This window comes from Acinetobacter gandensis (assembly GCF_001678755.1).
Taxonomy (GTDB): Bacteria; Pseudomonadota; Gammaproteobacteria; order Pseudomonadales; family Moraxellaceae; genus Acinetobacter; species Acinetobacter gandensis.
This window is the reverse complement of the sequence record NZ_LZDS01000002.1, coordinates 1-99,811: the sequence shown is the minus strand read 5'-3', so window position 1 is coordinate 99,811 and position 99,811 is coordinate 1. Positions and strand designations below refer to the sequence as shown.

Here is a 99,811-nt window from a genome sequence, read left to right as displayed (position 1 = left end):
CTATTCTAGAGTGACAGCCGTTATAAGTTAGGGCATGATCGCCAATAAACTGGCGTTTGCAGTCCTTACATTGATAGTTCTGCTTGCCATAGCTTTTTTTGCCGTTTTTCTTTAAACTGGGACTGTGACAGTCGGGGCAATTGATCTGTATTTGTGTCTTCATAACCTCAAATATATCATCTTGCTTCGGCTGTCACTCTCCTTTATTAACTCAGCATACTTTCTGATACACCACCAAATACTAAACTCTTTGGATTCGCCTTTCCCTAAGCAATTAATTGTTAAATTACTTACCATATCATTCGGAAAAATTAACGAATTTCTAGAAGGCATTTCATTGAGATTCTTGTCAAAGTAAACATTCATTTTTGTAAACGGTCTATAAAGTATTGAACGCATACTTTCCTCATTGAAATGTTTAGCTCTACCTTTGCTTAGGTCATTTCTAAATGCTCGAGACCAACTAATTTTAGAAGAATCATAATTTATATCTTTGTCTGACCATTGCGACAATGCTTGTAACCGTAAACGTTCGGTATTATAAAAATCGATTGTCACATTTATATTGTTTTTTAATTTCTCTTTAGAAAAGTTCAAACACCAAGCATCTCGACTTGTTAATATTCCTTGTGAATAGATGGGAAATATAGCTGAGTTGGCAGTATCCTTAACCCCTAATGGCAAATATTTTTCAAAACTATCATCACGTTGATTCAGCCAATCACCATGCTCATCAGGGTTGATTTTTACCCAATCGTTAGCCGCCGTAATTCCTTGCAAGCTTTTAAACTCACTAATCTTCTCGAGCTTTTCTTCACGACTCAAGTAGTCACCAATATCATGAAAATAGATTTGCCCTTGTTGATCGGCATTAGGATTCTTCACTAAGATTGAAATCGCAATAGGCGCACGACTACCACTCCCAAAGATTTTCCCACCTTCTTGACGTGATTTTTCACCGGAAGTACGTTGATTACCACGTAAATGGAAGATATACAGACTGCTAAATTCTTCTGCTAAACATTTACGCAAGCCATCTGCTGTATTTGCATCTACAAAGCCTGCATTAGTTACAAAACCAATCACACCTTGAGTTGCAATACGATCACTTGCCCATCTAATTGCTAAAATATAGGAGTCATACATACCTTTAGATAAGGTTGCATTCGATTTTGCAACATAAGTACTAGCAATTCTCGAGTTTAAAAAAGCATATTCAATATTTGCATTTGCATCATTTTCTGATTTTTGACCGATAGAATAAGGTGGATTGCCAATGATGACCTGAATATCGAGCGCCTTTTGACGTTTACGACGTGCACTATTATCAACAAGAACTTGATCTACCAAGTCTTCTTTTTCATACATCTGGAAGGTATCGGTTAAACAAATACCTTCAAACGGCGTGTAATCATCAATAATGTAACTATGATAAACAGCTTCAATGTTAATCGCAGCAATGTAGTAAGCGAGTAATACCAGCTCATTGGCATGAAGCTCATTTTTATATTTATAAACGAGCTGATCTTGTGGAATTAAACCGCTCTGAATCAAACGGGTAATAAATGTGCCGGTCCCCGTGAACGGGTCTATTACATGCACGCCTTTGTCGGTAATGCTCTTACCAAACTCTTGTTTCAGTACATCATTGACACTGTGCAAAATGAAATCGACTACTTCTACAGGCGTGTAAACAATACCTAAACGCTCAGTCATACGAGGGAAGGCATTACGGAAAAACTTGTCATATAACTCAACAATAATCTTCTGTTTACCTTCAGCACTATCAATGCCTGCTGCACGCATTTTTACACTTTCATAGAAACGTTCTAATGCCTGAGTTTCACTATCAATTTGATGTTGATCGAGTACATCTAACACCTTTTGCATTGCCACAGCCATCGGGTTGTGCTTAGCAAAGCTGTATTCATCAAATAAGGCATCAAATACTGGTTTGGTAATTAAATGCTGTGCCAACATTTCAATAATTTCAGCATCAGATACAGCATTATTTAAGTCATCTCGAATCTCAATTGCGAACTCTTCAAATACTGCACGTTCTTTGTCGCATTCAGGACGTTGCAAAATTTCGGTAATGAGCTTGATATGGGTTTGAGCAATTTTGGAAATATCATTGGCCCAATCTTCCCAGTGATGACGATTACCCACTTTTTGAACTACTTTAGCGACAATAGCACGCTCAATTTCACCCGATTCAAAACTAAACGAGTGTTGAGCATTATCTTCTTCAGTTTTCTTACCTTTCTTAGTAGCAGTACCAATACTTGTACCGCCTTTTCCGGCTGCTTTCTTTTGTGCTTTGGCTGCAACCTTATTGGTGATGGCAATCACTTCCATCTTGGAGTTATCAATGCCAGTTAAGTCCATTTTATTAATCATGGCATCAAAGCGGTCATCATGAGAGCGTAGGGCATTTAATACCTGCCAAACGACCTTATAAGTCTTGTTGTCATCTAATGCTTTATTTGGATCAACGCCTGGTGGAATCACTACAGGTAAAATTACGTAGCCACGTTTTTTATTCGGTGCCAGACGCATTACCCGTCCTACAGACTGAACTACATCAACTTGTGAATTACGTGGAGTCAAGAATAAAACTGAATCCAAAGCAGGTACATCAACACCTTCAGATAAGCAACGTACATTACTTAAGATACGGCAAATAGGGCGAGCTTGATCATTTTCATCAAAAACTGGTTCAGGCGTTGCTTTCAGCCAATTTAACTTCTCTTCCTTTTGTGAAGCCCCCATACCGCCATCTACGTGCTGTGCTTCACAAACCAAATGATGTGAAATTTCATTCCCTTCATTCTGTTCAGCGGTTTGATAAGCTTCAACAACAGTCTGGAAAATATTGGCAATATTTTTAGAACTTACTTGATGAGTACGTGCTTTTTCTGATTGTTCAATCACCTGACAGAATGCTAATGCACGCTGCATAGGAGCAGTATCTTCCTCTACATCAGCATGAATACCTTGCTTCGATAATGCCTTCCAACACCCAACAATACGTGCTGCATCATCAACAACAATATCGGCATTCTCAGTTATCGTTGCACCAATTTTGTCAATAATGGTATCTGAGTCTACTGTTAAAACAATGACCTTATAGTCAACCAGCAGGCCAAGTTTTACTGCTTCAGAAAAGTTAATGGTATAGAGGGTTTCACCAAAAAGTTTCTCATCATCCATCGAGAATAATGTGAATTCACTGGCGTTAGATTTCACATCATCTGAAAAGATACGAGGTGTCGCCGTCATATATAGGCGTTTCTTACCTAAGATAAAACCAGAATCATGAATTTTAACAAAGTTAGAATCATCTTCGCTGTCATGGGTGGAGCCCGTAGTACGGTGTGCCTCATCACAGATAATTAAATCAAACTCAGCCATCCCTTCGTTATTTTGAGCATCACTCACCGTATTAATTGAGTGATAGGTCGAAAACACCACAGTCATATGTTCTGAATCGTGATGTTTCTCTACATTTCCAGCAAGCTTTTCTGCATCTGTGGTCGCAGGGTACTGTAATTCATGAGCAAGGGTAGTTACGGCATCTATAGCGCTCTTATTTGCCTTCTTACCCACTTCAGTATCTGAGCATACCGCATAGCTATGAAGTGGCGTAGTGGACTCCTGGGTCCATTCTGTGAGGGTTTGAGAGAGTAGGGATAAACTTGGAACAAGAAATAGGACTCGCTTACCTTTTCCAGCACACTCTTCTGCAATTTTAAGACTGGTGAAAGTCTTACCAGTACCACAAGCCATGATGAGCTTGCCACGATCTAGTTTTTGGTCATATAGACCAATTTTGACATTCGTCAGTGCTGCACTTTGATGAGGACGTAATTGCTTCTTAGGTTTAAAAACGACTTCTTTTTTTTCTAAAAACTTAGCCCAATCAATTACACTGTTGGCTAAAGTTGCAAGATCAATTTTAGTAACCGGTGGGTCCTGGTTTTCTAAAGTGTCTAAAGCATTTTGTGACCATTCATTCGTAGTACTGACAATAATGCGACTTTTAAAATAGGTCTTAGAAGCTGCGGATAAGAAACTGTCTATCTCAGACTTTGAGACTTTACGATCGGCATCATAGAGTTTGCATTGAATCGCACAAAAGCCGCCGTCTTTGTCTGTAGCGACTAAATCAATACCGGTATCTTTACCTGTTAAACCTTGTTCCTTTGCCCATTCAGTATAGGGTTGAACTTTGGTAAACAAATCAGCATATGCCGGCTCATTCTCAAAATACTTAATACAAAGTAGCTCGAAGTAAGTTCCTTTTTCTCGTTCTGATTTTGCTGTAGTTCTATATGTATTAATTAAGTCAAAAAAAGCAGACATAAGTCCCCAAACCCATAAATAATGTCTTATTGAATACAATGGATTCTACTGAATGCCGTATATAAAAACTATAATTTATAAAGGTTCTTTAATTTGTTTTAAATTTCAATCAATTATTGAAAAAATAGAACTATATTGAGTTTTAGGTAATAGAAAGCCCCCTGTGTAGGAGGCTATATAAGACTTTTCATTACTCACCTATAAAGATTAATCCATCTTGCTCAGACAAAAACTCTAGGGTAATCAGCTTATCTATATCTCTATAAAAAGTTCTCTCAACTTTTCCGTTATATAAAGCCTGAATTTGGGGCATACGATATATATCAGCCTTAGAAAAATGCTTGTCATTTTCTCCAATCGCTCTCATCAAATTATGAATCAAATTGAATTGACGATCTGAAATGTGTTTACTGAACTTAGCTTGATTCAATGCTGTTTGATAAAGCAAGAAGCTAATCAATCTATTACTTTCATCATGCAGATATTCAATTGTTTCAAACATCCCATTAAGTACAAACTCGACAAAAAGCTGGTTAGGGTTGTCTACTTTCTTTTCGGCTTGTTTTCTACATTGATTGAAGAGAGCAAAATATTCATGAATATTGGTCTGGTAATATTTCCAAATAGCAGATGAGCTAAATCTATAACCGGATTGTTCAAGAATAAACATTTCAATTAGACGCCCAGTACGTCCATTGCCATCCCAAAACGGATGAATCAATTCAAAGTAATAGTGAGCCAAGCATGCCCTAACAATTGAAGGCTGATTAATGATGGCAGGGTTATTCAACCACTCTGCCCAAGCTTGAATAAGGTATTCAATATCTTCGATACATTTTGGTGGTCTATATGTCCCACCATGTACATCATTACCTACAATAGTCTTTTGAGTAGGCTGATTATTTCTCAGTTGCCCTGCAGGATTGTGCTGTTCTGCAAGATTCTGAGATACAAGTGTATGTAATTGAAACATAGTAGAGAGTTCAAAAATTTTACCGTTCACCGGCAGTAATTTTTTTGAACTAAATTTTTTTATCCATTCAATTGATTCTTTTAAATTAGTAAGTCGTCTTTCTTCTGATTTTTGAATAGTTTTAGGGTCTTGTTTTAGGATATTCGCTGTTTCTTGTTCTGTGAACTGTCCACCTTCAATCGTGTTCGTACTATAAATACTACTAGCCAATACTTTATCTTGAACTTGATCAATAATTAAAGGAAGGCTAGGGGTCTTATTAAAACGTTTTTGTGAATCGTTAACACGATCAAGCATTGCCTGAATCTGCTTAAGATCTAGACCTAATTGAAAAGTAAAAGAGCCTGACTTATATGTCATTACTCTTAAAGTCGTATCATCTATCCACGTTTTACTATGTTCAGGCATATTTTGTCAGGAAAAATGTCAAAGGTAATGTCAATATATTAATATTGTATATCATAGATTTAGTCAATTTTTTCTAATAAAAATGTCAAAGAAAATGTCAAAGAAAATGTCAAAGAAAATGTCAAAAATGAAAACTATTTTAAAACCTTTAATATCAATTAGTTAATATTTATCCTAATCTCTATCACAGCCTTTTCATTGCTCTTAGTATCTTTGTATTTTCTGGTACGCAATCCATCCATTTGTTAAGTAAATATTTTTTAATGCCAGACCTATTACATTCATAGTTATGGTTTTCATTTAATTTTTTCAATTCCCTTTGAAATAGCTGCGATTCTGCGATTTTATCCTGTATCCCTTGCTATAGAAGGGCCTTATAATCACAAACGGCTTGCGATAACGCTGCGATTAGTTGCGATTCATGCATTTGTATTGGTTTAAGTCTATTAAACCCTCTCAGATTATCTATTTTTTAGAGGCAACAAGGGCAACACAGGCAACATACTTGATATAACTGAGTTCCAGACTGTTGCCTCCTTTTTGGGGCCTGGGCAACAAAGGCAACATTTAAAATAAATTATAATTTATTCACTCTGATTGCCTCAATTCCATAATGAGTAAATGAGTAAATGAGTAAATGAGTAAATGAGTAAATGAGTAAAAAAACTAAGTTATAAGACTATGTTTATATTTTTATAGGCGACTTTTCAAGGATGCTTTCGGTAAAATCCGGTATGCCGATTTTTGCGTTTAATGACGCTTTTTTTACACTCTAAAAACCTCATATCCTATTGTAATAAATTATTTTTTTAATTTTTCACCTCAATAAGCGGCATTTCATATTTTTGTAAAAAATAGCATAAATTTGGCACTATGAACGGAATGAGTAATCACTAAAAATGAATCTCTATAATTAGGCCAGGCCAGTATCTATTTTCTACAGCCAACAAGTACGGAATATTTCATTATTTATGTTTGGCATTGACTTACCTCTCTCAGAATATCCATTCCCAATAGGTCATGCTTCAAGTTGACAACCTATAAAATTATAGTTATCTTTTTTAATAAATGGCTCTACCAAGTCGGGCTTTCCCCCGATCTTGAGCCGTCTTTTTTACTTGACCATTTATGGCTAAGTAAAAATATAAAAGGCACTTCATAATCGGGCTTCACCCCGATGAGAGGTGCTTTTTTACGCCTCTCAAAACATGTGTTTTGCACATTACATTTTTATAAATAGTAAATCTGATTTATTTCAAATTATCTCATTAAAATGCAGTATGAAAACTCAGCTATACGACTATATTTATATTTTTATAGGCGACTTTTTCAACCAGACCTTTCGGGAAAACCGGTATGCCGCTTTCCGGGTTTAATTACGCCTTTTTTACACTCTAAAAATCCAAATATATTCTTGAAATTAATAATAATTTTATCTTAACTTCTTCAATAAGCGGCATTTCATATTTTTGTAAAAAAACATAAATTTGGCACTATGAACGGAATGAATAATTACTAAAAATGAATCTCCATAATTAGGCCAGGCCAGTATCTTTTTTACATCCATCCCCTCCCAAAATATGGGAATAATTATGTTTAGAATTCGCCTTTTTTGTAATTTAATTTTAGGTATTTACCTAGAAACCTTGCGACTTTGCGTTTTTCTCTTATAGCCCTTATGTATCAAGGTTTTTAGTATCGCAACGCCATACCCCATAGTTTGCAATTTTGCGATTCCTTGTATCAATCACAAAGGAATCGCAACCAATCGCAGCACTATCGCAAGCCTTTGTGATTCTTAAACCCTTCTATAGCAAGGGATATACGCTAAAATCGCAAAAACGCAGTTATTCTAGCAATAAAGGGTTGAGTTCAATGTATGCGGCTTTACTGATAGTTACTAATCGAGCATGATTAAATTCAATTAATTCATTTAAGCATGGGTTAAATGCTTTTGCCTTTCTTAGATGTGATGGCGCACCTTTCATAGCAAGCGTTTTAGAAATACGGCTTGTCTTTAACTCCACACATTTCCGAATAAGCCATTTACTCAACTTTTCTGCATCACTTTCAGTTTTAACCTCAATATCTGCATACATGGCCCATTCATTCAGTGAGTGCTTGATGACCTCACAAGCTCCTGTTAATGTCTTGGCATCAATCCACTGTAAACCCTCAAAATAAGCGAATACAGTAGCCAAACGCCGTGCTAATTGACTAGCGCGACTGGCAAACGCCTGTAGGTATTCATAGCGTTTACCTTTGCCTTGTAGTTCCTCAAACATGTTGTAGAACGAAGCATCTATTTCCCTTGCTTCATCATTCATAGGAATGACGTAGCGCCCATTGTGAAGTTCTTGCTCTCCTTGTGGTCTTGGGCAGTCATCAAGCAAATATTCGCACCGTGTCCAGTAGGCAATCAATCTATGGTCATGATCGGCATTCTTAGATCGGTAAATAGCATCTTGCAGACGTGTTCCAGCCAAGTTTTCAGGAATGGTTAAAATGAATCTCGGTAAAAAGCCTTGTCCTCTTAGTACTGGGTCCTTGAGCGCATCAGCTAAAACTTCATGCTGCCCCTGAAGATTAAAGGTTAATCGCACATCATAAGCTCGACCACTACCATTTAAATTAGACTTAGACCGAGTACGCTCCACAAAACCATCATCAAATAACTTGGCATATCCACCAATGGCCTGGGTACGTGTGTCACCTTTCATGGTGTAACCACCAAAAAATTGACCAGCTTCATCACTAGAGATGGAGGCATTATTGAGTACACCATCCACATACAGCCCGGTAATAGATTCAAGGGTAATATCACTGTAAAGCGTACTTGGGTCATGGGGTGGGGGATTTTCAGCGCAATATGCTTCACGCTCCTTTTTATTTAATGACGCCTGGCCACTTTTCCATTGTTCAAGGTCACGGCGGTATTGCTCATACTGTTTACGTTCATACTGAATAATGGCTTTATCTGCCATATTTCGGCTTGTACTTTTACGACTTCCGCTTTGCCCTTCGGTCAACAAATACAGGCTGCATGGTTCACCTTGAGTATTAAATGGATGTGGTGCATTTACATGGACTTGGGCAATATGGGACATTGCACCAATGACACATTGAGCAGACATTGCAATAGGGGCTTGTACATGCTCAGCAATAGCAATAACTGCCTCTCTTGCCAGTGGTGGTAGGGCATGAATTGGATAAGGTGTATTTGGTAATGTTTCCATTGGTGCTAATGGCAACAATTCCGCCCATTGGTTAAGAGTTGGTAAACGCTTAATAGATTCATCCAAGAAAATGGCAACTTCTTCCGAGGCATCTTCTTTATACAGCTCGATCAGACACTCACTTTTACCCCCTTGCTCATCAATCACGATATGCTGATTCAGCAATCGAACTGCCGTATTTTTCTCAAGGCTTTGGAAGGCTTCAAGCTGGATATGTTCAGGTCTGACAGGTAAGTAAAGTTGCTTATAACCCACCTGTGATAGCTGATTAATCACAAACTGGATTTGCTCGAAATCAAACGGCTTAAGTTCTGTTTGATGTTTACTGCATAGGTTAGGCAATAGCACCAAAGCCACGGCGTAACCTGCCTGAGCCACTTTAAAGAATGCTTCCAGGCCATAAGTAATAATGACAGGCTTAGCTGGGTCAAAATCCCCATACTTTGCAAAGCCATTAGCTAAACCATCAGGGGTGACAGATACACGCTGTTTATCTTGTAATACAGCACATTGAACAAGCTCTAATTGGCCGTTATAAATAGGCAGAATCAAAGGACTATCGTACTCAATGCCGTCAATGTCTACATTGCATTGGTCAACATAGATCGGCTGTAATGGACTGCCAAAACGCTGAATAATAGGATGCTTCGAATATTCTCCATCACTAGGATTTAAAGATAAACAATGCTCTAATATCTCTGTAGGATTATTTGGTTCCTTTAAGGCAGTTTCACTCACAATGATTCTGCCTTTTTATTTGCGTCTGTTTCTGCTCCATATTCCATAGCTTTATCCGAATAATGGCCTAAACGGCTTAATGCTATGTACTCATACATATCTAAATGGGTCATTAACTCTGACAATTGATGGCCTGGAACTACGCATTCATCCAATAGTTTTTTAAGTTCTTTTTTTACATGCTCTATCGCTGTATTCATCCATTGCATATCGCACTCAGCCAACGATGCCAAATCATGCATATCTTTAACACTATAAACTTTGACTAAAATATCTTGCATAGAATTGCTTTGATTAGACATTATTTTCCCCAGAACAATTAAGTTTTGAAAAACAAGTGTTAATAGGACACACCGTAGGTACAGCTATTTTCTGAACGCTGTAAAAACGAAATGTAGTAGGGATGGCCATATTCATAAATACAACTTCCCCATAAGCTGAACGCCCACAGCAAACAGCAATAAAAAAGGTTATACCCACGACTAAACATGTCTTAAATGTGTTTATAGAAATGCCCTTCATACAAGCACCTCATCTAGCTCATATCTGGAAAAAGCCCCACCGCCATTCGTATTAGGTTGCCGATGTGATTTAATTTGATATCCAGCACCACGAAGCCGATGAATAACAGCACTCAAGCGATAACAGCGAAATAGCTCTATCGCTTCAAATTGAGTAATTGAATTACCCTGTTTTAAATAATTTAGAATTAAGGTATCTGTACTCATGGTTAGATACCTTCTTTCTTGTTGTTATCTCTATGACAAGCAATACGCTCAGATACCCACTCATCCACCTCGGACTCAACCCAGGCCACCCGGCGCTCAGAAAGATTAATGCATTTAGGGAAAAGCCCTTCTTTCATCAAAGCATAAATTGAGGACACGCCTAAACCGGTCTTTTCCTGGACCTCTTTACGGCGAATTAAACGCTGAACTATATTTTTATTAGATGATGTCATCTAAACATTCTCCAAATATGGAAATGCCTAAACACAAACTAGGAAGGAAAGAATGGAGCAAGAATAAAAAGGGAGGATTAAAACAGTATAAATATTAAAGTATTAAAACTAATGAAAATAGCAAAGATATGCGCTCCCTTCCCAATTACATAAATAAAAGAGAAATTTAAAGGACCACAATTTGCTGAATAGCTACAAAACCTATAATATTATAGCCGTGACTATAATTTTATAGTCACTCCCTATAATCTTTGCTTTTACATTCTAGGTTCTCCTAGTTTTGTGCCCACAACGGCAAGATTAAAAAAATGATGGCTTTTTTGGGTAATTGGCGTTACCTAAACCACCTGCTACACAAAAAAGATCAAGTATTGGCGTACTTGGTCTTTTTCGCTTTTAAAAATTGAAAAGTTGCTGTATTCCTTTGAACACATTGTTCTTCTTTTCAATTTTTCGAACCTTAACACAGCTAAAAAATTTACTGTTCCCCAATATCCCCCTAAATTGGCTATTTCATAGGCAAAGAAACACAAATAATTAGTAATTTTCAACTATTCAGCCAATCTTTCTATTTTGGTTAAAAAATATTACGTTCGGCTCATAAATCACATCAAAAATAAAATTACTCCACTTTTGCATCATCTCTATACGTTCCTTCTCATATTTTGCTTTGTTATATACGCCTCTAACACCTTTCGCCGTATGGTTTAAACAAGCCTCGATTGCATCACTATTAAAACCTTGCTCATTTAAATGGGTGCTTGCTGTACGGCGCAAATCGTGAACGGTGAAGTCGGGTATATCTGTTAAAGCCAATGCTGCCTTTTGCGCCGTATTAAAAGCGTTGTGGCTAATATGTGTACCTGACTTCCTACCTACAAAAACATAAGGCTCATCACCAGCAATCGTTTTTAATTCCTTAAATAGCTCTATAACTTGGTCTGACATATAGACGACCATTTCACGGCTATGGCCTGTCATGCTATCTGCCTTTGTTTCTGGAATAAGCCACATACGACTATCAAAGTCCACATGTTCCCACTTGGCTCTTAATAACTCTGACTTCCTAACCAACGTCAGTAATGACAGCAAAAGGCCCAGCTTTCTAGGCCGGTAGATTCTTGAATTTAAGAGGGTGGTGTAATAAGTACGGATTTCATTTGTATTTAAATATCTATCTCTAGGCTTAGCTTTGTGTACGTGCCGTGATGGGATAGCCAAAACAGGGTTATAGGGTACAAGGCCCAAAGTCATTGCATAATCAAACATGCGCTTTAACAAGCCTCTGACTTGGTTAGCTGCTGCATCATATCCCTGTTCTTTTTTACGCCATATTGTACGGCGTACATCTTCAATGCTGATTTGATCTAAAGGGATGTGGCCCATTATTGGGTAAATGTCATTGTTCAGACATAAAATCATGTTGTAAGGGTCTTTACGGTCTTTTTTGATGACCTCATTTAGATAGCGTTCACCGTAGTCACTAAATAAGGTACTGCTGACTTTATTTTTCTTCTGCTTTGGTGAAATACCTTTGGCCACCAATGATGCAGACTCATCTCGAACCTGCCTAGCATCTTTCAATGACAAATCTGGATAACGACCTATAACCAGTCTTTCCTGTTTTCCATTTAAAGAGTAACGATACCACCACGACTTAACACCAGTCGTTGTTATATCCAGGAACAAGCCATTCGCTAATGCATCCTTAGCTGTATATCTCTTTTCACCGGCTTTGAGACTTTTAATTTCTCTGTCAGTAGAAAAAAGTATCTTTTTTGCTTGTGCCATAACCTAGTCACCATATAAAAAAATATAGTCACATTAAAGTCTGTGACTCCTTAGTGACTAAAAAATCATAGCACCAGTTGAGCATATTGAACATATTGGAAGAATAATAAGGCAATAAAAAAGCACTAAGTTATTAAAACTTAATGCTATTTAATTCATATAGTAATTTATTGGAACTTATTGGAATATTGACTTAAATTGAAATTACTTTCCAATACAGAATGATCCAAAAATCTTACCCAACAAATCATCTGCGCTAAAATCACCGGTAATTTCGCCAAGCGCATTCTGTGCTAAACGCAAAGACTCCGCGACCAATTCACCTGCGTTATATACCACCAATTGTTCACGTGCTTCAGCAAGATATAGCTGAGTGCGCTTCATTGCGTCTAAATGGCGTGTACGCGCAATAAAGGTATCTTCTTCTGGTTGGAAGCCAGCATGCGCTGTAATCGCATCTATGAGCGCCTGAACACCGGTTTCTTGTTTCGCTGAGACAGTGATATGACGAAAACCTTGGAAATCGGTGATTTCAGCTTGTGAACCTGTTAAATCACATTTGTTTCCAATAAGCATTAAGCGTTTTGGTTCGATGTGATCAGCAAAATATGCCTGCGCCAATTGCAGAGGATCTTCACCTTGGCTTAAGTCATAGACCAAAAGTAACAGGTCAGCTTGTTCAATTTCTTGAATGGCGCGACGTATCCCTTCTTTTTCCACCACATCGCCTGTTTCACGTAAGCCTGCGGTATCTGTCAGAGTAATAGGTAAACCATTTAAGCTAATTTTCTCATGCAGTACATCGCGTGTAGTACCCGCAATATCCGTTACAATGGCACGATCAATACCCGCCAAAGCATTTAACAGTGATGATTTACCGGCGTTGGGCTTTCCTGCAATCACCACCTGTAAACCTTCACGTAATAACTGACCTTGACGCGCAGATTGTTGTACTTGAGTGACAGCGTTTGCGACACCATCAAGTAGGTTCAAAATCTTACCATCTGCCAAAAAGTCGATTTCTTCTTCAGGAAAATCAATCGCAGCTTCTACATGTAGACGTAAATGAATCAGTTGCTCAAGTACTGCATTCACCTTGGTAGAAAATGCCCCCTGTAGTGAACGCACCGCAGAACGTGCAGCGGCTTGAGATGTTGCATCAATTAAGTCTGCAATTGCTTCAGCTTGCACCAAATCCATCTTGCCATTTTCGAAAGCGCGCATGGAAAACTCACCCGCTTTGGCAGCAATTGCACCTAATTCAAGCAAGCGTGCTAACAGCGCATTCTGAATCACAGGGCCGCCATGGCCTTGCAATTCCACCACATCCTCACCCGTAAATGAATGTGGATTCGGGAAGCAAAGCACCAAACCTTCATCCATAATTTCGCCTGATGCGTCATTAAACTTTCGAAAGCCTGCATAACGTGCTTTAGGTAATGGTTGCTGCGTCAGTGCCTCAGCAATCGCATAAGACTTCGGACCAGATAGGCGAATCACTCCGACACCACCACGACCTGGAGGGGTGGCAATTGCTGCGATCGTGGTTCGGTTTTGCATATAATTCACCTAAAAATTCTCAAACATCAGACAAAGAAAAATCCGCCTAAGATTACCATCTTAAGCGGATTTATTCAGCTAATCAGCAAGACTTAGTTTACTGGAGTCGCTTCATCACGTTTTGCACGTTCTTTTTCAACAGATTTGTTAATCATACCTTGTTGAAGGATAGTGATACTGTTGTTGACAATCCAGTACAGCACAAGGCCAGCAGGGAAGAACAACATAAATACTGTGAAAATGATCGGCATAATGCGGAACACTTTTGCCTGCATTGGATCGGCAGGTTGTGGGTTCAACATTTGTTGAATGAACATCGTCGCGCCCATTAACAACGGCAGAATAAACCAAGGGTCCATTGCCGACAAATCTTGAATCCAAAGCAACCAAGGTGCATGACGAAGTTCAACAGACTCCATCAATACCCAATACAATGCAAGGAAGATTGGCATTTGTAGTAACAATGGTAAACAGCCCGCAAGTGGGTTGACTTGTTCACGTTTGTACAGTGCCATCATTTCTTGAGAGAAGCGCATACGGTCTTCACCGAACTCTTCTTTCATACGTTGCATTTCTGGTGCAATCACACGCATTTTCGCCATTGAGCGGTAGCTCTTAGACGACAACGGCCAAAGAATCAATTTTACTAAGATGGTCAATAAAATAATTGCCCAACCCCAGTTACCAACTAAACCATGGAAGAACTGCAAGCCTAAGAACAGTAGCTTCGCAATTGGCCATAACCAACCATAATCCACAGTTTGGTTTAAACCAACCGCCAAATCTTTGAGTTCAGATTGGATTTTTGGACCTGAATAGAAGGTTGCATCCACTTCTGCCACAGTACCTGCTGGTACATTAATCGCAGGTGACGTGAAACCAATAATGTTCATGTCATCTGTAGATTTACGTGACTCAAGTTTTGCTGCGTATGGCTGACCATTTTGTGTCAGTTTAATTTCACCTGGAACCCATGCACTCACGAAGTAATGCTGAACCATTGCAACCCAACCACCAGTTGCTTCAACATTCAATTTTTCTTCATTGAAGTTCGCAAATTTCAGTTTGTTGTAATGTTCATCAGGCGAACCCCATGCACCACCTAGGAATGTACCCAATGTGAAAATACCTTGGTCAGACTTACCTGGATCTTCAGAGTTGTCGCGTTTCAGCTGACCAAACATCTGACCCTGCCAGTTCTGCGCACTGCGGTTCACAATTTTATGATTTACAACAACAGGGTATTTACCTTCAGTAAAGCTGAAAGTTTTGATTACTTCTACGCCATCTGCTGTTTTATAAACCATTGGTACTGAAAGAACTTTAGCTGTTTGACCATCTTTAGCTTTAACCGCTTTCGCATCGTTCATTGTATAAGATGATTTTTCAATCTCATAACTTGGACGACCTTTCGGATTACTGTCTGGGCCATTGAGACCGATCAAGCCAGACTGTGCAACGTAAGTTCGTTTAGCATCGCTTTCGAGCATAACAAACGGTTCATCGCTGTCTTTGTTCTTGTCGTGATTAAGTAATTCAACACGAACAATATCACCACCTTTTGGACTAATCCAAAAATGGTAAAGGTCAGTTTGTACTGAAATTAGCTGTTGACTAACAGGTGCAGTGGCATCTGTGGTTTGTTGCGTAGCAGCATTATTTGCTTGCGGCACATCTGAAGCAGCTGTTGCTGTCTGGCCATTTGGTAAATCGGCAGATACTTCATGCGATACCACCGCAGCATTTTGCTGAGGTTTTTGTTCCGCATTTCCATAATCTTTCTGCCAAGCCAAAATGAGCAAATATGCGACAACAAACATGGCCCCTAGAATTGCAATCCTGGCCCATTGTTGCATATGTATTACCCCAAGTGGTTAGAGTGATTTTGGTTCATTAAACGATCACGAAAGGGTACAGCAACGTGATGCGTTTGAGAATCTATTTGCTGAAATGAAATAAAACGAATTGCTTTTAAAGGAACAGGATCGTAACCCGAACCGCCCCAAGGATGACAGCGGCAAATACGCTTAACAGCCAGACACACACCACGTACAGCTCCATGTTGATGGACTGCTTCCAAGGAATATTGAGAACATGTTGGAATATAACGACAGCGGGGGCCCAGTAAAGGACTAATCGCAATCTGATAGAAACGGATTAACCAATGCAGTATACGAACCATTGGCCATCTCTACGCTTGTGGGGAGGTAGCTATTTTTTTATGCTTATTTGCAAGGCGTTGTAATTTTTGCCAAGCAAATTGTAATTGCTGATGCAACTCTGCATTCGGTACCGCCTCTATACCCATTTTCGGCATAATGACAATATCTAATACATTTGACTGCTGTTGATGCAGGCGAAAACTTTCGCGTGCAAGTCGTTTTACTCTATTTCTTTCATGTGCACGACGCACTTTTTTCTTAGCAACAACAATACCCAAACGGCTTTTAGGCTGTTCGGAAATTTTGGCAAGAAATAAGAAGTGGGGCTGATGCACTTTAAAAAGCGCACCATCGAAGACACTTTTATAATCGGCAGCACAGTGTATTCGCACATCTGTGCTATAGCCGTAAAGTGTAGTCATAACACCCAAGTCTTTACAGTCTTAACTGAAATTAAACAGTTAAGCTGTGACGACCTTTTGCACGACGACGCGCTAGAACTTGACGGCCAGCTTTAGTCGCCATACGAGCACGGAAACCGTGAACGCGTTTACGTTTCAACTCAGAAGGTTGGAAAGTACGTTTCATAGTGAAACTCCAAAATGATCTTTCAGTAAAGGTTCGCGATTTTAGTGCTCATTGCTTGAGCTGTCAATGAAAAACAATCTTTCTTTCAAAATCGAGGCTGTGTTATATCAAGATAAATAAAGATTCAAAAAAGGTTTTTCAGAAAAATAATAAATACCCACAAACTAAAGCATTGTATATATTTAATATTTAAGTTATCAGCAAGTTTACTCACAAATTTATCCACAAGCTGCTAGGTATTACCTTGTTGTAAAGAATTTAAATTTGAATTTAAAACAAGATTGGAGTTATCCCCAAAAATGATCGAGCTAATATATAAATTCAAATTTTAAAATTTAAATTTATTACTATTAGTGTTGATATTTTCTGTGGAAAAGCTATTTTTTAATTATTAAAACAATATCTTATGTTGTGAATAACCATGTTTTTATAATTTTGACAGTTTGTGGATAACTTTGTAATATATTTTATCCACAGCTTGCGGATAAACTTATCCACACATGGGTTATATTTTAAATTTAAAGCTGAATTGCGCTTTTTTGAGCAATTTAGACTGAATTAACCATGACAGATGTGGATAAGATGGTTAGAATGGCTGCCCGCTTAGCGGTGGCTGAACAATTTTTTCGTACAATGGACTGAAATAGGGGTTTCACATGCTTTGGACAGACTGCTTAACTCGCTTGCGACAAGAGCTTTCAGGAAATGTCTATACAATGTGGATACGCCCACTGGTCGCAGAAGATGCAGGCGATACCTTACGTCTGTATGCACCCAATCCATATTGGACACGTTATATTCAAGAGCACCATTTAGAACTGATTTCAATATTAGCGGAACAGTTATCTGAAGGTCGGGTGCGTAAAGTTGAAATTCTTGTCGACTCTCGGCCTGGTGCAATTCTTTCTGCATCTGAGCAACCGGCAACCACGACTGCAGCCCTGGAACAATCGCCAGCACCTGTTGCTCCATCACGTCCTAAAAAAGAAAAAGACGAGAGCTCTTCAAAAAATAGCCGTAAGCGTCAACTCAATCCGTTATTTACTTTTTCACTGTTCGTGGAAGGTCGCTCTAACCAAATGGCCGCGGAAACCTGTCGTAAAGTACTTACACAACCCGGTGCTTCACAACATAATCCCTTATTTTTGTATGGGCCGACAGGTTTAGGTAAAACCCACTTAATGCAAGCAGTGGGTAATGCATTATTACAGGCCAAACCGAATGCACGGGTCATGTATATGACGGCTGAAAGTTTTGTGCAAGATTTTGTCAGCTCACTGCAGCAAGGCAAAGTGGAAGAATTCAAGAAAAACTGTCGTTCATTAGACTTGCTCTTGGTTGATGACATCCACTTATTGGCTGGGAAAGAAGCCAGTTTGGTTGAGTTCTTTTATACGTTTAACGCCTTGTTAGATGAATCTAAACAAATTATTTTGACTTCGGATCGTTATCCGAAAGAACTAACGGAACTCGATCCACGTTTGGTTTCACGTTTTTCTTGGGGCTTGTCGGTAGGTGTGGAACCTCCTGATATTGAAACCCGTATTGAAATTCTGTTGAAAAAAGCCGAAAGCAATGACGTAGAATTACCACGTAACTGTGCGTTATTTATTGCTCAGCAAGTGGTAGCAAATGTTCGTGAGTTGGAAGGTGCATTAAATAAAGTCGTTGCAATTTCACGTTTTAAAGGAACACCGATCGATCTAGATGTGGTACGCGAATCTTTAAAAGATGTGTTGGCAATTCGTGCGCGTACCATCAGCACTGAAAATATTCAGCGTGTCGTAAGTGAATATTTCCGTATTCCGCTCAAGGAAATAGTTGGTCCAAAACGTACCCGTATCTATGCGCGGCCACGTCAATTGGCCATGGGGCTTGCACGTGAGTTAACAGGGGATAGCTTCCCTGAAATTGGTATGGCATTTGGTAATCGTGACCACAGTACCGTGATGCATGCTTGTGAAAAAGTGCAGAGTCTTCGTGAGGAAGATCCGATCTTCAATGAGGACTATAAGAACTTACAGCGCCTGCTGCAAAGTTAAGCTTTTTCGTTCAAATTCTGTTCTTGCAATGCGGTATATTCTGCCGCATAGTACACTGCTAAAAAATTAATTTATCTTTTCTGTCTTCAGTTTTAGAGGAATGTATTGTGCGTTTAAAAATCGCGAAAGAAAGCTTACTGAATGTTCTGTCACATGTCGTAGGAGCGGTTGAGCGTCGCCATACCTTAAATATTTTATCCAATGTCAAAGTGCAGGTCACTGAGCAGGCATTGACCATTACAGGTTCTGACCTAGAAGTAGAATTGGTTGCGAGCACACCGCTGGCAGACGGTGCATGTTTACAAGCTGGGGTTACGACAGTTCCTGCGCGTAAACTTATGGATATCTGTAAATCATTGCCTTCAGCGGCATTGATTGATTTACAAATCACTGAAGATCAGCGCTGTATTTTAAAATCAGGTAACAGCCGTTTTGTATTGGGTACTTTGCCTGCTGAAGATTATCCATTGCTGACCACTGAAAACACGCAAGGTACACAAGTTGCTGTAACACAGCGTGAGCTCAAACGCTTATTTGAAAAAACTTCATTTGCGATGGCAGTACAAGATGTACGTTTTTATCTAACTGGTACTTTACTTGAAATTGACGAAAATCAATTGCGTGCAGTCACTACAGATGGCCACCGTTTAGCGATGTGTGAAACAGCAGCAAGCTCGAATGCAACTCAAGCTATGCAAGCGATTGTTCCACGTAAAGCAGTGGGTGAATTACAGCGTTTATTAAGTGTTGAAGATGAGCAATTATCGTTGTTGATCGGTCGTGAATTGTTAAATGTAACGATTACCATTGCGAGTCGTGACAAAGAACAAGGCGACATTACCGTGCGTTTCACGACTAAGTTAATTGATGGTAAATTCCCTGATTATCGCCGTGTGATTCCGCGTGGTGGTGATAAAAATGTGCGTATTGCGCATGATGTTTTCAAGCAATCGCTACAACGTGTTGCAATTTTGAGTAATGAAAAATTACGTGGTGTATTCCTGAAATTTGATGCGGATACCTTGCAATTGCGTGCAAATAACCCTGAACAAGATGAAGCAGTTGAAGATTTGGCTATTCAATATGCAGATATGCCAATGGAAATGTCATTCAATGCACAGTACTTGCTTGAAGTATTGAATGTACTCGATGGTGATGATGTTTCGATGACGATGACAGAAGCAAATCAATCCGTATTGGTACAAGATCCACAACAACAAGATCAAACTTATGTTGTGATGCCAATGCGTGTGTAATTTAGGCTAAAGTCTCTTTTTAATATGCATATCACGCGTTTACATGTAGAACGTGTTCGAAATTTAAAGACGGTTGCACTCTCTGGGTTGCAGCCGTTTAATGTCTTTTATGGGCAAAATGGCTCAGGAAAAACATCGGTTTTAGAAGCCATTCATTTGCTAGCGACGGGGCGTTCTTTCCGGACGCATATCCCTAAAAATTATATTCAAAATAACAGTCCTGACGCAGTGGTGTTTGCACAATCCGCCTCTGAACGTATTGGTATGCAAAAAATGCAGTCCGGCGAACAGTTGATTAAAGTCAATGGTGATTTAATTGGTACGCAAGGGCAACTTGCTAAATTGCTACCCTTACAACTGATTGACCCACAAAGTACCGATATCATAGATCATGGTGCAAAGCCCAGACGGCAACTTTTAGACTGGTTAATGTTCCACGTGGAACCGGAGTTTTACCATGCATGGCAATATTATGCGCGTGCGTTAAAGCAACGAAATAGTTTGTTGAAGTCGCGTCGAAATTTGAGTTTGTCAGACCTAGAGCCGTGGAACATTATGCTCAGTGATTACGGCGAAATATTGCATGCACAGCGCAGTCATGTTGTTGAGCAATGGGTCAAACATTTTGAGCAAGACTTGAAAGTTTTATTGCCGGATCTATCAGTGACGCTAGAGTACACAGCTGGCTTTCATGCAGAAACAGGCTTGCTGAATGATCTGACTAATCAGCATTATAAAGATTGTGAGAGGGGGTATACAGAATATGGTCCACACCGTGCAGATTTACGCTTAAAAACCCCGATGGGAGACGCTGATGTTGTGTTATCTCGCGGGCAAAAAAAGTTACTGATCATGGCTTTAAAACTGTCACAGATTTCAATGCTACATGCCTGTAATAAGGAAACTGTGGTATTATTGGATGATCTGACAGCAGAATTAGATTTAACCGCACAACAGCGATTAATTGAGCGTTTAAGCCATCTTGGTAGTCAAGTTTTTATTACCACTTTAGACCATGATTCAGTGCAAAAACACTTACATGATTTATCTATTTCTTATCAATTATTCAAAGTTGAAAATGGTACGGTTCAGGCTGTTGTGCAATGAAATACCACCTTTGGATAGACCTATTTTTCACTAGGGAGAAACCATGAGTTCAGAAGATCAAGCTGCTTCTCAAACAGAACAAACCATAGAAAAAGCTTATGATTCCTCTAGCATCAAAGTATTACGTGGCTTAGACGCAGTTCGTAAGCGTCCGGGTATGTATATTGGTGATACTGACGATGGTACAGGCCTACACCACATGGTGTTTGAAGTTGTCGATAACTCAATTGATGAAGCATTGGCAGGTCATTGTGATGAAATTAATGTCACTATTCATGAAGATGAGTCCGTAAGCGTATCGGATAACGGTCGTGGTATCCCAACAGATATACACCCTGAAGAAGGGGTTTCAGCAGCAGAGGTAATTTTAACTATTCTGCATGCTGGCGGTAAATTTGACGATAACAGTTATAAGGTTTCAGGTGGTCTTCACGGTGTTGGCGTTTCAGTTGTAAACGCTTTATCAGAAAAGCTCCTATTAAATATTCGTCGTGCGGGTAAGACCTATGAGCAGGAATATCGCCATGGCGATCCTGTCTATAAATTACGTGAAACTGGTGTGACTGAAACTTCAGGTACAACAGTCCGTTTCTACCCTAGTGCAGAAACCTTTAGCCAGACTATTTTTAATGTCGATATTTTGGCACGTCGTTTACGTGAATTATCATTCCTAAACGCGGGTGTACGTATTGTTCTACGTGATGAACGTGTAAACCTTGAACATGTGTATGACTATGAAGGCGGCTTATCTGAATTCGTAAAATACATTAACCAAGGTAAAACACATCTCAACGATATCTTCCATTTCACCACTCAAGCGGACAATGGGATTGGAGTTGAAGTTGCCCTACAGTGGAATGATACCTACCAAGAGAATGTCCGTTGTTTTACCAACAACATTCCGCAAAAAGATGGTGGAACGCATTTAGCTGGCTTCCGTGCTGCCTTAACGCGTGGCTTAAACAGCTACATGGAAAGCGAAAATTTACTCAAAAAAGAGAAAGTGGCAGTTTCAGGTGATGATGCACGTGAAGGCTTAACTGCGATTGTTTCTGTGAAAGTGCCTGATCCGAAATTCTCTTCGCAAACCAAAGAAAAATTGGTTTCGAGTGAAGTGAAAACTGCGGTTGAGCAAGCAATGAATAAGTCGTTCTCGGAATATCTTTTAGAGAATCCTCAAGCGGCTAAATCAATTGCAGGTAAAATTATTGATGCGGCGCGTGCACGTGATGCAGCACGTAAAGCGCGTGAAATGACACGTCGTAAGAGTGCGCTTGATATTGCTGGTTTACCAGGTAAATTGGCAGATTGTCAGGAAAAAGACCCAGCACTTTCTGAACTTTATTTAGTCGAAGGTGACTCTGCGGGCGGTTCTGCAAAACAAGGCCGTAACCGTAAGATGCAAGCGATTCTGCCATTAAAAGGTAAGATTTTAAACGTGGAACGTGCTCGTTTCGATAAGATGATTTCATCTCAAGAAGTCGGCACGCTGATCACAGCATTGGGCTGTGGTATTGGTCGTGAAGAATATAATCCAGATAAACTGCGTTATCACAAAATTATCATCATGACCGATGCCGACGTCGATGGTTCGCACATTCGTACCCTGTTGCTAACTTTCTTCTTCCGTCAAATGCCAGAGCTGGTTGAACGTGGTTATATTTATATTGCACAGCCACCATTGTATAAGCTGAAAAAAGGCAAACAAGAGCAATACATTAAAGACAACGATGCACTTGAAACTTACCTCATCTCGAATGCAATTGATGAGCTTGAGTTACACGTGAGTGCGGATGCGCCAGCTATTCGTGGTGAAGCTTTAGCAGGCGTGATTGCAGATTATCAAACCTCGCAAAAAAGTTTACATCGTTTAACCGTGCGTTACCCTGCAAGCGTGTTAGATGGATTGTTGACGGTTGAAGGATTTAAGTTAGATCAAGCCAATAATCAAGACTATGTACAAACTTGGGGCGAGCTATTGCGTGCCAATATTGAGAAAACTCAACCAAGTTTGCGTCCAGAACTGTCAATTGAAACTTTTGAGCATGAAAATGCTGAAGGTCAAAAGTCTGCGACATATTTCCCACGCATTACCATTTACGTGCACAACTTGCCGCACCATTATTTACTTGATTCAGGCCTTTTAGGCTCAGGTGAATATGCACGTCTGTTGAAGAATGCAAAGAGCTGGTTTACTTTGCTTGAAGATGGCGCTTACTTGCAAAAAGGCGAGCGTAAAATAGCGGTTAGCAGTTTCCATCAAGTTTGGCAAAACATTTTACAAGACTCACGCCGTGGCATGATGATTCAGCGCTATAAAGGTTTGGGTGAAATGAACGCTGAACAGCTTTGGGAAACTACAATGGATCCTGAAAACCGTAACATGTTACAGGTGACGGTACAGGATGCAATTGAAGCAGATCGTATGTTCTCTTGCTTGATGGGTGACGATGTTGAACCACGTCGAGCATTCATTGAAGAGAATGCATTGAATGCCGATATCGACGCATAATTCGATTACAGAATAATCAGAAAAAGCACTCCTTGGAGTGCTTTTTTTTATGCTATTGTGATTTATGGTGGTTAAATTATCATCGAATTGTGTTTTATAAAATTGACTTATTCTGCTGCTAAGCTGTCTAAATTAAGCGAATATCCAACAATATAAGAGGTCTGTCAGCTATGGACAATCAACTTGAACACATTCGAGACATTTGGGTGAATGCATTTTTTACCGGCAATTATGCAGTGTTGGCTGAGTATGAAGATGAGCATTTTAAAGTGGTATACGAGCAAGAAGGTCGGGTGGAAACGAATTATGTACGTTATGAGCGTATTGCACATGCGGTCAATAATGGCGTGTGGAAACCGAAAAAACCCGATGTTGAGTTTGAGGAATACGAGTTTAATCGCGATCAAACAGAGTGCAAAATTTTGATTGGTTTGACTGAAAATCAACAGCAGATTCAAGAAATTTGGCATTTTCATCAAGGCTGGAAAATACAAGAATTACGTTTTTTAAAAGCCAGTAAAGCAGCACATTCGGCTGGTTAAAGTGAAAAAAATAAATAAAAAACCTAGAAATTTAAGAAGATAAAGTTAAAAAAACTTTTACCAATGTGGATAAGTCGTGTGAATATTCACATATAATAGCGATAAAAATGGTGTTTGATTATAATTGTGGATAATAAATATCAAATTTATTTATCCACAATGCCTGTATTTTATTTTTTGAATTTAAAATGGTTTTATGAATTTAAAATTAGGAATTTGAATTTAAAAGTTCTGCTGTGGATATCTTGTGCCGTATGTGAGCTGTAAATCATGCTGTTTTGAATTTATTTATGTCGCTTTGACACTTTTTATTTGGGTTTCTAGGTTTTACAAAGATTTCATTTATCTGAAAGATACAGAGTAATTAATGTGAAACATTGCTTGTTTAGTAGAATTTAAAAATCACCGTGGAACATTGAATTCTCACGGTGATTTATTTTTGAGCGATGGATAAGAATTACTTAATAATGCCGCTCAGGGTTGAAAGAACAGCTTTTAAGCTTCAAAACTGCTTTCCATTTCCTCTAATTCCATCATTAATTCAAGCATTTGCTCTTCAATGGTTTCTAGTTTTGCTTTCAACTCAGTTTGCTCATTCATGAGTTTAAGCAGATCATCTTTGCGATTGGCTTCATATAAAGCGGTATCGCCAAGCAAACTCTCAATTTCCATTAAGCGTGGTTGAATTTTGCCAATTTGCATTTCATTTTTTTCAATATTTTTACGGATAGGGCGGGTCAGCTCACGTTTACGTGCAGCTTCTTTACGCTGCGCTTCCTTATCCACTTTTGAAATGCTTGGCTTTACTTCAACTTGAGATTGAATCGGTGCTGCAATTTGTTGGCCATTTTTCATCATGTCGATGCGTGCTTGACGTAGCCAGTCTGCATAAGCCACCAAGTCACCATCAAATTCACGACATTTTCCATTATGTACCAACAGCAGTTCATCACAAACACTGGCAATTAATTGACGTTCATGTGATACCAGTACAACTGCACCTTCAAAGTCTTGTAGTGCCATGGTCAGGGCGTGACGCATATCTAAATCTAAGTGGTTGGTTGGTTCATCCAGAATCAGCACGTTTGGACGTTGCCATACAATCAGTGCCAAGGCTAAACGAGCACGTTCACCACCAGAGAAACCTTCACTTGGGGTGTCCATACGTTCGCCACTAAAACCAAAACTACCCAAGAAGGAACGTAGCGATGCTTCACTGATTTTTTTATCGGCGATACGTGACAATTGCAGCATCGGGCTGGCATTACCATCCAATGCATCCATTTGATGTTGGGCAAAATAACCGATATTTAGTAATTCTGATGCTTTGCGAGTACCTTGTAATAATTTTAAATCCGCCACCAATGATTTGATCAGCGTCGATTTACCAGCACCGTTCATGCCTAATAAACCAATTCGGCTGCTTGGCGTAATTTGTAGATTAACGTTGGTCACAATGAGTTTGTCACCATAGCCAATGTCCGCATGTTCCATTTGCAAGAGCGGTGAGCTCATCTTTGTAGGTTCACGGAAACTAAAGGTAAACGGAGTATCGACATGTGCTGCAGATAATTCCTGCATACGCTCTAACTGTTTGATTCGGCTTTGCGCCTGTTTAGCTTTGGTGGCTTTGGCTTTAAAGCGGTCAATAAACTTTTGTAAATGAGCACGTGTTTCGAGCTGCTTCTCATAAGCTTGTTGTTGTTGTGCTAAGCGTTCTGAGCGTGTACGTTCAAAAGTTGAATAATTACCTGTATATAAGGTTAATTCTTGATTTTCAATATGAAGAATATGATCAGTAATGGCATCAAGGAAATCACGGTCATGTGAAATTAAAACCAGTGTCCCTTCATAGGCTTTCAACCAGTCTTCCAACCATAAAATTGCATCTAAGTCTAAGTGGTTAGTAGGTTCATCGAGTAAGAGTAAATCTGAACGACTCATCAGCGTACGTGCAAGATTTAAACGCATACGCCAACCACCAGAAAAACTTGAGACATTCAGTTGAGATTGGTGTTCGAAAAAGCCCAGGCCAGCCATTAATTGAGAGGCTTTTGATGGCGCGGTATAGCCATGAATTTCATCAAAGCGGCCATATAAATGTGCCAACTCTTCATCTTTTAAATTTTCTGGGTGTTCAAGTTTGTGTTGAATGTCCCAGTATTCTTCATCGCCTGAAAGGACAAAATCGATGGCTTTCATATCGAGCGCTTTAATTTCTTGCGCCATATGTGCCACAGTCCATACTGCTGGACGGGTGAGTGAACCACCATCAGATTCCATTCCACCTAACAGCGCAGAAAAAAGAGTGGATTTACCTGCACCATTGACACCGGTTAGGCCAATTTTCCAGCCTGGATGCAACTGCATGGATGCCTTTTCAAATAAAACACGTCCACCGCGACGTATGGAAAGCTGGTCTAACTGAATCATTGAACTATCTAAACAAGAAGAATATGCGGCTATTCTAATAGATGGCTATGCAAAAGAAAAAACAAAGCATCGCAACCATCTGAAAAAATGTGACACGTTATACTCATTTATGTATATTCAAAATGCACTAAAAATTTAAAATTGTTTCAAATATTTGTTTTTAATGAATAAATAAGAATATATGGGAATGGGATAATGAGAAAAGGATTTTTGATTTTATCTGCTGTATCTGTATTGCTGAGCACACAAAGTTATGCAAATCAAAAAGTATGTGTGTTTGATTTATTAGGCAAAGCGGGTGAATCCTACAAATTAATGGAAGAATGGTCACTCGCCAGTCGAGCTTGGGGTGCTCAAGTTCAGCTTTTGGCTTATCAAGACGAGTCAAAAGTGGATAAAGATTTTAAAGACGGCTTATGTGATGCTTTTTATATGACATCTATGCGCGCAAGGGCCTACAATAAATTTGCAGGATCAATCGATGCTATTGGCGGGGTGCCCAATAATGAAATTGCCCAGAAAGCGATTAGTTATGTATTGGATAAGCGTAATGCCAAACGACTGGTGACTAATGCTGGTAAAGACAGTTATGAGGTGGCTGGTATCGGTCAAATTGGTTCAGCATATATTTTTGTCCGAGACAAAAATATTAATACATTGGAAAAAGCTGAAGGCAAAAAATTCGCTGTTTTACATTATGACTATGCACAAAAAGTAATGGTCAATCGTGTTGGGGCAGTTCCAGTGATGTCTGAAATTTCAAATTTCATCCGCAAATTTAATCAAGGTGAAGTTGAAATTGTTGCTGCACCAGCCTATGCCTTCAAACCTTTAGAACTACATAAAGGTTTAGGAACAAAAGGCGCCATGGTAAATTTCCCTGTGGTGAATGTGACTGCTGATTTAGTGATTCGGAGCAGCAAATTTCCAGATCAATTTTCTGAGCAGTCGCGTCTTTGGTTTGTCAAACAACTGCCAAAAAGCTTTGCCATGGTGAAACGCATGGAAGCCGAGATTCCTGCGAAATATAAGATGAATTTAAGTAAAGAAGATCGGGTCAAATATCAAAAAATATTACGTGATGGCCGAATGGATTTGACCCGTCAAGGGATTTACGACTCCACCATGATGACGGTACTTAAAAAAGCGCGTTGCACCATTGAAAGAACCAATTTTGAGTGTTCTGTTTCGGGTGAATAAGCAATTTTCTTGTATTTCTTTGTAAAATTTCATGAAAAAATTGCAAGTGAAAAAACAAGCATGCATTTTTATAACGCAATGATAATGAATAAAATTTAGTATTGCCATAAAAGTGATAAGCATCACAAAAATGCAGAATATGCCAAAATGACCGAAATAAATGGAGTAAATGCTCTATTTTTTTTAAATTAACTTGCTTAATATCGCTTTTATGTAGGGACACCCTGAAGCATAAAAAGATTTGAAAGGACAATACAATGAAAAAAACACTCCTATCCTTGGCTACATTTGCTGCAATTGGTTTTGCTGGTTCAGCACAAGCCGCAGCAGTAGATATCTGTGTATTTGACTTATTAGGTAAGTCAGGTGAGTCATATCAAATGGCTCAAGAGTGGGCACTGGCAGCAAAAGGCTGGGGTGCAGAAATTAATCTAATTCCGCGTCAGGATGAAGCGGTTGCAGACAATGACTTTAAAGCGGGTAAATGTGATGGCGTATTTATGACCGCTATGCGTGCTCGTCAATACAATAAATTTGCAGGTTCAATTGACGCACTTGGTGGTGCACCAAGTAATGCGATCGCACAACGCGCAATTACCTTTGCTCTAGATAAGCGTAATGCAGCAAAAATGGTGAGCAACCTAGGCGGTAAAAAATATGAAGTTGCTGGTATTGCACCTTTAGGTTCAGCATTTATTTTTGTTCGTGATAAAAAAATTGACTCAATTGAAAAAGCTGCAGGTAAAAAGTTTGCAGTATTGGGTTATGACGATGCGCAAAAAATTATGGTGCAGCGTGTGGGCGCACAAGCGGTAATTTCTGATGTATCAAACTTTGTGGCTAAATTTAATAATGGTCAGGTAGATATGGTGGGTGCACCAGCATATGCATACAAACCTTTAGAAATTTATAAAGGTCTAGGTACAAATGGTGCGATGTTTAACTTCCCAGTTCTACAAGTCACTGCGGACTTTATTATTCGTCCAGATCAATTCCCAGCAGGTTTTGGTCAGAAATCACGTGATTGGTTTGTGAAACACTTACCAAAGAGTATTGCGATGATTAACCGTCTAGAAGGTGGTATTCCTGCAAAATACAAAATGAATTTAAGTGCTGAAAATAAGACCAAATATCAAAAATTATTACGTGAAGGTCGTATGGATATGACTAAGCGTGGAATTTATGATGCGTCTATGATGTCTGTGCTGAAAAAAGCACGTTGTTCTGTCGATAAAGCGAATTTTGAATGTTCTCTTGGCGGCGAATAAGCTGATTTATAATGAAAAAAGCCTGGAATGATCCAGGCTTTTTTTGCATATTTGCTGGTCATTCTAGCCATTGAGTGTATCAAAAATTCAGGTAATCTTGAATGAAATTGGTCTCTAGCTAAAACTAAAAGATGAAGCTAAGCCATTGAGTACGAATTAAAAAAAGCATTTCACTCAAAATAAAAATAGTGAATACACAAGGAAAGTCAGTATGAAACAATGGACAAAAGCATTGGCCGCGAGTGCTGTGCTCATGGCGATATCTGGTCTCACACAGGCAAAACAAGTGGTTTGTGTTTTTGACCTTGTTGGTAAAAATGGTGATGTATTTGCCTTAATGAAAGATTACCAATTAGCGGCAAAAAACTGGGGCGCGGATATTGAATTGCGCGTTGGTCAAAATGAAGCGGTGATTGCTGAAGATTTTAAAGCCGGAAAGTGCGACGGGATCAGTGTCACGGGCATGCGTGGTCGCCAATTTAACGCTTTTACCGGATCTTTAGATGCAATTGGTGCAATACCAGACTTAAAACTTGCAGTTAAAGTCATGCAAGGTCTCGCGAATCCAACTTTTGCTAAAAGTATGGTGCAAGGGCGTTATGAAGTTGCAGGTGTGATCCCTGTAGGTGACGCCTATTTATTGGTAAATGACCGCAGTATTAATACTGTGGCGAAGGCCGCAGGTAAAAAAATTGCCGTACTAGATTATGACGATGCGCAAAAAATTATGGTGCAGCAAGTAGGCGCTCAAGCGGTGAGTGCAGATGTCACCAACTTTGGTGCGAAGTTTAATAATGGTCAAGTCGATATTATTGGTGCACCTGCTGCAGTATTCAAACCCCTAGAATTACATAAAGGTTTGGGTTCGAAGGGCGCAATTGTGAATTATCCAATTCTACAAGTGACTGGAAATATTATTATCCGCCCAGATAAGTTCCCAGCAGGATATGGCCAAAAATCACGTGATTGGGTGAAAACACAATTGCCACGAGCATTTACCATTTTGGGTAAAATGAAGTCTGAAATTCCGACCAAATATTGGATGGATGTACCAGCAGCGGATCGAGCTGGCTATCAGAAAATGATGCGTGATGCGCGTATTGATTTAACCAAGCGCGGTATTTATGACAAACGCATGATGAAACTTTTGTGGCAATTCCGTTGTAAACAAGATCCGAAAAACTTCGAATGTGCATTACATGATGAGAACTTTAAATAAGCTAAAAGTAAATCTTGATAAAAATACTCTGATTTAACTTTAAACTGCCAAGACTGACCATATATTGAGTATGTTATACTTGAAATATGGTCTTTTCTTTTTTAAAGACATCCAAATGACTCAGAGGAATCCATCATGAATGCTCAAGCACTTGTGCTGACTGACAACGCTGCCAATAAAGTACGCCAATTGCGTGACAGTGAAGGTAACCAAGACCTAATGTTACGTGTATATGTAACAGGTGGTGGTTGCTCAGGTTTCTCTTATGGTTTTAATTTCGCAGAAAGCCAAAATGAAGATGATGCTGAATTTGTGAATGATGATGTGAAAATGTTAGTCGATTCACTTAGCTATCAGTATCTCGTTGGTTCAGTTGTTGATTATCTTGAGGGTTTAGAAGGTTCTCGTTTTGTAGTACAAAACCCGAATGCAACAACGACCTGTGGTTGCGGATCATCATTCTCAATCTAACGGATTGATCTGATGAGCCATAAAAAAGCCCTCTTGTGAGGGCTTTTTTAATGTCTAAGCAAAGGCTTAAGCTTCAAACTTTAACGCTTCAAGTACATCTAAAATAACAGTAGTCACATCTTGACTTAATTCATGATTATTAAAAATTTCATAAGCTGAAATCGTAATATCCGTATCACTTGGTAGCAGGCGTTGTTCTTCTTCAATCAGGTCATTAATAGGTAATAAAGTTTGCTTTACTTTGAGATGTAACACATCTTTAAACTCAAGATTATCATCCTCAAGTTCAATCAGTTGCTCGTTAAAATAGGGTAAAAGCACTGAATGGAGATAAGGTTGAATTTCAGTGATATCAAATAGTTCAATATCGCGAGTTTGTTCAATCGTGCTGATGTGGTCATTCACTTCAATTAAGATATGGTAGTAACTCACATTGCTCTCCACGGATGGGTTATAAATAAGAAATTATTGCACAATCACAATAACATGAAATGACGGTTTTTTGTTTAAGAAAGCCTATATAGGCTTATAAAATGTATGGGATTTTTATTACGTTTGAAAGATTAACGATAATAAAGCAGTGTTTGGTCAGCAGGCATTAATTTAAAACCTTCCAATTGTTGAGCACCCAAAATAGGATACATTAGGGCCGCGGGGTCTTGATGATGGCCTAAGCCTAATGCATGGCCTAATTCATGCGCGAGTGTAAGACGTAAATCTGCTTCGGCATCAAATTGATAGATCTGGATTTGATCTCCCATAAAGACGCCTTTGTGAAACTCTCGGGCAGGGAAACGCTGACTGGCTTGGATCACACCAGCATTGTATTGATCAATCTTTTGATTAAAGCTGGAGACTTGTAGATTGAATTCGTTATTTTGTTGATTGAACGCATCAATTTCATGGTCTAGTTGTGCAGCTTGATCTCGAACACTGATGAGCTGTTGCTGAATGCGTTGTAAATTCTCACCATGGCGTTGCTCTATGCGACTCCAACTTGCATATTCCTGTTTAAGTCGAGCAGCTTCAGCATGTAGCATGACTTGTCGGGAGCGTAGTTGAGCCTCTTGCTGTGCTAATGATTGTCGTGAGTTTGATAAATTTTCTGCATGTAAATCATTTTGTTGTTTTTCTTTATTTAGCTTTTGCTGTGCTTTTTTATAAGCGTTGTAATGGTCTTGTCGATTATCATAAATTAAGCGAATGGTTAGTTTTGCCTTGGGGTCATACACAAAAAAATCTTTATTGGTGCCTTGATGCCAAATTTCCATTGCTTCTTTACTCAGCTGAATGACCTCTGTCTGACTTAAACCAAAACGTGGGTCGACATCGCTGACACGAAAACGTAATCGTGTGTCGAAAGGGTGAGTGATCCGATCCCAAGCCGAATTGAAGCGAAGTTGCGGATGGTTTTGAGTTTGAACAACCCAAAACAGGCTCATCAGTACAAATACTAGAATATATATAAAACGCATGGCGTAGTATGAAGTCTTTATTTTTTTAATAATGTAGCTGAAGTCTAATCAATTGGGAACTCAGCTTTTATTTGAATTAGCTTTTTAATCTTATCCGTTGTCTTCATTAAACTTGTTGAATGAATAGCATAAAAAAAACCGCGCTTGCGCGCGGTTTTTTGATTTAAAGCGACAAATTATTTTTTGTCATCTTTAACTTCAGTGAACTCAGCATCAACTACGCCATCGTCCGCTTTTTGAGATTGACCGGCATCGCCACCTTGGAATGCATTCGGATCAAAACCTTCAGCGCCACCTTGACCTTGAGCTGCTTCATATGCACGTTGAGTGATCGGCATAATAATGTTTTGAAGTGCTTCAGTTTTCGCTTTGATGTCTTCTACGTCATTTTCTTTGGTAGAAGCTTCAAGTTCAGCTGTTGCAGTTTCAATTGCAGTTTTTTCGTCTGCAGTCACTTGTTCGCCCAAATCTTTAACTGCTTTTTGAGCAGAAGATACAAGTGCATCAGCTTCGTTACGTGCTTTCGCTAACTCTTCAAATTTACGATCTTCTTCAGCATTCGCTTCAGCATCTTTGATCATTGCTTCGATTTCAGCATCAGACAAACCTGAGTTTGCTTTAATCTGGATTGATTGCTCTTTACCAGTGCTCTTATCTTTCGCAGATACTTTCAAGATACCGTCAGCGTTGATGTCGAAGGATACTTCAATTTGTGGCACACCACGTGGAGCAGGTGGGATGTCGCCTAATTGGAAGTTACCTAACAATTTGTTTTGCTGCGCCATTTTACGTTCACCTTGGAACACAGAAATGTCTACAGCAGGTTGGTTGTCAGCAGCAGTTGAGAACACTTGAGATTTCTTCGCAGGAATCGTGGTGTTTTTCTCGATGATCGCTGTTAACACGCCACCCATAGTTTCGATACCAAGTGTCAACGGCGTAACGTCAAGAAGAAGTACGTCAGTTTTGTCACCTGAAAGTACAGCACCTTGAATCGCAGCACCCATTGCTACAGCTTCATCTGGGTTCACGTCTTTACGTGGTTCACGTCCGAAGAACTCTTGTACTTTTTGTTGTACAAGTGGCATACGAGACTGACCACCGACCAAGATTACGTCAGAGATGTCAGAGGTTGAAAGACCTGCATCTTTGAGTGCAATCTTACATGGTTCAATTGTACGAGCAACCAAGTCAGCAACCAAACCTTCAAGTTTAGAGCGAGTCACATTGATCACTAAGTGTTTAGGACCAGTCGCATCTGCTGTGATGTATGGAAGGTTGATTTCTGTTGCATTCGAAGAAGAAAGCTCGATTTTTGCTTTTTCAGCAGCTTCTTTTAAACGTTGAAGTGCAAGCGGATCTTGTTTCAAGTTTACGCTTTGCTCTTTCTTAAATTCTTCAACTAAGAATTCAATTAACGCGTTATCAAAGTCTTCACCACCAAGGAATGTATCACCGTTTGTAGACAATACTTCGATTTGTTGGTCGCCATCAAGGTCAGCGATTTCAATGATTGATACGTCGAAAGTACCACCACCCAAGTCGTATACAGCAACTTTACGGTCGCCTTCTTTTTTGTCCATACCGAACGCAAGTGCAGCTGCAGTTGGTTCGTTGATGATACGTTTAACTTCTAAACCTGCAATTTTACCTGCATCTTTAGTTGCTTGACGCTGCGCATCGTTGAAGTAAGCAGGAACAGTAATAACTGCTTCAGTTACTGTTTCGCCTAGGTAATCTTCAGCTGTTTTTTTCATCTTTTTCAAGATTTCAGCAGAGATTTGCTGTGGCGCAAGTTTCTTATCGTTTACATCAACCCAAGCATCGCCATTGTCTGCTTGGATAATTTTGTAAGGTACAAGACCGATGTCTTTTTGAACCGCTTGGTCTTGGTACTTACGACCGATCAAACGTTTGATCGCGAACAATGTGTTTTTAGGGTTGGTTACTGCTTGACGTTTCGCAGATTGACCTACAAGGATTTCGCCATCTTTATACGCAATAATAGATGGAGTTGTACGTGCGCCTTCAGCGTTGTCAATTACTTTAACTTTGTCGCCTTCAAGTACTGCTACGCAAGAGTTAGTTGTACCTAAGTCAATACCAATGATTTTCGCCATTTGGATGTTTCCTCTAAAATTCTTTTATTCCCAAATTCTTCCCTTTCTCAAAGGGAAATAAAAAGGGATTTACTTGTTATCCGATATGAGAGCCAATCAAAAATTTTCAAGTAATTTTCTGGAAAATTTTTCAAAAACTCTCGAATTTCTTGGTCTTATGCGCCAACCATAACCATTGCTGGACGTAATAAACGACCATTTAGGCTATAGCCCTTTTGTAATACTGTGCCAATTTCGTTGGCTTTTGCATTTGGGTCGATACCGACAGCTTGATGTAAGTCAGCGTTGAAACCGTTTGCTGTATCAACAGCAACCACACCAAATTTTTCAAGTGTTGTTAATAACGATTTAAGCGTCAGTTCAACACCTTCAGACAATGCTGATTTTTCGTCGCCGACAGCTGCAATTGCACGTTCAAGGTTATCGACAGAATCCAAGAGTTGTTTCGCAAACTTTTCTAAAACGGTGTCTTTATGTTTTTCAGACTCACGTTGGATGCGTTCAACACTTTTTTGTGCTTCGTACACTGCATTTGCTGTGCGTGCTTTTTCTAGCTTTAAGTCACCTTCAAGCTGAGCAATCTGTTCTTGCAAAGATTCAACGGTAACTTCAGCTTGCTCAGTTTCAGCTTGAGCGGCTTGTTGTTCTGTTGCTTGCTCGGGTTGAAGATCTTGAGCTTCTTGGTTTTGCTCAGTCGCCATTGATTTACTCCGTTTAAATGGGTTCTTAAACATGTCAGTCCTTATAGCTATGCGTTCAAACAACATCAAAGCAAACTGCCATGCGTTTTGAATTCATGATTAATACAAGAAATCGGGGCAAGGGTAAAAAATTCAAGCGAAGTACACGATTAATTGCGATTTTTTATCTAATAAATGATAAGAAGCGGAAAAATGAAAAAAATCTACGATAAATTATGAATTTATAAATTATTGATTTGAATGGTAATCTTAAGAATAATCGGAATCGTGAATATATACGATGAATTTTAACGTTTTCTCATTCAGCTGAAGAACGAAGATAATGCCTACATTGGAAGTGACCATATCTACTGGAGAGAGGGATATGGTGACTACCACCAATTTAAAAAAATATTTTTTTTATGCCGATCCCCCAAGAATCGGCATTTTTTTTTGCCCAAATACTATACTGGTTAATATTTATACATAAAAACTCTTAATATCAGTTTTATAAAGTATTTCTCAAAATATTAATGAAACCCTATTATTGTTTTCAGATTCTATCGCTGTAGTTTCTTCTATATTTTAGAATGTGTTTTTCATGGCCTGCTTCTCTCATAAGCAGGCTTTTTTTTGTTCAAAATATTTCAAATCAATACATTAGGTAACTGAGCTGCAATTTTTGTGGCTTTTCTATTTATTTATAAATTCTGTCAGCTTACTTCAAAAGGCCGTAATTTAGTTTAAAAACGCATGAATAACAATGTGCTGAGATACAGGTCTGCGCTTTATCTTTTATATACTTCGCCTTTTAAACAATTAATAAAAAATTGCATAACTTGTACTCCCGCTCGTAAAAACTACAACTCACAAGGTGAGAACTTCACAAAATAATTTCCCATGATGTCGGGGGTAAAGTTGAGTTATGCGCTTTATGTATTTTACTGACTTAATTCATTAAGGAAAAAATGATGATGAAAAAAACCGGTCTTTTACTACTTGCTGTGATGGGTGTTGCTGGTCTTGCAGTGGGTTGTAGTTCGCAAGAAGCTGTGGAGTCTCCTGAAACTGCACAACAAGTCACAGGTGCAGAAGCACAAATATCGACAGAACAAACGGGTGCAGTTGTTCAAGCTGATCCTTCAGCTCAAGGGGTAGAAGTACAATCTGTACCAGCGGCACCTGCTGCACAACAGCCAACAGGTCAGGAGTAATTCAAATTTGCTGAATGAATGATATATGTCCAGTTCAGCACAAGAATAGACAGGAGATAGGATGCCTCTTCTGTCTATTTTTTATTCTATGTTCGTTGTTATTGATAAATTGATTTGAATGGTCGTACTTGATTCACGTGCACAAGAAAAAAAGCCCATGACGTCGTATGAGCTTTTCTATATAGATGTTGATTTTATCTGTTAACGGCGATTTTCCCAATTGTGACGTCGTTGTTCAGCAATTTTACGTTGTTGGTCAGAAACCTTTTTGATGTCTTTGTCTCGCTCTTTACGGTATTGTTCTGCACGTTTCTTACGCTCATCTGCTGCTTTATTGCGTTGCTGCTCAATACGCTGCCGTTCTTGCTGGGCTTTATGGCGGTTTTGCTCATTACGTTGGCGACGTTCATCTTCAACACGTTTACGTTGTTGTTCTGCGCGTTGACGTTCGATTTCGTTTTTACGACGTTCCCAATCTTGCTGATTTTTACGATTTTGTTCCCACTTACGCTGCTCAAGTTGCTGTTTTTTACGTTCTAACTCAAGACGATTACGTTGTTGTTGCTGTCGTTCCCAAGCACGACGGTCTTGTTCATAACGTGAATCATAACGGCGATCAGTCCGATAATCATAACCACGGTCGTAGCGTTGATCATAACGCTGATCGTAGCGGCCATCGTAATAGCCATCTTCAGGAAATGCCACACAGCCTACAGCCAAAAAAGCTGTCGCCAAGGACAGAACAATTATTTTCTTAGCCATGGTCGGTATCCTTTATCTAAAGTGGGTTTGCAAAATCAACCCGTGAAAATTTGGTAAATTGTCAATGACAACCTGATAAAAGAAGATTAGCTTAACTACGGCTACGCTATGTATATCGATGTTTGGACTTGTATGTGAATATGGTCACATTTGACCAAAACATGTAGAAAGTATGAAGAATGATAACGAAAGGATTTGGCATGTTTGCTTTGAATGAATCATTAAAAAACTTGAAAGATAAAGGGCAGGGGACTGCTGCACGTTTGTTGGATCGTTTACCGAATTTTGCCAAAGAGAGTCTTGCGAAAAAACTCGACTATCCTTATATCTTTCCGCAGCTTGATCCGCTGGTAAAATGCATGATGGCGGCGCAACTCAAACAAGGTAAGTCTGGCTTCATAACGATGGACTATGAGAAGTCACGTAAGCAGTTTGAATTGCAAATGGAGTCGATTAAAACAAAGCCTACAGCAGTGAAATTGGTTCAAGACTTACGTCTTCCCTTACAAAGCGGTACGGTATTCGCCCGACATTATCATCCAGCACCAAATAAAAAATTACCGATGATCGTGTTTTATCATGGTGGTGGTTTTGTGGTGGGCAGTTTGGACACACATGATGAAGTTTGCCGTTTATTAGCTGTACATGCCAAAGCACAAGTGCTAAGTATTGATTATCCGTTAACACCTGAAGCGAGCCCTGCACATCTTATTCAAATTTGTGAAGATGCATTAGCATGGGCATATCAAAATCGCACCCAATTTAAAATTCTTAAAAATCGAATTGCAGTTGCCGGTGACAGTGCAGGCGGAAATATTGCCACAGTGGTTGCGCAGCGTAGTGTGAAAAAAGCTTTTGCGCCACAAGCCCAGTTATTAATTTATCCAGTTGTGGATTTTAAGAGCCGCCATCCTTCGTTCTTTGCATATAAAGATGGTTTGGTATTAACGGAACAAGATATTGATACGGTTACAGCATTATATCAACAACAGCAAGATGTAGCTTTGGATGATCCTTTAATTTCCCCTACCTATGGCAAAGTTGCAGGTATTGCACCAGCCTATATTTTGACGGCTGGGCATGACGTATTGCATGACGAGGGTGAGATTTATTCACATAAATTACGTCAGCAAGGCATTAAAGTTTTTTATGAAGAATATACGGATCAAACGCATGGTTTTGTTAATTTAACCCCTGTGTCACATCGTGCTAAAAAATATGTCATTGAGTTTAGTTCTAAATTCCGCAAATTTTGGGATAAGCGTAGCTAAGAACTTCACAAATTAAATGATCAATATAAAAGAAGGTATGGTTTCACGTGAAACCATACCTTTTATACATTTAAATAAGCTATCCATTGAAAGGTTAAATTATTTGGTTTGAATGCTCGCTTCAGGAAAGACCAAATGAAATTGAGGAACATAAAAGCTTTGTAAATAGCGCGCTTGAGAAAAGTCTGGAAACAGAGCATGGGTATTCTCCCATTCAGCATTTATTAGTTTGGATAAATGTCCACGGAACTGTGGTGAAAATTGGTAACGCCGACCTTGCCACGCTTGTCGTATTTCTAGAAGAGAAGCAGGTAGATGATGACTATTAATATAGAAAGAACGTAGACGTCTAGTTTTAGTTAAGCGAATACGCATTTCATGTTGTTGGACTTTAATGCTACATACGATTTCTTGCGCATGTTGCTGCCATTCAAATTTTGCCAACTCTTTAGGAATACCCCATAAGGCTTGTCCATGATCAACAGAAATTTGAGTAGATACATAAATTTTAGGAATCGAGCTGAGTCGGCGCTTACTCATTAAAGGATGATCCAGAATGAGCAGTTCATCATAAGGACCAACCGGGGAGTGTTTGTAGCGGACTAATAAAACTTGTACCACTCGCCCGATGGGTGAGGGCGCCAAACGAAAATCTTGTGCTGCACGTATAAAGGAAGGAGAAACCCAATAATTCAAAATAAAAGCGTCCCCATCTAAATGCCAAGGCGGTAGATGCTCAAGTGATGTATTTGTCGAAATGATCTGCGTCATCGTTTTTTCTCGTTTTAATAATAGTATGAACTACTTTTTAATCATCAAAGACTAATATACAGTCAATCACAAGTTCGACTTAATTCAGAAGAGTTAACAAATGTTAAAGAACGCTTTTATGGCAATGATAGTAGCTACGATAAGTATGAGTAGCATGGCTGCAAATACATTGGTTGAAATGAAGACCAGTCAAGGCAATATTGAGATTGAGTTATTTAATGATAAAGCGCCAATTTCTGCCAAGAACTTTGAAGCCTATGTCAAAGATAACTTCTATAACGGCACTATTTTCCATCGCGTTATTCCTGGCTTTATGATTCAAGGTGGAGGTATGGATGCCAAGATGGTTGAAAAACCCAATAAGCCAAGCATTAAAAATGAATCGTATAACGGATTGGCAAATAGCCGAGGAACATTGGCAATGGCCCGCATGAATCACCCGGATTCAGCAAGTAGCCAATTTTTTATTAATGTAGCAAACAATGACTTCCTTAATAAAAGTGCAATGAATGCTGGCTATGCTGTTTTCGGTAAAGTGACAAAAGGCATGGATGTGGTCGATAAAATCGTAAAAGTACCGACTGCAAACTACGGAATGCATCAAAATGTACCGACTACACCTGTGGTTATCCAATCGGTGACCATTAAAACAGCAGAAGTAAAGAAATAAGCTCATAAGTTTAAAAAATAATTTCACATGATATTTTTTATAAATATCATGTGTTTATTTGCGTTTTGCATTTATTCTGAACCATATTGGTGCATAAAAATAAAACAGTCGTGATTCTTGTGAGTGAAAAGCACTTGCGTGTGTAAGAAATTGCCCTATAATGACCCCCATACCGACGAGATAGACGGAAACGAACGAAACGCGAAGCGTTGAGTTGTTAAGTTTATTGAAGTCCAGCATCTAATACTGACGAGGTATTAGAAAGATCATTAAGAGATTATGAAGAACAACTTGTGTGGATTTTTACTAGTTGATCAGTCGAAATTATTTTCATTGATTGATGGTAGAAATTACTCGAAGTTTATTTGAGAAATTAATGTCAGAAAATTGATGAGCCAAGATTGGTAGCCTTTAAGCTACTATTGATTTTAAACTGAAGAGTTTGATCATGGCTCAGATTGAACGCTGGCGGCAGGCTTAACACATGCAAGTCGAGCGGATGAAGGGAGCTTGCTCCTGGATTCAGCGGCGGACGGGTGAGTAATGCTTAGGAATCTGCCTATTAGTGGGGGACAACAGTTGGAAACGACTGCTAATACCGCATACGCCCTACGGGGGAAAGGAGGGGATCTTCGGACCTTTCGCTAATAGATGAGCCTAAGTCAGATTAGCTAGTTGGTGGGGTAAAGGCCTACCAAGGCGACGATCTGTAGCGGGTCTGAGAGGATGATCCGCCACACTGGGACTGAGACACGGCCCAGACTCCTACGGGAGGCAGCAGTGGGGAATATTGGACAATGGGGGCAACCCTGATCCAGCCATGCCGCGTGTGTGAAGAAGGCCTTTTGGTTGTAAAGCACTTTAAGCGAGGAGGAGGCTCTTCTAGTTAATACCTAGGATGAGTGGACGTTACTCGCAGAATAAGCACCGGCTAACTCTGTGCCAGCAGCCGCGGTAATACAGAGGGTGCGAGCGTTAATCGGATTTACTGGGCGTAAAGCGTACGTAGGCGGCTTTTTAAGTCGGATGTGAAATCCCTGAGCTTAACTTAGGAATTGCATTCGATACTGGGAAGCTAGAGTATGGGAGAGGATGGTAGAATTCCAGGTGTAGCGGTGAAATGCGTAGAGATCTGGAGGAATACCGATGGCGAAGGCAGCCATCTGGCCTAATACTGACGCTGAGGTACGAAAGCATGGGGAGCAAACAGGATTAGATACCCTGGTAGTCCATGCCGTAAACGATGTCTACTAGCCGTTGGGGCCTTTGAGGCTTTAGTGGCGCAGCTAACGCGATAAGTAGACCGCCTGGGGAGTACGGTCGCAAGACTAAAACTCAAATGAATTGACGGGGGCCCGCACAAGCGGTGGAGCATGTGGTTTAATTCGATGCAACGCGAAGAACCTTACCTGGTCTTGACATAGTAAGAACTTTCCAGAGATGGATTGGTGCCTTCGGGAACTTACATACAGGTGCTGCATGGCTGTCGTCAGCTCGTGTCGTGAGATGTTGGGTTAAGTCCCGCAACGAGCGCAACCCTTTTCCTTATTTGCCAGCGGGTTAAGCCGGGAACTTTAAGGATACTGCCAGTGACAAACTGGAGGAAGGCGGGGACGACGTCAAGTCATCATGGCCCTTACGACCAGGGCTACACACGTGCTACAATGGTCGGTACAAAGGGTTGCTACTCCGCGAGGAGATGCTAATCTCAAAAAGCCGATCGTAGTCCGGATCGCAGTCTGCAACTCGACTGCGTGAAGTCGGAATCGCTAGTAATCGCGGATCAGAATGCCGCGGTGAATACGTTCCCGGGCCTTGTACACACCGCCCGTCACACCATGGGAGTTTGTTGCACCAGAAGTAGGTAGTCTAACCGTAAGGAGGACGCTTACCACGGTGTGGCCGACGACTGGGGTGAAGTCGTAACAAGGTAGCCGTAGGGGAACCTGCGGCTGGATCACCTCCTTAACGAAAGACTTGACGACTGGTAAGAATCCACAACAAGTTGTTCTTCATGACGATGTATCTGAGGGTCTGTAGCTCAGTTGGTTAGAGCACACGCTTGATAAGCGTGGGGTCACAAGTTCAAGTCTTGTCAGACCCACCACTACTGACGAAGTACGGAAAATCAGAAACATTGACTTATTGATAAGCTGGGGACTTAGCTTAGTTGGTAGAGCGCCTGCTTTGCACGCAGGAGGTCAGGAGTTCGACTCTCCTAGTCTCCACCAAATTTCAAGACAAGAAAACTTAAAGCACTGCTTTAAGGATTTTCCTTGAAATTTAAGCAAGAAGCTACGCTTCGCGCAGTATATGATCATACGGTTGCGATGTTGTTTAGTTCCTAAGCGATCAAGTGCTTAGATCCTAGAGATTAACAAGTAGAAGCGTTAAGATACGCACCACTTGATAATCTCTGTGATTTATCACAGTAATGCAGTCCGACGAAGGCTAGAAAAATCATTAACAGAATATATTTGAGTTGAAATAAATTGTTCATACTCATTCAATCGAAAGAAAGAATGAGTTACTAGCGATTAACTGAATCAAGCGTTTTGGTATATGAATCTAATTGAAGCTGTACAGTGCTTAAGTGCACAGACGCCAACTGTATGATTGACTAACTTGTTAGTTGATCTGTTGCTAATCCTACTTGTAGGGATTAACGACTGTTTGGGGTTGTATAGTCAAGTAATTAAGTGCATGTGGTGGATGCCTTGGCAGTCAGAGGCGATGAAAGACGTAATAGCCTGCGATAAGCTCCGGGGAGGCGGCAAATATCCTGTGATCCGGAGATTTCTGAATGGGGAAACCCACCCGCTATAAGGCGGGTATCATAAACTGAATACATAGGTTTATGAGGCAAACGAGGGGAAGTGAAACATCTCAGTACCCTTAGGAAAAGAAATCAATTGAGATTCCCTCAGTAGCGGCGAGCGAACGGGGAAAAGCCCATTAAGTCATATAAGCTTTAGTGGAATGCTCTGGGAAGTGCAACCATAGTAGGTGATAGTCCTGTACACGAAAGGGCTTATATGATGATGTCGAGTAGGGCGAGGCACGTGAAACCTTGTCTGAATATGGGGGGACCATCCTCCAAGGCTAAATACTCCTGACTGACCGATAGTGAACCAGTACCGTGAGGGAAAGGCGAAAAGAACCCCTGTGAGGGGAGTGAAATAGATCCTGAAACCGCATGCATACAAGCAGTGGGAGCCGACTTGTTCGGTGACTGCGTACCTTTTGTATAATGGGTCAGCGACTTACATTCAGTAGCAAGGTTAACCGCATAGGGGAGCCGTAGAGAAATCGAGTCTTAATAGGGCGTTTAGTTGCTGGGTGTAGACCCGAAACCGGGTGATCTATCCATGAGCAGGTTGAAGGTTGGGTAACACTAACTGGAGGACCGAACCCACTGTCGTTGAAAAGCCAGGGGATGACTTGTGGATAGGGGTGAAAGGCTAATCAAACTCGGTGATAGCTGGTTCTCCCCGAAAGCTATTTAGGTAGCGCCTCGGACGAATACCATTGGGGGTAGAGCACTGTTTCGGCTAGGGGGTCATCCCGACTTACCAAACCGATGCAAACTCCGAATACCAATGAGTACTATCCGGGAGACAGACTGCGGGTGCTAACGTCCGTAGTCAAGAGGAAAACAATCCAGACCGCCAGCTAAGGCCCCAAAATTATAGTTAAGTGGGAAACGATGTGGGAAGGCATAGACAGCTAGGAGGTTGGCTTAGAAGCAGCCACCCTTTAAAGAAAGCGTAATAGCTCACTAGTCGAGTCGGCCTGCGCGGAAGATGTAACGGGGCTAAAACTATATGCCGAAGCTGCGGATGTACACTTATGTGTACGTGGTAGGGGAGCGTTCTGTAAGCCGATGAAGGTGGATTGAGAAGTCTGCTGGAGGTATCAGAAGTGCGAATGCTGACGTGAGTAACGACAAAACGAGTGAAAAACTCGTTCGCTGAAAGACCAAGGGTTCCAGTCCAACGTTAATCGGGGCTGGGTGAGTCGACCCCTAAGGCGAGGCCGAGAGGCGTAGTCGATGGGAAATTGGTTAATATTCCAATACTTCTGTGTAATGCGATGAGAGGACGGAGTAAGTTAAGTCAGCCTGGCGTTGGTTGTCCAGGTGAAAGGATGTAGGCATGTATCTTAGGCAAATCCGGGGTACTCTATGCTGAGATCTGATAGCAAGCTGTACTTGTACAGTGAAGTGGCTGATACTATGCTTCCAGGAAAAGTCTCTAAGCTTCAGTTACACAGGAATCGTACCCGAAACCGACACAGGTGGTCAGGTCGAGTAGACCAAAGCGCTTGAGAGAACTCTGCTGAAGGAACTAGGCAAAATGGTACCGTAACTTCGGGAGAAGGTACGCTGTTGACGGTGATGGAACTTGCTTCCTGAGCGGTTGACAGCCACAGAAACCAGGCCCCTGCAACTGTTTATTAAAAACATAGCACTCTGCAAACACGAAAGTGGACGTATAGGGTGTGATGCCTGCCCGGTGCTGGAAGGTTAATTGATGGGGTTAGCGTAAGCGAAGCTCTTGATCGAAGCCCCAGTAAACGGCGGCCGTAACTATAACGGTCCTAAGGTAGCGAAATTCCTTGTCGGGTAAGTTCCGACCTGCACGAATGGCATAATGATGGGGGCGCTGTCTCCAGCAGAGACTCAGTGAAATCGAATTCGCCGTGAAGATGCGGTGTACCCGCGGCTAGACGGAAAGACCCCGTGAACCTTTACTGCAGCTTGACATTGAACTTTGATCTTACTTGTGTAGGATAGGTGGGAGGCTTTGAAACCGAGACGCTAGTTTCGGTGGAGCCAATCTTGAAATACCACCCTGGTAATATTGAGGTTCTAACTCTGCTCCATAATCTGGAGCGAGGACCATGTCTGGTGGGTAGTTTGACTGGGGCGGTCTCCTCCTAAAGAGTAACGGAGGAGTACGAAGGTGCGCTCAGCGTGGTCGGAAATCACGCGTAGAGTATAAAGGCAAAAGCGCGCTTAACTGCGAGACCCACAAGTCGAGCAGGTACGAAAGTAGGTCTTAGTGATCCGGTGGTTCTGTATGGAAGGGCCATCGCTCAACGGATAAAAGGTACTCTGGGGATAACAGGCTGATACCGCCCAAGAGTTCATATCGACGGCGGTGTTTGGCACCTCGATGTCGGCTCATCTCATCCTGGGGCTGAAGCAGGTCCCAAGGGTATGGCTGTTCGCCATTTAAAGAGGTACGCGAGCTGGGTTTAGAACGTCGTGAGACAGTTCGGTCCCTATCTACCGTGGGCGCTGGAAATTTGAGAGGATCTGCTCCTAGTACGAGAGGACCAGAGTGGACGAACCTCTGGTGTACCGGTTGTGACGCCAGTCGCATCGCCGGGTAGCTATGTTCGGAAGGGATAACCGCTGAAAGCATCTAAGCGGGAAGCCTACCTCAAGATAAGATTTCCCTAGGAATTTATTCCTCTAAAGAGCCGTTGAAGACTACGACGTTGATAGGTTGGATGTGGAAGTGCGGTGACGCATGAAGCTGACCAATACTAATTGCTCGTGAGGCTTGACTATACAACACCCAAACAGTTGTTGTACGAACTGCGTAAGCAGTGAGCTGAAATTGATTCATTAAAGACCAAACGGTCTTGAAATACTTGATTCAGAATACGCTAGAACATAAAATGCAACTCAAATAATCTGTTAATGTACTCTATTTGGTTGAAAGCTAAGGCACGAAGAGCACTGCTCTGAGAGAAGACCTCAGTAAGTATCCATAACAGTTGTGCTGGCGACAATAGCAAGAGTGAACCACCTGATCCCTTCCCGAACTCAGAAGTGAAACCTCTTAGCGCTGATGGTAGTGTGGGGTTACCCATGTGAGAGTAAGTCATCGCCAGCTCATTATTCAAAATCCCCCTAACTCTTATGAGATAGGGGGATTTTTTTATGCCTTAAAAATGATAAAAAAATCAAAAAATGAAAACCAAAGCCTTATTTCACCTAGGAATCAGGAACTCAGCTGCCTTCTTGCATGTTTCAAAGCCGTTCTTAAACCTTCTTCGAGTGTAGGGTGATAAAAAGGTTTTTCTAAAATTTGGTGGATTGTTATATCTTCATCAAGGAGTTAAACTGATGATAAATTTAAGTATTTATAAATGAAGGTGAAATTTTAAATTTATAATTATGTATATAAATAAAAAGAATAGAAAAAATACAAAAAAATGAGTTTTGAATAGTTATTTATGTTATAAAAAATAAAACGGCATAAAAATTGCTTATAAAGTGCGGTTCATAAGAGGGATGTAATTAATGAAACTTGCTATGGGGTTAAGAGTTGCCAATTCCCTGTCATTAACACCACAGTTGCAACAAGCTATTCGTTTATTACAATTATCAAGTCTGGAGCTGGAGCAAGAAATTCAGATCCAATTAGATAGCAACCCTTTATTGGAAAAAATTGAAGAGCAAAATTCAGTTGAAAGCTTAAATAATTTACAAGAACAAGAAAGAGAGAGTAAAGATTTAACAAATGAACTCAATGCTGACCATTTGCCAGATGAATTACCTGTAGATACAGAATGGGATGATGTTTATACACATCAGCCAACAAGTTTAGGTGCTGCAGAATTTGAAGAGCGGGAAGATAATCGTCAAGGGCATCAAAGTTTACAAGCACATTTAATTGAACAGGTAAATTTACTTCACTTTTCACTTGTCGATAAATTAATCGCACATTGCATTATTGATTCATTAGATGCAAAAGGCTTTCTAGATTGCGAAATTCAAGAGATTACACAATCCGTTCAACATCTTTTAGAATCTATGGACTATGAAGAAGAAGTCGAAGACGATGAAGTGTTGGTTGTACTTAAACATATTCAGCGCTTAGATCCCGTGGGTGTAGGGGCAAGAAACTTAGCGGAATGTTTGATGGTACAAGTACAAACATTGCCTGAAAATATACCGTGTCGAAAGGATGCTTTGGTACTCTTACAGAATTATGAGCTTTTGATTAGTAATGAATTGCCGAAATTAATTAAACAAACAGGTTTAAATACAGAACAATTAAAATTAGCAATTTCTTTATTAAAAACATTGAAAGCGCATCCTGGTCAAGAATTTGAAGATAAAGAGTCTGATTATCAAATTCCAGATGTTGTTGTGTTAAAGAAAAATGAACACTGGTTAGTGCAACTCAACCCAGATGTAATGCCAAAACTTCGTGTAAATTCTTTCTACGCAAATATGATTAAGCGCGCAGATCAGAGTGATGATAATCAGTATTTACGTAATCAAATGCTAGAAGCTAAGAATTTCATTAAAAGCATTGATGAACGACACAAAACCTTACTGAAAGTTGCAACGTGTATTGTTGAGCATCAACGTGCTTTTTTTGAACAAGGCCCTGAGGCTATGCGTCCGTTAGTCTTACGTGATATTGCAGAGGAAGTTGAATTGCACGAATCTACAGTGTCTCGCGTCACTACAAATAAGTATATGCTGACACCACGTGGTTTATTTGAATTGAAATATTTCTTTTCTAGCCATGTTGGTACATCTACAGGCGGTGAAGCGTCATCGACTGCTATTCGTGCAAAAATTAAAAAAATGATTGCAGAAGAAAATACTCGTAAACCTTTGTCAGATAATGCAATTGCTGTGATGTTAAATGCAGAAGGGATTGATGTGGCACGACGTACTGTGGCCAAGTATCGTGAATCGTTACATATTCCATCGTCATCTGAGCGAAAAGTATTGATCTAATTTTTAAAATCAGACTATTCTAGAGGTTCATTATGACGAAATAATGAACATCTTTTATTTTAGGAATGGTTGAAATGTTCTGATGCTTTAAAATTTGGATGTTGCAATAGCGCAGGATGTTTTGCCCTGAACTTTCAAACCTTAACGAGACGAGGAATAGTGCTATGCAAATAACAATTCGTGGTCATCATTTAACAATTACGCCAGCAATAGAAGAAAACATAAGAATAAAGTTTGCTGAAATGACAAAGCATTTGGATCAAGTAAATAGTATGCAGGTGAAATTATCCAAAGATCATCAAATCGATAAACGTTCAAAAAAAGGTAGTGATAATCACATTGCAGAAGCTATTATACGTTTACCTGGGACAGAGTTTTTTGCCCAGGCCTGTGCGGATGATATGTATACCTCTATTAAGAAGCTCTCTGAAAAATTGAAAAAGCAGCTCGATAAGCATCGAAAAATGCAGTTGATCTATGTGCCTCTAACGGCATAATACATAAAAATGTAAAAAGAGGTTTTTTATAACCTCTTTTTTTATATATATAATGTATGTGACTAATGAATTATTTTTTAGATTTATAGTAAAATGACGGGTTTTACACCGTTAGTCCTATATGGGGTCTTGTGATGAATAGTGAACAGCTCACTGATATTTTAAAAGCTGCGTTTCCAGAAGCTGAAGTTGCAGTAAGTGGGCAGGGCGGCAAATTTGATCTACGTATTGTCGATGATCAATTTGAAGGTAAGCGTCCAGTTGCTCGTCAACAATCTGTTTATGCACCTTTGAACTCCTACATTGCCAGCGGTGAAGTACACGCAGTAACTATACGCGCAATGACCAAAGAAGAATGGCGCAAAGCAAGCTTATTCGGAGCTTAATAATTAATGGATAAATTTCTGATTCAAGGCGGCACAAAGCTCGAAGGTGAAGTGCGCATATCTGGTGCGAAAAATGCTGCGTTGCCACTACTTGCTGCAACAATTCTCGCGGATACGCCTATTACCTTGACGAATGTTCCAAATCTAAAAGATGTCAATACATTGGTCAAACTGATCGCTGGTCTTGGTGTTCAAATTAGTTATGAAGGTGATACTGTTAAAGCAGATATTTCTACGCTTGATAACCAATTTGCACCTTACGAATTAGTTAAAACCATGCGCGCATCTATTTTGGTGCTAGGCCCATTGTTGGCGCGCTATGGTAGTGCAAAAGTTTCACTTCCAGGTGGTTGTGCGATTGGCTCTCGTCCTGTTGATCAACATCTTAAAGCACTAGAAGCTCTAGGTGCTGAGATTGAAGTTGAAGCAGGTTATGTGCATGCAAAAGTGGACGGTCGTTTAAAAGGCGGCGAAGTTGTATTTGATATGGTCACTGTCGGTGGTACAGAGAATATTCTAACTGCCGCTGTGCTTGCTGATGGTGTTACTACGATTCGTAACGCAGCACGTGAACCTGAAATAACTGATCTTGCCAATATGCTGATCAAAATGGGTGCGAAAATTGAAGGTCTAGATACAGATACTTTAATTGTCACTGGTGTTGAAAGTCTTCATGGTTGTGAATATGCTGTTGTTGCAGATCGTATTGAAACAGGTTCATATCTTGCAGCTGCCGCAATCACGGGTGGTAAAATCAAAACAACACATACTGATCCAAACCTACTCGAATCTGTTTTAGATAAATTTGAAGAAATGGGCGCAGAAGTCACTCGCGGTGAGGATTGGATTGAACTCGACATGATGGGTAAACGTCCTAAAGCTGTCAGTTTCCAGACATTGCCGCACCCAGAATTTCCAACAGATATGCAAGCACAATTAATGGCAGTAAATGCGATTGGTCGTGGCTTTGCGACAATTTCAGAAACGATTTTTGAAAATCGTTTTATGCATGTACCTGAATTAGCACGTATGGGTGCCAATATTCAGGTTGAAGGTAATGATGCTGTTGTAACAGGCGTGGAAAAACTTTCTGCTGCACCTGTAATGGCGACGGATTTACGTGCTTCTTTCTCATTGGTCCTTGCAGCACTTGCAGCCGATGGTGAAACATTGATTGACCGTATTTATCATATTGATCGCGGTTATGAAGATGTAGAAGCGAAGTTACAAAATTTAGGCGCCCAAATTAAGCGAGTAAGTTAATGAGCGATATGAGAAACGATGATCCAAACTTTGACGTTATGGGCAATTTTGATCATGGTTTAACTTTAGCATTAAGTAAGGGACGTATCTTAAAAGAAACACTGCCTTTGCTGGAAACAGCAGGCATCAACTTACTTGAAGATCCGGATAAATCTCGTAAGTTAATTTTCCCGACAACTCATAAACAAGTGCGTATTTTAATTTTACGTGCTTCTGATGTACCGACTTATGTTGAAAATGGTGCAGCAGATATTGGTGTTGCGGGTAAAGATGTTCTGATGGAGCATGGCGCTCAAAACGTTTATGAACCATTAGATTTGAAAATTGCCAATTGTAAGTTAATGACAGCAGGCAAAGTGGGTATGGTTCGTCCAAATGGTCGCTTAAAAATTGCCACCAAGTACGTAAATTTAACTCGTCAATACTATGCAAGCTTAGGTGAGCAAGTTGATGTTATTAAGCTTTACGGTTCAATGGAGCTTGCCCCTTTGGTTGGTTTGGGTGATTACATTGTCGACGTAGTCGATACAGGTAACACCTTACGTGCCAATGGTCTTGAGCCGTTGGAAGAAATTTGCAAAGTGTCTTCACGTTTAATCGTGAACAAAGCAAGTTTCAAGCGTAAACAGCAATTGCTGAATCCAATTCTTGCACAGCTTGAAAAGGCTGTAGAAGAACGCGAAGCTGCGAAAAAAGCATAATTTGCTTTATCTTTAGAAGACCGTCCATAAGGGCGGTTTTTTTATTTTTAAGAATTTGAATGTGTTAATTAATTTATCAATTTAACCAAATGCTATTTCCAATAAAATTCATGTTGATACTCGGCACTAGCTACCGACAAAAGTGGATAAAACAGGTAAACTAAAGCTTCCCTTTATTTTCATTGTGGATAAATTGATGCGACGTTTATCGACTCAAGATCAAAATTTCAAACAAATCTTTGCTGATTTGTTGGCTTTTGAGACAGTGAGTGACCCAGAACTTTTAAAAACCGTAGATCAAATCATTGCAGACGTACGTCAGCATGGTGATGCTCATGTTCTAAAACTCACACAACAGTTCGATCGACATCCAGCGCATCAATTCTCTGAACTTGAACTGACACAAGAACAACTCAAAGCCGCTTTTGAAGGTTTAAGCACAGAAGTGCGTGAAGCATTAGAACTTGCAGCAAATCGTGTACGTGAGTTCCATCAAGCACAAAAGCAAGATGGTTGGACGTATGTGGATGCTTTGGGTAATACCTTAGGTCAAAAAGTTACACCGCTTGACCGCGTGGGTATTTATGTACCTGGCGGCTTAGCATCGTATCCTTCATCAGTATTGATGAATGCTGTTCCTGCGCATGTTGCGGGTGTTGCTGAAATTATTATGGTTGTACCTGCACCAAATGGCGACTTAAACCCATTGGTGTTAGCGGCTGCTTATTTAGCAGGTGTACATCGCGTATTTACTATTGGTGGTGCACAAGCGGTTGCAGCACTTGCTTATGGTACTGAAACGATTCCGCGTGTTGATAAGATTACTGGACCAGGTAACCGTTTTGTTGCTGCGGCAAAACGTGCGGTATTTGGTCAGGTTGGTATTGATATGATTGCCGGTCCTTCGGAAATTTTGGTTTATGCTGAAGGCGAAAACAATGCTGAATGGTTAGCAATGGACTTATTGTCACAAGCTGAGCATGATACTGTTGCACAAGCTGTTTTCATTACACCAGATGAAGACTTGTTAAATGCGGTGGGTGAATGGATTGAAAAACACTTAGAAGCATTACCTAAAGCTGAGATTGCTCGTACTTCAATTGAAAACCGTGGTGCATTGGTTTTGGTGAAAGACCGTGCTGAGGGTGCAGAGTTGATTAACCAAGTTGCACCTGAACACTTAATGTTGTGTTTAGATGAAGCAGAAGCAATGGCGGAAGATATTCGTCATGCGGGTGCAATTTTCATGGGACGTTACACGCCTGAAGCCATCGGTGATTACTGTGCAGGTCCAAACCATGTGTTGCCAACATCCGGTACAGCACGTTTTTCATCTCCATTGGGTGTATATGATTTCCAAAAGCGTTCAAGCTTAATTATGTGCTCGGAAAATGGTGTGAAAACACTAGCAAAAACGGCTGATATTTTGGCACAACAAGAAAACTTAGATGCGCATGCACGTTCTGCACGTTACCGTTATCAGTAAGTTTCTTTAAAAGATTACAAGGGGGCTGATTGATCAGCCCTTTTTTGAGACCAAATTCGAGATTGAAAAAAATGTCTATTACAAATGAACAAATGCGTTTTTGGAGCCCTGAAGTACGTGAGTTGGAACCGTACACACCGGGTGAGCAACCAAAAATCCAAAATATTTTAAAACTCAATACCAATGAAAATCCGTATCCACCGTCACCAAAAGTGGTGGAAGCGGTACAAAAGGTGTTAGCAAACTCAGCGGATGTACTACGTCTTTATCCAGATCCTGATGCGACTGAACTGAAACAAGCGATTGCTAAACAGCAAAATGTGCCTGTTGAACACGTATTTGTGGGTAATGGTTCTGATGAAGTTTTAGCACACATCTTCAAAGCATTTTTTGTACAAGAACTGCCAGTGCTTTACCCAGATATTACCTATAGTTTCTATCCTGTTTATAGTCAGTTCTTTGGTATTGCGGCCAACACTAAAATTTTACCGCTCAACGACAACTTTGAAATTGTGGTGGATGATTATAAGCAGCCAAATGGCGGCATTATTATTACCAACCCAAATGCACCAACCAGTATTGCACTTGGTTTGTCTGCTATTGAAGAAGTACTACAAGCCAATCCGAACTCAGTTGTGGTCATTGATGAAGCCTATGTTGACTTTGGTGCTGAATCTGCGGTGGCATTGGTCGAAAAATATGAAAACTTGGTGGTATGTCAAACCACTTCTAAATCACGTTCATTAGCAGGGTTGCGTGTTGGTTTTGCTATTGCTCAGACACATTTAATTGCTGCGCTTGAAGCAGTGAAAAACAGCTTTAACTCATATCCAATGGATCGTTTTGCAATTGCAGCAGCAGTAGCGTCATTTGAAGATCAAGCATACTTTGAAGCACAAAATGCTAAAGTCATTGCAAGTCGTGACAAATTGGTTGCCCAGCTTTCTGAGCTTGGTTTTAAGGTTTTACCTTCTGCTGCAAACTTCATTTTCGCAACGCTACCAACGAAAGATGCAGGTGAACTTGCGGCTGAATTACGTGAGCGTGGCATTATTGTACGTTACTTTAACAAGCCACGTATTAATCAGTATCTTCGTATTACCATTGGTACAGATGAGCAAAACCAGCGTTTAGTGGATACGTTGAAAAACGATATTTTGGCATAATTAATCCCTCCTAACCTCCCTTTATAAAAGGGAGGAATTCCCATCTTTATGAAAGAGGGGCTTCCCATAGGTTAAAAATCGGAAGTTCCCTCCTTTGGAAAAGGTGAGAAGCACTGCTTCGCAAGGGGGAGATTGATAAAAAAGCGACTCAATCGAGTCGCTTTTTTATTTACTCAGGCGTATACCAAGTGTTGAGTAAATCTAACATCGCTTCGACTTTATCAAAGCACTCTTGATATTCAGCATCACAGTCCGAAGCAATCGTAATCCCACCACCAGCCCACAACGAAACATCTTCTTGATATTTTTGAATAGAACGGATCAAAATATTCCAACAACCTGTACCGTCATGATTAAAGTAACCTAATGATCCACAATATGCTCCGCGTGGAGCAGCTTCAAGTTCTTCAATAATTTGCATGGCACGAATTTTAGGTGCACCAGTAATTGATCCGCCAGGTAAAGCCGACATTAAAACATTTAATGGGTTAACATCCGGTTTTAATATCGCTGTAATTTCACTCACCATATGGTGGACTTGATTGAAACTTTCTATATCAAATAATTTTGGTGTTTTCACTGAGCCGGTTTCAGCATATACGCTTAAATCATTTCGCAACAAATCTACGATCATGACATTTTCAGCCATGTCTTTTTCTGAGCGTTTAAGTCTCTGTTTTGAGGCTTCATCTTTCTGAGCATTAGCATGACGTGGCATTGTGCCTTTAATAGGCTTAGTAATGATTTTGCGCTCAGCCTGAAAATCAATAAATAATTCTGGTGAACAACTCAATAACTCAAAATCACCCACGCGTAAGTAGCCAGAATATGGGGCTTGGGTTAAGTTCCAGAAATCATCAGCTGTATCTACTAAAGAGCCATAGGCTTTAGCCGTAAATTCCTGTGTTAAGTTAATTTGATAGCAATCGCCAGCTTTAATATATTCTTGCACGGAGTTGAATGCATAATCGTACTCTGATTTTGTCCATCGAGCTTGGCAGGGAGCGGTTAAAGCAAAAACTGATGTGCTTTGATTTGACTCAATTAAATTTAAAATATAGTTGAAAATATCATCAGCTATATCTTCATGACTATAAAAATACCAGCCAGTTGATTCTAGTTTTAAATAGCTTTTAAATTCACCTAAAAATAAACTCGGTTGTGCCTTTATACTTATCTTTGTATGTTGATTGGCAGCATAGTCATAGCTGACAAAACCGATAAGACCCCCTGTAAAACTAGGCGTGTTTTTATTTTTAGCGCTATTAAACTCAAAATTTAAAATTTTGTGCTCAACAGAAGCGATATATTCAGATATGCCAACACGTTTAAAAGATTGAATTTCACTGTTAATTATTTGTACATAAGATGTAGGCATGAGTCCGATAATCGGGCATTGCTGATTCTGCAGATATACTACATGAGGGAGAGTTGCAAAAAATTTTAATATTTTATTAACACTAATATCATGTTTAAAAATAAATTTTTTGTAAGTTGAGGATAGAGACATCTACAGCTATACATCAATAAAAGACCAAAGAATAGTTTATAACATTCCTCATTTGTTTTACTTGAAAATACCGTTTGTCGGTAAGAAATAGATTGCGACCAACAACAGTTGATCAATTGCTTCATTGGATATAATTTAATCGTGCGAGCAAGCTACTCAAGGAAATGGTGTAAACGTTGCCACAAAATAAATATGCAGCGTAAAACATCGAGTGGTTGACAATCAAAAAAATAAATACTCTTGGGAGAGTAAAGTATGAAAAAGTTCACTAAATTAGCTTTAGTTTCTTCAATCGCATTTAGCGCTAATGCTATGGCTATGCAAGCAATGGATGATGCAGCGCTTAGCTCAACCACTGGTCAAGACGGTTTAAGTATTGGTCTTGGAATTTCTAAAGTTACTGTTGATAAATTATTTGTACATGATAATGATGGTTTGAGTAATACAGCATTAGGTGGTACTTCGACAGCTGGTGCGATTGTTATTCAAGGTACTACTGATGCGGCGAATGCAAAAGAAATCACATTAACTGATGGTTCAAAAATTTCTTCTGCTGACTTTGGTGTTTTCGTCGGTGCGAACTATAAAGATGGTGGAGCATATTTACTTGATACACATAATTTAGCTGACTTGGTAATTGATACAGATGCTGGTACTGCTGCTAAAGGTGGTGCATTTATTAACGTTGCTGCTCAAGTATCAGGCCTTGAAATTCATATTGGTGAAATTGGTGTAACTGCATCAGGTACTCAAGGTACAGCTACAGCGAATTCAGCGATTCGTCGTGGCGGTGATAGTTCAAATTACAATGCAATTTTATCAGGACTTGGTATTAAAACAGGCATCATGTCTGCTAACGTTCAACTCGGTGCAGCACCACAAGGCGCGATGATTAAACTAAACTCTGTAATGCAGGGTGGATTGGAAATCACCGATCTTGGCATCTTGGATAGTTCAACTAAAGGTGTGACTGGTGTGGCGGGTGAAATTCTAATCGATAGTATCAAGGTAGCGAATACGGATTCTAAAGATTTGGATCTAAAATCAGCTATTTCTGTATATGGCGCTTCAGCTACCACAGGTAATGGTTTCCTACGAATTGTAAATGATGATGCTAAGGGTATTGATACTTATGTTAAAGGTGTTCATTTAGGTAGTGCTGCAGCAGCATCAATTGGCGATATCGAAGTTCAGGGTTTACGTACCTATTACAGTCCTGCTCAAGGTCAATTTGTACCTGGTTCTGTAATTACAGTATCTGGACACTAATCCTTCAAAAAAAAACGCGTGTATAACACGCGTTTTTTTTTTAACAAAAAAATATAAAAATGTGAAAAAAATACTGTTTTTTTATAAAAAAAAAGGTATCTTGCATATTACATGGAAGTAGAGCTTATGCTCTAAAAATAATGAAAAAAGGCACATCATTGCCGATAACTAAAAGTTTGAAGATATGTTAGAGATAGCAGTAGGCTCGGCATTGATGTATTACTTTGCCAAAGAGTCATTAGATCTAAAAGAAAAGCCAGTGGGGACAGTTCATTATACTGAAACCCTAGACTCACGTAATGATTCCTTTACACGGATGCACCGTGAGCAAATCAAAATTAAACCAGCAATTGAAGACCAATTCCGAGGAATTGTTCGACAAGCCTATGACTACAGTTGTGGATCAGCTGCACTCACTACTTTATTAAATGGCTATGTCAATGTAGGTACAACATTGACAGAACAGCAAGTCATGAATGGCTTACTGAAATTTGGTGAAACAGAAAAAATTGTAGAACGTCGTAGTTTTTCACTATTAGACATGAAACGTTTCGTTGCGGCAGTGGGATTAGAAAGTGGCGGGTATAAAGGCGAGTTTTCTGATTTAGTTAAACAAGGTCAACCTGCAATTGTGCCAATTTCCTATGCTGGATTTAAACACTTTGTTGTTTTTAAGGGGTATAAAAATGGACGCGTGTATGTCGCAGATCCAGCATTAGGAAACATCAGTTTTGACGAGACGAGATTTAAAGAAGTTTGGGAAAACAACACATTATTTTTAATTAATGTTGTTCCAGAACAACGTAAAAACTTATTAGCGATTCAGGACGCAGATTTAAGGCATGTTGATGACGCGACTGTGAATCGATTTGCTTTTGTTAATGCCCAGTATCCACAACAATATATGGAAAAAATTGCAGATAAAGCTTCAACAATTCGTTTAGATAAGAATAGAAACGAAAATTCTGAAAATTATGGGCAATCGAATTATAACTTCTTACGACTTTACTATAAAAATAAATAGCTATTTTGTATGAAGTTTAAATGAGTTATGGAATTAAAAAAATAAAAAATGGTGGGATGGAATATGAACCGTACATGGATGAACAAAACTTTATTGGCAGTAAGTATTCAAGTTGTGATGGGCGTAGCATATGCTGCTGATGAGCCCAGTCTCGGTGAATACGATACGGTTGAGCAAGAGGAAGCAGTAGCAGATTCGTCACAGGCGAATATGCCACAAATAGCGAATGCTCAGCAAACAGAACCCGAAACTGCAATTGGTGAGTATGAAGAAGTTGAGGAACCAGCTATTGCTGCTGAGCCAGAAGCGAAATCAACCACGGAACAAGCATCAACTGCACTTCAACAACAAGCTGGTGATGCCAGTCAAGAAACTAATTTACAAGAAGTTTTTACATCGAATGAGCGTCAATATTCATTAATCAAGAAAGGTGAGATATCGAGTTATTACGATATTGATTATACATACTATCGTGATACACAACTTGATATGGAAATGGCTGAAGGTCAGCTATACCAATTGCGTGTACAGGAAAATGCAACGCACTCCATGACGAACACCTTTACTGTTCAGTATGGCGTGATGGATAACTTAACGTTTACAGCATCCCTACCTTTAGTTGCGAAAACTGATTTACTTAAAGACACCTCAACCGCGGGTCTTGGAGATATTTCTCTAGGCGCTCGTTGGGAACCATTTCCACTGAAACAAGGTCGTTTACCTCTAATTTTGTTTGGTAATTTATCGACAAAAACAGGGGATAGTCCATATGAGATTAATGCAACAAGCGATTTGGCAACAGGTAAAGGATATTATTCGGCAGGGGTTGGTGCGAGTACACGTAAGTATATTGATCCGGTAGTGCTCTTTGCTTCTGTATCAGCAAATTATGGTTTTAAAGAAACAGGCTTAAACCAGCGTCGTGGTTCAAGATTTATAGAAGAATTTGAGCCTGGAATTAGTGGTGGATTTGCATTCGGTTTTGCATATTCATTTAACTATGATGTTTCTATGACGATGTCTTATCAACAAAGTTTCAATACTGGTTCTGAATTTACATATAGTTCAGGGGAGTCATATTCTCCAGCTGACCAAACTAGCTCAACTTTAGCCATTTCATTAGGTGTACGTGTTTCACCTGAAACCATTGTAAATGGCACGGTTGGTTTAGGTTTAACTGAGGACGCACCAGATGTAAGTCTCGGTCTTTCGTTCCCATTAGATATTTTAGGCTTCGGTAAGAAGCTTCGTTAATAGGGTGGTCGTATGAATAAGATTCGACTCAGCCCACTCGTTAGCGCGATTATATTAACGGGCTGTTCAAGTGCTGCATTTGCACAATTGGGGACAAACTTATCTGTAGATGCACGTTCGCTTTCTTTGGGGAATGCAGTAACAGCAGATCCACCAGGCATTAGTGCTGTGCACTTTAACCCTGCGGCGCTGACTAAAATTCAGGGTTTGCAAACGGATGTGCAGGGTATTGTTGCAAATTTCGATATTCAACGTGAGTTCACTGTTCCTGAAGGTTACAATGTTTTTGGTTATTCGGATGACCCATTGGTTTGTAAAGATGGGCCTGAAATAGCAGCGGACATTTGTACAGATTTTAAAGATAAGGTCACGAGTGAAGCTGAATACGTCAGCCTTTACGTACCGTTTTTGAAGAAAATGGTGGACTTAGGTGCAAATCAACCCGTAGCTGCACCGACAGCTGGTATTGCTTATAACCCACCTGGTTCAAAATTTACATTTGCATCTGCTGTATATGCACCATTAATTGCGGGTTTTGGTGCTGAAAATGGTAATGCTGGTAATTATATGGGGCAGCAAGTTGCCCTTGAGCGTGTTACTTATCTATCGCCGACCATCGCTTATCAAGTAAGTGATGAGCTATCTATTGGTGGTGGGGTTGGAATGTCGTACCAAGCCATTGGTTTGAAGACGGATCTACGTTTTCCCAATGAGTTAATTGGTATGTTACGAATGATTGATGAGGTTGTTTGTACGCCATTTAAAGAAAATTCCGACATTATTACGGACATTCTGTTATTAGGGATGTGTAATACCGAAGAAGGCATGAACCCATTTGGCCGTTTTGGACAAATGCAAATTGCTTTGGAACAGTCGTTGAGTCCAAGTTATAACTTAGGTGTACTTTGGGAACCACGTGAAGATTTTAGTTTTGGTTTAGTTTACCAAAGTGCTGCAAAAATGCGCTTAAAAGGTAACTATCGTGTTGATAATGCCAAAGCTCCACGCGAGCTTATTAATGGGTTAATGTCTTCACCAACGGGACAGATTCTTGCTGCGATTTTAGGTTTTCCAAGTTCAGTACCTGCGAGTGAATCTGGTTTAGTTTCGATGGATTTTGAATATCCACAGCATGTTCAAGCAGGTATCAAATATAAAATCATGCCTGATTTACAGGTGAATTTTGATGTGGGTTGGACGGACTATGCTGCTTGGGACAAATTCCGTTTTGAATTTGACCGTACCATTTCTGCTTTAAAAATTGCGAAACTCTTATCTTCGGATGTCACAGATAGTTCTCTAGCTTTACCAATGGGGTTTACATCGCCGTGGAGTTGGGGAATTGGTATTGAGTATTCAGCAACGGATCGTTTAAAACTCCGTGCCGGTTATGAGCCACGTACAAGTTCGATTCCGGATGGTAAGCGCAATACGATGGTACCCATTAACAATGCACAGTTGTTTGGTTTAGGCGTGGGCTATCAATTTGATTCAGATACAGATCTTGATTTGTCGATTGGCTTCTTGAGAAGTAGAGATAACATTCCTGCCAATACAAGTAGTTTAGCCAACCAAACGGGTGTAAATAATCTATTATTAAATCCTTACGCAGGGTTAAATGTGCAAACAGCTACTAAAATTACAATTTTAGGTTTGAATTACCGCACCCGTTGGTAGGAAAGAATAACGAATGAAAAGGAATTTATTTGTTAGATCGATACTTGTGCTCAGCGTAGCACAGGTATCTTATGTAAATGCTGGGACCTTTCATACAATTATTGGGCCGGATGGTCGGCCTATGGTTGTGCAAAGACCTGATCCGATTGTGCAAAATAAACCGAAAGAAGAAAAGCTGAATAAATCAGAACAAATTTCTGTTCCAGCTCAAATTGATGCTCAGAAAAACAATCTCGAGCAGGTTGAAGATAAGATTGTTTTACCAAAATCAATTAATAATGCTTCTGCTTCTGCTTCTGCTTCTGCTTCTGCTTCTGCTTCTGTTAATAAATCGGATACTGATCATTTAGATACAAGAAAAACTATTGAAACAAGTGTTAGTCATCAACAACAGAATATTGTTTCTAATCCGAAGTCAGGAATTCCTAAGAAACAAGATAAACCTATTGATTTAAATGTTGATACGCTAAATAGAGATGTTACGTTATCCAACCCTAAAATAAGTAAGCAATCAGAAAATGTATCGACATCAGTTGGTCAAAATTCAGAAACTAGTGCCGTTGGAAAGATTCAGCAACAGGCTCAATCAGGCATTACCATTATTGATGGCCAAGAGTACGTTAATAATGAATATCTTGAAGGTAAAGAATTTAATTTAGAAGGTAAAAAACGCTTCTATACAATGCCAGAAGGGGTCATTGATAGAAAAATGGGTGCTACTCGAATGCAAACGATTGAGCGTGAAAAAGGTGTCAGTAAGTCTGTGCTTAGCTCAATGTTTAAAAAGAAAGATCAAGCAGATACCGGCCCAATTGTATTGTCTCAATCTTATTATCGTGTGTCACAAGCAGATACAATTTCAGGTTTAGGCCAACAATGTTTTAGCGGAAATAAAATCAAAAAAGCCAAGAGCTTAGAAAGTTTTTCTGAAGTTAACGTTTGGCCACGAGCACCATTGACTGATCAGTTTGATTTTGAAGTCGTGAAAGTCGCAAATTCAATACAAAATATTCAAATTAACTCTTTTGCTTCAAGGCAAAATGAACCTACCTTTTATTGGCCATTTGTGGTTTTTTTAGATGCTAGAGGCTGTGTTCTGGAAGGTACAGGTGGTTATAAAAATAACAATCTTCAAGCAGATGTATTACGACACGAAAAAATTGAAGGTGTTATACATGTGCCAAAAGGAAGTGAATACCTATTATTAACACCACTTGCATCGGCAATTGATGTTGAAGATAAAGCATTAATAAATCATGGACAGCTTAAACTCATTGCGATCCGTTAAGGTCAAAATAAAAAGAGAATCAGGATGAAAAATAAACTTATTTTACCTTTTGCACTTACTGCATTATTTGCCGCACTTTCAGGTTGTGGTGGAGAAAGTGCAAATGTTATTCCAGAAAAATATGATGAAAGTACAGAAAATGGAAGCTGTAAAAGTAACTCAGAAAATTGTGTTGAGTTCGTTCTAGATTATCCAGTAGATGGGATTAATTTTCTGTGTTCAAGTGATTCTAAAAATCGATTTGTGACCCTTTTTGACGATAAAGAAGGGGTGTCTACAGGTGCATGTAAACTCGGTGACACAGTGACATTCTCCATACGTGGTGAGAATGATAAGGAAATCAAATTAGGTTCAGTCAAGTTAAGTACTTTATCTAATGTCGCGAGTAGTACCTCACCACCACGCTTAACTTTATTAGACATCGCAGCAGGTATTACTGGAACACCTGCTTCGAGCTTAAATCCAAATGATGAGACTGTTAAAGTTGCAATGCGTTTTGTTAAAGTGATTCAAGCAATTGGTTTGAAAAACAATAGAATTACCAGTCCAACCGATATTCAATCCGTGTTAATCACTGATAATGATCGTAAGGGACTCGATAGCATTAGTACATCGCTTGAAACAAATGACTTTAAAACAGCTGCACATAGTGATGATGAGTTTAATGCTTTATTTACACCTTGGCTTAAATTAGCAGATATCAGTAATGCGGATGCTTTTACAGTCGTCCAAAAGCTAATGAATATTTCAACAGCAGCGGTATTCCAGCCTGAATTTGCATTATTTTCAACCGCTGAACAAGCCATTTCTGCAATTAGTGGTTCAAACGGTTTAGTCGGCTGTGATAAAGATGTTTGTGAACTGACCGACAAGGAAAAAATTAACTTATTTGGTCATTTCATGTTAATGACGGATCGCCAAGGTATGACTTTTGGTAGTGGGCTACAATGGCGTGGGAAAGTAGATAAAAATTTATCTACGATTGGCACGACCAATATGCAGTTGTTGACTCAAGTTCGCCCCGTTCGTATGACCGCGACGGCACAGGATAACTGGATAGATCCATTAACTAAATCTATTGATAAAAATCGTAATCTTGGTTTTAAATTTGATGTAGATCAAACAGGCTCAGATCCGCTGATTGTACGTAAGGGAACGCTGCTTGCAGACAAAATGGTGATCGGCACTGCAGGAAATCTTTACAAAACATTAATGGGGTTATCTGAAACCTATACGCCGACTGAAATAGACAAAGAAAGATTGGGGACATGGGATCAGACCATTAGTGGTACCAAATATAAAGGGACTCTAGATCTTTATAAACTTTATCCAGTGTCTTATTTGGATAAATCTGTCTTTAAATCGATTAATAATGTCGCAACTGGTGAAAACTATATTTTCCCACTTTATGCGGATTTATCATTTAAGTTCACTGATACCAGTATTAAATCGGTGAAATTAGGCGTTGTTATAGACCGAAATGGCGATATTCGTACCAATATTCCTGCGGGTGTTGCAGCAAATGCGTTGACGAAACCGCTTACTGATGTGGATTTATCGACAAGTGCTGATGGCTGTAATAGCACTAATGCGGATGGCGATGTGCTAGATAAATTTCTAATGAAAGATCAAAAGCAAGTTCAGCAGTATCGAATAGGAACTGTTTCAAGAACTTTTACCAAAATTGGTGGGGTTAATCCAAACACGATTTCTATTCGAATGATCTTAGCGGATCAGTTCTTTGGTATTTTGGACGGTGCTTTGATTGGTATGAACTCAAGTGTGAAAACTTCGGACAATACATCAATGACTGTGGGCGGTGCTTTGGTTCAATTGGAAAAATTAGTTGCCGCTGATGCTGGCACCAAGCCTGCAATTAGTTTGACGGATTCTGATAATCAGAAAGTGAAATGGGCTAATAGTTTGGCCAGCTTTACGAATGTTTATAGCAAGCAAAATGACTCCGATGCTGAAGCGAAGGAAATTGCTAAGTTGAGCGGTGGGGAGATTTCAATTTCACTTGCACAATGTTATAGCGTGAAGAAAAAATAACAATAAAAAAGCCCATCAATGATGGGCTTTTTTAACGACTATAAAATCTAAAAGCATTAGCCTGTATGGTCAAGGCGCGTACCTAAGGTTTCTAAATGCATCTCAAACTGATCGGTTTTTCGGTCTTCAAAGTAATGTCTAAGGGTTCTTTCTACACTTGGGAAGGCTAAATCATCCCAAGGTATTTCTTCTTCGGTAAATAGGCGAGATTCGATCGTTTCATCACCTGCACCAAACTCACCATTCACTAAATTTGATTTGAAAAGTGCGTAAATTTGTCCAATCCGCGGAATATTGTACATACAGTAAAGTTGTTGAATATCTACTTCGGCTTCAGCCTCTTCACGGGTTTCACGTGCTGCACCTTGCTCCATGGTCTCATACAATTCCATATAACCAGCGGGAAGTGTCCATAGTCCATAGCGTGGCTCAATAGCGCGACGGCAAAGTAAAACTTTATTTTCCCAAATGGCGAGCGCACCACAAATCACTTTAGGATTGACATAATGAATAAAACCGCATGCGGTACAAATACGACGTAATTGATGATCACCAAGTGGAATTGCTTCTTTGGTTTTCTGTCCGCAGTTTGTGCAAAAGTTCATATTCATCGTCAATGATAAAGTTAAACGTCAGAATAACTGAAAATTAGAACTTTGGCATCATTTCTAACCAGCCTAAACAAAATTCAGCTATGATGAGGAAATGATAAAAACAAGGTGGTGAAGTGGATGGAAGCCAGATTATTGACACAGCAATTGCAGCAAAGTTTACGGTTTTCAAAACGTATTCAACCTGCGCATGCGGCTGTGTTAATTGCGATCACCCACGAAGAAAATCCACGAATTTTACTTACTCGCCGATCTTTATATTTAAATAATCATGCTGGAGAAGTGTCATTCCCTGGTGGAAAGCGTGATGCACAAGATATCAGTAATATTGTAGTTGCGCTGCGTGAAGCTCAAGAGGAAACGGGCTTAAATCCATTTGATGTACAGTTATTGGGCGATTTACCCATGCAAAAAGCTAGAAATGGGATGTTGGTCAAACCGATCGTTGGTCTGATTCCACCTGATGTTGAATTGATTCCACAGCCGACAGAAATTGACCGCATTTTTTTTGCGTCAATGAAACAGTTATTAGAAACACCGGCATCGCCTTATGAAGTTAGGTTTGCGCAGCAATCTTTATATTTTCCAAGTCTCAGAGTAGAAAATGAAATTGTTTGGGGACTCACAGCTCGCATGCTGATTTCACTATTTCGCTATGGATTAAATTATCAAAAAGAATGGCCATTTTTATTAAATTCACCTGCTTTTAAAATTAATCTAGAGCTTTAAATTTAAACTAGCTGAATAATTAATGAAAAATTATCAAATTAGGATGTTTGATTATGTTGTATAAGTTTCAAGGATATAGCCCAAAAGCCACACATCAACCTTGGGATGGTTGGGTTGCTGAAAATGCGACGGTCATTGGTCAGGTTGAACTGGGTCGTGAAGTCAGTGTTTGGTTTGGTGCAGTCATTCGTGGGGACAATAGCCGAATTTGCTTAGGCGACTATACAAACGTGCAGGAAAATGCAGTGCTACATACCGATGCGGGCATTGAAATGCATATTGGTCAATATGTCACCATTGGGCATCAAGCCATGTTACATGGTTGTACCGTGGGGGATAACAGTCTAATTGGCATTAATGCGGTGGTTTTAAATAATGCAGTCATTGGTAAAAACTGCATTATTGGTGCTAATGCGTTAATTCCAGAAGGAAAAGTGATACCAGATAACTCGGTGGTGATGGGTTCACCAGGCAAAGTAGTAAAAACATTAGATGAACAAGCCGAGGTTCGTTTAAAAATGAGTGCCATGCACTATGCCACGCATTTTAAAAATTTTATCCAGCTAGAAGTGGCTGAATTATAAAATATGACATCCTTACTCAATACAAAAGCCTCGATTATTTCGGGGCTTTCGTATATGCGAGGTGATTGTTGAATGGAAAATCTCGCGAACTGGGAAGGAGTGGAGTATCATATTCCACGTTTTTTAAGATTAAATTTAGTTAAGGTTGCGCATGAAAGTACTGGCATTGGAAACTGCCAATGAGCAGTGTTCCGTCTCGATTGTAGATGAAACTCAGGAACTTTATTTTCAACTCGATACACGGGCAAAGGCGCAGACACAAACGATTCTCCCAATGATTGAGCAAGGGCTTGATCAAACTGCGACTGAACTTGGTGATTTAACTGTGATTGCATTTAGTCGTGGGCCTGGTTCATTTAGTGGTGTGCGTATCAATGCAGCAGTAACACAGGCTTTGGCATGGGCCAATGATTTACCTGTAGTTCCTGTTTCAACGTTGCAAGCATTGGCACAAGCAGCCTATCGCGTACATGGTTTAACTGAAGTGTCAGCTGTACTTGATGCACGTATGCAGGAAGTCTACGTGGCGAGCTATCAGTTAGATGCTGCTGGTATTATGCAGGCAGTTGATTCTGAACAGATGTTGAATTATACAGAGGCAGCGCAGCAAATTAAGTTTACTGTTGTGGGCTCTGGTTCAGATTTAATTAAGCAAGAACAAACACAATACAAAGACTTAAGTGCAACGGCACAGGATATTGCTACTATTGCCCGCGAAGCTGCACAACGAGAAGCATGGGTAAGTGCTGATTTAGCACTTCCTGTATATTTACGTGATAATGCTTGGAAAAAAATTTCAGAACAAGGCAAGCCATAACTAGGGTTTTATATGGATCTTTTACTGCTGCTCAAAGCGGCAATCATGGGTATTGTTGAAGGGATAACCGAATTCTTACCTATTTCTAGTACAGGGCATTTGATTCTAGCCTCAGAATTAATGAACTTCTGGACCAAAGAAAAAAGTGATGTTTTTGTGATTGCCATTCAAATGGGTGCAATTGCTGCAGTTATTTATGAATACTGGGCTCGCCTATGGGGCGCAGCGACAGGGATGGTGACGGGTGAAGAAAAAGGCCGTCGTTTAGGCTTTGGCTTAATTTTAGCATCCATTCCTATTGTTCTGATTGGTCTTAGCTTTGGGCAAACGGTAAAAGCACTACTTTTCAATAATATTGCGATTGCGATAGGGTTGATTATTGGTGGTTTGATTATTATTTGGATTGAGAAAAACCCGCCACAAGTCCGCGCAAAAGAAGTAGAAGATTTAACAATTAAGGATGCCATTTGGATTGGTTTAATTCAGGTGCTTTCTTTGATTCCGGGTACATCTCGTTCAGGTGCAACTATTATTGGGGCAATGTTCTTAGGTGTATCACGTAAAGCAGCTACTGAGTTCTCATTCTTCTTGGGTATTCCGGTCATTGTTGGTGCAGGCTTACTGGATTTGTATCAAAGTTATGATGTATTCCAAGGTACGCAAGATTGGATCGTCATCGCTGTTGGTTTGATTGTTTCTTTTGTATCCGCATTATTGTTAATTCGTGCTTTAGTTGCTTATGTCGCAAAGCGTGATTTTATGATTTTTGCGTGGTATCGAATCTTTTCAGGTTTATTGATTTTATTGTTCGCATTTACAGGCTGGAAATTATGGTAAGCGACATCCGCTTATATACTGAACAAGAATTTCACCAGAAAGCACAGCAGTATTCTGCTGTGCTTTCTTCACGTGGTGTGTCTGTAAATATTGAATCGATTGAAAAATTAAATTCGCGATTTTTACGTTTAAATCCGGAATTGGCACTTTGTGTGGATGCAGATGGATTGTGGCTGTGTGCCAATGGCATGAAGATGCAACCCGACTGGAACGCAGAAATGGGACGTTTAAAGCGCGCATCAATAAAGTCTGAAATGATTGCACGTGCGTGTAATTTAGCTGAGAAGCCGAGTTTAATTGATGCGACTGCTGGTCTGGGCCATGACAGTTTATTAATGGCACATCTTGGGGCACAAGTTACTTTAGTTGAACGTCATCCGATCTTATTTACATTGTTGGAAGATTCACATCAGCGTGCACAACAAGATGCATTTTTAAGTGCTGTTGTGGCACGTATTGAGTTGGTCTTTTCTGATTCTGCAGATTATTTAATTGAGCAGGCTCAACAGCAACAAGTTTTTGATGTGGTTTACTTAGACCCAATGTTCCCGCAGCGCGATCAAAATCAGCAGGCAGTAAAGAAGCAAGCGCAAGTCAAAAAGCAAATGCAGCTGTTACATATGTTGTTACCTGAAGACGGTGAAATGGATTTAGGTGATAATTTATTGGCTTTGGCACAAAAAGTTGCACGTCGCGTGGTTGTTAAGCGTCCTCGTTTAGCGGTTTTTTTGGCAAATACTGAACCTCAACATCAATGGCAAGGGGATGCGTGTCGTTTTGATGCTTACTTTCAGCATGAACTTGTAGCTTAAAATGATATTTGCTTCAAAATTGTTCAAAGATTTGTTATATAGTTAAAAAATAGCATTGCTAAAAATAACATCAGGCATAAAATTATTTGTGCAATTAAGCGAGCCTAGGCCCACATCAGAACTCTATGATTGATTTCAAACCCTCCATCAATTTTTGGCATGATTTTAAAAGCAACCAAACTGCGGGGATGTGGTTATTTTTAGGTTCGCGTCGATCTTTACAAATTGTCCGCCCATCCATGTTGCAATTGGTGTTTTGGGGGATATTAGGTGGATGTGCAAACAGCTTATTCAGTTGGCTCAGTACTGGTCGAATTGGTGAATTTAACCCGCAAGGTTTAATTAGTTATGCACTTTGGCCTTTCATTGCTTTAATTGTTGGTATTTTCCTGTCACAGCGGGTGAATAATCCGCGTCTGATGCTAGTGCCTGCACTGCTTTGGTTGGTGCTTGATACACACATCATGTTGTTTCAATGCTTGATTCAATATTTGGGTGATCTTGATTATCTTCCTTATATTTTATATGACTATATTCCAACGCTGTTCATTGTCCTGTTTGTTTGGCAAAGTCTTGCAGTGGTATGGGTATTCTCACGTGAACTGAAATGGCCATGGTGGGAACGTGCGCTGATTATGTTGGCGACGCTATTTACTTTGGTGGTTTGGCAAGTTTCTGTCAAAGACCAACCAATTTGGAAGGTTGAGGAAGTTCCGCCAAGTTTTGCCGAAGATGCCTTTTACGCGCAAAGTAAATTACTGAATAAATCGCTTGATGCTGTTGAATATGGTGAATTTGCGCAATCACATTGGTATTTCTTAGGTGTTGCTGGTGCCAGCTATCAAGATGTCTTTAAGCTTGAAATTGAAAGGATTAAAGAACAATTTGATACGCGTTTCGGTACGTACGGGCGTTCTGTCGAGTTAATTAACCATCCTGCGACACGGACTGAAATTCCAATTGCCTCTAAAACCAGTATGGAGTTGGCGCTGCGTCGTATCGGTCAGCAAATGAATCGTGAAAGTGACGTGTTGTTCTTATACATGACTTCACATGGTTTACCGAATGTGTTTGAGATGGAAAATGCACCTTTAGATCTAGCACAGGTTGATCCAAAATGGTTAAAAGAAACCTTGGATGCTTCAGGTATTCGTTGGCGTGTGATTGTGATTTCATCATGCTATTCGGGTAGTTTTGTGCCAGCACTTCAAAATGAAAATACCTTAATTATCACCGCATCCGCCGCTGACCGTCAGTCATTTGGTTGTTCAAATGAAGCGGATTATACCTATTTTGGTCGTGCTTTCTTTGATCAAGCGATGCGAGAACAAACCAATATGCAAGGTGCATTTAACCAGGCCAAAGAAACAGTTGCAAAATGGGAAGCTGCACAGGGCTTTGAACCTTCTGAACCACAATGGTCAATCGGTAAAAATATGGCACTGATGTTGCCGCAATTAGAACAACGTTTATTTCCGCCAACAACAAAAGCGGCTGAAACACCTTAAGGGTGTCACTCGAAATTAGGAACATGCATCATGGAATTAGTACAGCGCAATCAATGTTTCAATGGTGAACAACGAATTTATCAATTTGATTCGGAAAGCCTAAAATCTTCGACACGTTTTGGTATTTTTTTACCTGCTGAAGCGCTTCAGGGGCAGGTGTGTCCAGCGTTGTTTTACTTGGCCGGTTTAACCTGTACCGAAGAAACCTTTGCAATTAAAGCACATGCACAGCGTCTAGCTGCTCAACTTGGGCTCATCTTAATTAGCCCAGACACATCACCACGTGGTGATTCTGTGGCAAAGGGTGATCATTGGGATATTGGACAAGGTGCTGGGTTCTATATTAATGCTACTGAACAGCCATGGGCTGAGCATTATCAAATGGAACGTTTTATTAGCGATGAGCTCTACGCTTTAGTACAAGCTGAATTTGCTGTTCTAGCAGATGCAATTGGGATATTTGGGCACAGTATGGGTGGGCATGGAGCATTAACTTTAGCTTTGAAACATCCGGATAAATTTAAATCTGTCTCTGCCTTTGCCCCGATTTGTGCACCAAGTCAATGCCCATGGGGTGAAAAAGCATTTGGCCAGTATTTAGGTGTGAACCAAGGCTTTTGGCAAGCCCATGATGCGACGGCATTGGTTGCTGTGAAAGGTGCCTTGTTTAAAGAAATTTTAATTGATCAAGGCCTAGACGATCAATTTTATAGCCAGTTAAATCCAGCCTTGTTCCAACAGGCTTGTGACAGTGTCGGTCAGGCGCTGACATTGCGTGAACACGCGGGCTATGATCATGGTTATTACTTTATTCAAACCTTTATGGATGATCATTTACAATTCCATGCGGTACAACTGCAAGCTTAATTTTCATGCTACTATTTAAAGGCTGATCACGTATCGGCCTTTTTATTGTTTCAAAGTTCATTCACGCTCATTCTGTTTTGGGCGTATATGAACCATAACACTTTAGATTTATAAGAATAAATTATGCAAAATTCTCAGCTCGAAACTGATTTACCGCCAGCTTTACCAATAATCAATGAAAAGCCTCCCACGCTTTTTGGTGAGACTGATCAGGCAGAATTACTCGGTCGGAACTACACCTTTCGTTTTAAAGGCAATGCATCTGAATATTTTGGGATTTGGATTGTTAATATTTTATTGACCATTATTACTATTGGGTTTTATGCACCTTGGGCCAAAGTCCGTCGTTTACGTTACTTTTATGGTAATACGTGGGTTTTCCAGCGTCGTTTTGATTTTACCGGATTGCCGACCAAAATTTTAGTCGGGCGAATCATTGCTTTGGTGGTATATGGTGGTTTCTCTTTAGCAGTCAAATATTCTTGGGAAGCCTTTCTAGCCGGATTTGTGCTGATTTTCTTTGCTGTACCTTGGTTAATCCGTTCGACAATTCGTTTCCGCGCGCGCAACAGTAAATTTAGCAATAGCCGCTTCTTTTTTTCAGGAACCAATAAAAGTGCCTATTGGTGTTTTGCCAAGTGTTTAGCCGTGGTGGTATTTACGCTCGGGCTATTTACTCCAGTCGCTGTGTGGCTATATAAGCGTGAATGTCTGAATCATTTATATTTGGGACAGCTCAAGTTTAGTCTAAATGCGTCTTGGGGAGATTACATGCGTGCCATGTATATGCCACTTTTTGTATTTATGGGCGGCATTGCAGTTTTATCCATCCTGATGGCAATTTTATTTGGCAGCTCAGACGGTTTAAACCCTACATATTATGTATTTTTAATGGCAGCAGCATATTTCCTTGGTTATATGTTCATCTGGCCACTCACCGCAGCTCGCTTATTTATTACAACATGGAATAACACCACGCTGAGCCGCAGCCAATTTCAAACCAATTGTAATCAATGGCGTTATGCATGGATTGTACTGAGTAATTGGTTTGCCAAGGTCATCAGTTTAGGTTTGCTGACACCTTGGGCTGTGGTGCGTTTATATAAATATCAAACTGAATCATTACGACTAATGTTAGTTGATGATCCAGATCAATTACAAAATCAAATGCAGCAAGATCATAATGCGATTGCTGAAGAATTATCAGATATTTTTGACTTGGATATTTCCCTATAACAGAGGTGAAACGCATGAATACAGCTGTGGTAAATGCAACCTATTATGATGGGAAAATTTCTAAGCCTTATGATGCACAGGTGAGTGCAGATGGCGAGCATGCAGTGATTGTGCGTTATGGTGATCAATATGCACAAACTCAGCACTATACCTATAAAGACATGACACTGATTGGAGCGCTTGGTGATATTCAACCGGTGATTGAATTGAAAAATGATGCACGTTTGGATTTTCACCAACCTTTGCCCGAATGGTTTAATTTAGAAGCCAAAAGTCGCTGGAATTCGGTATGGAAGCTCGAACGTTCGCCTGCTCTGATTGTATTTAGTGTGGTTTTTGTGGTGGCTTTTGCCTTTATCCTGATTAAGTGGGGGATTCCAGTTGCTTCTCATGTCGTTGCAAATCAATTACCTGAAACTGCAATGAAAAGTTGGGGCGATCAAGCTGAAAAATATGTCTTAGAAATGACTGAACCGACCAAGCTTTCCAAAGCACGACAACAACAACTTTTGCAAAAGTACCAGCATTTAGTTGCTGAACAACGTCCAGCAAAACTGATTTTTCGTGGTGGAGGTAGTATTGGTGCAAATGCTTTAGCAATTCCAAATAACACCATTATCGTGACAGATGAATTGGTGAAAATGGCTAAGGATGATTTTGAGCTGATTGGTGTATTGGCGCATGAGCAAGGGCATTTGGTACAGCGTCATAGTTTGCAGCAAAGCCTTTCAGGACTTGGGATTAGTATAATCTTGTTGATGATTACTGGTGATGGTTCAGATATTTTGACCAGCTTGCCCGTTGCTGCGGTCGGGGCAAGTTATTCACGTGACTTTGAGTCTGAAGCAGATTTATATGCGCTGAAAACCATGAGCCAGCAAAATATTCCGACAGCACACTTTGCAAACTTCTTACAGCGTATGGAAGATGAAGAACGTAAAGAAGATGCAAAACATGATCGAGCTGAATCGGAACAGAGCAAAGCAGAAACTAAAGATAAAAAATCGTGGACAGATTTTTTTGAATCACATCCTGCAACGAAAGCCCGTATTGATGCAGTGAGAAATTATCAAGCGCATCAGCATCAGTAAGAACCTTGCTAATTTAAGGATTTAAACGCATCATTCAAATAGAGACAGCCTTATTCGCTGTCTCTTTTCCATTTTGCTTCAAGTGGTTCTTGTCCCATTCGAATTAAATGATCTAATACGACACTCTCTAATTTTTCTAAATCGGCAGATGCATCTTGGCTAAGGATAGAAACATCTAGAAATTCAGGTTGCGGACTAAGCGTTACAAGGGCTGCGTGAAGCTGTATCTGAAATACAGGTGTTGAATCAGATAATGTTTCCGTCACTTCAAATTTGTGTTTCCAATGATTGACTAAGCGTTTGGCAATACGTGTCGATTGTGGGGTACTAATTTGTGTAGTCGTTTTCATCATTCATGTCTTTATTGTGGTGAGTAATAACTTAGCAAAGTCACGGGGGCTGATGTAAGCAAAAAAATGCAACGCTGTGTATCGCCTAAATTTGTATAGTCAGCGCTAGCCTAGCAGCAAGCGCCTTTATCGACTCTTTGTTATAATGGCATAATTATTACCTTTTCAAAGCCAGGTTCTTTCCATGTCCAAGCCATTCTTAATTGCTCCTTCAATTTTGTCAGCAGACTTTGCGCGCTTAGGTGAAGAGGTTGAAAATGTTCTTGAAGCAGGTGCAGACGTTGTTCACTTTGATGTGATGGATAACCACTATGTACCAAACTTAACTTTTGGTGCTGGTGTATGTAAGGCATTGAAAAAATACGGCATTAAAGCACCAATTGATGTGCATTTAATGGTTTCACCAGTCGATCGTATGATTGGTGATTTCCTCGAAGCGGGTGCGGATATCATTACTTTTCATCCAGAAGCTACAGATCACATTGACCGTTCACTGCAGTTAATTAAATCGGGTGGGGCTAAAGCTGGTTTGGTCTTTAACCCAGCAACACCATTACATTATTTAGATTATGTATTGGATAAAGTTGATCAAGTCTTATTGATGAGCGTTAACCCAGGCTTTGGCGGTCAAAAATTTATTCCAATGACTTTAGAAAAACTTCGTCAAGCGCGCAAAATTATTGATGCTTCTGGTCGTGATATTCGCTTAGAAGTTGATGGTGGCGTGACACCTGCAAATATTCGTGAGATTGCTGAGGCGGGTGCGGATATGTTTGTTGCTGGTTCAGCGATTTTCGGCAAACCTGATTATAAAGCTGTAATTGACGAAATGCGTTCTGAATTGGCAAAAGCTGGTGCTCAGTCTGTCTAAGAACTGAGGTCTAAGTCATTGTGCGATTGTGGATAACTTTGTGAGTAACTATATGGATATCTATGTCGATAACTATATGGATAAGTTGCATAAATTGTAAACGATTGCACATCAATAGTTTAATATTTAGACGTAAGAAGTATAAAAAGGACTCAATTGAGTCCTTTTTATTTGTCTGTATGTGGCATAAATTCAGTACTTTTATTAACCTATGGTTAATAAAAGTACTGTTTAAAATATAACTTTATTGTTTTAATTAAACGATTAGTACCGTGTTAACAGTTGAAGTATATAAATTTAAAATTATTGTGAATAACTGCACAATTGATCCGTGATAGATGAGTGATTCCTTTTCAACACGATTGGCAAAATCGCTCAATAAGTAAGTTAATTCAAAAGTTGCTTTGAAAAATTCAGATCGAATTCCTGTTTTATTGTGGATGTAATATGACATAAGTCGCACGCCAAATTCTTATTCCTTTTTTTGAGCTTTACAGGAAAGTTGTGCAAAATGATGGGGAATATGTGATGATTAGGATCTAGTCGGAATGATGAGTCAGAGATATTTCATCGATTCCACAGTTAATTGTCAGCGATGTGTATTAACTGATGATGAAAGGAGTAAGGGTTGTTTTTAATTTTGCGTAAGCACCTCAGCTTTGCTTTACTGATGGCATTTGTCATTGGTTGGAGCGGTGTGGTTGCTGCACAGCAAAATATCATCCATCAGCAAATGATGAATGAAATGATAAACGCACAATATACTTCTCAGAATACCAAGACAGATATAGTATCGGCCAAACAGCAGGGTGATTCAGCGCATATTCTGTCTGATTGTCATCAGCCGCTTGTAAAACACAATGTTATACCTTCGCATCATCAAACAGCCGAACTTGAACATACAACAACTCAAGCAGCTCATTACGATGAAATGAATCTGCAAAGCCAATCTAATATGGAACAGATGGACTGTCAGGACTGTGCTTTGTGGCATTGTCAGTTCAGCACGTCATTGATGGATGCTGCTTTAGTTAACGTTCAAGCGGTCTCGATGACGGAATATCATGATGTACCTAAATTCATATATACAGCGCAACATCTAAAAGGGCATTGGCAAGAAATTTTGCGGCCTCCTCAAATTTAACCTGAGTTTTACGACGTTTATTTCGTTATTCAACACAAGGTTAAAACATGTCTATTCAATTTAAATCAAGCCTCATTCTTGGGGTGTGTCTGCTTTCGCCATCATGGGTATTTGCAGCAGTCAAAGAATATCATCTAAATATTGATGAGAAGACCATTAATCTGACCGGTAAAGCGGTCAAGAAAATCAGTGTGAATGGTCAATTTCCTGCACCGCTTTTAGAGTTTGAAGAAGGTGACGATGCGGTGATTCATGTACATAATCAGCTAAAAAAACAAAATACTTCGGTGCATTGGCATGGACTATTATTGCCCGGTCTGATGGATGGTGTGCCTGGCTTTAATGGTTTTAATGAAATACAACCAGACGGTAGTTTCACTTACAAATTTAAAGTTCGCCAAAGCGGCACTTATTGGTATCACGCACACTCTAAAGGTCAAGAACAAGACGGTTTGTATGGCGCATTGGTGATTTACCCTAAAGGAAAACAACCAATTACTGCCCACGAAAGTACACAACGGGACTATGTGGTTATGCTGTCGGATTTTCATGAATCGTCTAGCGCACAGATCATGGCAAATCTGAAAAAATCTGCTGAGTATTATCAAAATCAACGGGAAACCGCCAAAGACGTATTGCAGCAAATTAAACACGAAGGTTTGAAAAGTACCTGGAAAGACCGTTCGATGTGGAATCAAATGCGCATGCTGAAAACGGATTTGTCCGATGTGACGGGTTATACCTTTTTGGTCAATGGTAAAACGCCAGAACAAAACTGGACAGGTCTGTTTAAGCCAAATGAAAAAGTGCGTTTACGCTTTGTAAATGCTGCTGCAATGTCATTCTTTGATGTACGTATTCCAAACTTAAAAATGACTGTGGTCAGTGCTGATGGTCAACCGGTTAAGCCTGTGCCAGTGGATGAGTTCCGCATTGGTGCTGCGGAAACTTACGATGTGATCGTACAGCCTAAAGCAGCGCATTATCAGATTGAAGCAGAGTCAATTGACCGAAGCGGTTTTGCCATCGGCACTTTGCATGATGAAACTCAGCCGCAGCATGCGGGAATTCATATGCCGGAAGCACGTCCTCGTGCGCTACTGACAATGGAAGATATGGGACATGGCAGTATGTCTAGTACAGATCATTCTAAAATGAATCATGATGCGATGCCAAATACGGATCACTCTAAAATGAATCATCAAGCAGTTGCACTAGATCATGCTGTACATCACTCAGTCGCTAAAAATAATAAGCCAAAGCCGGAACCATCCGTTATGGGGTGGGCCAATGCGTCAACACCTGTCGGTGATAAAGCACTGCAATACAGCGATTTAAAATCTTTGCAAGCGCAGCCTGACACCCGTGAACCGACACAAGATTTAGTGATTCACCTAGGCGGAACCATGGAGCGTTATTTATGGACGATGAATGGTAAAAAATTCAGTGAGGCTGAACCGCTAAAAGTCAAATACGGCGAACGTATTCGATTGAAGTTCGTCAATGACAGCATGATGGCGCACCCGATGCATTTGCATGGCATGTTTATGCAGCTAGAAAATGGTCAAGCCTCTTCTGAAATGCCGAACAAACATACGGTGATTGTGCCGCCAGGAAAAACTGTCACAGCATTGTTAACTGCAAATGAATTGGGCGAATGGGCGATTCATTGCCATCTGCTGTATCACATGTCTGCAGGCATGATGCATAAATTGATTGTGGCAAATGTGGCTAATTCTTCAGCACAACCAATCCAGCCAGCAGCGAACACAGCGGAGGCTTCACATGCGCATCATTAAATCCTTCACGTTGTCAGCTGTAACACTTGCTTTGGGCAGCATGACCTCAACATTGTGGGCGATGGGCGAACATACCGATGCACACATGTCATCACATCAGATGAGAGACATGTCTGATATGCAAAATTTGGCCAAAGACGTTGTCACAGATTCCGCTCAAATCAATCATGCTGAACATGCTGAACATGCTGTCGAGCTGCCGATTGCATCAACTGAAATATATGCGCATACGGCAGACCATCGTATAGAACACGGCGGTCAAATATATCAATCCACAGAAATTGATAGTCGCTGGCTTAGCAATTCTGATGGGGAAGGGTTTTTAAAATCCGAGTTAGAAAGCCGCATTGGCACGGATGAAAACAAACTGTTTTTAAAGCTACATGCCGATAAAGCAGAATCAGCCAAAGCAGATTATGCTGCGCAGGCGATGTATAGCCGCATGATTTCTGATTTTTGGGATGTGCAGGCGGGCGTACGCTATCGTTATGATCAAAAGCATAGCAGCGATAAATCACGTTATGACGCAGCTTTAGGTTTGCACGGTTTAGCGCCGTATTTTTTTGAAACCGATGCATATCTTTTTGTCGGGCAGGATAATCAAGTCAGTTTTTCTTTGGAAACTGAACGCGATATTTTGCTGACACAAAAGCTAATTACGCAGCCTTATTTAAATATGAATGTGGTATTTAGCGATGACTCACGTTATGCCCAAAAGACAGGCTTAAATGATGTTTGGCTCGGTGTAGAAACACGCTACGAAATTAGCAAGAAAATAATGCCTTTTGTCGACATTGCTTATCACTATGAAAAAGGCGATAAGCAAACGGCATGGCAAACCAAGACCGATAGTGAAGCCGATTGGTGGTATGGTGCAGGCGTTCGAATGAAGTTCTAAATCACGGCTACCCGACTTAAACGATTTTAATTAAATCGAAGCACCATGAATGAATGTTCATGGTGCTTTTTTGGGTTTAAATGGGCGAAAAATACGGTTAAACGCATGAACTGCTTTTATTTGGAGCGAAAGCAGGGCGCGCATAGTAATCAAAACGTATTCAAAGCACTAAAAATGGTCAAAAATTGTAAGCGTTGCCCTAAAATTCAGCAAATTTGCTATACTGGCTAACATCACAGGAGGAACGACCTCCCTTTAACCTTCTATCGAAGGGGCAAGAAAAATCGTCAGGACGACCTGACTCTACTATGGAGGAAGGCATCGTGGCCTGGATTGTTCTTGTTTTCGCGGGTATTTTCGAAATTATTTGGGCTTATTCAATGAAGCTGTCTGAAGGCTTCACAAAACTCGGCCCGAGTTTAATCACATTATTTTTTATGATCCTAAGTTTTGGTTTATTGGCCTATGCTATGAAAACCTTGCCCTTGGGAACTGCCTATACTATTTGGACGGGTATCGGTGCGATAGGTTCATTTTTGGTGGGGATTTTTATCCTCGGTGAACCCGCGACAGCGATGCGGATGTTGGCAGCAGTCTTGATTATTTCAGGATTGATCTTAATGAAATTATCTTCAAGTTAATATTTAAATCGCACAAAAGTGTTTCGCGCTTTTGTGCTTTTTTTATGGGTATAGAAAATGGCGTGGATGTTATTGATTGTGGCTGGATTGCTTGAGGTTGTTTGGGCCTATTGCATGAAAGTGTCTGACGGTTTTAGCAAATTAACACCGAGTATTCTCACCATAGTGTTTATGATAGCGAGTTTTGCATTATTGTCTTATGCCATGAAAAGTTTGCCATTAGGCACGGCTTATACGGTTTGGACAGGCATAGGTGCTGTCGGTTCATTTATTTTGGGTATTGTGGTGCTTGGTGAGCCAGCAAATGCAATGCGGATGTTGGCTGCGGTACTGATTATTTCAGGATTAGTCTTGATGAAATTATCATCGTCCTGAATAATCTAAACTGAACTTTTCAATAAAGCTGGTGGCCGTGATGCAATTGTCATATCAATATTTAGACTCTCCTGTAGGACAGCTGCAATTGGTTGCAAACGAAACCGCTTTGGTTGCAGTGCTATGGGAAAATGAAAAGCCTGATCGTGTGTGCTTGGCGAGTTTAGTTGAAGATCACAAACATCCGATTTTGCTTAAAACAGCCAAGCAATTGAATGAATATTTTGCGGGAAAACGTCAAATATTTGACTTGCCGCTCGATTTTTCTGGCACAGAATTTCAGCAAAAAGTGTGGCAAGCGCTATTAACCATTCCTTTTGGTGAAACCCGCAGTTACAAACAAATTGCTGAACAGATTGGTAATGTAAAGGCAGTTCGTGCGGTAGGTGCGGCCAATGGAAAAAATCCAATTTCAATTATTGCACCATGTCATCGCGTCGTTGGTGCGAATGGTAAGTTGGTAGGTTTTGCAGGTGGTTTAGAAAATAAAGATATTTTATTGAAAATTGAGAAATTACAATAAAATAGCATGTATATTTGCGAATAATAAATTACAAAAAGATTTGATAAATGAACATCAGCCAAATATTTGCACCGCTAATTTCAATGCTGTGGTGGTTGATTCCTGTCTTATTAATTCTAGGTGCAATAAAAGTATTTAAACCTTTTTTAAAAGGAAAAATAGGTGAATTTGCTGTAGCAGCGCATGTCAAACTTTATCTAAAAGGTGATTACATACTTCTGAATGATTTGACATTGCCTGATATCGAAAGTGGGACTACGCAAATTGATCATATTCTTTTGAGTCCTTATGGCATTTTTGTTATAGAAACCAAAAATTATAAAGGGTGGATTTTTGGTACTGAGCGTCAAAAGCAATGGACTCAAAAAATTTATAAGCAAAGCTTTAAGTTTCAAAACCCGATCCATCAAAATTATAAACATATGAAAGTGCTTGAAAAGATTTTAGCTGATATTTTGGATAAGGAGTTTATACATACAGTCATTGTATTTATGCCCGAAGCTGTATTTAAGACAGACATGCCCTCAAATGTTTTCCGTGGAGCAGATTGGACAGATTATGTAAAAACTTACAAACAATCCGTAATTTCACCTATGAAATTAAAGCGTGTCCAACTCAGATTAGAAAAAGAAATTTTGGAAAAGTCTTGGAAAACTAATCGTCAACATGTAGAGAACTTAAAGCAGCGGCATGATTCTTAATCATGGTGTATTCTTAAATTTTAAGTGATCATTTTTATTACAATAATTCGTCGGACATTAAAATGCAAAATTCCCTTCAACAGCTCTATGAAACGACCTTAGATCATCCGGAACAATACCAAGATTTCTATCAGCAATTGTTGAATACTCAAGTGTTCTGCTTAGGTGAAAGAGATGAAAATCAGCAGTTACATTTTCAACTCATGCAAACTGATGATGGGGAACAAGCTATTCCATTCTTTTTAAATTTAGCTATGTTGCAGCAAGATGTTGGACTTGACGCTGAATTTGTCATGATCAATGCGGAAAAGTTATTTACGATTACCAAAGGCGCAACTTTAGTTATGAATCCACTCTCAGAACATCCAAAAGAGTTTTTAGCTGAAGAAGTTGAGGCAATTTTAGAGTTCGCAAAACAAAAAAACCTTTGATTGTTTAAGTACAAACAAAGGTTTAAACATGGTTACATACCCGCTTTAAGCTTTTCGACAATTTCATCCAAAGGCTTAACGCGTTTTACTTCATCCCAAAGGATTTTGGCTTCAGGGTAGTGCTTTGACATCATTCCTAGCCACTGCTTATAGCGACCGACCATATTCATTTCTTTTTTGTATGAACCATTTAAGAAGCGAATTTGTAAGCCTAATAATTCATGCCATGTAATTAAGGGTTGGTCAGTATTTTGGCGAATACACTGGGTAATGTCAGGGGTAGTGACAGCAGCACGGCCAATCATCAGGTCTTCACAGCCTGATTCTAATTGACATTGCTTGGCATCTGCATTGTTCCAAATTTCGCCATTGGCAATCACATTGATTTTTAAGGCTTCACGAATGGGTTGTAACTGATCCCAAAAAGCTGGTGGGGTATAACCATCTGCCTTTGTTCTTGCATGAACGGTTACCCATGCTGCGCCTGCATCTTCAATGGCATGTGCATTTTCTAAAGTAAAGTTACGGTCCATGTAGCCTAGACGCATTTTTGCTGAAACTGGAATATGACTTGGGACAGCATCGCGCACAGCTTTAACCAGTTCATAAACAACTTCTGGTTCATCTAGTAGCACGGAACCACCGCGGTGTCGATTCACTGTTTTAGCAGGGCAACCGAAGTTCATATCAATAGCCGGAGCACCGAGTTCAACTGCACGAACAGCATTAGCTGCAAGCATGGTTGGATTATTACCTAAGAATTGTACATGTACAGGCGTACCAGCAGCAGTTTTGCCATCATGTAACAGTTCAGGACAGTAACTATGATAAATGTGATCCGGCAGCACAGAGTCCGTGACACGTATGAACTCAGTTACACACCAGTCAAAACTCCCCACATGCGTTAAAACATCGCGCATAATTGGGTCGGTTAAGCCTTCCATGGGTGCAAGTACAAGTTTCACAGTGACACTGCCAGAAAATGAAAAACGGTGTTATACGTGTTTTTAAGCATGCTGTCTAGGTTGTAATAGGTTAGTAGATAAAATTGTTAAAAAGTATAAATTTTTCTGAAAATGAACAAATCTCTACTGCGAAAGTAGAATTTAACTGACATGAAATTTAAATAATAATGTGATGAAATACATGAGGATAGTAAGAATTAGAATATGATTTACTTCGTTGTTTTTAAATGGAATCAACGACATATATGACACTTGAATAATCTAAGAATTCATGTATGATAGCTGCAACTAGAAAAAAAGTATTGTTTCGTAAATTTTCTTTAAGTATCGCAGTGTTAGTCATAATCCTTCGTTTTTTCAGAGATGAAGTTCAATTCTTTATTATTTTCAAAGTTATAGTCAGTCATCATCCAATGGCTAAATCAACAAATTAATAGGTATTATTATGTCTAATACAGTTACTGGTACAGTTAAATGGTTCAACGAAACTAAAGGTTTCGGTTTTATTGCACAAGACAACGGTCCTGACGTTTTCGCTCACTTCAGCGAAATCACTGGTTCTGGCTTCAAAACTTTGCAAGAAGGCCAAAAGGTTTCTTTCAGCATCGCTCAAGGTCAAAAAGGCCCGAATGCTGTAAACATCGTTGCTCTATAATTTAGACGTAATGAAAAAAAAGCGCGATTCGCGCTTTTTTTTATGCCTAAAATTTATTGAGTTGTATAACTTTAACTACAACTAGACAAATTTGAGGCAGTAAAAAAGGGAGTAAATAACTCCCTTAAAATATATCGTTTGAATAACAATAAATGCTAGTTAGCGGCCCAATACCATTTCCAAGATAAACTTTGAACCAATAAAGCCAACAGCCAACAAGCAAAAACCAATAATAGTAAAGCGAATCGCTTTTTGACCACGCCAACCAAAGCGATAGTGTCCAATCAATAAGGCACCGTACACAAACCACGAAATAATACTGAACGCAGTTTTATGGGCTAAATGTTGTGCAAAGAAGTTATCAATGGTGAAGAAACCGAAGCCTAAAGCAAAGGTCAATAGCGCAAAGCCGGCAATCAATAAGTCAAACAGTAAAGATTCCATAGCTTGGAACGAGGGTAGCAAGCTGACCCAAACACGCTTTTTTTGTTTGTTTTTCAGTTCACGATCCTGAAAACGTAATATTACAGCTTGAATGGTTGCCATGAGCAATACGGCATATGCAGAAAGCGACAAAATAATGTGAACATCTAAGCCGAGAGAGTGCTGTTCAATAAACTGATTTTGTTTACTAAAGGCAAAACCCAATATTAAACCCATTGCTGCTACAGGAATACCGAGCAAATTCATTGCAAGAACAGGGCGATAGGTACTAAAAATTAAACTGAGAAAAAGCATTAAACCTGATGTAAAAGACATCAAGTTAAACACATCATAATTAACACCTGATGGTGTCATCATGTCGTTATATAAAACGCCTGCATGTAGCAACATGCCTAAGCCAAGCACTACACCAATTAACCAATGGTTCGGTACACGTTTAGACATCAAATGGCTGAATAAATACCAAAAAGAAGTGGTATAAGCGATTAATGCTAAGATCGTATAAACCAAGGGGAGACTGATCATGTCAAACCTTTTTCAGGATGATGAATATTCATTTATATAAATTCTGCAAGAACTAAAGTATCCTATAGCATTCTATGCATAAATTTTCTATTTTAAGAAACAATTTTTTGCTCATGGCTATTTTAAGCGGAATTTGCAATGTTTGATACCTTAACAGAACGACTCACGCAGAGTTTAAGAAATGTTACTGGCTCAGGGCAGCTAACCGAAGACAATATTAAAGATACGTTACGTGAAGTACGTATGGCACTTCTTGAAGCCGATGTGGCGTTACCTGTAACTCGTGAATTTATCGCGAAAGTTAAGGAAGAGGCATTGGGTCAAGAAGTGATGACTCAGTTATCACCGGGACAGGCTTTCGTCAAAATCGTTCATGATGAATTGACCAAAATGATGGGGGAGGCGAATGAAAGCCTTGACCTAGCAGCAAAACCTCCTGTGGTTGTGCTTCTTGCAGGTTTGCAAGGCGCGGGTAAAACAACGACTGCAGCAAAATTGGCACGCTTCTTACAAGAACGTCAAAAGAAAAAAGTCGCAATGGTTTCTGCCGATGTTTACCGTCCTGCAGCAATCAAGCAGCTTCAAACCGTAGCTGGTGAAGTTGGTGCGATTTTCTTTGAATCTAGTCCTGATGAAAAACCCATTACCATTGCGAATCGTGCAATCGAGCAAGCAAAAATCCAATTTGCTGATGTACTGATTGTCGATACTGCAGGTCGTCTACACGTAGACGACGAAATGATGGATGAAATTAAAGAGCTGCATGCGGCAATCAAACCAACTGAAACCTTGTTCGTGGTTGATGCCATGACTGGTCAGGATGCTGCAAATACGGCAAAAGCCTTTAACGATGCGTTGCCATTAACGGGTGTGATCCTAACCAAAACTGATGGTGATGCACGTGGTGGTGCGGCACTTTCAGTACGTGCAATTACTGGTAAGCCTATTAAATTCTTGGGTATGGGTGAAAAACTCGATGCCCTTGAACCATTCCACCCTGAACGTGTTGCACAACGTATTTTGGGTATGGGTGACGTGCTTTCTTTGGTCGAAGAACTTGAACGTAAAGTCGACAAAGAAAAAGCCGAAAAAATGGCGAAAAAATTGCAAAAAGGCGGTAGCTTCAACTTTGAAGATATGCTGATGCAATTTGAACAAATGAATAAAATGGGCGGCATGATGGGCTTCTTAGATAAGTTGCCTGGTATGAGTAATGCTGGCCTTCAGGATGCGATTGCGCAAGCGAATCCTGAGAAGCAAGTGAAAAAAATGGAAGCGATTATTCAATCGATGACCATTAAAGAACGTCGCAATCCAGACTTAATGAACCCTAGCCGTAAAAAACGTATTGCTGCAGGCTGTGGTATGGATGTTTCTGAAGTTAACAAACTGATTAAACAACATGCACAAATGGCGAAGATGATGAAGAAGTTTGCTAATCCGTCAGGTATGGCAAAAATGATGAAATCATTAAGCGGTATGCAAAAACAGTTCGGCGGCGGCGGTGGCATGGGCCCGTTGTTTGGCGGTAAAGATAAATAAGTTTATCTAACTGGTTCTAGACATAAAAAAAGCGCCTTGGGCGCTTTTTTTATGTCAGCGATTTACTGCTGTAAGCTTGCTAGTTCCCAAATTAAATAATTACAAATATTCGCCAAAAAGTTATTGAGTTCGTAGGGAGATACGCATACAAAATGAGCTAATTAGAAACTGACTTTATGTCGTTGAAAAAGGCTAAAATAAGAACTTACACATGAACACACATCTGCAGCCAGAGCACAAAAAGGTTTATATCATTCATGGCCATGATGCCTCACCGAATGATCATTGGTATCCGTGGCTAAGTCGTAAATTACAAAATGCAGGCCATTTATCCAAACGTATTGTTTTGGCCAATGCTGATCAACCAAATTTTGATGATTGGCAGAAATTTCTAGCCTTACAAATGCCTATTTTGGATGAAAACACGATTGTTATTGCACACAGCTTGGGCTGTTTAACGGTGCTGCATTATTTGAATCAATATTTTCAGCAACATAATGCCAAAATTAAGGCAGGTATTTTTGTATCAGGTTTTAAAGCAACCTTAGCAGTGAAGCCTGAACTAAATGAATTTATAAAAAAAGCGCGGATGGACAGTGGGGTTTTGCAGATACATATGCCGATTGCGATCAGCTTTATATCTTCTAACGATCCGATTGTGCCACCACCTGCATCTATACAATTAAGTAGCTTTATCAATGCACAACTTTATGAAGTCAAGGATGCAGGACACTTCATGGCAAAAGATGGATTTTCAGAAATTCCTGAACTTTGGGATATTTTGCACCCATTACTTTCTGCTTAAGTATAAAAAAGGCGCAGTATGCGCCTTTTTACTTTATGCAGATTATTCTAATGCATTCGAAATATTTTCGCGGATCTCATCAATTTGGTCATCTGCTGCTGTACCATCTTCTTTCCACGCTTTATACGCACCCACATATTCATCATCTAAATCGACCACATATTCAGTGGCTTTTTGACCAGATGGATACCATAGGGTATATGCCAAGTTTCCTTGAGCATCTGCCGTGTAAGCAGCACCGCGTTTACCATTAGGATAAAACTCCTCACCTTTTACATAATTGCCATCTTCAATAGTAAAGGTCGATTCCACCTTGCCGTTTTTACGGTATAAGGTCACAGGGCCTTCCACATCTTCGCCGTTGAAACTAAACAGTTTTAACGGATCTTTGACCCAGCTTGCTGAGGATTGTGGGGTTTTGGTCTCTTGATAAAAATCTTGTACTAAGAAATCACCAGCGGCATTACGCCCGAGTAATACACGGTAAAAACCATCTTCTACTGGTTTCATGTAATAACTTGAGTCGATATATGAAACGCAACCACAATATTCAGGATTATCTTCTTTACCGAAGTAACCTAAAATTGCTTGATTTGTAGTGAGTTGAGATTTGATGTCGGCAGGAAGTTTGGTGCTGGCTAGGTTTTGTGTTGTTGAACAACCGCTAAATAATAATGCTGAAGCGAGTACGCCTAAGCCCAATAAGTTTTTTAATTTCATGTAGATGCTCTTAGTCTTATATTATGTTGGTCAAGACGTTTTAAAATTATAAAGTGTGTGATAAATCAATGATTATCGTGGCTTATTGTAAAGGCTTGAATAAAAAAAGGGCGTCAATTGAGATACAGTTTGTAAATGAAGGCTTTTGATGTATTGCGATAAACAAATGTAAAAAGCAGCCTAATGCGGCTGCTTTTTCACACATTCATTGTTCAAAATTAAACAAGAATATTAGGTAATATTAATGTGCGTTGACGTAACTTTGTAAGCCACGTAACAGCAGGTCAGCTTCAATATCTGGTTGATATTTTTCTAAATAGCGGGCAAAGAGCGCAGCATCACCGCCTGTTAAAATCAATTTACTAGGGTACTTTTCAAGAACTTTTTCAATCGTACTGACTAAGCCTAATAAAATGCCGTGATGTACCGCATCTATGGTGTTTTTACCCGGTGAAAGTTCATCAAAAGTCGCATCAGGAATTTTAATTCCCTTGGTATTTTGAATGAGGGAGTCGCGCTGCAAATACAGATTTGGCAAGATATAACCGCCTAAATGCTGTAAACCGTCTGTCAGGTCGATTGTGAGCGCAGTACCACAACTAATCACGCAATATTTTAGTGTTGGGTCTTTCACCACAGCGAGCATTTGTAGCCAACGATCAATACCAAATTTACTGGTATCCTCATAGGCACAGCGCAAGCCTCCATATTCGGCATGCACTTTGGCAATCGTGACGGGAACAGCTAAAAATTTCAAAATCTTTTGGATACGATCGTTATTTTTTTTGTCGAGTACAGAGGAGATGCCGACTTGATCTATATTTTGACTTTTAAAATGTTGAATTAAACCCAGCAAAAGTTCCGCAGGGGATTGCAGGTGCAGTTCGGCAGCATGCTCAATAATTTGATCATGCTGTGTAATCCAATATTTAAGACGTGTATTGCCGACATCGAGCCATAATTTTTTCATAAGCTTACCTTTACGCCTGTGAATTTAATGGCAATCCGAAAGACGTAAACGTCCTTGGAAGTGATTTTCTAAGCCTTGGGTTGTTTGTATATTGATCGAGCCATCATTTTCGATGCCCAAAAACAATCCTTGGCTGATGCCTTGTAAATGTTCCAGCGCAACGGCTTGCTGCATAAATGCAGCATGGTGATTGAAACGTGCGGCAAGGTTGTAGCAATTGTGATTAAACCATTCGCCTGCTTGTTGAATCGCCTCATAGAGTTCAGCAATGAGCTTTAAGCGATTCGGGGAAGCCATGCCCAGTTCTGATAAAGAGCTTGCGCGTTGTTCGATGCCTGCTTTTGGAACGGGATATAAATTCATCCCAACACCGACAATAACTTGGGTATTTGATAAGGGTTCAACCAAAATACCGCCCCATTTACCTAATGGGCTATACAAGTCATTTGGCCATTTCACTTGCAGGTTCAAATTTTGCAAGCTTGGCATTTGCAGGATATTTAAGGCGATTTCAAGTGCGAGGCGGCCATCTATCGCTGTCTGTAAATTCAGCAATGTGCTTAAATAGATATTACCAACGGGTGAGACCCATTGATGTTCACGTTGACCACGACCATGCGTTTGTTGCTCACTACACACCAATACATGCTGAATGCCTTTTTTGGCAATTTCGCGCACGTCGTCATTGGTTGATGTAGTAATCGGTTTAAGCAGTAGCACCTCAGGTGGCAGGGGTGTTGTGCGAAGTAAGTCTTGTAAATGTCTAGTCTCTAAATCCATTTGAATCTGAGAGTTGTGGAATAATTGTGATGGAGTTAATCATATATTTGCTCATCGGCGCAATCGCTGGTTTTGCAGCAGGGCTGTTTGGCGTTGGTGGTGGCCTGATTATTGTGCCCATTTTGTACATCGTTTTTACTCAGCTTCAATATGATCCGAGTGTGATTATGCACATGGCGGTGGGTACCTCCTTAGCGACGATTATCGTCACGTCATTTAGTTCCGTCTCAGCGCATCATAAAAAAGGTGCGGTGATGTGGAAGGTATTTCGGAATCTCGCACCAGGCTTGGTCATTGGCTCATTTTTAGGTGCTGGTATTGCGGATGTGATGTCCGGACAGGGCTTACAATTATTAATTGGTGTGTTTGCACTTTGGGTTGCTGTAAAAATGTTTTTGGGTGCAGCGACACCTGTCGATCCGTCTAAACAATTACCATCAACCACAATGCAAATGGTAGCAGGTGGGGGAATTGGTGTTGCATCGGCAATCTTTGGTATTGGTGGGGGCAGTTTAACTGTGCCTTACTTAAATAAAAATGGTGTGGTGATGCAAAAAGCGGTTGCGACCTCAGCTGCGTGTGGTTTACCTATCGCGATTGCTGGCGCGCTCGGGTTTATGTGGTTTGGTCATCAGTCCGAGGTTGAAGTTCCAAATACTATGGGTTATGTACATATTTATGCTTTTATTGGTATTAGCGTGATGAGTTTTATGACTGCAAAACTCGGTGCGAAAGTCGCACATATGCTTTCGCCATTCATGTTAAAACGTTGTTTTGCGTGTTTATTAACGACGGTGGGATGTTATTTTGTTTACCAAGGGTTTCAGCAATTTTTAGTATAAGGACGGTTTAAATTGCCAAGGATTGGCTTTTAAGACACAAGATTGTCCGACAATGTCATATTCATCTGACCTGTAAATCGTTTTTAATGCAGCATGATTGAGTTAAATCTCAGCATTGCATCTTATAAAAACAAGACAGGAATAGTATGCAACAACAAGAAGCGGACAGTTTATCAGAACAAATTGCCAAACATATCGGCGAACAGATTATTCGCGGAGAGTTGGTGGAAGGTGAGCGTATTCAAGAATTGCGCATTGCCGCAGAATTGGATGTGAGTCGAGGCTCTGTTCGTGAAGCCCTTTTGATTCTAGAAAGAACCCAGTTGATTGAAATATATCCACGTCGTGGTGCGTTGGTTTCGGAAATGTCGGCCTTACAAGTGCGATCTTTATTCGATATTGCTTCTTTATTGTTGGGGCAAATTGTTCACCGTATGGCTGAAACTTGGCGTAGCCATGAAGCAGAGCGCATTCAGCTATTACTTGAGCAATTAGAAGTTGAAACCCGCCAAGGCAATACTGAAAAGTTTTATGATTTGATCTTTCAGGGTATGGCTCGTCAGCACGAAATGGTTGGCAATGCCTACCTCATGCGTTATTACCAAGAGTTATTGCCTTCACTCCGAAGAAGTTATTTTTTAACGCTGAATATTTCAAGGCGAGAACTGCAAGAATCTTATGATTTATTTAAATTGGTAACTGATGCGGTTTTAATCAGAAAAACACATCAGGCTACTTTATTTATGGAAGATTTTTGTCGACACTTACGCAACCTTGTGTTGGAATCACTAACACGGATGAAACAAATCGAATTAGCGTGGGCGAGACGTTCACGCCGTTGATCAGGACACTATGCGTTTAAGCAGCTTAAAACTTTCCGGCTTCAAATCTTTTGCCGACAGCACAACATTAAAATTTGAAGGCAACCGTAGTGCGGTTGTTGGCCCGAATGGCTGTGGTAAATCTAATGTGATTGATGCCATTCGTTGGGTCATGGGTGAATCAAGCGCCCGCCAATTGCGTGGTGGTACCATGCAGGACGTTATTTTTACGGGCACAGCAAAGCGTAAGCCTGTCGGTGTGGCAAGTGTTGAACTGCGCTTTGATAATACCTATGGCAAGCTCGGTGGGGCGTATAATGCCTATAATGAACTGGCAGTGCGTCGTCAGGTTAACCGTGATGGTAAGTCTGAATATTTCTTAAATGGCACCAAATGCCGCCGTCGTGATATTACCGATATTTTTCTGGGGACAGGTTTAGGTCCGCGTTCATATGCAATTATTGAACAGGGCATGATTAACCGTTTGGTCGATGCCAAGCCTGAAGAAATGCGGGTCTATATTGAAGAAGCTGCGGGTGTGTCACGTTATCAAGCACGCCGACGTGAAACGTTATTGCACCTTGAGCACACCACGCAAAACCTTGAACGTTTGGAAGATATTGCCGCAGAGTTAAAATCTCAGCTAAAGACCCTAAAGCGCCAGTCAGAAACTGCGGTGCAATACAAAGAACTCGAAACCCAGATTCGCACAATTAAAATTGAAGTACTGTCCTTTCAATGTGAGCAAAGTACCCGTTTGCAGCAAGAATACACCGTACAAATGACGGAACTGGGCGAAACTTTTAAATTAGTACGCTCTGAGTTGAATACCTTAGAACATGATTTGACCTCAACCAGTGCTCTGTTCCAACGTTTGATTCAACAATCGACGCCGCTACAAAGTGAATGGCAACAAGCAGAAAAAAAGCTTTCTGAATTGAAAATGACCTTGGAGCAAAAACAAGGTTTATTTGCACAAAATTCAGCAAGTTTAGTAGAGCTAGAAAAACAAAAAGCCCAAACCAAAGAGCGCTTACAGTTATTAGAACTGCAACTTGAAACCTTGCAAGAACAGCAAGATGTGTTCACTGAGCAATTACAGCAACAAGAAAGCAGCACTCAAGATCACACTCAGCAACTTGCCGACTTAAAAGCACAGCAGCAACAAGCTACACAGCAGTTTGAATTAGTACGTACTCAAGTTGAGAAACAGCAACAACAAAAACTGCAAATGTTGGCACAAAGTGAGCAACTCACCAAAAATATTAGTCGCATTGAACAGCAACGGGAAACGCTACAACAGCAACGCGGTCAAATTCAGAACCAAGCCCAGCAAGATGAGCTCGAACATTATGAACAAGACAAACAGCAATTACAGCAACAGGTAGCACAGCAAGAGCAGTTGATTACTGATCTTCAAGTTAAATTGATTGCGGCACAAGAACAGCAGGCTCAGCATAAACAAAATGTGATGCAGCTTAAATCTGAAATACAGGTACTGTTGTCTGAACAGAAAAACCTGAATCAGCTGTTAATCAAATCTAGTCCGAAGCAGCAAAGCCAGCGTCAACGTTTAATGCAAAGCTTAAAACTGACGGCGCAAGGCAAAGTTCATGCACAGTTGGTGGAAAAATTCTTAGCCAAATGGCTAAATGCCCAAGTCTTAGAATCGGACGACGCATTTCAAGACAGCGTGGCACGACAGCTTAAAGCACAATCGAATCAGTCACATAGTCAAATTTGTGACTTAACACCACTTGCTGCATGGATCGAAGCGCCACAATATTCAATTTGGCAGCAGGTCGCAGTGGCTGAGACTTTAAACCAAGCCATGCGGCATCAAGCGCAGTTGCAATCAGGTCAATCCATTTTAACGTTAGATGGTTATCACGTGGGGCAGGACTGGGTGATTGGCCTGGACTATGACGAAGACAGTCAAGCCGGACAGGGTGCGCTGAGCCACCGCATTCGCTTGGATGAATTGACAACCTCATTGTCTGTGCTACAGCCGCAGCTTGAACAAGCAGAAGTAGCTTTACCTGAGTTGCAGCAAGCTGTACAGGACTTACAACAACACTTGCAGCAACAGCAAAACCAACTCAAGACATGGCAAAAAGACAGTCAAAACCTTGATTTGGCAATTACCAAAGTTCAAAGCTCAAACCAAGCTTTTGCTTTGCAAAAGCAACAATTGCAAGATCAATTGCAACAACTGGAAGAGCAGCTTGAAGAAGATGCCATGCAAAAAGATGATCTAGAAATTGATCTGCATGCATTGAATATGAAGCTTGAGCAAGCCTTACCAAACTACAAAACCTTGCAGTTTCAAGTGGAAGAGTTGACTGGAAATTTAGAGTCAGCACAACAAGTGGTTCTACATAACCAGCAAGAATTGGAAATTGTGCGCCGTCAATCCGTACAAACCAAACAGCAAATTGAATTGTTGGAAAAAGATGCTGTGTTTTTAAAAGCACAAACCCAACAAATTTTGGGGCAAATGGAACAGGCGAAGAAGTTTGTTGATCCTGTACAGCTTGAATTACCGGCACTCGAGTCGCAGTATTCTGAACAGGCTCAAATCACTGAACGTTTGCAAAAAACTTGGAATGATTGGCAGCTCGAACTGAATAATGTACAGACCAAGCAGCAGACATTGACTGAGCAGCGTCACTCACATCAGCAACAAGATGAAAAGCTGCGCACACAGTTGGAAGAAAAGCGTCTGGCTTGGCAGTCAGCACAGTCGGATCTGCAGCATTATTCAGAACAATTGAAAGAAATGAATAGTGAGATGCTGACTGGTCTAAGCATTGATGTCGCATCACATCAGCAGAAGCTTGAAAAAGCCCAACAGCAGTTTGATAAATTAGGCGCAGTCAATTTGGCAGCAGCTGAGGAATACACAGAAGTTGCGAAGCGCTTTGAAGATCTGAGTCATCAAATTGATGATTTGCAAAAAACTGTTGAGCAGTTGCAAGCTGCTATGAAAAGCATTGATCAGGAAACACGTAAGTTATTCATGACCACCTTTGATAAGGTTAATGCAGAATTACAAGAACTGTTCCCTAAAGTATTTAATGGTGGTGAAGCAAGTTTAAGCCTTGAAGATGGCTGGCAATCGGGTGTAAAACTAATGGCTCGACCACCGGGTAAACGAAACAGTTCTTTGGCATTGTTATCGGGTGGTGAAAAAGCATTAACAGCATTGGCATTGGTCTTTGCAATATTCCGTTTAAATCCAGCCCCTTTTTGCGTTTTAGACGAAGTAGATGCACCTTTAGATGATGCCAATGTAGGAAGATTTTGTAATCTTGTAAAAGAACTTTCCGAACAAGTGCAATTTATTTACATTACACACAATAAACTAGCAATGACAATGGCGACGGATCTGTTGGGTGTGACCATGCCAGAACCAGGAACTTCAAAACTAGTGACTGTTAATATTGAGCAGGCCAAAGAATACGGTTTAGCTGCGGAGGCATAACATGGAAATCACCACAATCGTAGGGATTGTAATAGCGGTTATTATTATGGTCGTGGGCATTCGAATGATGTTTCGTAAGCCTGCTGACGCAGCCCCATCCTTAGATTCAGAATTGCATATCGACCCTGACAGTCAACAGCCTGTGATCCCTCGTCATGTACGTAGCCAATTACAAGCGGCGGAAACAGCACGTGTTGAACCTACGTTGACTGAACAAGCTGCGCAAGTGTCGGATGAAAAAGCTGTTGAAGTGGCACAAGAAGATAAAACTGAAAGCCTTGAACCGAAAGCTGCTGCATCTGTGGAGGCTATTCAATCAGAAGTTGTCGAAGCTGCATTAGAAAAGTCAGAAACTGTTGTTGATAAAGTGGATTTAGATCAGGTTGCTGAAACAACGCTTGATAAGTCGCAAATTGAAGTTCAAGCAGAAACTACAAAACTTGAGCCGTCTGAGGATTCATTAGTTGCAGAAAAAGCACCTGAATTTAGTGTGAACAGCAACATTGAAAAAGCAGAAATCAGCGATTTTGATGAAGAAAGCAGTATTTTAGATGCGCATCTACATGAACAAAAAATTGTGGATGAAGAAAGTGCTTTAGCGACTGCCGAAACTTATATTGCGCTAAATGTATTCCCAGATAGCCGCGCGTTATCTGGTGAAAAAGCGCTAAAAGTTTTACTTAAATACGGTCTACGTTATGGTGAAATGGCGTGTTTCCATCGTTATGATGAAGAAGGTAATAAATTATTGTTCTCTGTATTACAGATGAATAGTGATGGTATTCCGGCCGGTTTTGATCTTGAAACGTTATCAACGGAAGAAGTCAAAGGTTTGGCATTCTTCTTGGCATTACCACACAGCGATGTGCAAAATGCCTTTGATACCATGGATAGCATCGCACGTCTGATTGCTCGTGAAATTGATGGTACGGTCTACGACCAAAATAACCAAGAGTTCACACCGCAAATGCGTGAACACTGGCGTCATCAAGCAATTGATTATCGTCAAGGTCAAGCCATTGAAGTTTAATGGTCGAAGATTGAAACTCACCGAGTGGATTTCTATAATAGCGACAGAAAATGAAATATTAGGGCGGAATCAGAACCGCCCTTTTTTATGGTGAATATATGACACAACAATCCACTGTCGTTGCACAGATGCGACAACTGATTCAACTTTTGGCGAAGCATAACCATGCGTATTATGTGATGGATACGCCAGAAATTGAGGACAGTGAATACGATCAATTATTTCACCAATTAAAAGCACTTGAAGAACAATATCCTGAGCTAACTCAACCCGATAGCCCGACCAATAAAGTAGGTGGTAAAGCGCTATCCAAATTTGAGTCGGTGACGCATGCCGTGCCGATGTTGTCATTGGGCAACGTTTTTAATGCTGAAGATTTATTTGCCTTTGCACGCCGCGCAGAAGAGCGCTTACCCAATCAAAAAATTGAATATGATGTCGAGTTAAAGTTCGATGGCCTGGCGATTTCACTGTGGTATGAAAATGGTATTTTGATCCGCGGTGTTACCCGTGGTGATGGTGAAACAGGCGAAGATATTACGCAAAACGTCAAAACCATTCGCAACTTGCCACAAGTATTGACTTCAAACGAAACTGAGATACCAACTTTGTTAGAGGTTCGTGGTGAAGTGCTCATGCCAAAGTCGGGTTTTGAAAAGCTTAATGCTGAAAATGAAGCAAAAGGCGAGAAAATATTTGCAAATCCGCGTAATGCAGCAGCAGGGAGTTTACGTCAGCTCGATCCTGCCATAGCAGCATCACGCCCTTTGGCATTTTATGCCTATGGTATTGCCCAGTGTGAACCAAATCATGGGCAAAGCACCATGTCTGCAAGTCTTGAGTGGTTGACACAATTTGGCTTTGCCGTGGGTGAGCGTCATTTTATTTGCGACAACATTCAAGACGTACAAAAAGCCTATGAGCAGATGATTATTGATCGCCCAAGCCTCAGTGTTGAAATTGATGGCATGGTGATTAAGGTTAATAGCTTGAAACAGCAGCAGACTTTAGGTTTTTTAAGCCGGGAACCACGTTGGGCAACCGCTTATAAGTTTCCAGCAGTTGCAGCACTCACAACAGTTGAAAATATTGATTGGCAAGTAGGGCGTACTGGGACATTAACGCCAGTCGCACGTTTAAATCCAGTCGCTGTTGGTGGTGTAACCGTGTCTAATGTGACATTGCATAACATCGGTGAAATTCACCGCCTAGACGTTCGTGTGGGAGATACGGTGAGTGTTTACCGTAGTGGTGACGTGATTCCCAAAGTGGAGAAAGTTTGGCCTGAATTTCGACCTGTAGAAACAGTTGAAATTCAATTGCCCGAATGTTGTCCTGTCTGTTCTTCACCTGTGGTGATGCCTGAAGGTGAAGCATTGGCACGTTGCTCAGGCGGTTTGTACTGTGCAGCGCAACGTATTGAAGCGATTCGCCACTTTGTCTCACGTAAAGCCATGGATATTGAAGGTTTAGGTGATCGCTGGGCTGAGTCATTATTACATCTCGATTTACTTAAAGATGTTGCGGATATTTACAGCCTGCATGAGCACCGTGAAAAGTTATTGACCATTGAAAAAATGGGTGAAAAATCAGTACAAAATCTGATTGATTCCATTGAAAACAGTAAGAAAACTACTTTGGGGGCATTTATTTATGCACTCGGTATTCGAGGTGTCGGTGAAACGACAGCACGTATGCTTGCGAATACTTTCCAAACATTTGATGCAATTCGTCATGCAGACTTAGATGCATTGAAAAAGACACCTGATGTGGGTGATATCACCGCAGAATGGATTGTCGACTTCTTCCAAGCACCGCATAACCTGGAAGTAGTAGATCGTTTACTCGCCGCTGGGATTCACTGGGATGCACCGATTGCACCAACACGCCAACCTTTGAATGGTGAAAGTTGGGTCATTACAGGAACATTAAGTAGCATGGGGCGTGATGAAGCAACTCAAATGCTGCAAGCTCTAGGTGCCCGTGTAAGTGGTAGTGTATCGAGTAAAACCAAATGTGTGGTAGCAGGTGAGAAAGCAGGCTCTAAATTAGAGAAAGCTGAAAAGTTAGGTGTACCAGTGATGACAGAGCAAGAATTTATCATTTTTGTTCAGCAGCATAATGGATAAATCCTGAAGAATTATTGGTGGTTTAAGTGAAGATAAAAAGAGGCATAGCGATGCCTCTTTTTTTGCTAAGTCGAAAAGTGAAAAAGTTGTTCATGAAATGAGGAAAACCCACATCAATATCTAATAAAGCTTAAATGGTCCTTAAACTTAGTTAGTCATCTGTTTAATTATTAATCAAATAGAACTCAAATTTTATTCGATTAAAATCTAATTTTATTTTTTAAATATGATTTTTATTCTTTTTTAACAATTACTTATTTAAAAAAATAATAGTTTTACTTTTTTTAAGATTTTAATTACTGATAAAAATTAGATTTTAAAACGAGATTCTCAATAGTGGTGAGAATCATTCTGCATATAATAATGATTCTTATTCAAATAAATTAAGCGTTCAACAATGATCAATTTTCCAAAAACTCATTTAGTCCGTGCGATTTCAATCGCGATCTTAGGGGTGGGCACATCTGCAGTAGTAAATGCAGCAGAGCGAACTGTGCTTGAAACGATTGAAGTTGAGGTACCAGCTGAAAAGCAGCTTGCAAATGGAAAATTGAAAGCGCAGACAGACCTTGGTGCACTGGGAAATAAAAAAATTGTTGATACGCCATTTAGCGTTGCTGCATATAGTGAAAAATTAATTGAAGAACAGCAGGCTACGACAGTTGGTGAAGTTTTAAAAAATGATGCGAGTATCCGTATTACAACCAACCAAGGTCATTTAAACGAAAACTTTAATATTCGTGGCTTTGACATCAATCACGATGACATTGCACTCAATGGTATGTACGGTAATGGCGCCTTATGGACGCGTACCGACTGAATTTTTAGATTCGGTAACGGTTTTAAAAGGCCCGAATGCCTTGGTTGCAGGTATGTCGCCTGCTGGTGGGGTCGGTGGTGTGGTCATCGCTAAAACTAAGCGTGCAGATAAAGAAAAAACTCAAGTTTCAGCTTCAATGGAAGAAGGTGGTTTTTACCAATCAGGTTTTGACGTTTCGCGACGTTTTGGTGCTGAAAAAGAATTTGGTCTACGTGTGAATGGTGCTTATGGTCAAGGTGAGCACATTATTGAAGGCATGGAAGATAAACATGCATCAGGTGCAATTGCTGCAGACTATACAACGGATAAATTAAAACTAAATTTTGATGCTTTTGCGGTACGTGATGATCGTAATGGTGGCTCACCTGCGATGGTCGCGTTTGGGGTGAAAGACGCACATGGTCATATCTATAATGGCGTACTTGATGCGCCTAAAGGCGATACCAATTATTTTAGTAATTTAGAAGGTCATACAGATAGTGAGTTTGTAGGATTAAGTGGTGAATATGCATTCACGCCTGATTTAAATGTGTATGCGGGTGTAGGGCATATTGAAAAGGCCTATAGCGGACACATTTTTGGCACACGTCTTATCGTAGGGCAAGCTGATGGTCATGCTACTTCACAGTACTATCGTACAGGGTCATCTGAGTCGATTACATCAGCCAATACAGGTTTCCAATATAAGTTTAATACAGGTGCTGTAAAACATGCCTTAAATGTAAGAGCTGACTACTTGACCAAAGAAACAGATCAGCATGTGAAAGCGACGCAAGAGAATATTGATTCAACCAATTTATATGATCCTAACACCACTGTCGGTATGCCTTTAGCTTATCCTGTGGTTCAACCAAACTTAGACAATAAATATGTCAGCTATACGGTGTCTGATCAGATTTCGATGTTAGATGATAAATTGCAGCTAATTGTTGGTGCACGCTATCAGGATATCGATACCAAGAATTTACAAAGAAAGACTGGCTATCAAGATGATAAAATTTCGCCAAGCTTAGGTGTTGTGGTTAAACCTTTTGGTGAGAATCTTTCTATTTATGCAAACTATGTAGAGGGACTTTCTGAAGGTGTAACGGTGAATAATGTTGCAGATGCCAACAATAATGTTACCTTCGCGCCATTTCAAACTAAGCAATATGAATTGGGTGCAAAATATCAAGCAGGTTCTTGGTTGAATACATTTGCCCTTTATCAAATTGAAAAACCATCGACCATGGTATCTTCATATTCTGATGGTCAACCCAATAGTACAATCAATCAAATTACCACAGATGATGCAGAAACACGTTCACGTGGCGTGGAATGGTCATTTTCAGGAGAGATTTATACAGGTCTAAATCTGATGGGTAGTTTGGCTTATATCGATGCTGAATATACCAAAGCAGCGGTGAAAAGTGGCGTAACTAATCAAGGTAATACGGTATATGGTATTCCTGACTTTACCGCAACGCTTGGCTTAGATTATGCAGTACCTTATGTAGATGGATTAAATGTGAATGCACGTGCAAACTACGTGAGTGAACAGTACTTAAATGAAACCAATGCACTTAAACTACCAGACTATACAATTTTAGATTTAGGTGCGCGTTATAAAACCAATTTGGGTGGTGTAAATACTACATTCTTAGCCAATGTTGATAACGTGACTGATGAGAAATATTGGGAAGGTACATTCAACTCAGGTTATGCCTTAGTGGGTGGTCCTCGTACCTATAAAGTCGGCGTGACTTTTGATTTCTAAGTTAGTTTAGTTTTTTTATATAAAAAGCCACCGTCAGGTGGCTTTTTTGCAAATGAATGATTTACGGAATATATTGCTTAACCACACCGTCATCGAGTAATTGTTGGAAATGTTCAACCACACTTTGTTGAATATCTCGGTACTCAATGCCCAATTCTGTTTTACTTTTTTCAGCATTAAAGTAAATTGGGTAACCCATATTCAGTTCAACAAACTTTCGTGGGAAACCTGCAAGAGGGCCAAATGCTTTAAAGGCAAACTTCGGTAAGGTATTACGTGGAAAAGGAAATTTATTACCAAAATGCGAGCGTAATATTTTCCCCATTTCTAATAAACTTAAAGTACCACCGCTAATGATATAACGACCTGATGCTTTAGGGTTTAATGCTGCTTGTACGTGCGCTTCGGCGACATCACGGACATCGACAATTCCATTCCACATTGGTGGAACACCCGCCAAAGTCATACCGTTGGCAAACTGCTGTAAAACCTCAACACTGCCAGACTGAGTCGATGCTGTTAATGAAGGGCCCATCACTAAGGCTGGATTTACGCAAACCAAATCCCAGCGTTGTTGTGCTTTTTGCATATCCCATGCTTTTCGCTCTGCCATAACTTTTGAATAAGGATAAGGCTGATGCGTCTCAGAGCTAGAAGTGTTCCAATGTGATTCATCAAACTGATTATGTTTGGTTTGTAAAATATCAATTGCATCACCATAAGTTGATGCAATGCTTGACGTTACCACCACTCGCTTAACTGATTCAGTTTTATTTACACTATTGAGTACATTTTCAGTGCCTATCACCGCAGGCTCAATAATGTCTTTAATTGCGTCTTTATAGTTGGTCACAACAAAAGGGGACGCCATGTGAATGACAATATCGCAGCCCTGCATTGCTGTATCGAATGCACCTTGATCGAGTAGATTGGCCTGGAATAATTTTAATGTGCCACTGGTTTTTGCTGCAATGTTTTCTAAATGGATGAAGCTGGCTTTTTTGTTGAGATCTCGAACTGTGGCATGTACAGTATGCCCAAGTTCAAGTAAGTTTTTAATGACCCAACTGGCAATATAGCCTGTTGCGCCTGTGACGAGTATCTGTTTTGTTGTCTTGCTATTCATATTCTTCAACTTTAATTGACGCATTTTTTTATCATATTGAGAATATTTGGTTTTGTCTTTGATTGATTTGAAAAAATATATGTTGATGATTGGGTTTGATACGCTCTAAATTCAGCAGAAAATGCATGTGAATGCTGTAAAAGTACTTTTTTATGATCTTAAAAAGCGTGAATATGGGATGAATGTTGGATAGATGCATATTCTTATGATTATGAACGGCTTTGTTGCACAAACCTATCTGTAAAGGCTTTTTCAGCGATATAATTTTCAAATGAAGAAGCCTTCACACAAAATCTACCGCACAACCAATTGGCCCGCATATAACCGAGCACTTATGAGTCGCGGAAATATTGCCATTTGGTTTGATCCTGCTACGCAATGGTATGCGCCATCAAAAGGCAAACAAGGGCGAAATCAAACCTACTCCGACGCA

Annotated in this window: 80 protein-coding genes, 2 tRNA genes, 3 rRNA genes and 3 pseudogenes; 58 read left to right on the top strand and 30 right to left on the bottom strand. The window is 40.1% G+C overall.

Going from position 1 to position 99,811, the window contains the following annotated elements:
• The 13 genes from A9J31_RS15240 to rpmH all read right to left on the bottom strand — a co-directional run.
• A partial coding sequence (locus A9J31_RS15240) for an IS1 family transposase (protein WP_162270466.1) occupies nt 1–163 on the bottom strand: 163 nt, incomplete at its 3' end.
• Complete coding sequence (locus tag A9J31_RS01895; protein WP_081410236.1) at nt 160–4,365, bottom strand: DEAD/DEAH box helicase; 4,206 nt, start codon at nt 4,363–4,365, stop codon at nt 160–162. The genes A9J31_RS01895 and A9J31_RS15240, both read right to left, overlap by 4 nt.
• A gap of 190 nt (nt 4,366–4,555) precedes the next feature.
• Nucleotides 4,556–5,746 carry a Fic family protein gene (locus A9J31_RS01890; protein ID WP_067762011.1) on the bottom strand — a complete coding sequence of 397 codons (1,191 nt, stop codon included), beginning with the start codon at nt 5,744–5,746 and terminating at the stop codon, nt 4,556–4,558.
• A gap of 1,847 nt (nt 5,747–7,593) precedes the next feature.
• Entirely contained in the window at nt 7,594–9,720 is a 2,127-nt protein-coding gene (locus A9J31_RS01885; RefSeq protein WP_067762009.1) for a DUF3987 domain-containing protein, read from the bottom strand.
• Nucleotides 9,717–10,022 carry a hypothetical protein gene (locus A9J31_RS01880; protein ID WP_067762007.1) on the bottom strand — a complete coding sequence of 102 codons (306 nt, stop codon included), beginning with the start codon at nt 10,020–10,022 and terminating at the stop codon, nt 9,717–9,719. The genes A9J31_RS01885 and A9J31_RS01880 overlap by 4 nt, the downstream gene beginning before the upstream one ends.
• Nucleotides 10,023–10,238: 216 nt before the next feature.
• Nucleotides 10,239–10,448 carry a helix-turn-helix domain-containing protein gene (locus tag A9J31_RS01875; protein WP_067762006.1) on the bottom strand — a complete coding sequence of 70 codons (210 nt, stop codon included), beginning with the start codon at nt 10,446–10,448 and terminating at the stop codon, nt 10,239–10,241.
• A gap of 2 nt (nt 10,449–10,450) precedes the next feature.
• Nucleotides 10,451–10,681: a helix-turn-helix transcriptional regulator gene (locus A9J31_RS01870; protein ID WP_067762002.1), complete on the bottom strand. Its 231-nt coding sequence runs from the start codon at nt 10,679–10,681 to the stop codon at nt 10,451–10,453.
• A 555-nt stretch (nt 10,682–11,236) separates the two neighbouring features.
• A complete protein-coding gene (locus A9J31_RS01865) occupies nt 11,237–12,472 on the bottom strand; it encodes a tyrosine-type recombinase/integrase (RefSeq protein WP_067762000.1) in 1,236 nt (411 codons plus the stop codon).
• 204 nt (nt 12,473–12,676) lie between these two features.
• Complete coding sequence (mnmE, locus tag A9J31_RS01860) at nt 12,677–14,032, bottom strand: tRNA uridine-5-carboxymethylaminomethyl(34) synthesis GTPase MnmE (RefSeq protein ID WP_067761990.1); 1,356 nt, start codon at nt 14,030–14,032, stop codon at nt 12,677–12,679.
• A gap of 92 nt (nt 14,033–14,124) precedes the next feature.
• The gene (gene yidC / locus A9J31_RS01855; RefSeq protein ID WP_067761988.1) at nt 14,125–15,888 is read right to left on the bottom strand and encodes a membrane protein insertase YidC; all 1,764 of its coding nucleotides are present in this window, start codon (nt 15,886–15,888) and stop codon (nt 14,125–14,127) included.
• A gap of 5 nt (nt 15,889–15,893) precedes the next feature.
• Nucleotides 15,894–16,214: a membrane protein insertion efficiency factor YidD gene (gene yidD / locus A9J31_RS01850; RefSeq protein WP_067761986.1), complete on the bottom strand. Its 321-nt coding sequence runs from the start codon at nt 16,212–16,214 to the stop codon at nt 15,894–15,896.
• 9 nt (nt 16,215–16,223) lie between these two features.
• Nucleotides 16,224–16,616, bottom strand: a complete 393-nt coding sequence (rnpA, locus tag A9J31_RS01845; RefSeq protein ID WP_067761984.1) for a ribonuclease P protein component — start codon at nt 16,614–16,616, stop codon at nt 16,224–16,226.
• A gap of 31 nt (nt 16,617–16,647) precedes the next feature.
• Nucleotides 16,648–16,782: a 50S ribosomal protein L34 gene (rpmH, locus tag A9J31_RS01840; RefSeq protein ID WP_000831329.1), complete on the bottom strand. Its 135-nt coding sequence runs from the start codon at nt 16,780–16,782 to the stop codon at nt 16,648–16,650.
• Nucleotides 16,783–17,438: 656 nt separating this feature from the next.
• Between rpmH and dnaA the strand changes: the two genes are divergently transcribed.
• From dnaA to A9J31_RS01815, 5 genes are all read left to right on the top strand, one after another.
• A complete protein-coding gene (dnaA, locus tag A9J31_RS01835; RefSeq protein WP_067761982.1) occupies nt 17,439–18,824 on the top strand; it encodes a chromosomal replication initiator protein DnaA in 1,386 nt (461 codons plus the stop codon).
• A 107-nt stretch (nt 18,825–18,931) separates the two neighbouring features.
• On the top strand, nt 18,932–20,080 hold the full coding sequence (gene dnaN, locus A9J31_RS01830) for a DNA polymerase III subunit beta (RefSeq protein ID WP_067761980.1): 1,149 nt from the start codon (nt 18,932–18,934) through the stop codon (nt 20,078–20,080).
• A 24-nt stretch (nt 20,081–20,104) separates the two neighbouring features.
• Nucleotides 20,105–21,187, top strand: coding sequence for a DNA replication/repair protein RecF (recF, locus tag A9J31_RS01825; RefSeq protein ID WP_067761978.1), 1,083 nt, complete (start codon nt 20,105–20,107; stop codon nt 21,185–21,187).
• Nucleotides 21,188–21,230: 43 nt separating this feature from the next.
• Complete coding sequence (gene gyrB / locus A9J31_RS01820) at nt 21,231–23,699, top strand: DNA topoisomerase (ATP-hydrolyzing) subunit B (protein ID WP_067761976.1); 2,469 nt, start codon at nt 21,231–21,233, stop codon at nt 23,697–23,699.
• A 170-nt stretch (nt 23,700–23,869) separates the two neighbouring features.
• Complete coding sequence (locus A9J31_RS01815) at nt 23,870–24,241, top strand: hypothetical protein (protein WP_067761974.1); 372 nt, start codon at nt 23,870–23,872, stop codon at nt 24,239–24,241.
• A 495-nt stretch (nt 24,242–24,736) separates the two neighbouring features.
• On the opposite strand, the gene A9J31_RS01810 is transcribed toward A9J31_RS01815, so the two are convergent.
• Nucleotides 24,737–26,674, bottom strand: a complete 1,938-nt coding sequence (locus tag A9J31_RS01810) for an ATP-binding cassette domain-containing protein (RefSeq protein WP_067761971.1) — start codon at nt 26,672–26,674, stop codon at nt 24,737–24,739.
• A 195-nt stretch (nt 26,675–26,869) separates the two neighbouring features.
• Between A9J31_RS01810 and A9J31_RS01805 the strand changes: the two genes are divergently transcribed.
• From A9J31_RS01805 to erpA, 4 genes are all read left to right on the top strand, one after another.
• On the top strand, nt 26,870–27,874 hold the full coding sequence (locus A9J31_RS01805; RefSeq protein WP_067761969.1) for a putative solute-binding protein: 1,005 nt from the start codon (nt 26,870–26,872) through the stop codon (nt 27,872–27,874).
• A gap of 257 nt (nt 27,875–28,131) precedes the next feature.
• Nucleotides 28,132–29,142, top strand: coding sequence for a putative solute-binding protein (locus A9J31_RS01800; RefSeq protein ID WP_067761967.1), 1,011 nt, complete (start codon nt 28,132–28,134; stop codon nt 29,140–29,142).
• Nucleotides 29,143–29,353: 211 nt separating this feature from the next.
• Nucleotides 29,354–30,361 carry a putative solute-binding protein gene (locus A9J31_RS01795; RefSeq protein ID WP_067761964.1) on the top strand — a complete coding sequence of 336 codons (1,008 nt, stop codon included), beginning with the start codon at nt 29,354–29,356 and terminating at the stop codon, nt 30,359–30,361.
• Nucleotides 30,362–30,496: 135 nt separating this feature from the next.
• Nucleotides 30,497–30,832 carry an iron-sulfur cluster insertion protein ErpA gene (gene erpA / locus A9J31_RS01790; protein ID WP_067761962.1) on the top strand — a complete coding sequence of 112 codons (336 nt, stop codon included), beginning with the start codon at nt 30,497–30,499 and terminating at the stop codon, nt 30,830–30,832.
• A gap of 66 nt (nt 30,833–30,898) precedes the next feature.
• Here the strand turns inward: erpA and A9J31_RS01785 are convergent, their stop codons facing one another.
• The 4 genes from A9J31_RS01785 to grpE form a co-directional block, all read right to left on the bottom strand.
• Nucleotides 30,899–31,276 (bottom strand): hypothetical protein, encoded by a 378-nt coding sequence (locus A9J31_RS01785; protein WP_167348714.1) that lies wholly within the window; start codon nt 31,274–31,276, stop codon nt 30,899–30,901.
• Nucleotides 31,277–31,395: 119 nt separating this feature from the next.
• Nucleotides 31,396–32,274 (bottom strand): matrixin family metalloprotease, encoded by an 879-nt coding sequence (locus tag A9J31_RS01780; protein ID WP_281181672.1) that lies wholly within the window; start codon nt 32,272–32,274, stop codon nt 31,396–31,398.
• 209 nt (nt 32,275–32,483) lie between these two features.
• The gene (gene dnaK / locus A9J31_RS01775) at nt 32,484–34,427 is read right to left on the bottom strand and encodes a molecular chaperone DnaK (RefSeq protein WP_067761957.1); all 1,944 of its coding nucleotides are present in this window, start codon (nt 34,425–34,427) and stop codon (nt 32,484–32,486) included.
• Between the two features lie 155 nt (nt 34,428–34,582).
• On the bottom strand, nt 34,583–35,128 hold the full coding sequence (grpE, locus tag A9J31_RS01770; protein ID WP_067761955.1) for a nucleotide exchange factor GrpE: 546 nt from the start codon (nt 35,126–35,128) through the stop codon (nt 34,583–34,585).
• Between the two features lie 950 nt (nt 35,129–36,078).
• On the opposite strand from grpE, the gene A9J31_RS01765 reads away from it, so the two are divergent.
• A complete protein-coding gene (locus tag A9J31_RS01765; RefSeq protein ID WP_081410234.1) occupies nt 36,079–36,321 on the top strand; it encodes a hypothetical protein in 243 nt (80 codons plus the stop codon).
• A 201-nt stretch (nt 36,322–36,522) separates the two neighbouring features.
• On the opposite strand, the gene A9J31_RS01760 is transcribed toward A9J31_RS01765, so the two are convergent.
• Nucleotides 36,523–37,083: a cell envelope integrity TolA family protein gene (locus A9J31_RS01760; RefSeq protein WP_067761951.1), complete on the bottom strand. Its 561-nt coding sequence runs from the start codon at nt 37,081–37,083 to the stop codon at nt 36,523–36,525.
• Between the two features lie 200 nt (nt 37,084–37,283).
• Between A9J31_RS01760 and A9J31_RS01755 the strand changes: the two genes are divergently transcribed.
• A complete protein-coding gene (locus A9J31_RS01755) occupies nt 37,284–38,354 on the top strand; it encodes an alpha/beta hydrolase (protein WP_067761949.1) in 1,071 nt (356 codons plus the stop codon).
• A gap of 99 nt (nt 38,355–38,453) precedes the next feature.
• On the opposite strand, the gene A9J31_RS01750 is transcribed toward A9J31_RS01755, so the two are convergent.
• Nucleotides 38,454–39,125, bottom strand: a complete 672-nt coding sequence (locus A9J31_RS01750) for an acetoacetate decarboxylase family protein (RefSeq protein WP_067761947.1) — start codon at nt 39,123–39,125, stop codon at nt 38,454–38,456.
• A gap of 100 nt (nt 39,126–39,225) precedes the next feature.
• Here A9J31_RS01750 and A9J31_RS01745 point away from each other — a divergent pair, with 100 nt between their 5' ends.
• The 6 genes from A9J31_RS01745 to rrf all read left to right on the top strand — a co-directional run bounded on the left by A9J31_RS01745 (nt 39,226) and on the right by rrf (nt 45,701).
• Nucleotides 39,226–39,795, top strand: coding sequence for a peptidylprolyl isomerase (locus A9J31_RS01745; protein WP_067761942.1), 570 nt, complete (start codon nt 39,226–39,228; stop codon nt 39,793–39,795).
• 430 nt (nt 39,796–40,225) lie between these two features.
• Nucleotides 40,226–41,763, top strand: a 16S ribosomal RNA gene (locus A9J31_RS01740).
• A gap of 62 nt (nt 41,764–41,825) precedes the next feature.
• Nucleotides 41,826–41,902: transfer RNA gene (locus A9J31_RS01735), tRNA-Ile, on the top strand.
• Between the two features lie 48 nt (nt 41,903–41,950).
• A tRNA-Ala gene (locus tag A9J31_RS01730) sits at nt 41,951–42,026 on the top strand.
• A 454-nt stretch (nt 42,027–42,480) separates the two neighbouring features.
• A 23S ribosomal RNA gene (locus A9J31_RS01725) occupies nt 42,481–45,373 on the top strand.
• A 213-nt stretch (nt 45,374–45,586) separates the two neighbouring features.
• Nucleotides 45,587–45,701 (top strand): 5S ribosomal RNA (rrf, locus tag A9J31_RS01720).
• The 16S, 23S and 5S rRNA genes sit together here with 2 tRNA genes alongside, the layout of an rRNA operon.
• Nucleotides 45,702–45,809: 108 nt before the next feature.
• Here rrf and A9J31_RS15795 read toward each other — a convergent pair.
• Nucleotides 45,810–45,902, bottom strand: a pseudogene (locus tag A9J31_RS15795) (hypothetical protein); the annotation flags it as partial.
• Between the two features lie 209 nt (nt 45,903–46,111).
• On the opposite strand from A9J31_RS15795, the gene A9J31_RS01715 reads away from it, so the two are divergent.
• From A9J31_RS01715 to hisC, 7 genes are all read left to right on the top strand, one after another.
• Nucleotides 46,112–47,566 carry an RNA polymerase factor sigma-54 gene (locus A9J31_RS01715; protein WP_067761940.1) on the top strand — a complete coding sequence of 485 codons (1,455 nt, stop codon included), beginning with the start codon at nt 46,112–46,114 and terminating at the stop codon, nt 47,564–47,566.
• A 164-nt stretch (nt 47,567–47,730) separates the two neighbouring features.
• Nucleotides 47,731–48,063 carry a ribosome hibernation-promoting factor, HPF/YfiA family gene (hpf, locus tag A9J31_RS01710; protein ID WP_067762026.1) on the top strand — a complete coding sequence of 111 codons (333 nt, stop codon included), beginning with the start codon at nt 47,731–47,733 and terminating at the stop codon, nt 48,061–48,063.
• A gap of 134 nt (nt 48,064–48,197) precedes the next feature.
• Nucleotides 48,198–48,449 carry a BolA family iron metabolism protein IbaG gene (gene ibaG / locus A9J31_RS01705; protein ID WP_067761938.1) on the top strand — a complete coding sequence of 84 codons (252 nt, stop codon included), beginning with the start codon at nt 48,198–48,200 and terminating at the stop codon, nt 48,447–48,449.
• A 6-nt stretch (nt 48,450–48,455) separates the two neighbouring features.
• Nucleotides 48,456–49,712: a UDP-N-acetylglucosamine 1-carboxyvinyltransferase gene (murA, locus tag A9J31_RS01700; RefSeq protein WP_067761936.1), complete on the top strand. Its 1,257-nt coding sequence runs from the start codon at nt 48,456–48,458 to the stop codon at nt 49,710–49,712.
• Nucleotides 49,712–50,413: an ATP phosphoribosyltransferase gene (gene hisG, locus A9J31_RS01695; RefSeq protein ID WP_067761934.1), complete on the top strand. Its 702-nt coding sequence runs from the start codon at nt 49,712–49,714 to the stop codon at nt 50,411–50,413. The genes murA and hisG overlap by 1 nt, the downstream gene beginning before the upstream one ends.
• 184 nt (nt 50,414–50,597) lie before the next feature.
• Nucleotides 50,598–51,899: a histidinol dehydrogenase gene (hisD, locus tag A9J31_RS01690; RefSeq protein ID WP_067762024.1), complete on the top strand. Its 1,302-nt coding sequence runs from the start codon at nt 50,598–50,600 to the stop codon at nt 51,897–51,899.
• A gap of 71 nt (nt 51,900–51,970) precedes the next feature.
• Entirely contained in the window at nt 51,971–53,065 is a 1,095-nt protein-coding gene (gene hisC, locus A9J31_RS01685) for a histidinol-phosphate transaminase (protein WP_067761931.1), read from the top strand.
• 169 nt (nt 53,066–53,234) lie between these two features.
• Here hisC and A9J31_RS01680 read toward each other — a convergent pair whose 3' ends face one another.
• Nucleotides 53,235–54,575: an anthranilate synthase component I family protein gene (locus A9J31_RS01680; RefSeq protein ID WP_067761929.1), complete on the bottom strand. Its 1,341-nt coding sequence runs from the start codon at nt 54,573–54,575 to the stop codon at nt 53,235–53,237.
• Nucleotides 54,576–54,830: 255 nt separating this feature from the next.
• Between A9J31_RS01680 and filA the strand changes: the two genes are divergently transcribed.
• From filA to filF, 6 genes are all read left to right on the top strand, one after another.
• On the top strand, nt 54,831–55,844 hold the full coding sequence (filA, locus tag A9J31_RS01675) for a putative pilus system protein FilA (RefSeq protein ID WP_067761927.1): 1,014 nt from the start codon (nt 54,831–54,833) through the stop codon (nt 55,842–55,844).
• 184 nt (nt 55,845–56,028) lie between these two features.
• A complete protein-coding gene (gene filB / locus A9J31_RS01670) occupies nt 56,029–56,868 on the top strand; it encodes a putative pilus system C39 family peptidase FilB (protein ID WP_067761925.1) in 840 nt (279 codons plus the stop codon).
• 63 nt (nt 56,869–56,931) lie between these two features.
• Complete coding sequence (gene filC / locus A9J31_RS01665; protein ID WP_171256645.1) at nt 56,932–58,122, top strand: putative pilus system protein FilC; 1,191 nt, start codon at nt 56,932–56,934, stop codon at nt 58,120–58,122.
• A 12-nt stretch (nt 58,123–58,134) separates the two neighbouring features.
• Entirely contained in the window at nt 58,135–59,799 is a 1,665-nt protein-coding gene (gene filD / locus A9J31_RS01660; protein ID WP_067761920.1) for a putative pilus system OmpP1/FadL family transporter FilD, read from the top strand.
• Between the two features lie 13 nt (nt 59,800–59,812).
• Nucleotides 59,813–61,087, top strand: a complete 1,275-nt coding sequence (gene filE / locus A9J31_RS01655) for a putative pilus assembly protein FilE (RefSeq protein ID WP_067761919.1) — start codon at nt 59,813–59,815, stop codon at nt 61,085–61,087.
• 24 nt (nt 61,088–61,111) lie between these two features.
• Nucleotides 61,112–63,139, top strand: a complete 2,028-nt coding sequence (gene filF / locus A9J31_RS01650; protein ID WP_067761917.1) for a putative pilus system protein FilF — start codon at nt 61,112–61,114, stop codon at nt 63,137–63,139.
• A gap of 56 nt (nt 63,140–63,195) precedes the next feature.
• On the opposite strand, the gene A9J31_RS01645 is transcribed toward filF, so the two are convergent.
• Complete coding sequence (locus A9J31_RS01645; RefSeq protein ID WP_067761915.1) at nt 63,196–63,744, bottom strand: NUDIX hydrolase; 549 nt, start codon at nt 63,742–63,744, stop codon at nt 63,196–63,198.
• Nucleotides 63,745–63,870: 126 nt separating this feature from the next.
• On the opposite strand from A9J31_RS01645, the gene A9J31_RS01640 reads away from it, so the two are divergent.
• The 9 genes from A9J31_RS01640 to A9J31_RS01600 all read left to right on the top strand — a co-directional run bounded on the left by A9J31_RS01640 (nt 63,871) and on the right by A9J31_RS01600 (nt 72,231).
• Nucleotides 63,871–64,479, top strand: a complete 609-nt coding sequence (locus A9J31_RS01640; RefSeq protein ID WP_067761913.1) for an NUDIX hydrolase — start codon at nt 63,871–63,873, stop codon at nt 64,477–64,479.
• Nucleotides 64,480–64,532: 53 nt separating this feature from the next.
• On the top strand, nt 64,533–65,063 hold the full coding sequence (locus A9J31_RS01635; RefSeq protein ID WP_067761911.1) for a gamma carbonic anhydrase family protein: 531 nt from the start codon (nt 64,533–64,535) through the stop codon (nt 65,061–65,063).
• Between the two features lie 151 nt (nt 65,064–65,214).
• Entirely contained in the window at nt 65,215–65,880 is a 666-nt protein-coding gene (gene tsaB / locus A9J31_RS01630) for a tRNA (adenosine(37)-N6)-threonylcarbamoyltransferase complex dimerization subunit type 1 TsaB (RefSeq protein ID WP_067761909.1), read from the top strand.
• Between the two features lie 12 nt (nt 65,881–65,892).
• Complete coding sequence (locus A9J31_RS01625) at nt 65,893–66,717, top strand: undecaprenyl-diphosphate phosphatase (protein WP_067761907.1); 825 nt, start codon at nt 65,893–65,895, stop codon at nt 66,715–66,717.
• Nucleotides 66,711–67,529, top strand: a complete 819-nt coding sequence (locus tag A9J31_RS01620; protein ID WP_067761905.1) for a class I SAM-dependent methyltransferase — start codon at nt 66,711–66,713, stop codon at nt 67,527–67,529. The genes A9J31_RS01625 and A9J31_RS01620 overlap by 7 nt, the downstream gene beginning before the upstream one ends.
• A 125-nt stretch (nt 67,530–67,654) precedes the next feature.
• On the top strand, nt 67,655–69,037 hold the full coding sequence (locus tag A9J31_RS01615) for a C13 family peptidase (protein ID WP_067761903.1): 1,383 nt from the start codon (nt 67,655–67,657) through the stop codon (nt 69,035–69,037).
• A gap of 30 nt (nt 69,038–69,067) precedes the next feature.
• Entirely contained in the window at nt 69,068–69,904 is an 837-nt protein-coding gene (gene fghA, locus A9J31_RS01610) for an S-formylglutathione hydrolase (protein ID WP_067761900.1), read from the top strand.
• 123 nt (nt 69,905–70,027) lie between these two features.
• Nucleotides 70,028–71,140 (top strand): YjgN family protein, encoded by a 1,113-nt coding sequence (locus A9J31_RS01605; protein WP_067761899.1) that lies wholly within the window; start codon nt 70,028–70,030, stop codon nt 71,138–71,140.
• A 14-nt stretch (nt 71,141–71,154) separates the two neighbouring features.
• Nucleotides 71,155–72,231: a M48 family metallopeptidase gene (locus A9J31_RS01600; protein ID WP_067761897.1), complete on the top strand. Its 1,077-nt coding sequence runs from the start codon at nt 71,155–71,157 to the stop codon at nt 72,229–72,231.
• 50 nt (nt 72,232–72,281) lie between these two features.
• Here the strand turns inward: A9J31_RS01600 and A9J31_RS01595 are convergent, their stop codons facing one another.
• Nucleotides 72,282–72,581, bottom strand: coding sequence for a DUF2218 domain-containing protein (locus A9J31_RS01595; RefSeq protein ID WP_067761895.1), 300 nt, complete (start codon nt 72,579–72,581; stop codon nt 72,282–72,284).
• 184 nt (nt 72,582–72,765) lie between these two features.
• On the opposite strand from A9J31_RS01595, the gene rpe reads away from it, so the two are divergent.
• The 9 genes from rpe to A9J31_RS01550 all read left to right on the top strand — a co-directional run bounded on the left by rpe (nt 72,766) and on the right by A9J31_RS01550 (nt 79,964).
• Nucleotides 72,766–73,452, top strand: coding sequence for a ribulose-phosphate 3-epimerase (gene rpe, locus A9J31_RS01590; RefSeq protein WP_067761893.1), 687 nt, complete (start codon nt 72,766–72,768; stop codon nt 73,450–73,452).
• 628 nt (nt 73,453–74,080) lie between these two features.
• Nucleotides 74,081–74,596, top strand: coding sequence for a hypothetical protein (locus A9J31_RS01585; protein WP_067761891.1), 516 nt, complete (start codon nt 74,081–74,083; stop codon nt 74,594–74,596).
• 47 nt (nt 74,597–74,643) lie between these two features.
• Nucleotides 74,644–76,395: a copper resistance system multicopper oxidase gene (locus A9J31_RS01580; protein WP_067761889.1), complete on the top strand. Its 1,752-nt coding sequence runs from the start codon at nt 74,644–74,646 to the stop codon at nt 76,393–76,395.
• Nucleotides 76,382–77,293: a copper resistance protein B gene (locus A9J31_RS01575; protein ID WP_067761887.1), complete on the top strand. Its 912-nt coding sequence runs from the start codon at nt 76,382–76,384 to the stop codon at nt 77,291–77,293. The genes A9J31_RS01580 and A9J31_RS01575 overlap by 14 nt, the downstream gene beginning before the upstream one ends.
• A 323-nt stretch (nt 77,294–77,616) precedes the next feature.
• The gene (gene sugE / locus A9J31_RS01570; RefSeq protein ID WP_067762022.1) at nt 77,617–77,934 is read left to right on the top strand and encodes a quaternary ammonium compound efflux SMR transporter SugE; all 318 of its coding nucleotides are present in this window, start codon (nt 77,617–77,619) and stop codon (nt 77,932–77,934) included.
• Nucleotides 77,935–77,991: 57 nt separating this feature from the next.
• Nucleotides 77,992–78,309, top strand: a complete 318-nt coding sequence (sugE, locus tag A9J31_RS01565; RefSeq protein WP_067761885.1) for a quaternary ammonium compound efflux SMR transporter SugE — start codon at nt 77,992–77,994, stop codon at nt 78,307–78,309.
• Nucleotides 78,310–78,349: 40 nt separating this feature from the next.
• On the top strand, nt 78,350–78,832 hold the full coding sequence (locus A9J31_RS01560) for a methylated-DNA--[protein]-cysteine S-methyltransferase (RefSeq protein WP_067761883.1): 483 nt from the start codon (nt 78,350–78,352) through the stop codon (nt 78,830–78,832).
• Nucleotides 78,833–78,879: 47 nt separating this feature from the next.
• A complete protein-coding gene (locus A9J31_RS01555) occupies nt 78,880–79,533 on the top strand; it encodes a nuclease-related domain-containing protein (protein WP_067761881.1) in 654 nt (217 codons plus the stop codon).
• 62 nt (nt 79,534–79,595) lie between these two features.
• Nucleotides 79,596–79,964 (top strand): SseB family protein, encoded by a 369-nt coding sequence (locus A9J31_RS01550; protein WP_067761879.1) that lies wholly within the window; start codon nt 79,596–79,598, stop codon nt 79,962–79,964.
• Between the two features lie 32 nt (nt 79,965–79,996).
• Here A9J31_RS01550 and A9J31_RS01545 read toward each other — a convergent pair whose 3' ends face one another.
• On the bottom strand, nt 79,997–80,929 hold the full coding sequence (locus A9J31_RS01545; protein WP_180057279.1) for a tRNA dihydrouridine synthase: 933 nt from the start codon (nt 80,927–80,929) through the stop codon (nt 79,997–79,999).
• A gap of 445 nt (nt 80,930–81,374) precedes the next feature.
• Here A9J31_RS01545 and A9J31_RS01540 point away from each other — a divergent pair, with 445 nt between their 5' ends.
• Nucleotides 81,375–81,584, top strand: a complete 210-nt coding sequence (locus tag A9J31_RS01540) for a cold-shock protein (RefSeq protein ID WP_067761877.1) — start codon at nt 81,375–81,377, stop codon at nt 81,582–81,584.
• Between the two features lie 159 nt (nt 81,585–81,743).
• On the opposite strand, the gene A9J31_RS01535 is transcribed toward A9J31_RS01540, so the two are convergent.
• The gene (locus A9J31_RS01535) at nt 81,744–82,553 is read right to left on the bottom strand and encodes a cytochrome C assembly family protein (protein WP_067761875.1); all 810 of its coding nucleotides are present in this window, start codon (nt 82,551–82,553) and stop codon (nt 81,744–81,746) included.
• A gap of 138 nt (nt 82,554–82,691) precedes the next feature.
• Here A9J31_RS01535 and ffh point away from each other — a divergent pair, with 138 nt between their 5' ends.
• Together ffh and A9J31_RS01525 are read left to right on the top strand one after the other, a co-directional pair.
• Entirely contained in the window at nt 82,692–84,095 is a 1,404-nt protein-coding gene (ffh, locus tag A9J31_RS01530) for a signal recognition particle protein (protein WP_067761873.1), read from the top strand.
• Between the two features lie 211 nt (nt 84,096–84,306).
• Nucleotides 84,307–84,900, top strand: coding sequence for an RBBP9/YdeN family alpha/beta hydrolase (locus A9J31_RS01525; RefSeq protein ID WP_067761871.1), 594 nt, complete (start codon nt 84,307–84,309; stop codon nt 84,898–84,900).
• A 42-nt stretch (nt 84,901–84,942) separates the two neighbouring features.
• Here the strand turns inward: A9J31_RS01525 and A9J31_RS01520 are convergent, their stop codons facing one another.
• The 3 genes from A9J31_RS01520 to A9J31_RS01510 all read right to left on the bottom strand — a co-directional run bounded on the left by A9J31_RS01520 (nt 84,943) and on the right by A9J31_RS01510 (nt 87,370).
• Nucleotides 84,943–85,620: a toxin-antitoxin system YwqK family antitoxin gene (locus A9J31_RS01520; protein ID WP_067761868.1), complete on the bottom strand. Its 678-nt coding sequence runs from the start codon at nt 85,618–85,620 to the stop codon at nt 84,943–84,945.
• A 241-nt stretch (nt 85,621–85,861) separates the two neighbouring features.
• Nucleotides 85,862–86,590 (bottom strand): type III pantothenate kinase, encoded by a 729-nt coding sequence (locus A9J31_RS01515; RefSeq protein WP_067761866.1) that lies wholly within the window; start codon nt 86,588–86,590, stop codon nt 85,862–85,864.
• 24 nt (nt 86,591–86,614) lie between these two features.
• Nucleotides 86,615–87,370, bottom strand: coding sequence for a biotin--[acetyl-CoA-carboxylase] ligase (locus A9J31_RS01510; RefSeq protein ID WP_067761864.1), 756 nt, complete (start codon nt 87,368–87,370; stop codon nt 86,615–86,617).
• Between the two features lie 29 nt (nt 87,371–87,399).
• Here A9J31_RS01510 and A9J31_RS01505 point away from each other — a divergent pair, with 29 nt between their 5' ends.
• The 6 genes and pseudogenes from A9J31_RS01505 (at nt 87,400) to A9J31_RS01480 (ending at nt 98,252) form a co-directional block, all read left to right on the top strand.
• Nucleotides 87,400–88,212 carry a sulfite exporter TauE/SafE family protein gene (locus A9J31_RS01505; protein WP_067761862.1) on the top strand — a complete coding sequence of 271 codons (813 nt, stop codon included), beginning with the start codon at nt 87,400–87,402 and terminating at the stop codon, nt 88,210–88,212.
• A gap of 146 nt (nt 88,213–88,358) precedes the next feature.
• Entirely contained in the window at nt 88,359–89,054 is a 696-nt protein-coding gene (locus A9J31_RS01500; protein WP_067761860.1) for a GntR family transcriptional regulator, read from the top strand.
• Between the two features lie 10 nt (nt 89,055–89,064).
• Complete coding sequence (smc, locus tag A9J31_RS01495) at nt 89,065–92,517, top strand: chromosome segregation protein SMC (RefSeq protein WP_067761857.1); 3,453 nt, start codon at nt 89,065–89,067, stop codon at nt 92,515–92,517.
• 1 nt (nt 92,518) lies between these two features.
• A complete protein-coding gene (locus A9J31_RS01490) occupies nt 92,519–93,547 on the top strand; it encodes a cell division protein ZipA C-terminal FtsZ-binding domain-containing protein (RefSeq protein ID WP_067761855.1) in 1,029 nt (342 codons plus the stop codon).
• Nucleotides 93,548–93,645: 98 nt separating this feature from the next.
• Nucleotides 93,646–95,676 carry an NAD-dependent DNA ligase LigA gene (gene ligA, locus A9J31_RS01485; RefSeq protein WP_067761853.1) on the top strand — a complete coding sequence of 677 codons (2,031 nt, stop codon included), beginning with the start codon at nt 93,646–93,648 and terminating at the stop codon, nt 95,674–95,676.
• 397 nt (nt 95,677–96,073) lie between these two features.
• Nucleotides 96,074–98,252: pseudogene (locus A9J31_RS01480) on the top strand (TonB-dependent receptor).
• 61 nt (nt 98,253–98,313) lie between these two features.
• On the opposite strand, the gene A9J31_RS01475 reads toward A9J31_RS01480, so the two are convergent.
• Complete coding sequence (locus tag A9J31_RS01475) at nt 98,314–99,402, bottom strand: SDR family oxidoreductase (RefSeq protein ID WP_245668190.1); 1,089 nt, start codon at nt 99,400–99,402, stop codon at nt 98,314–98,316.
• A 247-nt stretch (nt 99,403–99,649) separates the two neighbouring features.
• Here A9J31_RS01475 and A9J31_RS15235 point away from each other — a divergent pair.
• Nucleotides 99,650–99,811, top strand: a pseudogene (locus tag A9J31_RS15235) (IS5/IS1182 family transposase); the annotation flags it as partial.

Bases quoted from the DNA above. Each gene is read 5' to 3' on its own strand.
- gyrB (WP_067761976.1), top strand. From the start codon at position 21,231: ATGAGTTCAGAAGATCAAGCTGCTTCTCAAACAGAACAAACCATAGAA.
- A9J31_RS01805 (WP_067761969.1), top strand. From the start codon at position 26,870: ATGAGAAAAGGATTTTTGATTTTATCTGCTGTATCTGTATTGCTGAGC.
- A9J31_RS01810 (WP_067761971.1), bottom strand. From the start codon at position 26,674: ATGATTCAGTTAGACCAGCTTTCCATACGTCGCGGTGGACGTGTTTTA.
- A9J31_RS01520 (WP_067761868.1), bottom strand. From the start codon at position 85,620: ATGAAATTAAAAAACTTATTGGGCTTAGGCGTACTCGCTTCAGCATTA.
- A9J31_RS01595 (WP_067761895.1), bottom strand. From the start codon at position 72,581: ATGAAAACGACTACACAAATTAGTACCCCACAATCGACACGTATTGCC.
- dnaA (WP_067761982.1), top strand. From the start codon at position 17,439: ATGCTTTGGACAGACTGCTTAACTCGCTTGCGACAAGAGCTTTCAGGA.
- A9J31_RS01575 (WP_067761887.1), top strand. From the start codon at position 76,382: ATGCGCATCATTAAATCCTTCACGTTGTCAGCTGTAACACTTGCTTTG.
- rpe (WP_067761893.1), top strand. From the start codon at position 72,766: ATGTCCAAGCCATTCTTAATTGCTCCTTCAATTTTGTCAGCAGACTTT.
- A9J31_RS01540 (WP_067761877.1), top strand. From the start codon at position 81,375: ATGTCTAATACAGTTACTGGTACAGTTAAATGGTTCAACGAAACTAAA.
- rnpA (WP_067761984.1), bottom strand. From the start codon at position 16,616: ATGACTACACTTTACGGCTATAGCACAGATGTGCGAATACACTGTGCT.
- A9J31_RS01755 (WP_067761949.1), top strand. From the start codon at position 37,284: ATGTTTGCTTTGAATGAATCATTAAAAAACTTGAAAGATAAAGGGCAG.
- A9J31_RS01795 (WP_067761964.1), top strand. From the start codon at position 29,354: ATGAAACAATGGACAAAAGCATTGGCCGCGAGTGCTGTGCTCATGGCG.
- A9J31_RS01750 (WP_067761947.1), bottom strand. From the start codon at position 39,125: ATGACGCAGATCATTTCGACAAATACATCACTTGAGCATCTACCGCCT.
- A9J31_RS01895 (WP_081410236.1), bottom strand. From the start codon at position 4,365: ATGTCTGCTTTTTTTGACTTAATTAATACATATAGAACTACAGCAAAA.
- A9J31_RS01560 (WP_067761883.1), top strand. From the start codon at position 78,350: ATGCAATTGTCATATCAATATTTAGACTCTCCTGTAGGACAGCTGCAA.
- ffh (WP_067761873.1), top strand. From the start codon at position 82,692: ATGTTTGATACCTTAACAGAACGACTCACGCAGAGTTTAAGAAATGTT.
- A9J31_RS01865 (WP_067762000.1), bottom strand. From the start codon at position 12,472: ATGGCACAAGCAAAAAAGATACTTTTTTCTACTGACAGAGAAATTAAA.
- hpf (WP_067762026.1), top strand. From the start codon at position 47,731: ATGCAAATAACAATTCGTGGTCATCATTTAACAATTACGCCAGCAATA.
- recF (WP_067761978.1), top strand. From the start codon at position 20,105: ATGCATATCACGCGTTTACATGTAGAACGTGTTCGAAATTTAAAGACG.
- smc (WP_067761857.1), top strand. From the start codon at position 89,065: ATGCGTTTAAGCAGCTTAAAACTTTCCGGCTTCAAATCTTTTGCCGAC.
- A9J31_RS01615 (WP_067761903.1), top strand. From the start codon at position 67,655: ATGATTGATTTCAAACCCTCCATCAATTTTTGGCATGATTTTAAAAGC.
- ligA (WP_067761853.1), top strand. From the start codon at position 93,646: ATGACACAACAATCCACTGTCGTTGCACAGATGCGACAACTGATTCAA.
- rpmH (WP_000831329.1), bottom strand. From the start codon at position 16,782: ATGAAACGTACTTTCCAACCTTCTGAGTTGAAACGTAAACGCGTTCAC.
- sugE (WP_067761885.1), top strand. From the start codon at position 77,992: ATGGCGTGGATGTTATTGATTGTGGCTGGATTGCTTGAGGTTGTTTGG.
- grpE (WP_067761955.1), bottom strand. From the start codon at position 35,128: ATGGCGACTGAGCAAAACCAAGAAGCTCAAGATCTTCAACCCGAGCAA.
- A9J31_RS01620 (WP_067761905.1), top strand. From the start codon at position 66,711: ATGGTAAGCGACATCCGCTTATATACTGAACAAGAATTTCACCAGAAA.
- A9J31_RS01505 (WP_067761862.1), top strand. From the start codon at position 87,400: ATGGAGTTAATCATATATTTGCTCATCGGCGCAATCGCTGGTTTTGCA.
- filA (WP_067761927.1), top strand. From the start codon at position 54,831: ATGAAAAAGTTCACTAAATTAGCTTTAGTTTCTTCAATCGCATTTAGC.
- filB (WP_067761925.1), top strand. From the start codon at position 56,029: ATGTTAGAGATAGCAGTAGGCTCGGCATTGATGTATTACTTTGCCAAA.
- A9J31_RS01760 (WP_067761951.1), bottom strand. From the start codon at position 37,083: ATGGCTAAGAAAATAATTGTTCTGTCCTTGGCGACAGCTTTTTTGGCT.
- mnmE (WP_067761990.1), bottom strand. From the start codon at position 14,032: ATGCAAAACCGAACCACGATCGCAGCAATTGCCACCCCTCCAGGTCGT.
- A9J31_RS01500 (WP_067761860.1), top strand. From the start codon at position 88,359: ATGCAACAACAAGAAGCGGACAGTTTATCAGAACAAATTGCCAAACAT.
- A9J31_RS01605 (WP_067761899.1), top strand. From the start codon at position 70,028: ATGCAAAATTCTCAGCTCGAAACTGATTTACCGCCAGCTTTACCAATA.
- fghA (WP_067761900.1), top strand. From the start codon at position 69,068: ATGGAATTAGTACAGCGCAATCAATGTTTCAATGGTGAACAACGAATT.
- filF (WP_067761917.1), top strand. From the start codon at position 61,112: ATGAAAAATAAACTTATTTTACCTTTTGCACTTACTGCATTATTTGCC.
- A9J31_RS01535 (WP_067761875.1), bottom strand. From the start codon at position 82,553: ATGATCAGTCTCCCCTTGGTTTATACGATCTTAGCATTAATCGCTTAT.
- A9J31_RS01555 (WP_067761881.1), top strand. From the start codon at position 78,880: ATGAACATCAGCCAAATATTTGCACCGCTAATTTCAATGCTGTGGTGG.
- A9J31_RS01525 (WP_067761871.1), top strand. From the start codon at position 84,307: ATGAACACACATCTGCAGCCAGAGCACAAAAAGGTTTATATCATTCAT.
- tsaB (WP_067761909.1), top strand. From the start codon at position 65,215: ATGAAAGTACTGGCATTGGAAACTGCCAATGAGCAGTGTTCCGTCTCG.
- dnaK (WP_067761957.1), bottom strand. From the start codon at position 34,427: ATGGCGAAAATCATTGGTATTGACTTAGGTACAACTAACTCTTGCGTA.
- A9J31_RS01645 (WP_067761915.1), bottom strand. From the start codon at position 63,744: ATGAACTTTTGCACAAACTGCGGACAGAAAACCAAAGAAGCAATTCCA.
- A9J31_RS01875 (WP_067762006.1), bottom strand. From the start codon at position 10,448: ATGAGTACAGATACCTTAATTCTAAATTATTTAAAACAGGGTAATTCA.
- A9J31_RS01490 (WP_067761855.1), top strand. From the start codon at position 92,519: ATGGAAATCACCACAATCGTAGGGATTGTAATAGCGGTTATTATTATG.
- A9J31_RS01600 (WP_067761897.1), top strand. From the start codon at position 71,155: ATGAATACAGCTGTGGTAAATGCAACCTATTATGATGGGAAAATTTCT.
- murA (WP_067761936.1), top strand. From the start codon at position 48,456: ATGGATAAATTTCTGATTCAAGGCGGCACAAAGCTCGAAGGTGAAGTG.
- erpA (WP_067761962.1), top strand. From the start codon at position 30,497: ATGAATGCTCAAGCACTTGTGCTGACTGACAACGCTGCCAATAAAGTA.
- A9J31_RS01870 (WP_067762002.1), bottom strand. From the start codon at position 10,681: ATGACATCATCTAATAAAAATATAGTTCAGCGTTTAATTCGCCGTAAA.
- filC (WP_171256645.1), top strand. From the start codon at position 56,932: ATGAACCGTACATGGATGAACAAAACTTTATTGGCAGTAAGTATTCAA.
- filE (WP_067761919.1), top strand. From the start codon at position 59,813: ATGAAAAGGAATTTATTTGTTAGATCGATACTTGTGCTCAGCGTAGCA.
- A9J31_RS01880 (WP_067762007.1), bottom strand. From the start codon at position 10,022: ATGTCTAATCAAAGCAATTCTATGCAAGATATTTTAGTCAAAGTTTAT.
- A9J31_RS01635 (WP_067761911.1), top strand. From the start codon at position 64,533: ATGTTGTATAAGTTTCAAGGATATAGCCCAAAAGCCACACATCAACCT.
- A9J31_RS01475 (WP_245668190.1), bottom strand. From the start codon at position 99,402: ATGCGTCAATTAAAGTTGAAGAATATGAATAGCAAGACAACAAAACAG.
- hisG (WP_067761934.1), top strand. From the start codon at position 49,712: ATGAGCGATATGAGAAACGATGATCCAAACTTTGACGTTATGGGCAAT.
- A9J31_RS01510 (WP_067761864.1), bottom strand. From the start codon at position 87,370: ATGGATTTAGAGACTAGACATTTACAAGACTTACTTCGCACAACACCC.
- A9J31_RS01680 (WP_067761929.1), bottom strand. From the start codon at position 54,575: ATGTCTCTATCCTCAACTTACAAAAAATTTATTTTTAAACATGATATT.
- A9J31_RS01745 (WP_067761942.1), top strand. From the start codon at position 39,226: ATGTTAAAGAACGCTTTTATGGCAATGATAGTAGCTACGATAAGTATG.
- A9J31_RS01515 (WP_067761866.1), bottom strand. From the start codon at position 86,590: ATGAAAAAATTATGGCTCGATGTCGGCAATACACGTCTTAAATATTGG.
- hisC (WP_067761931.1), top strand. From the start codon at position 51,971: ATGTCTATTACAAATGAACAAATGCGTTTTTGGAGCCCTGAAGTACGT.
- filD (WP_067761920.1), top strand. From the start codon at position 58,135: ATGAATAAGATTCGACTCAGCCCACTCGTTAGCGCGATTATATTAACG.
- yidD (WP_067761986.1), bottom strand. From the start codon at position 16,214: ATGGTTCGTATACTGCATTGGTTAATCCGTTTCTATCAGATTGCGATT.
- yidC (WP_067761988.1), bottom strand. From the start codon at position 15,888: ATGCAACAATGGGCCAGGATTGCAATTCTAGGGGCCATGTTTGTTGTC.
- A9J31_RS01640 (WP_067761913.1), top strand. From the start codon at position 63,871: ATGGAAGCCAGATTATTGACACAGCAATTGCAGCAAAGTTTACGGTTT.
- ibaG (WP_067761938.1), top strand. From the start codon at position 48,198: ATGAATAGTGAACAGCTCACTGATATTTTAAAAGCTGCGTTTCCAGAA.
- A9J31_RS01890 (WP_067762011.1), bottom strand. From the start codon at position 5,746: ATGCCTGAACATAGTAAAACGTGGATAGATGATACGACTTTAAGAGTA.
- A9J31_RS01550 (WP_067761879.1), top strand. From the start codon at position 79,596: ATGCAAAATTCCCTTCAACAGCTCTATGAAACGACCTTAGATCATCCG.
- A9J31_RS01800 (WP_067761967.1), top strand. From the start codon at position 28,132: ATGAAAAAAACACTCCTATCCTTGGCTACATTTGCTGCAATTGGTTTT.
- A9J31_RS01580 (WP_067761889.1), top strand. From the start codon at position 74,644: ATGTCTATTCAATTTAAATCAAGCCTCATTCTTGGGGTGTGTCTGCTT.
- A9J31_RS01765 (WP_081410234.1), top strand. From the start codon at position 36,079: ATGATGAAAAAAACCGGTCTTTTACTACTTGCTGTGATGGGTGTTGCT.
- A9J31_RS01625 (WP_067761907.1), top strand. From the start codon at position 65,893: ATGGATCTTTTACTGCTGCTCAAAGCGGCAATCATGGGTATTGTTGAA.
- A9J31_RS01715 (WP_067761940.1), top strand. From the start codon at position 46,112: ATGAAACTTGCTATGGGGTTAAGAGTTGCCAATTCCCTGTCATTAACA.
- A9J31_RS01815 (WP_067761974.1), top strand. From the start codon at position 23,870: ATGGACAATCAACTTGAACACATTCGAGACATTTGGGTGAATGCATTT.
- A9J31_RS01780 (WP_281181672.1), bottom strand. From the start codon at position 32,274: ATGAGCCTGTTTTGGGTTGTTCAAACTCAAAACCATCCGCAACTTCGC.